Below are 111,198 nucleotides of genomic sequence, written 5' to 3'. Positions count from 1 at the left end.
GACCGGCTGCGATGCGACGCAGCCGGGATCGGTCGCCAATGCGCATGGCGAGAGCAAACCGGTGTTTCCCAAGGCCGACCGGCCGGTGGCGACGATCGTGTCGGCGCGCTGGTCGACCGAGGAATCGCGCGACCGGCTGAACGAAGCCGAACTGGTGATGGACAAGGCCGGCATCGCGCCCGGCATGACCGTCGCCGATATCGGCGCGGGCGAGGGCTATTACACCATCCGCTTGGCGCAGCGCGTCGGCGACGACGGCCGCGTGCTGGCCGAGGACATCATTCCCCAGATCCGCGACGCACTGGCGCAACGCGTCGCGCGCGAACGGCTCGACAATGTCAGCGTGCGGCTGGGCGAGCCCGACGATGCGAAGCTGCCGGCGAACAGCTTCGACCGGGTGCTGATGGTGCACATGTACCACGAGATCGCCGAGCCTTACGCGTTCCTGTGGAACCTGCGCCCGTCGTTGCGCCCCGGCGGTCGCGTGGTGGTGGTCGACGCCGACCGCCGCACCCAGAACCACGGCACCCCACCCGCGCTGCTGAAATGCGAGTTCGAGGCGGTCGGCTATCGTCTGGTCGAACTGCAGCCCATGCCCTCGGCCGGCGGCTATACCGCGATGTTCACGCCGGTAGGGCCGCGCCCGGAGCCAAAGGCGATCGTGCCGTGCCGCGTGCCGGTACCGACGCCCAGTGCGAGCCCCAGCGGCACCCACAAGGGGTAGTCCCCTTCCCCCAACTATCCCCGTTCGGTTCGAGCAGCTTCGAGCGAAGTCGAGAAGCGTCCGTCGAGAACTCCCTGTTTGGGGCACGCCCTTCTCGACTATGGTTCTCGACAAGCTCGAGCCTGCGCTCGAAGCAAACGGAAGGGGGCGGGCAAACGGAAGGAGGAGGGAGCAACGGGAGGTCGTGGCGCAGAGGGTAGGAGCAGTGCAAACGTCGCATGGGTAAGCAACCTATCCCACCCGTCACCCCGGGCTTGACCCAGGGTGACGGGAGAGGTCGCGGATAAGTCCTCACCCCAACAACACCGGCGCCAACAACAGCAACAGTTTCACATCGACCGCCTTACCCGCCGCCCGCTGCCCGGCCACGAACCCGGCCACCTCCGCCAGCGCAACCCGGTGGACGACAATATCCTCCCCCGGCACCCCGCCACCGTCACCGACCTTCTCCAACGCCCCGGCACGAAACAGCGTAAAACTCTCCGACACCATCCCCGGCGACGAATGATATTCGCCCAGCGACACCATCGACCCCGCGCGATAGCCGGTTTCCTCTTCCAACTCGCGCGTCGCCGCCACCGCCGCGGCCTCGCCTTCCGCATCGTCCCCGACCAGCCCGGCCGGCAGCTCGATGCAGTTGCGCCCCAGCGGCACGCGATACTGCTCGACCAGCAGCACATGACCGTCATCGATCGCGACGATCACCGCCGCGCCGATCCCGTTGGCGCGCCCGACATATTCCCAGCGGCCACGCTTCTTCGCGGTGATGAAGCGGCCCGCCCACATCACCTCTTCGGGGGCATCAGCGTCGATCATAGTTCGATCAACCGGTCGGGCAGTTCGTTCATCGGGGCAGCTCCTCGTGGAAAATGCTCGGCCAGTACCGCGCCGATCGCGCCGACCGCGGTGACGATGCCATCGGCAGGGCGATCCTGCTTCAGTGCCACCAGCAACGCCGCCAGCGCATCGCCCCAGATGGCGGGCGCCACCCGGTCGTGGATCGCGGCCTCGGCGATCAGTTCGGCACGATGTTCGTCAAGCGACAGGTATAGCAGCACGCCGGTCGCCGCGACGGTGCGGCGCTCGGCGGCGGCGCGGAACAACAGCAGCGCGCGGGCATGGACCCGCCGCGCCTTGGTCGCCGCCGGGGTCAACGCCATGCGCAGCGGCGTCCACGCACAGCCATAGCGCACGATCAGGAACGTCGCGGCCATCACCCATCCGGTCGTCGCCAGCAGGAAGCGCGGCGAGGGCGCCTCGCCCCATGGCTCGACCAGCCCATGCACCGCCAGCAGCCAGCCCGGCCACAGCGCGGTCGCGGCCAGCACCAGCAGCATCGCCAGCACTGCGACATGCAGCCCGACATCGTGATAGGCATCCGACCGCCGGGCGAGCACGACGACGATCTCGCCAGCGGTCGCCGCCTCGGCCGTGGCGACCGCGTCGCGGATGCGGGTGCGATCGACGTCGGTCAGCTGCATCACCAATTCCCCGACGCGCCGCCACCGCCGAACGATCCGCCGCCGCCCCCGGTGAAGCCGCCGCCGCTCCAGCCGCCACCCGAACTGCCGCGGGACGAACCACCGGACCAGCCCCCGCCGCCGCGCGTCGCGCTGCGGGCGAGTTCGTCGGCGATCGACCACAGCACGACCTGCGCGACATCGCCGGCCGTGCTGCTGCGGTGGCGCTGGCCCCATGGGCCACCACGCCGCCGCCGGCTGGACAGGGCGATAACGCCGAAGATCAACAACCCTATGCCGACGAAGAAGACGATGCCGATCACCGCGCCGCCATCCGATCCCGATGTCCGCTGGCGCCGTCCCCGGTCGAACGCCGCCGCCGCCGCGTCGACGCGCGCCTGCGCTTCCTCGGGGCTGAGGCGCAGCTGCGCGACCACCGCATCGGCGCCCGCCGTCATCGCCCCCGCTATGTCGCCAGCCTTCAACTTCGGCATCATCTGCTGCTGGATGATCGCGCTGGATATCGCATCGGTCAGGATCGGTTCGAGGCCATAGCCGACCTCCAGCCGTGGTCCGCGCTGCCCGGCGGGATTGTTCGGCGCGATGAACAGGATCGCACCGTTGTTCACATCCTTCAGCCCGACGCCCCATGCGCGGCCCAACCGGTAGCCATAGTCCTCCAGCGGAAACCCTTGCGTGTCGGCGATCGTTGCGACGACGAACTGGCGCTTGGTATCCCGTTGCAAAGCCTGCAATTTCTGCGTGAGGTCGGCGCGCGTCTCCGCCGGCAGGACGTTCGCGTCATCGACCACCAGCCCGGTGAATTTGGGGAAACTCTGCGCGCCCGCCGGCACCGCGATCAGCGCGAACAGGCTTATCCACAGGCAGAGCAGGATGCGGCGCATGCGCGCGCCCTCAGTTCGCGTTGCCGAAATTGACCTGCGGCGCGACCTCGGACCCGGCCTGCGCCTGGAAGCTCTGCTTGGGTTTCGCGCCATAGAAGACCCGCGCGCCGATCGCGTCGGGGAAGGTGCGGATGCGGGTATTATAGGCCTGCACCGCCTCGTTGTAATCGCGCCTTGCGATCGCGATGCGGTTCTCGGTCCCTTCCAGCTGCGATTGCAGCGACAGGAAATTCTGGTTGCTGGTCAGCTGCGGATACGCCTCGACCACGGTGCGCAACTGGCCCAGCGCCTGGGTCAGCTGGTTCTGCGCCGCCTGGAACCGCTGGAACGTCGCGGGGTCGGACAGGTCGTTGGTGGTGACATTGATCGACGTCGCTGCGGCACGCGCCTGCGTGACCTGGGTCAGCACGCGTTCCTCCTGCCCCGCAAAGCCCTTCACGGTGGCGACGAGGTTGGGGATCAGGTCGGCGCGGCGCTGATACTGGTTCTGCACCTCGCCCCATTTGGCGTTCACATTCTCCTCGGCGGTCGGCACGCTGTTCACGCCGCACGCCGCCAGCGGCATCGCCGCCATAACCACCATCGCCCGCCGCATATGCATGTTTCTTTCACCCGATGCTTGCTTGGCGCCATCGTATCGAAGCAATATGACGCCCTCAAGCAGAGACGGGAGGGACCAGGCTCATGCTCAAGGAATTCCGCACCTTCGTCGCGCGCGGCAACGTGCTCGACCTCGCGGTCGGCGTCATCATCGGCGCGGCGTTCGGCACGATCACCAAATCGCTGACCGACGACATGATCATGCCGGTCATCGGCTGGCTGTTCGGCGGGTTCGATTTCTCCAGCTATTTCATCAAGCTCGGACCGATTCCCGCGACCTACAAGGGCAGCCCCGACAGCTATACCGCGCTGAAAGAAGCCGGCGTGCCGCTGTTCGGCTATGGTCAGTTCGTCAGCGTGGTGATCAATTTCGTGATCCTCGCCTTCATCGTGTTCCTGCTGGTGAAGTTCGTGAACCGCGCGATCGCGACGGTGCATCAGGAACAGAAGACCGGCGACGTGCCGCCGGCCGCCGATCCGCCCGAAATCGCACTACTGCGCGAGATTCGTGACGAATTGCGGGCGGGGAAGAAGCTGGATTAAGCGTCATCCCAGCGCAGGCTGGGGTCTCCCGCGACTCCTGCCGCGCGCTATCACCGGAAGATTCCAGCCTGCGCTGGAACGACGTTCTGGTCAGGCCGCCGCCAGTTCCTGCGCCGCAGCCGCCGCCAGGCTGGTGCCGTCCAGAATGCGCGCGGTTTCGTCGCGCACCCGCGCCATCGCGTGACGGATGGCGCAGCTCGCCTCGTCCTTGCAATCGCCGCACGGGCGGTAGGCGGTGCGGCTGACGCATGGCACCAGCGCCAGCGGCCCTTCGATCACGCGTATGATCTCGCCCAGCGAAATCAGGTGCGCCGGCCGGGCGAGGTGATAGCCCCCGGCCTTGCCGCGCGTCGACGACAGGAACCCCGCCTCGCGCAGGTCGGCGAGGATCAGTTCGAGGAACTTGCGGGGTACATTGGCGGCGGCGGCGATGCGGTGCATCGGCATCGGCGCCTCGCCCGCCGGCTGTTCGGCCAGAAACAGCATCGCGCGAAGCGCATAGCGGGAACGCTGGGTCAGCATGATCCTGTCGCCCATGCCACTTGGGCGCGCCCGAGGGAAGTCCGCTTCTTTTCAAAGCCGCGACGACCGCCTATATGACGAAGCGTCGGCTTCCAGCCGGCTATGACGATAAACTGCGGCGTGCAATAGACGCAGCGGACCCGGGGGCAGTACCCGGCGGCTCCACCATAAGGTGGTGTTTCTGGACACCGTTTCTGACGGGGCCGAACCAGGATCGACGTGTGTTGAAAAGCGCTGTTTTCGTTCGGAATGGGACCACCGCAACGGCCCATACACACAAGTGCCAACGATAACGAAGCACTCGCGATTGCGGCGTAACTGAGGGCCTCACGGCCTGAAGTTACTCCAAAATAGCGCGGTTGGACCGAACCGGGCAACAGAATCGGATTCCAGCGGTACGGGGAGCACCGGGCAACAGAAGCTCCCCACTTTCATCTCACAGGATCGTTCCCGCGCAGGCGGGAACCCATAGTCTATGCCGTCGCGATTCTTTCGCGAACGTGGCGGTTATGGATTCCCGCCTGCGCGGGAATGACGACTGGTGCAGGGGCGGGAGGTTTCCCATTGCCACGATCCCGGCTACCCGCACCCGATGGACATCGACCTCATTGCCCTGCTCATGCTCGTCGCGTTCGGCGCGGCCGCGCTCGATGCGATGGCGGGCGGGGGCGGGCTCATCACCATTCCCGCGCTGCTGGCCGCCGGCGTGCCGCCGGTCGCGGCGCTCGGCACCAACAAGCTGCAAAGCGCGTGCGGCACCGCCGGCGCGGCTTTCGCCTTCTGGCGCAAGGGGCATATCGACCTGCGCCGGACGTCGTGGCTGGCGGTCGCGTCGTTCGGCGGCGCGGCGGTAGGGGCCGCGCTGGTGCAGGCGATCGACCCGCATTTCCTGTCGGGACTGCTGCCGGTGCTGCTGGTCGCGATGGCGGGCTATTTCCTGTTCGGGCCCCGTCTGTCCGACGTCGACACCCATGTCCGCCTCGCACCCGCCGGCCTGCTGCTCGCGGTGGCGGCGATCGGCACCTATGACGGCTTCTTCGGGCCCGGCACCGGATCGTTCTTCACGCTGCTGCTGGTCACCGCCGCCGGCATGGGCGCGACGCGGGCGGTGGCGCATACCAAGCTGCTGAACCTCGCCAGCAATCTCGCCGGGGTCGCGGTGCTGGTCGGCGGCGGCCATGTGTGGTGGACGCTGGGTATCGCGATGGCGATGGCGAGCGTGGCGGGCGGACAGGTCGGCGCGGCGCTCGCCATCCGGTGGGGCGGGCGGGCGATCCGACCGCTGCTGGTGGTGATCTCGCTCGGGCTGACGGTGAAGCTGGTGGCCGACCCGGCCAATCCGTTGCGGCTGTGGTTGGGGGTGTAACCTTTACCCCAATCACACCGTTTGGTTCGAGCAGCTTCGAGCGAAGTCGAGAAGCGCCTGTCGAGAACGCCTTGTTTGCGGCACCGACTTCTCGACTTCGGTTCTCGACAAGCTCGAACCTGCGCTCGAAGCGAACGGATGGGGCAGGGGGATAGGGGAAAGAGGCCTATTCCAGCCGCCGCCCTTCGACCCGCGTCAACCGGCACGCCAGGTCCGCCTCGCCCGACGCCACGATCCAGTCGCCACCATCGGCGACGATCCCCGTGGTGAACACCACCGGCTGCGGCAGATACGCCTGATGCGCGATCGGCGCGATCAGCGCGGGCGCCGCCTCCAGCACCGGCACCGATTCGTCACGCTCCAACACTGCGCGAACCTCATGGTCGAACAGCGCCCGGTACGTCCGGTATACCCCGACCGCGCCCTGTTTCTCGACACCGTGATACAGCAGCATCCACCCGCGCTTCGTCCGCACCGGCTGGGTCCCGCCGCCCAGCTTGTACGCCGCTGCGCCCTTCAACGGCCGCAGTGCCGGTTCGCCAAGCGGGCGCCAATGCAGCATGTCGGGGGAGGTCGCGACGTTGATGCTCGGCCCGCTCCCCTCCTTGGCCCCGGGCGCCGCCACGAACCACGCATCCGATAGCGGCCGGGTCAGCGCCGCATAGCGATCGCCGACCCGCCCCTCGAACGGCACCATGTCCTTGTTGCCATGGTCAAGCACCATGCCCTGCGACCGCCAGTCATAGCCGTCGTGCGACCGGTACATCACCGTACACAGCCGCCCGCCCGACACGCCGCACACCGTCATCCAGTACACGCCGTCGATCACCGCGATCCGCGGGTCCTCGACGCCGTACTGCGCATAGTCGGCGGAAGGCTCGACCGCGCGGTCGTAATGCACCGTCACCACCCGCTGCCCGTCGGCCGACAGCTCGACCGGCAGCAACCACGATAGCGAAGTGAGGCCGAGGAACGGATACGCCCCGCCCTTCAACGAAAAGAAGCGCGGATCGCTGACGTCCGCCGCATCGGCCGGAAACGCGTCGAGCACATAGCCCGCCGCCGTCCACCGGATCGACCGCACAGTCCCGCCCCGCACCGGTTCGCGCAGTGCCTCGGCGATCCGCACCAGCAGCAGCAAATTGCCGTTCGGCAACCGCGTCAACGCCGGGTTGAACGCGCCCAGCACATAGGTCGGCTCGGAAATGCCGCGTCGGAGCGGCGATCGCGCCAGGTCGACATCGTCGGGGGCGAAGACGATCCGGTCGTCGCTCATGCGGCCGGCTCGTCGTCCTGCATCGACCGGTGATGACGGATCACCTCGTCGATGATGAAGCGCAGGAACTTCTCCGAAAATTCGGGGTCGAGATCGGCGTCGCGCGCCAGCGCGCGCAGCCGCGCGATCTGCGCCTCCTCGCGCCCCGGATCGGCGGGGGGCAGCCCTTCCTCCGCCTTGTAGCGACCGACCGCCTGCGTCACCTTGAACCGTTCGGCCAGCAGGAAGACGAGCGCGGCATCGATATTGTCGATGCTCTGGCGAAAGCGTTGCAGCGTCGCGTCGGGCATGGCGTCCTTCCTATGGACAGGGGGGCGGGGGGTACGCCCCTTTCGCGCGACCGGACGCGTCACGCAACCCCGCCTTTCCCTTGCGTTCGCGGGCCCGAACCGCCACATCGCTTCGACATGACGGCTACCCTCCACCGCCTCGACAAGCGGACCGACCCCTCGCTCGATCCGCTGATGGCGCTGGTCGCGGACGACATGAACCGCGTCAACGCGGTCATCCTCGACCGGATGCAGTCGAAGATTCCGCTGATCCCCGAACTCGCCGGCCATCTGATCGCGGGCGGGGGCAAGCGGATGCGGCCGATGCTCACGCTCGCCTGTGCGCGGCTGATCGGCTATGGCGGCACGCGCCATCACCTGCTCTCCGCAGCGGTCGAATTCATCCACACCGCGACGCTGCTCCACGACGACGTGGTCGACGGGTCCGACCTACGCCGCGGCAAGCGCACCGCCAACATCATCTGGGGCAATCCGGCGAGCGTGCTGGTCGGCGACTTCCTGTTTTCCAAGAGCTTCGAACTGATGGTCGAGGCCGAAAGCCTGAAGGCGCTGCGTGTCCTGTCGGGCGCGTCGGCGGTGATCGCCGAAGGCGAAGTGAACCAGCTGACCGCGATCCGCCGCATCGACACCGCCGAGGACCGCTATCTCGACATCATCGGGGCGAAGACCGCCGCGCTGTTCGCCGCCGCGTGCCGCATCGCCGCGATCGTTGCCGACCGCTCGGACGCCGACGAAGCCGCCCTCGACGCCTATGGCCGCAACCTCGGCATCGCGTTTCAGCTGGTCGACGACGCGATCGACTACGTGTCCGACGCGGACACGATGGGCAAGGACGCCGGCGACGACTTCCGCGAAGGCAAGATGACGCTGCCGGTCATCCTCGCCTATGCGCGCGGTGACGAAGAAGCGCGCGCCTTCTGGCGCGACGCGGTGTCGGGCAAGCGCGCCAGCGACGCCGACCTTGCCCATGCGATCACGCTGATCCGCTCGACCCGCGCGGTCGATGACACGCTGGCGCGCGCCCGCCATTACGGTCAGCGTGCGATCGATGCGCTGGGCGGTTTCGCCAATGGCGCTGCCAAGGACGCGATGATCGAAGCGGTCGAATTCGCCATCCGCCGCGCCTACTGATCGGACACGCCGTGCCCGGCGGCGACCGCATAACGCTTTTTTAGCGATATTTCCGTAATGTTTTCAGCGACCGTACGCGGATACGGTCGCTTGTCATTGCAGGAACCCGATGCGCATCGTCGACGATCCCGGCTTTAGCGGCTTCATCCGGTCCTCCCCGTGGATGCTCGAATTTACGCTGCTGGGCCATTGGGATGTGGACACCGTCGCCCGCTTCGCCGCGGCGATCCGCGATTCGGTCGAACGCCTGCCGGCGCTCGGCGTCCGTCCGGGCGAACAGGTCGCCTTGTTCGACATCACCGGTTTTGCGGTCCAGTCGCCTGACGTCCTCGCGGCCATCGGCGCGATCGCCGACCGCTCGCGCACGACCTCGCGCAAGATCGCACTGGTCCGCAACAGCGCGCTGCTGTCGATGCAGGTGAAACGCGCCATGCCGCATCTGGCGATGTTCGACACGCGCGACGAAGCGGTGGCGTGGTTGCGGGAGGAGGCGACGGCCTGACCATTGCGCTACCCGTCACCCCGGGCTTCCGCTGCCTTGCCGACGCCAGAAGAAGAAGCGGGATCCCGGATCAAGTCCGGAGTGACGAGGGGGGAGAGCCGACGCCCTACACCGCAAACGTCACCCCAGCGAAGGCTGGGGTCTCCCGCGGTTCCTGCCGCGCGCTGTCATGAGGAGATCCCAGCCTTCGCCGGGATGACGTATGGTGCGGGCGCACAGGGAGAGCAGGGGAGGGCGCACCCCTTACAACACGACCTTCCTACACGCCCGCCTGCTGCCACGCTCCCGTCACGCTCTTCGACACCGTGACCGCCCGACATCCCCGGCGCACCCGTGCGACAAACTACGCACGAGTGTGAACCTAGTGAACGTTGGCCGTCAAACCGCCCGCTTCTCCAGCGCCTGCGCGGCTTCCGCCATCAGCGTCGCGATGATCTCCGCCGCGGGTTCTTCCTTCGTCACCATGCCGACCGACTGCCCGGCCATCAGGCTGCCATGCTCGACATCGCCGTCGATCACCGCGCGGCGCAGCGCACCCGCCCAATAATGTTCGATCTGCAACTGCGCCTCGGCCATCGCCACGCCGCCCTCGTCGAGCATCTGCGCCACTTCGCGCTGCTTGGCGGTGAACAATTTGCCGCCGGCATTTTTCAGCGCGCGCACCGGGATCACCGGCAGGCGGGCATCGATCTGTACGCTGGCGACGGCATCGCGCGCCGAGGCCCGCAGAAACGCCTTCTTGAACGCCGGATGCGCGATCGATTCGGTCGCGCACACGAAGCGCGTGCCGAGCTGTACGCCCGCCGCACCCATATCCAGATAGCCGGCGATCGCCTCGCCCCGGCCGATCCCGCCTGCGACGAACACCGGCACCTGCGCCGCGACCTCGGGCAGCATTTCCTGCGCCAGCACGCTGGTGGACACGGGGCCGATATGCCCGCCCGCCTCCATCCCTTCGATCACCAGCGCATCGGCGCCGCTGCGGATCAGCTTCTTGGCCAGCGCCAGCGCAGGGGCGAAGGCAATGACCTTGGCACCCGTCGCCTTGATCGCTTCCAGCGACCCCTTGGGCGGCAATCCGCCGGCCAGCACGACATGGGTGACCTGATGGCGACCGCACACCTCGATCAGGTCGAACAGCGCCGGGTGCATCGTGATCAGGTTCACGCCGAACGGCTTGTCCGTCAGCTTCTTGGTGCCCGCGATCTCCTTGTCGAGCAGCTCGGGGGTCATCGCGCCGCACGCGATCACGCCGAACCCGCCGGCATTGGAAATGGCGGCGACGAGATTGCGCTCGCTCACCCACGACATCGCCCCGCACAGGATCGCGGTCTTAGAGCCCAGGAAGTCACAGCCGCGCGCCATGCGGCGCTCAAGGCGCTCGGCGCCGATCGATGCGTTGGTCATCCCTCCGCCTAGCGCGGGCCGATGGCTTCGGGCAAGCAGGGACGATGATGCGACAGGAACATGGCGAACTGGTGGTCACCACCAACGGACAGGGGCTGGTCCTCATCACCGGACAGGTGCGGCACTGGGTCGAAGCGACCGGCATCGCCAGCGGGCTGCTGACGCTATTCTGCCGCCACACCTCGGCGTCGCTGCTGGTGCAGGAAAATGCCAGCGAAGCGGCGCGCGACGACCTCGAACGCTATTTCCGACACATCGCCCCCGAAAGCGACCGCTACGCCCATGATGAGGAAGGGCCCGACGACATGCCCGCGCACCTGCGCACCGCGTTGACGAACACGTCGCTATCGATTCCCGTGATCGGCCACCGCCCGGTACTGGGCACATGGCAGGGCATCTACCTATTCGAACACCGGAGGGCGGCGCACCGGCGGAGGATCGCGGTACACCTGATCGGCGAATAAAATCCTCCCCGTTGCGCGGGGAGGGGGACCGCCGCGAAGCGGGGTGGAGGGGGGTGTCCGCACAGGGCACGCGTGCTTGGAAACGCTTTCCTACAGGCTTGGATGCTGCCACGCTCGCGAGGCTCTTTCTCCTCGTCGAACCCCAAAGCCCATCGTCGCCCCAGCGCAGGCTGGGGCCTCGAGCGACTCCTGCCGCACGCCCTACCGGGCAAATTCCAGCCTCCGTTGGGATGACGCATGCCGCAACGCGCCAACTTCCGCGCACCCCGCAATCATAGGACGTAACGGTAAGTATATGAAATAGAAGAGAAATATCTGACAGACAAGACGCCGAAGGCGCTTTGCGACCTCGACGTCCCGTAACCTTCGCCAACTTCGGTCGGCGCCGACCTTACCCCTCCGCATCCAGCCCGTACGCGGTATGCAGCACCCGCACCGCCAGCTCGGTATAATCCTCTTCGATCAGCACGCTGACCTTAATCTCCGACGTGGTGATCGCCTGGATGTTGATCCCGCGCTCGGCCAGCGCGGTGAACATGGTGGAGGCGACGCCGGCATGGCTGCGCATGCCCACGCCCACCACCGAAATCTTGGCGACGCGGGTGTCGTGCAGCACCTTCTGGAACCCGATATCGGTCTTCGCCTTGTCCAGCGTGTCGAGCGCACGGGCCAGTTCGGCCGCGGGCACCGTAAAGGTCACGTCGGTCGATCCGGTCGAATGGGCGATGTTCTGCACGATCATGTCGACGTTGATGCCGGTGCCGGCCAGCGGTGCGAAGATCGATGCGACCGCGCCGGGGCGATCAGGCACCGCGACCAGCGTGATCTTCGCCTCGTTCTTGTCGTGGGCGATTCCGGTGATGAGCTGCCGTTCCATGTCCGTCACTTCCTCTTCGCCGACGATCAGCGTTCCACGATACCCATCCTCGTCGCGGCTATCGTCGAACGACGACAGCACGCGCACGCGGACCTTTTCCTTCATTGCCAGCCCGACCGAGCGGGTCTGGAGCACCTTCGCCCCGACCGAGGCGAGCTCGAGCATTTCCTCGTACGTCACCCGCGCCAGCTTGCGCGCACGCGGCACGATCCGCGGGTCGGTGGTGTAGACGCCGTCGACATCGGTGTAGATGTCGCAGCGATCGGCCTGCATCGCCGCCGCCATCGCCACCGCCGACGTATCCGACCCGCCGCGGCCCAGCGTGGTGATGCGGTTGGTGTCGGTCACGCCCTGGAACCCCGGGATCACCGCCACCTCGCCGCGCGACAGGCTTTCGTCGAGCGCAGTGGTGTCGATCGATTCGATCCGCGCGGTCGCATGTGCATCGCTGGTGCGGATCGGCAATTGCCAGCCCAGCCACGAGCGCGCCGGCACGCCGATCGCCTGCAACGCAATCGCCAGCAGCCCGCTGGTCACCTGCTCGCCCGATGACACCACCGCATCATATTCGCGCGGGTCGTACAGCGCCGAAGCCTCGCGACAGAAGCCGACCAGCCGGTCGGTATCGCCCGCCATCGCTGACACGACCACCGCGACCTGGTTCCCGGCCTCGACCTCGCGCTTCACGCGCGCGGCGACGTTGCGAATACGTTCGATCCCCGCCATCGAGGTGCCACCGAACTTCATCACGATCCGCGCCATGCGTTTTGCCATTCATCCTTGGGGGGAATGGCGGCGGCTGATAGGAGAGCGGCATGACGAACGCAAGCGAAGCAATCTTTATGTCGCAAAAAGCCGCGCCCGCGCAATCAAGCGTCGTGGCGCGCGAGGCCGCGCATTTCGGCGAACTCGCCGCCGACTGGTGGAACCCGAAGGGCAGCTCGGCGATGCTCCATCGGCTCAACCCGGTGCGGTTGGGCTTCGTGCGCGCGGCGATCGATTCGCATTGGGGCGGCGATGCGGCCGGTTTCACCCCGCTGGCGGGCAAGACGGTGCTCGACGTCGGCTGCGGTGCGGGGCTGCTTGCCGAACCGCTCGCGCGCCTTGGCGGACAGGTGACCGGCGTCGACGCCGCGCCGGAGAATATCGGCGCGGCCGCCGCCCATGCGGCGCTGACCGGGCTGTCGATCGAGTATCTCGCGGGCGGGGTGGAGGCGATCGCCGGACGCCGGTTCGACCTCGTCACTTCGCTGGAGGTGATCGAGCATGTCGCCGACCCCGCCGCCTTTGCGCGCGGACTGGCCGAGGCGGTCGCGCCCGGCGGGCTGCTGGTCGTATCGACCCCGAACCGCACCGCATTGTCGCGACTCGCGATGATATCGGTGGCGGAAGGGTTCGGCATGATCCCGCGCGGCACCCATGACTGGGACCGCTTCCTGACCCCCGACGAACTGACCGCGCATCTCCGCGCGGCGGGCATGACGGTGTCTTCGCCCAGCGGTCTGTCCTTCTCGGCAGCACGCGGCTTCGCCTTGTCGGACGATATTTCGCTCGACTATTTCCTGACGGCGACACGGGCCTGATCCCGCACCGCGCCCGGCTTCACTTCTTGTCGAGGTTGATGACGAACATCGGCCCGAACTCGAACACCTGCTTGCCCGTCGCCAGTTGCAGCGACGCCATCAGCTCGCCCGCGGCATAGTCGCGATCGGCCTTGCCCGCGACCTGATGGAATTCGAACGCCTCGCCGACCTCGATCGGGCCGCCGATCACCTGGCTATAGGGTTCCTTGTTCAGCTGGATGCCGGCGACCGCGATCCGCGCCTTGGTGCCCGGCGCCATGCCGCTGGCCCGCGCATGGAAGGCGAGGACGAGGCGATCGCCCTTCGCCACCGGGGCATTGGTCGGAGACTGAAGCTGGATCTTCCACGCATCCTTGTCCGCACCCGGAATGGCGAGGCGGATGACCTTGCCGCCATCGATCTCCTTGACACGCGTCAGCGGCGGCTTGGGCAGGCCATAGACGTTCAGGCTCGCGGGCAGCGGTGCGTTGATGACCTTCGCGGCGAAATCCTCCGCGCTCTGTGCGACGACAGGTGCGGCGACCATGGCGACCGCTGCGGCCACCATCCAGCTCTTGTGCATAACCCCTCCCAAGGCATTTCTTCGAGGCGGCCATGCTAATCGTATCCACATCGTCCGATCAACCGTCAACGTTGTCAGAATTTGCGGTTTGCGCGGCAGTTCCCATCTCGTCGGCATGACCGACCGCCTTGCCCGCTTCGTCGACGCCCAGCGCGACAGCTATCCGGCCGCCCTTGCCGAACTGCGCGCCGGGGCGAAGCGCAGCCACTGGATGTGGTTCGTCTTTCCGCAAATCGCCGGGTTGGGATCGAGCGCGACGGCGCGTCATTACGCCATCGCCGACCGCGCCGAAGCGCAGGCCTATCTCGCGCATCCGCTGCTGGGTGCGCGACTGGTCGAATCGGCGCAAGCACTGCTGGCGCATCGCGGCGGCGACATTGCCACCATGCTCGGCACGATCGACGCAATGAAGCTGCGCTCTTCGACGACCCTGTTCGAAGCGGCGTCGGACGGGGCTGAACCGATCTTCGCTGCGATCCTCGACGCCTTCTATGCCGGCGAGCGTGACCCTGCCACGCTCGCCCGGCTGTAGCTCAGCTGCGCGGCGTCAGCTTCAGCAGCTTCGCATTGCTCCCGTCCTGCAGCACCCAGATCGCGCCATCGGGACCTTCCTCAACCTCGCGGATGCGGGCGTTCATCGGCCACTGGTCGCCCTTGGTCGCGTTGGTACCGTTGACGTCGACGCGAACCAGCGCCTCGCTCGACAACCCGCCGATGAACAGGTCGCCGGCATATTGCGGGAACAGCTTGCCCGAATAGACGATCAGTCCGCCGGGCGAGATCACCGGGTTCCATGCGACCTTCGGTGCTTCCAGGTCGGGGCGCGTACTGTGGCGCGGGATCGGGCGGCCGTCATAATGATCGCCCTCCGACACCAAAGGATAGCCGTAATTGCGCCCGGCGACGATCAAATTGACCTCGTCGCCGCCCTTCGGCCCCATTTCCTGCTCCCACAAATTGCCCTGCCGGTCGAACGCGATGCCCAGCAGGTTGCGATGGCCGTACGACCAGACGGCGGGATGGAAGCCCTTAGCCGTCAATCCCGGATCGCCCGCCGGCTGCCCGTCGAGCGTCAGGCGCAGCACCTTGCCCAAAGTCGCCTTGGGGTCCTGCGCCGGATCGAACTTCTGCCGTTCGCCGTTGGTAAAGAAAAGGTGCTGGCCATCCGGCGCAAAGGCGATGCGGCCCGAATAATGGCCGTCGCCGCTGACGAACGGCGTCGCGCGGAACAACTCGCTGATCCCGGTCACGCGGTTGCCATCGAGCACCCCGCGCGCCAGCGCCACGCCCTTGCCGCCATTGCCCGACACCGAATAGCTCAGATAGACCCGCCGGCTGCTGGCGAAGTCGGGGGCGAGAATCACGTCCATCAACCCGCCCTGTCCGGCCGAATCGACCGGGATCGTCGCCGCCGTCGTCTTCTGGCTGCCGTCCGCGCTGACCAGCAGCAGCGTGCCGCCCTTCTCGGTCACCAGCATCCGCCCGTCGGGCAGGAAGGTCATCGCCCACGGCGCATTGAACGTCGCCACTTCGCGAGTAGCGAACGGTACGCCGCCGGTGGGGGTGGTGGCGGTCGGCGTCGGCGTGGGGGTCGCGGTCGGTGCCGGCGATACCGTACCCGGCGCATCGCTGCCGCCGCTGTTGCATGCAACCAACATCATCGCAGCGGGAATCAGCGCATGGAACGGCAGCATCGGCAAATCCTCTCGAGATATCGTACTTGCCTGCGGCAACGCGCTGGCCGGCATGGTCGATCCGGCGGCCCTTGCCCAGACATGGTTTTTTACATATATGGGCGGTGCTTCCTCGACATCGCCAACATGCCGAGGCCGGTTCCGACAGGGACCGGCAGCGAAGCGGCGTGATGGATGGAGACGGCATGGCGGATATCGCCGAACTGACGCGATTGATCGAACCGGAAGCACAGGCGCTGGGCTTCGCGCTCGTGCGCGTGAAGATGATCGGGGGCAAGTCGGACCCGACGCTGCAGGTGATGGCCGAGCGGCCCGACACGCGCCAGCTGACCATCGACGACTGCGCCGAACTCTCGCGCCGCATCTCCGACCTGTTCGATGAGAAGGACCCGATCGAGGAGGCGTATCGGCTGGAGGTTTCGTCTCCCGGCATCGACCGGCCGCTGACGCGCCTCGCCGATTACGACGACTGGAAGGGGTTCGAGGCGCGCGTGACGCTCGATGCGCCGATCGACAATCGCAAGCAGCTGACCGGCATCCTGCTGGGCGCTGAGGGCGATCAGGTCAGCATCGACGTGCGCAAGCACAACGCGATGACCGTGCCGTTCGCCGCAATCATCGACGCGAAGCTGATCATCACCGACGCCTTGCTCAAGGCGACCGCGCCGCTCTCTGCCGAGGGTGCCGACGAATTCGAAGACGAACCTGCCGACGACGAACCGGCTGACGCAGAAGGACAGAACTGACATGGCCACCGCCGTCACCGCCAACCGGGCGGAACTGATCGCGATCGCGAATTCGGTCGCATCGGAAAAGATGATCGACAAGGCCATCGTGATCGAGGCGATGGAAGACGCGATCCAGCGCGCCGCCAAGACGCGCTACGGGTCGGAAAACGACATCCGTGCCAAGCTCGACCCGCAGACCGGCGACCTGCGCCTGTGGCGCGTGCTCGAGGTCACCGAACTGGTCGACGACCATTTCAAGCAGATCGGCGAGAAGGACGCGCAGAAGCTCCAGAAGGGCGCGACGATCGGCGACTATATCGTCGACCCGCTGCCCCCGATTGAATTCGGCCGCATCCAGGCGCAGGCATCGAAGCAGGTCATCCTGCAGAAGGTCCGCGACGCCGAGCGCGAGCGCCAGTTCGAGGAATTCAAGGATCGCCAGGGTGAGATCATCACCGGCGTCGTCAAGCGCGTCGAATTCGGCCATGTCGTGGTCGATCTCGGCCGTGCCGAAGGCGTCATCCGCCGCGACCAGCAGATTCCGCGCGAAGCGGTGCGCGTTGGCGACCGCGTCCGTTCGCTGATCCTGAACGTCCGCCGCGAAAATCGTGGTCCGCAGATTTTCCTCAGCCGCGCGCATCCCGACTTCATGAAGAAGCTGTTCGCGCAGGAAGTACCCGAAATCTACGACGGCATCATCGAGATCAAGGCTGCGGCCCGCGATCCGGGTTCGCGCGCGAAGATCGGCGTCATTTCGCATGACGGCTCGATCGATCCGGTCGGCGCCTGCGTCGGCATGAAGGGCAGCCGTGTGCAGGCCGTCGTGCAGGAAATGCAGGGCGAAAAGATCGACATCATCCCGTGGTCGCCCGACACCGCGACTTTCGTCGTCAACGCGCTGCAGCCGGCGAACGTCGCCCGCGTGGTGCTCGACGAGGAAGAGGACCGCATCGAGGTGGTCGTTCCCGACGATCAGCTCAGCCTCGCCATCGGCCGTCGCGGCCAGAATGTCCGCCTCGCCAGCCAGCTGACCGGCAAGGCAATCGACATCCTGACCGAGGCCGATGCCTCGGAGAAGCGTCAGAAGGAATTCATCGAACGCTCGGGCATGTTCGAGAAGGAGCTCGACGTCGACGAGACGCTGGCGCAGCTGCTGGTCGCCGAAGGCTTCGGCGAGCTGGAAGAAGTCGCCTATGTCGAGATCGAGGAACTGGCCGGCATCGAAGGGTTCGACGAGGACCTCGCGCAGGAGCTGCAAAGCCGTGCGCAGGAAGCGATCGAGCGCCGCGAACAGGCTGCCCGAGAAGAGCGCACCGCGCTCGGCGTCGAGGATGCGCTGGCCGAACTGCCGTACCTGACCGAAGCGATGCTGGTCACGCTGGGCAAGGCGGGCATCAAGACGCTCGACGACCTTGCCGACCTCGCCACCGACGAACTGGTCGAGAAGAAGAAGGCCGAACCGCGCCGTCGCGGCGACGACGCGCCCAAGCGGGAAGCGCCGAAGGGCGGCATCCTCGCCGAATATGGCCTGTCGGACGAACAGGGTAACGAGATCATCATGGCCGCCCGCGCCCATTGGTTCGCCGATGAGAATGAAGCGGCCGAGACTTCGGAGGACGCAGTTGCGGAATCCGAACAATGACACCGCGCGGCTAACCGACAGCCCCGAGCGCAGCTGCATCCTGTCGCGTGAGCATGGCTCGCGCGACGGGCTGGTCCGGCTCGCCTTGTCCCCGGACGGCGACGTGCTGCCCGACGTGCGTGCCAAGGCTCCCGGCCGTGGCGCGTGGATCGGCGTGACCCGGGCCGAGCTGGAAACGGCGATGGCAAAAGGCAAGCTGAAGGGCGCGTTGGCGCGGGCGTTCAAGGGCGCGACGCTGGCGATTCCCGCCGACCTCCCGCAGTTGATCGAGGAGGCACTCCGTCGCCACGCGCTCGACCGGCTGGGGCTGGAGGCGAAGTCGGGCTTCGTCGTGATCGGCGGTACCGCGATCGAGAAAGCGGCGCGCAGCGGCAAGCTGTACGCGCTGTACCATGCGTCAGACGCCGCGCCCGACGGCGCCGGAAAACTGGCACAGGCATGGCGTGTCGGCACCGATGACGAAGGATCGGGTCGCAGGGGATTGGCATTGCCCGTTCCACGCACCATATTGTCATTGGCGCTTGGGCGCGAAAATGTGGTACATGTCGGCCTGACCGACGCACGGGCGGCACAGCGAGCCAATGACGCGCTGTCCCGCTGGCTGCACTTTATCGGACCCGAACCTATCTCTGCGGCTTGCGAAACACCTTCGCAGGGCGCATCGACGGCGCGATTTTCCGGCACTGACGATGCCGGGCGGATTGGCCTCGACCAATTGAAGCAGGAACCTGAGTAACCGGATGAGCGACATCGACAACGACAAGCCGAAGCTGGGCACCCGCGCGCCGCTCGGCCTCAAGCGCACCGTGGAAACCGGCAAGGTGAAGCAGAGCTTCAGCCATGGCCGCTCCAATACGGTGGTCGTGGAGGTGAAGCGCCGCCGTGTGCTCGGCCGTCCCGGCGAAGAACAGCAGCCCGTCGAGGCGGCTGCCCCCGAAGCGGCACCCGCGCCCGCGCCGACGGCGCCCGCCCCGGCCGCACCTGCCCCGCGCCCGGCGGCCAGCAGCAATGCCGGCCTGTCGCGGCTCGAGCTGCAGGCCAAGCTGCTGCGCGAGGCCGAAGAGGCACGCATGAACGCGGCCGAAGAACATCGTCGCCGCGACGAACGCATCGCCCGCGAAGCGGTCGAGGCCGAGCGCGTTCGCGTCGAGGAAAAGGCACGTGTCGCCGCCGAGCCGGCGCCCGCCCCGGAACCGACCCCGGCGCCCGAGTCGAAGCTGGTCGAGGCTGCACCGACGCCTGCGCCGGAACCCGTGGCTGCGCCCGAGCCGACCCCGGCACCGACGCCGACTCCGGAACCGGTTGCGGAAACGCCGCCCCGTGCGCCGACGCCCGCACCCGCGCCTGCACCGGTCGAGGCGAAGCCCGCCCCGGCGTCGGCGTCGGCGCCGGCGCGTGCCGCTCCGCGTCCGGCGCCTGCGCCGGCACCCGCTCCGCAGCCGATCGTGCTGACCGCCGACCCCAGCCGGCCGGCGCCGCGGCGCTTCACCCCGGTGCAGCGTCCGGAAATCCCCAAGCCGCAGCCCAAGCCCGAACCGGCCCCCGCTGCGGCGGCTCCCGCCACGACCGCGGCGGCACGTCCCGCCGCCGGTGGCCAGGCCGCACGTCCGACTCCGTCGGGCACCGGTCAGGCGACGCCGCGTCGCAACGAACCGGCACGGCCGGCACCGTCGCGCGACCGCAAGGGCGATGATCGTCGCCAGTCGGGCAAGCTGACCGTGACCCGTGCGCTGGGCGACGATGGTGCGCGTTCGCGCAGCCTCGCCGCGCTCAAGCGTGCGCGGGAAAAGGAAAAGCGTGGCTTTGGCGGCCCGCGCGAACCGCAGATCAAGCAGGTCCGCGACGTGCAGGTGCCCGAGGCGATCACGGTACAGGAACTCGCCAACCGCATGGCGGAAAAGGGTGCCGACCTCGTCAAGACGCTGTTCAAGATGGGTTCGCCCGTCACGATGACGCAGACGATCGATCAGGACACCGCCGAACTGCTGGTGACCGAATTCGGCCACAACATCGTGCGCGTCAGCGATTCGGACATCGACCTCGCACTCGACACGACCGAGGATGCGGTCGAGGCACTACGTCCGCGTCCGCCCGTGGTCACGATCATGGGTCACGTCGACCACGGCAAGACGTCGCTGCTCGACGCGCTGCGCGGGACCGACGTGGTGCGCGGCGAAGCGGGCGGCATCACCCAGCATATCGGCGCCTATCAGGTGACGATGAAGGACGAGTCGCAGATCACTTTCCTCGACACGCCCGGCCACGAAGCGTTCAGCGACATGCGCGCACGCGGTGCCGACGTGACCGATATCGTGATCCTTGCGGTCGCGGCCGATGACGGGCTGATGCCGCAGACGATCGAGGCGATCCATCATACGCGTGCCGCCGGCAAGCCGATGATCGTCGCGATCAACAAGGTCGACAAGCACGAGGCGAACCCGCAGCGCATCCGCGAACGCCTGCTCGAACACGACGTGCAGGTCGAGGAAATGGGCGGCGAAACCCAGGACGTCGAAGTGTCTGCGCTCAAGAAGACCGGCCTGCAGGAGTTGATCGAGAAGATTCAGCTCCAGGCCGAACTGCTCGAGTTGCAGGCCAATCCCGACCGCGCTGCCGAAGGCAGCGTGATCGAGGCGAAGCTCGACAAGGGTCGCGGTCCGGTCGCGACCGTGCTGGTCCGTCGCGGCACGCTGAAGGTCGGCGACGTGTTCGTCGTCGGCGCGGAAAGCGGCAAGGTCCGTGCGCTGATCGACGACAAGGGCCGCCAGGTGAAGACCGCCGGCCCGTCGACTCCGGTCGAGGTGCTGGGCCTGTCGGGCGTGCCGATGGCGGGCGATCCGCTGCAGGTGGTCGAGAGCGAGGCGCGTGCCCGCGAGGTCGCCGAATATCGTCAGGGCGTGCTGCTTCAGAAGCGCACCACCCAGGCGCCGGCCAGCCTCGAGAGCATGTTCTCGGCATTGAAGTCGAAGCAGGCGATCGAATATCCGCTGGTGGTGAAGGCCGATACCCAGGGGTCGGTCGAAGCCATCGTCGGTGCGCTCAACAAGATTTCGACCGACGATATCCGGGTGCGCATCCTGCATTCGGGCGTGGGCGGCATCACCGAGAGCGACGTGACGCTGGCGGCCGCTTCGGGCGCGCCGATCATCGGCTTCAACACCCGTCCGAACGCCAAGGCGCGCGAGATCGCCGAGCGGAACAAGGTGGCGCTGAAGTACTACGACGTCATCTATACGCTGACCGACGATATCCGTGCCGGCATGGCCGGTACCTTGGGTCCGGAAGCGTTCGAAACGGTCGTCGGCCGCGCCGAAATCCGCGAGGTCTTCTCGGCGGGCAAGCATGGTCGGGCCGCGGGTCTGCTGGTGGTCGAAGGGATCATCCGCAAGGCGCTCAAGGCACGCATCACGCGCAACGACGTCATCATCTACCAGGGTGAGATCGCGTCGCTGCGTCGCTTCAAGGACGATGTTCCCGAAGTGCGCGCAGGGCTGGAATGCGGTGTCACGTTCACGCAGAACTTCACCGACATCAAGGCGGGCGACTTCCTCGAAACCTACGAAGTCGAACTGCGCGATCGCACGCTGTGAGTGACGGGCGGCAGGGGGCAACCCTTGCCGCCACCCTCCGCCCCCGGCTCCGCCTGGCGGCGGCATGGGTGATCGGCGGGGCGGCGGCATTGTTCGTCGCCAATCTCCTGTCCTATTGGGCGATTCCGGTCGTCGCGGTCCTGTTGGCGCTATGCTGGCTGGGGCTGCTGATCGACGGGCTGGTGCGCAGCTGGCGGTTGCGCGCGGCGGGAATACCGGCACTCCTGCCGCCCTTCGTGCCAATCGTCGCGCTACCCTTTGCGGCATTTCTGGCAAGTCACGCGCTCTACTGGTCGCACGTCGCCCCGAGTTGGTGGCTGCTGCGATCGGAGCGTAGCGCGTTCGATCGGGCGCGGTCCGGCGGCCCCTGGCCGACCGGCGTCGCGATCGTCGAACAGGCAGCGCCGCGCACCGCCTTCACGACCCGGATCGGTCCATTCGGAAGTTGGGCCGCCATCGTCCACGATCCGACCGACCGCATGGCTGCCGCGCGCGGTTGGAACGGCGGACCGGTCGCCGCCGACATCGCGAACGTGTTCGGCAACAACACCATCTGGTGCCAGCGACTCGACAGTCACTGGTTCCACTGTCAATTCGGTTAGATCATGTCAGAAGCAACGCCCGAAACCCGCTCCGTCCGCCTGCTGCGCGTCGGCGAACAGGTCCGCCACATCCTGTCCGAAATCCTCGCGCGCGGTGACGTGCATGACGACGTGCTGGAAAAGCATCTCGTCTCGGTCACCGAAGTCCGCATGTCGCCCGACCTGCGCCATGCGACGGTGTTCGTGAAGCCGCTGCTCGGCAAGGACGAACAGATCGTGCTGAAGGCGCTGCGCACCAACACCGCCTATCTCCAGTCGGAGGTCGCGCGGCGGGTGAACCTGAAATATGCCGCCAAGCTCAAATTCCTGATCGACGAGAGCTTCGACGAAGGCACCCGCATCGACCAGCTGCTGCGCGATCCCAAGGTCGCACGCGATCTGGAAAGCGGCGATACCGAGGACTGAGTGGCCAAGCTCTATTTCTATTATGCGTCGATGAACGCGGGCAAATCGACGACGCTGCTCCAGGCCGATTTCAACTATCGCGAGCGCGGGCTGACGACGATGCTGTTCACCGCCGCGATCGACACGCGCGAAGGGGCGGGGACGATCGGTTCGCGCATCGGCCTGTCGGCGCCCGCGACACCGTTCGATGCCGACAGCGACCTGCTCGAAAGCGTCGCCGCGCAGCACCGCCAGCATGCGGTCGGCTGCGTGCTGGTCGACGAAGCGCAGTTCCTGTCGCCCGGACAGGTCGATCAACTCGCCAAGGTCGCCGATGATCTAGGCGTGCCCGTCCTCGCCTATGGCCTGCGCACTGATTTCCAAGGCGCGTTGTTCCCCGGTTCGGCCCGATTGCTGGCGATCGCCGACGCGCTGATCGAGCTGAAATCGGTCTGCACCTGCGGGCGCAAGGCGACGATGAACCTGCGCGTCGACGCGCAGGGCCGCGCCGTGCGTGACGGGCAACAGACCGAAATCGGCGGCAACGACCGCTATGTCGCGCTGTGCCGCCGCCATTTTTGCGAAGCGATGCGCTGATGCACGGCTGGATCATCATCGACAAGCCGCTGGGGCCGGGATCGACCCAGATCGTCTCGGCGGTCAAGCGGGTGCTGCGCGAGGGCGGCTACGGCAAGCACAAGGTCGGCCATGGCGGCACGCTCGACCCGCTGGCGACCGGCGTACTGCCGGTTGCGATCGGCGAGGCGACGAAACTGGCCGGGCGGATGCTTGATGCGTCGAAGCGCTATGATTTCACGATTCGGTTCGGCGCGCAGACCGATACGCTCGACCTAGAGGGGAAGGTGATCGGCGAGTCGCCGGTGCGGCCGACGCTGGCGGCGGTTGAGGCGGTCTTGGCGCGCTTTACCGGGCCGATCGAGCAGGTTCCGCCGGCATACTCCGCGCTGAAGGTCGATGGTGAGCGCGCCTATGATCTGGCGCGCAAGGGCGAAGAGGTCGTTCTCGCGACTCGGAAGGTGACGGTGTTCGACCTCCAAATCCTCCCCGGCACGGGGAGGGGGACCAGCGAAGCTGGTGGAGGGGGATCGCCCCAGGGCGCAACCGCTGCGGATGCCGCCGACCCCCCTCCACCCCCGGCTGCGCCAGCGGTCCCCCTCCCCGCGAGCGGGGAGGAGCTTGAGGAAATCACCCTCAGCGCCTTCGTCTCCAAGGGCACCTATATCCGCTCCCTCGCCCGCGACATCGCGCTCGCGCTCGGCACGGTCGGCCACGTCACCATGCTCCGGCGCACCAAGGCCGGGCCGTTCACCCTCGAATCGGCCATTTCGCTGGACAAACTGGCGGAATTGGGTAAGGGCCACGCGCTTGAAGAAACGCTCCTGCCACTGGGGGCGGGGCTGGACGACATCCCGGCTCTGTCTCTGAATGCCGATCAGGCAGGGCGGCTCCGCAAGGGGCTTCGACTGATCGGTTTTGCAACGGACGACGGTCTGGGCTTTGCGACACTGGCCGATGTGCCGGTGGCGCTGGTCGAGACACTCGACGGGGAAACCCGTGTCGTCCGCGGCTTCAACCTCGAATAGAAAGGACGACGATGTCGATCACTCCCGAAAACCGCCAGGCACTGATCCAGGAACATGCCCGCGCCGAAGGCGACACCGGCAGCCCCGAAGTGCAGGTCGCCATCCTGACCACCCGCATCCAGAACCTGACCGAGCACTTCAAGACCCATGCGAAGGACAACCATTCGCGTCGCGGTCTGCTGATGCTGGTCAACAAGCGGCGTTCGCTGCTCGACTATCTGAAGAAGAAGGACGCGGAGCGTTATACGACGCTGATCGCGAAGCTCGGCCTTCGGAAGTAACGAAGAAAGGGCGGTCCGACGGGCCGCCCTTTTTCCATGTGGGGCGGCACGAACTCCGTCACGAAATTCCCCGCAAAACGGGGTATAGGCTTTGCGACCGGACATCCGGCCAAGCCGTCCCGCCGCAATCCGGCGACGCGGGACACCGGGCCTGAAACGGCTCGATCCAAGGGGTGGACCTCCACCCAAGCTGCCCCGGCGCGCATAGGGCCGCCGGACGCGAAGGAAACGACATGTTCGATATCAAGAAAAGCACCATGGACCTGGGCGGCAAGACGCTGACCCTCGAAACGGGCCGCGTCGCCCGCCAGGCCGACGGCGCGGTCATCGCGACGTTGGGTGAAACCGTGGTGCTGTGCGCGGTCACCGCCGCACGCTCGGTCAAGGAAGGGCAGGACTTCTTCCCGCTGACCGTCCACTATCAGGAAAAATACTCGGCCGCGGGCCGCATCCCCGGCGGCTTCTTCAAGCGCGAGCGCGGTGCGACCGAAAAGGAAACGCTGGTCAGCCGCCTGATCGATCGTCCGATCCGCCCGCTGTTCCCCGAAGGCTTCTACAACGAAATCAACGTCATCGCCCAGGTGCTGAGCTATGACGGCGAGAACGAGCCCGACATCGTCGCGATGATCGCCGCGTCCGCAGCACTGACCATTTCGGGCGTGCCGTTCATGGGGCCGATCGGCGCGGCGCGCGTCGGTTATGTCGATGGCGAATACGTGCTGAACCCGACACTGGAGCAGGTGAAGACCGGTGACCTCGACCTCGTCGTCGCCGCCACCGGTGATGCGGTGATGATGGTCGAATCCGAAGCCAAGGAGCTGTCGGAAGAGGTCATGCTGGGCGCCGTCGTGTTCGCGCACAACGCGTCGAAGAAGATCGTGAACTGCATCATCGATCTCGCTGAACAGGCCGCCAAGGACCCGTGGGAGCTCCAGCCGGTCGCCGACCAGTCGGCCGCCAAGAAGAAGCTGAAGACGCTGATCGGCAAGGACCTGACGGCGGCCTACAAGCTGACCGACAAGCAGGCGCGCCAGAACGCGATCAACGACGCCCGCACCAAGGCCCGTGAAGCGCTGGCCGACCTCAAGGAAAGCGATCCGGCGCAGTATCTCGGCACGCTCAAGCTCGTGAAGAAGCTGGAAGCCGAGATCGTCCGCACCGCCATCCTGAAGGACGGCCGCCGCATCGACGGTCGCGATACGAAGACGGTCCGCCCGATCGAGGCGATGGTCCACTTCCTGCCGCGCGCCCACGGTTCGGCACTGTTCACCCGTGGCGAGACGCAGGCGATCTGCACCACGACGCTGGGCACCAAGGATGCGGAGCAGATGATCGACGGGCTGAACGGCCTGCACTACGAACGCTTCATGCTGCACTATAACTTCCCGCCCTATTCGGTCGGTGAAGTCGGTCGCTTCGGCGCGCCGGGGCGTCGCGAAGTCGGTCACGGCAAGCTCGCCTGGCGCGCGCTGAACCCGGTGCTGCCGACCAAGGACGAGTTCCCCTACACGATCCGCGTCCTGTCGGACATCACCGAGTCGAACGGCTCGTCGTCGATGGCGACGGTCTGCGGCGGTTCGCTGTCGATGATGGACGCCGGCGTGCCGCTGAAGCGTCCGGTGTCGGGCATCGCCATGGGCCTGATCCTCGAAGGCAAGGATTTCGCGGTCATCAGCGATATCCTCGGCGACGAGGACCACTTGGGCGACATGGACTTCAAGGTCGCCGGCACCAGCGAGGGCATCACCTCGCTCCAGATGGACATCAAGATCGCCGGTATCACCGAAGAGATCATGAAGGTCGCGCTGGCACAGGCCAATGAAGGCCGCGCGCACATCCTCGGCGAAATGGCCAAGGCGCTGGGCGAGACCCGCACCGAACTGTCGGCGCACGCCCCGCGCATCGAGACCTTCACGATCGACAAGTCGAAGATCCGTGAAGTCATCGGCACCGGCGGCAAGGTCATCCGCGAGATCGTCGCGACGACCGGCGCGAAGGTCGACATCGACGACGAGGGCGTCATCAAGGTGTCGTCGTCGGATCCGGCGCAGATCGAAGCCGCGATCAACTGGATCAAGGGGCTGGTCGAAGAGGCCGAGGTCGGCAAGGTCTACAACGGCAAGGTCGTCAACCTCGTCGATTTCGGCGCGTTCGTGAACTTCATGGGCGGCAAGGACGGCCTCGTCCACGTTTCGGAAATCCGCAACGAGCGGGTCGAGAAGGTCGCCGACGTCCTGTCCGAAGGGCAGGAAGTGAAGGTCAAGGTCCTCGAAGTCGATCCGCGCGGCAAGGTGCGCCTGTCGATGCGCGTCGTCGATCAGGAAACCGGCGCCGAGCTGGAAGACACCCGTCCGGCGCGCGAACCGCGCGAAGGCGGCGACCGTGGCCCGCGTGGTCCGCGTCGTGACGGCGGCGATCGTGGTCCCCGCGGCGAAGGCGGCGATCGTGGTCCCCGCCGTGACGCCGGCGACCGCGGCCCGCGCCGCGACCGTGGCGATCGTCCGCGTCGTGAAGAGGGCAAGGAAGACGGCGGCAACGCCGGCCTGCCGTCGTTCATCACCGACAACTGATCGGCACACGCTTCGGCGTGAAGGGAAGGGGGCTCGCGGCAACGCGGGCCCCTTTTTCGTGGGCGTGGCTCCGTGGGACGGTATCCCCGCGCAGGCGGGGATCCAGAGCCACAAGCGTTACCGCCGGTCGCAGACGTGCTCCCCCAACGTCACCCCAGCGCAGGCCGGGGTCTCCCTCGATCGAAGAAGAAGATTGGTTTCACGCGAAGGCGCGAAGGCGCGAAGGCGCGAAGACGCGGAGAAGAAGAAGGTGGTTCGCGCAGAGACGCAGAGGCGCAGAGAGGTCGCCCACCGAGCGATGGCAGCGCGATCGGGAGGCCGGTTCGATCGCTTCAACGTTCGATAAGGCCGCTGCCGCGGGGGCGCGTCATCCGAAACGCGAGCCTTCCGCGTCTTCGCGCCTTCGCGTGGAAACCCTTACTTAAATCCCGGCATACCAGTCATACCCAGCGACATCCTCCCAGAAGCCGCCCTTGCCCCCGGCGATCCCGCCAAGCGACGCCACCGCCTCGATCCGCTGCACATATTTGGCGTGCTTGTACCCCAGCTGCCGCTCGACCCGCAGCCGCAGCGGCGCCCCATTGGGCACCCCCAACAACCGGTCGTTCAGCGCCCACGCCAATATCGTCTGTGGATGAAAGGCATCGATCAGATCGATCGATTCATAATAGGGTCGCCCACCGATCGCATCGGCGCAATGGAACACCAGATACCGCGCCTCGGCAAGCAATCCCGCCAGTTCCAGCAACCGCGACAATCGCGGCCCGGTCCATTTGCCGATCGCGCTCCATCCTTCGACGCAATCGTGCCGCGTGATCTGCTGGCGCGACGGCATCGACCGGATCTGGTCGAGCCGCAGCGACAGCGGCCGCGCCACCAGCCCGTCGACCACCACCCGCCAGTCGGCGAAGCGGTTCGCGGCATGCGCGTTATAATCGGCCGTGTTCGGATTGTTGGTGCCATTGGCGCGAAAGATCGGGGAGCGCTGCTCGGGCCGATATTCGACCGCCAGCGCATCGCGCGCGGTGATCGTCCGCTGCAGCGTCCGGTGCGCATCCTCCGCCCCGCCCAGCAGCGTCTGCGCCGCCGGCAGCTGCGCCACCCGGTCGCACGCCGCCACCAGCCCGCCGGCACCCACCACCAGCGCCGAACGCCGCGACAGCAACCGGCTCATTCGGGCACCCGCCAGCGCCCGGTGATCATCGACCGCACCTCGTTCAATGCGCCGGCAAGGATTACCAGCACCAGATGGACGATCACGAACAGCGTGATCCCGCTGGCGGCAAGGAAATGGATCGACCGCGCCGACTGCCGCCCGCCCAATATCTCCAAAACCCACGGAAACGCCGCATTCAGCCCGGGCGACATCGCGATGCCGGTGGCGATGACCAGCGGCAGCAACCCGAAGATCACCAGCACGTAGCTCAATTTCTGCAACACGTTGTAATCGCCCGGCGCCTCTGGATCGTGAAACCGGAACGCCAGATGCGCCCGGATATCCGCCACCACATGCCGCCGCGACAACTCGTCCTTGCGGATGCGCAGGTCACGCTGGAAATGCCGGTTGAGCAGGCTCGCGATCATATAGGCCAGCAATCCGAACCCCAGCACCAGCGCGAACGACAAATGCCAGTTGCGCGCCAGCGCGAGGTTGTAGGTCTGCGGGATCGTCACCCACCCCGGAAACCGGTCGAACGTCAGCCATGCATGGTCGAAATTCGCCCCATAACGCCCCCAATACAGCCGCGGATGGGCGTTCAGGATCATCAGCCCGCTACCGATCAGGATGATAACCGCCACCGCATTGACCCAATGCCATAGCCGGGTGGCGAGCGCATGGCGGTGGATCGATCGCGTCGTCATCGCGTCACCCTACGATCCGATGGCTGCCTTGCGAAGGGGCGTTGCACCCGGCGTCCATATCGTGCGTTGGGGAACCCCATGACCGACTTCCATTCCTATGCCCCCGCCGACGGCCACCGCCTGGCGCACGATCCGTTCAACGCCATCGTCGCGCCGCGCCCGATCGGCTGGATCGCCAGCGTGTCGGCAGAGGGCAAACGCAACCTCGCGCCCTACAGTTTCTTCAACGCCTTCAACTATCGCCCGCCGATCATCGGTTTCGCCTCCACCGGCGCGAAGGACACGCTGTCGAACGTCCGCGCGACCGGCGCGTTCGTCTGGAACCTCGCGACCCGAGCGCAGGCAGAGGCGATGAACGCGACCTCGGCGATGACCGATGCCGACGAGTTCGCGCTGGCCGGACTCGATACGCTGCCCTCGACGGCCATCGCGCCGCCGCGCGTCGCGGGATCGCCGGTCCAGTTCGAATGCCGCACGACGCAGATCGTCCGCCTGACCGATCACCGGGGCGGCGATATCGATACCTGGCTGGTGCTGGGCGAGGTGGTGCAGGTCCATATCGACCCGGCATTGCTCGATAACGGTGTCTATCGCACCGAACGCGCCCGCCCGATCCTGCGCGGCGGCGGGGCGGGGGATTATTTCGAGCTGGGCGACCGCTTCGACATGCGACGACCCGCTTAGCGATAGGCCCGGACGAAGAACACGACCGTCACGCTGAACGTCACCAGCAGCGTCCACGCACGAATCTGTCCGGGCGTCAGCCGCACGCCCAGCTTCGCACCCAACCATCCGCCGAGGATGCCGCCGAGGATCATCGGCAGGCACGCGGCCCAGGCGACCATGCCGGTGGCGACGAACACGATCGCCGCCGCGCTGTTGGCGGTGGCCAGCATCAGCGTACGCGGCGCCGCCATCGACTTCACGCTTTGCCCGGCGAGCAGGCCATAGGTCGCGGTGACCATCATGCCGACGCCACCGCCGAAATAGCCGCCATAGATGCCCAGCAGCACCTGTGCCACGATCAGCGTCGCCGGACCGATCGTCACCCGATCGTGCAGCCATTCCGCCGCCCGCCGCCCGAAGGCGATGGCGAGGAACGCGACCAGCAACAGCCATGGTACGATCACGTCGAACAGGCTGCTGGGCGTCCACACCAGCAACATGCTGCCCAATAGTCCGGAAACGAAGGTGATGCTGGCCAGCAACCGGATCGGCAGCCCGCCCAGTGGCCCCAGCCCTCGGCGATAGGCCCAGGCGCTGGCAATGGCGCCCGGCTGCAACGCGACGTTGGAGGTCGCGTTGGCGATCGATCCGGGCAGGCCCAGCCCGATCAGCGCGGGCATCGTCGCAAAGGTGCCGCCCCCCGCCAGCGCGTTCATCGCACCGCCGAGCACTCCGGCACCGGCGGCAAGGGCAAGGGAGGGGGCGTCGAGCATGGTCGCGCTAGATACTATCTCGCTCCCACTGTCGAGGGGGCGTCGAAAACGCCGTCGCTTGGTGGAATTACGCCGTTTTCATTTTCGCCCTGATGCCGTGCGAGCCCATCGTTAAACCTTCGTCATGTCGGATCGGATACGAAACCAGTGTCCGTTTCGGACGATTCAGGGGCCTCTGGCAAAAAGGAGAAGACGTCATGAAGACCCGTATGTGCGTACTTGTCGGCGCTCTCGGACTGATGAGCGCCGGTGCCGCCACCGCGGCGACCCAGCAGCATCATGCCAAGCCCTGGGTGACGGAGGAGGCGCAGGTTCCGGGCCGCGCCGGCACCGAACGCACCGTCGCGGTGATCAAGAGCGGAACCTCGAAACCGTGACGTGCCGCGACTTCAACCTGCTCGATGAAAGCTTCAAGCCCGAAGCGATCCGCTACGCCGCCAATTATGGGCCGAAGGGCAAGCCGCATCCGACTGTCACGGTCGCCGGCGTCGAAACGATCCGGCCGGCGGTGCTGGCCAGCTGCAAGGCGCGACCGGGCGATCATTTCGTCGCGTCGGTGAACAACGCGCTGAAACGCCGTTAAGCGTACGAAGCGGGCCGGCGCGCGTGCCGCTGGCCCGTTTCTACGCAGGACGTCGCTATCGGGCGTCGCGTTTCACCCCGGCGAGCCACGCTTCCACCATCGCCGCCGATCGTAGCATAACGACCCGGTCTGCTCCCTGCGCGGCCAGGGCGTCCGGATAGGTCCGCCGCTTTCCGGCATGCGATCGGGCGCTATGGCGGATGCCCGACAAGGCGCGAGCCAGCGTCACGCGCTTGCCACCCCAGATCGGCGATCGTGACAGCCACCACCCCAGATTGCGGACAGCGACCCGCCGCACCGTCGTCGCGAGCGGCAGATCGAGCCAGACGATCAAATCGGCCGCCGGCCAGACGATCGCGCGTTCGCGATCGAAATTCCCGTCGAGCACCCATGCGGAGTCCTGAACGACCGCAGCGATCCGCCGTTCGACGATCTTCTCGTCGACCAGTTGCCAATTGGATGTCCAGTACATCTCGTCGGTAGCCACGAACGGGATCGACAAGCGCTCCGCGATCCGGGCGGCAAGGGTCGATTTACCCAATCCGCTGGTGCCGATGACCAGAACCCGGCGGGGGGAGCGAAGTTGGTGGCTGTCCTTCGTCGTCATCACGTCATGCTCCTGATGGGGGAACAGGCCGGAATGGACGTCGATCGACCCGGCCGTTCGGCCGGGCAGGGAATGCACGCGGTCAGCAGACCTCGTGCGTGCGCGCGCCGACCACAGATACCATCGTCGGTCGTGGGGTCGGGCTGCGCATGGCGGCGGCATGTGCCGACCGCAGGGGCGGTGTCACTGCGGGTGTGAACGCCGGATCAGGCCGCCGCTTCCGCCGCCTCGCGGTCGCGCTCCGCCCGGCTCTTCTTTTCCGCCGCGGTCTTCAACTGGCCGCACGCCGCGCCGATGTCCTGCCCGCGGGTGCGGCGGACGGGGGCGGAGATGCCGCCTTCGAACACGATGTCGCTGAACGCGCGAATCCGGTCCGGCGTCGAACATTCGTACGGCGCGCCCGGCCACGGGTTGAACGGGATCAGATTGACCTTCGCCGGCAGCTGATATTTGCGCAGCAGCCGCACCAACTCGCGCGCATCGTCGTCGCTGTCGTTCTTGTCCTTCAGCATCACATATTCGAACGTGATCCGCCGGGCATTGTTCGCGCCCGGATAGTCGGCACATGCCTGCAGCAATTCCTCGATGCCGTATTTGCGGTTCAGGGGCACGATCTCGTCGCGCACCTCCTTGGTGACGGCATGCAGCGACACGGCGAGGTTCACACCGATCTCTTCGCCCGCGCGCGCCATCATCGGCACCACGCCCGACGTGCTGAGCGTGATCCGCCGCTTGCTGAGCGCAAGGCCATCGCCGTCCATCACCACGCCCAGCGCATCGCGCACCGAATCGAAATTATACAACGGCTCGCCCATGCCCATCATCACGATGTTGGTGAGCATCCGCCCCTCGGGCTGGCTCGGCCATTCGCCCAGCGAATCGCGTGCCAGCATCACCTGTCCGACGATCTCACCCGCGGTCAGGTTGCGGACCAGTCGCATCGTGCCAGTGTGGCAGAAGGTGCAGTTGAGCGTGCAGCCGACCTGGCTCGACACGCACAGCGTTCCTCGATCGGCATCGGGGATGAACACCATCTCGTAATCCTGCCCGTCGGGCGAGGTCAGCAGCCATTTGCGCGTGCCGTCGGTCGACACATGCGCTTCCTTCACATCGGGCCGGCCGATGACGAAGTGGCGTTCCAGCACCGGATGCTGCGCCTTGGCGATATCGGTCATCGCGGCGAACGCAGTCGCGCCGCGATTGTAAATCCAGTGCCACAGCTGCTTGGCACGCAGCTTCGCCTGCCGGGCGTCGAACCCGGCGCCCTCCAGCGCGGCGCGGATTTCGGCCTTGGACAGCCCGACCAGATCGGTGCGGCCATCGGGACGCGGGGCAAGGCCGCGCGGCACGGGCACGGGATCGACATGGCCGGGGATCGGCATGGGCGGCGTCGAGACTGTCAGCATACGCCAGATATAGCCGATTCCGGGCGGGATTTCCACTGCTGCCCACGATGCCGAACAACCGTCATCCCCGCGCAGGCGGGTATCCATAAACGCAGCGCTCGCGACTCCGGCACGAACGTCGGCGGCAATGGATTCCCGCCTGCGCGGGCATGACGACGCTAACCGTCAAAAACATCCCAACGCCGCCGCATCGATCGCCGTCGCCGCCCCCGCCAGCGCATACACATCCACGAACGGCGCGCCGTTCGCCGCCACGCTCTCGATGCTCATCGATCGCCCGCCGCGCATCGCCGCGACGATCGCGCGGTCGGTATCGGCGTCGGGGCTCCACGCATCGATCCGCCCGGCGGTCAGGTCGAACCGGCGGTCGCCGATCGCCAACACCACGCGCGCCCGGTCGCTCTTCTCCCGGCTCAGCCGGACGTGCAGCTGCCCGCGCACCCGTGCGCCGGGCCAGGTCGCGACGCTGGCGAACGGCGCGCCGGTCTTGCCCGCCACCGGGCGGCTGATCGCATAGCAGCGCGTCGGGCCGTCGTTGCGGAACGCACCCCAGCGCTGGTGAATGCCGATCGCCTGCGGCCCCGCCACCGCCAGCAGCAGCGCGATCAAGCCGGCGCCGCCAGCGAGGCACGCCCGCTGCCCAGATACGCCAGCGTCTCGCGCCCGCCCTCGATCAGCGCCACCGATCCCTGCGGCAGGTCGGGGGCGACCGGCGCGTCGAACCGCGGATCGACGGCCTTGCCGGTCAGAAGCCCCCGCAGCACCCGGCTCGACATGCCGTGCATGATGACCAGCCGGTCGCCCGGATCGTCGGCGGTGTCCGCCGCCCAACTGCCGACCCGCGCGGCGATCGCGTCATACCATTCGCCGCCGGGGGCGGGGCGGCGGTACAGCCGTGCCTCGACGTCCAGAAAGTCGACATCCGCCCCGGTCAGCTCGCGATAATAGCGCCCCGACCATTCGCCCATGCCGATCTCGACCAGCCGGTCGTCGCGTCGCGCCGCGTGCCAGTCTAGCTCCAGATGCTCGGCGATGATCGCCAGCGTCTGCAACGCCCGCCCCGCGCTCGATGCCCACAGCGTCAATTCGGGCTTCACGCCCAGCAGGTCTCGCAGCGCCGCGCCCATCGCGTCGGCCTGCGCAAAACCGGCGCGGGTCAGTGGGGTATGCGGATGATCCCCCTGCATCCGCTGCGCGATATTGTAGACCGTTTCGCCGTGCCGGGCGATGAAATCGCGGCCTTTGCGGGGGGCGGGGTGCTGGGTCGTCATGGTCCTGCTTTCAAGCCGGTGTTGCGCAATTGCAACGGATTTCGCTGTTTAGGTGAGGTTCATGCAACGCCTGTCCAAAACGTCCATTGAACTCCCGCGCCCTGAACATGGGCGGTGACAATGGAGTTTCGAGTATGCGTACCCTCATCCTTGGCCTTGCTGCTGCCGGCACGATGCTGGCGACCCCTGCCTTCGCGCAGGACGTGAACCCCGCCTTCACCGGTTTCCGCGTCGGCGCGCTCGCCGGCTATGACGGCATCCGTCCGGGCAGCACCGAGGATAGCGACCTCGACGGCGATAACCAGACCGTGAACGGCATGGTGTACGGCGTCGACGCCGGCTACGACTTCGCGCTCAGCAACTTCCTGATCGGCGTCGAGGGCGAATATACCGGTTCGACCGGCAAGGTGGAAACCGCGCGTACCGACCCGAACTTCTTCGGCTTCGGCAGCGTGAAGACCGGCCGCGACCTCTATGTCGGCGCCCGCGCCGGCCTGATGGCCGGTCCGCAGACGCTGGTCTATGCCAAGGGCGGCTACACCAATGCGCGCCTCGACGTGCTGGCGAGCGACGGCAGCGTGGACACCCGCGAGAATTTCGAACTGAACGGCTATCGCCTCGGCGCCGGCGTCGAACAGTCGCTCGGCACGCGTGCCTATGCGAAGGTTGAATATCGCTATTCGAACTACAACAACGCCGACTTCCAGCGCGTCGACGGCAGCACCACGTCGCAGTTCGACATCGACACCGACCGGCATCAGGTCGTGGCGGGCGTCGGCATCCGCTTCTAAGCGACCGCGTTTACATCTCAGTAACCAAGTTGCGCGAGGAGGGTCAGAGCAGTTTGCTCCGGCCCTTCTTTGCGCTAGACACACTGCTCGGTTTTCTATGGGGTCGGCACCGAATCCGCTGGCCCGAGTGCGATGCGCATCCGCGCGGGGGAACATCATGAAGGCGACGATCGAACGCGCGACCCTGCTGAAGGGCCTCAGCCACGTCCAGTCGGTGGTCGAGCGGCGCAACACCATCCCGATCCTGTCGAACGTCCTGATCGAGGCGGGCGAATCGAGCATTCGTCTGATGGCGACCGATCTCGACCTGCAGATCGACGAGACGATTGCTGCGGCGATCGATCAGCCGGGCGCGATCACCGTGTCGGCGCACACGCTGTTCGACATCGCGCGCAAGCTGCCCGACGGGTCGCAGGTGCAGCTGTCGGCGGCGGAGGGCCGGCTGACCGTGGTGGCCGGGCGCGCGCGCTTCAGCCTCGCCACGCTGCCGCGCGACGACTTCCCGGTCATTGCCGAAGGCGAACTGCCGACCCAGTTCGAACTGCCCGCGACTACGCTGAAGGCGATCATCGACAAGACCCGCTTCGCGATCTCGACCGAGGAAACGCGCTACTATCTGAACGGCATCTTCCTGCACGTCGCCGACGACAATGGGAAGCCGGTGCTGAAGGCTGCGGCGACCGATGGCCACCGCCTCGCGCGGATGACCGTCGACCAGCCGCAGGGCGCCGAAAAGATGCCCGACGTCATCGTGCCGCGCAAATGCGTCGCCGAACTGCGCAAGCTGCTCGACGAAGTCGACGGCTCGGTCGGCGTGTCGCTGTCGGGCAGCAAGATCCGCTTCGACCTGGGGCAGGCGATCCTGACCAGCAAGCTGATCGACGGTACCTTCCCCGATTATTCGCGGGTCATTCCGACCGCGAACGACAAGCTGCTCAAACTCGACCCTAAGAGCTTCATGGCCGGCGTCGACCGCGTGTCGACCATCGCCACCGAAAAGACCCGCGCGGTGAAAATGGCGCTCGACCGTGACAAGATCACCCTGTCGGTGACCTCGCCCGAAAACGGCGCGGCGGCGGAGGAAGTCCCCGGCGACTATACCGCGCTGCCGTTCGAGATCGGCTTCAACAGCCGCTATCTGCTCGACATTCTGGGGCAAATCGACAGCGACCTGTGCGAAGTCCATTTGTCGGACGCGGCGGCCCCGACGCTGATCCGCGAGAACGACGCCTCGCCCGCGCTCTACGTGCTGATGCCGATGCGCGTGTGACGCGCGGCGGTCCCGGCTTCCACGAAACGTCATCCCAGCGAAGGCTGGGATCTCCCGGTGATAGCACGGTCTGTCTGCCGCGAGAGATCCCAGCCTGCGCTGGGATGACGTGCATTTGATCGGAAGTCTCCAAACCGGGCGGCATTCCCGAACAACGCCATTTACTCCCCCGGTCACCCCGCTATTTATCGCTAGACGATAAGCTCGAAGGAATTGCCGTGAAACTGGTCCGGGGTGCGTGGAAGCTGCTGGTCGGGATCAAGGATGCGCTCGTGCTCATCCTGATGCTGCTGTTCTTCGGCGGGTTGTTCGCCGCGCTGTCGGCCCGGCCTAACAGCCGCGTGACCGATGGCGCGCTGGTCCTCGACCTGTCGGGATCGATCGTCGAACAACCGACCGAGGCCGATCCTGTGGCGCTGCTAAGCGGGCAGCCGGTGGCACAACAGCTCCGTCTGCGCGACGTTGTCCGCGCGCTCGACGCGGCCAAGACCGATTCGCGGGTGAAGGCGGTCGTGCTCGACATGGACCGGTTCGCCGGCGGCTATCCCGCCGCACTGTCCGAGGTCGGCGACGCCGTCGCCCGTGTTCGTGCCGCCAACAAGCCGGTGCTGGCCTATGCCACGCTCTACACCGATGGCGGCTATCGCATCGCGGCGAACGCCAGCGAAATCTGGCAGAATCCGTTCGGCGGCACGATGTTTCGCGGCCCCGGCGGGGCGCAGCTCTATTACAAGGGGCTGATCGACAAGCTGGGCGTCAACGCGCACGTCTACCGCGTCGGCCAGTTCAAGTCGGCGGTCGAACCCTATACCCGCGCCGACCAGTCCGAACCGGCACGCGCCGCCAATCAGGCGCTGTACGGCGCGATCTTCGACCAATGGCGCGCGGGCGTGTTGAAGGCCCGGCCCAAGGCGCAGCTCGATGCGCTGATCGCCCGCCCGGCGGAAACGATCGCGGCGGCGGGTGGCGACGTGGCGCAGGCCAATGTGCGCGGCGGCATCGTCGACAAGCTCGGCGACCGCATCGCCTTCGGCAAGCGCGTCGCCGAACTGGCGGGCGTGGAGCCGGCCAAGGCCACCGGCAGCTTCCGCACGATCAAATATGCCAACTGGCTGGCGGCGAACCCGGTATCGACCTCGGGCGATGCGATCGGCGTCATCACCGTCGCCGGCACGATCGTCGATGGCGAGGCGAAGGCCGGGACTGCCGGCGGCGACACCATTGCCAAGCTGCTGCTCGACGGCCTCGCGACCAAGAATCTCAAGGCGCTGGTCGTCCGCGTCGATTCGCCCGGCGGGTCGGTGCTGGCGTCCGAACGCATCCGTCAGGCGATCCTGCAGGCAAAGGCGGCGAAGCTGCCGGTGGTCGTGTCGATGGGCGGCCTCGCCGCATCGGGCGGCTATTGGGTGTCGACGCCGGGCGATGTCGTGTTCGCCGAACCGAACACGATCACCGGGTCGATCGGCGTGTTCGGCGTCATCCCGACGTTCGAGAACACGCTGTCCAAGATCGGCGTCACTGCCGACGGCGTCACCACGACGCCGCTGAGTGGCCAGCCCGACGTGCTGCGCGGCACGAACGCGGCGTTCGACACGATCATGCAGAGCGGAGTGGAGGATATCTATCGCCGCTTCACCGGCCTCGTCGCGCAGTCGCGCGGGCTGACCCCGGCGCGGGTCGACGAAATCGGGCAGGGGCGCGTCTGGGACGGCGGCACTGCGCGCCAGCTGAAGCTGGTCGACCGCTTCGGCAATCTGGACGACGCGATCGGCGAGGCGGCGCGTCGGGCCGGGTTGAAGGCGGATCAGGTCCGCGCGGTCTATCTCGAAAAGGAACCCTCGGCGCTCGAAAAGGCACTGAAGAGCTTCTCGGAAAAGGAGCGCAGCGATGCGCCTGATCAGGCGGCCACTGACATGCTCGGCCATGTCGCGGTACAGCAGCGTGCGGTGCTGGCGCAGGCGCTGGGCGATGCCCGCCGGCTGCTGACCGCGCAGGCCGGGGTGCAGGCGCGCTGCCTCGAATGCGGTGGGCTGGGGCCGGTCGCCGTATCGGCGGAGGACGCGTCGCTGTTCGACCTGCTCGTGGCGCGGCTGGGGCTATGATCGCGATCCGCCCCGCCCGCGCGGAGGACGCCGCCGCGATCGCCGCGATCTACGCGCCCTATGTGCTGGGCGGGACGGTGTCGTTCGAAACCGACGCCCCCGATGCCCGCGCGATCCGCAGCCGGATGGCGCACAGCGACGGCTTCTACCCGTGGATGGTCGCGACGACCGGCGCGGCCGACGGCGACGCGGTGCTGGGCTATGCCTATGCCACCAAATTCCGCGATCGCCCGGCGTACCGCTATGTCGTCGAAACCTCGATCTACATGGCTGGCGGCGCGCAGCAGAAGGGCACCGGGCGGCTGCTCTACGAAGCGCTGGTCGACACGCTCCGCGCGCAGGGATTTACCCAGGCGATCGGCGTGCTGTCGCTCCCCAACGACGCCTCGATCACGCTGCACGAAGCGGTCGGCTTTCGCCGCGCGGGCGTCTACCGCGAGATCGGGTTCAAGCAGGGGCGGTGGATCGATGTCGGCTTCTGGCAATGCCAGCTGAACGACAGCGCCGTGCCGCCGAAAGAGCCGAAACCGTTCAGCGAGACGGGCGTCGTGCGCGGCTGACCCTCGCCCATTCGACGCTTTCGCCAAATCCGCTGGGTCCTTACCCACTCCGTTCGGTTCGAGCAGCTTCGAGCTTGTCGAGAAGCGTCCGTCGAGAACTCGTTCGCTTTGGGCAGCGCCTTCTCGACTACGGTTCTCGACAAGCTCGAACCTCCGCTCGAAGCGAACGGAGGGGGGTGGCGAAGCAAAAGGCAGGGGCGGGGAGCAACGTACCCATCCGAACAACCGTCACCCCAGCGCAGGCTGGGGTCTCCTGCGGTGAGGCGCGCCCTTCCTTACGGCGAGATTCCAGCCTTCGCTGGAATGACGTGAGTGGCAACGTGAAACATGCCGGCCCCACTCGCCTCCGCGGCCCACAACGGACCCCTTCCGCGTCTCCGCGCGAAACCCTGGCGGCAAAACCCCTACCGCTTCCCCCGATACGCCGGCAGCGCCAGCCGATACCGGATCGCCGTCCCGCGCAGCGCAAACCCCGCCACCGCCGCCGGCAGCGCCGCCACGAACGGCGGCAGCCCGCACGCCACCAGCACGACATGCAACCCCGCCGCCAGTGCCGCCGCGGTCACGTACAGCTCCGGCCGCATCAGGATCGACGGCACCCCCGCCAGCACGTCGCGCAGGATGCCGCCGACGCACGCGGTCAGCACCCCCATCATCCCGGCCTGCAGCGGCGGCACCCCGAAACTGAGCGCCTTGGCCGCGCCGAACACCGCATAGGCCGCCAGCCCGGCGGCATCAAGCCAGTCGAGCGCCTTGTCGCGCCACCAATGTTCGGGCGTCACCCAGATCAGCCCCGCCACCGCGACGCAGATCGCCGCGACCGGCGATCCATGGACCCAGAATACCGGCGCCCCGATCAGCAGGTCGCGCACCGTCCCCCCGCCGACCCCGGTGATGACCGCAAAGAACGCGGCGGTGACGAAGGTCTGCGCCGCGCGCGTCGCCGCCAGCGCGCCCGATGCCGCGAACACCGCGATGCCGATCATGTCGAGCGCGCCGAGCATCTGCCCCAGCGCCTGTGGAGAGGGAACCATCCGCCTTCGCTATCGTAACGCTCAACGGCTGGCGAGGGGGCATTGCCCCGCGCCCCGCCGATCGGGCAAAGGGAGCATCATGCGTCGTCTGACTAGTGCCGCCACCCTCGCCACCGTCCTCCTCGCCGGGCTCGCCGGAATTATCGACGCGCTGGCGTTCAGCGGCCTTGGCGGCTTCTTCGCCTCGTTCATGAGCGGCAATTCGACGCGATTGGGCGTCGGCCTCGCCCATGGCTGGAACGGCGCCGCGGCGACCGCAGCGGCGCTGGTGCTGTCGTTCGTCGCCGGTGCGATGCTCGGCACCATCGTCGGCGCCGCCGCGGTCGAGCGGCTGGGGCCGACCCGCCGCGCGGAGGCGGTGATGGGCCTCGTCACGTTGCTGCTGGCGTTCGGCGCCGCGCTCGCCGCCTTTGCGCCGCTCACCTTCGCCATGTTGCTGCTGGCCGCGGCGATGGGCGCGCAGAACGGCGTGGTGGCGCCCGATGGCGAGGTGCGCGTCGGGCTGACCTACATGACCGGTACGCTGGTCCGCATCGGCCAGCGCCTTGCCCGCCGCCTGATGGGCGACCCCACCGCCCCGACCCCGCGCCGCGACCTGCTGCTGTGGCTTGGCTTCGTCGCCGGCGTGACGATCGGCGGCATCGGCTGGACATGGCTCGGCCTTGCCGCCTTGTGGGTCGCGGCGGCACTGGCGGCGGCGCTGACGATGCTGGTCGCGCGTGTCGACTGGGGGTGAGGGTGGCAGAGATCGCGCGCTCCAATCGTCACTCCCGCGAGGGCGGGAGTCCATACACGCTGGCGTTTTGGCTCTAGTCGGGACGTTGGCGATTATGGATTCCCGCCTGCGCGGGAATGACGACGATTGTCAGTCGGGCACCGGTCCGTCCGTCGAGTCGGCGTCCGGCTCCCCCCGAATTTCCTCCGCCGGCAACAACGCCCGAACCTCCCCCACGAACCGCACCACCGAAATCGGCTTCGTCACATAGGCATTCGCCCCGGCGGCGCGCACCCGGTCCTCGTCATCGCGCCCCGAATAGGCGGTGACCGCCATGATCGGGATCGTCCGCAGCCGCGCATCGGCCTTCAACATCTGGATCAGCTCCAGCCCGGTCATATGCGGCAACTGGATATCGGTGATGATCAGGTCGGGCAGGAACGCCCGCGCCCGCGCCACCGCCTCGCGCCCGTCGCGGACCGGCTCGGTTTCAAAGCCATGCGCGCGCAGCAGGTCGCAGAACAGCTTCAGGTTGAGTTCGTTGTCCTCGACAACGAGTACCCTTTTTGCCACGCGCTTTGCATCCCGATCGAGTTCGAAAGGCTGTCTAGGCGATGCGCAGGCCGGAAACAAATGAAGACGCGGCGACGCTGGGCTTGCGGGCGCTTGCCTGGGTCGTCGGCGACGAAACGCGGGCGACGCGCTTCCTGTCGCTGACCGGGATCGATCCCGCCGACCTGCGCGCGCGGGCCGCCGATCCCGGCTTCCTCGCGCAGTTGCTGATCCATCTCGAATCGTACGAACCCGACCTCATCGCCTGCGCCGACGCGCTGGCCGTGCCGCCCGCCGCGCTGGTTGGGGCCCGCGCCGAACTGGAGACTGCATGAAACCGCTGCTCATCACCGATTGCGACGAAGTCCTGTTGCACATGGTCCGCCATTTCGGGACCTGGCTGGGGGAGGAACATGCCATCGCGTTCGACATGGCCGGGGGCGATTTCGCCAACTCGATGACCCGCGCCGACGGCACCTTGCTGGAACGCGACGAGATGTGGGGGATGCTCGACGGCTTCTTTCCGGGCCAGATGGCGCGCCAGACGCTGGTACCCCATGCGCGCGAGGCGCTGGCAGCGCTCGCGACTCACGCCGACATCGTCGTCCTGACCAATTTGCAGGACCATTGCCGCACCCACCGCATCGATCAGCTCGCCACCCACGGCATCGTCCACCGCGTCGAATGCAATCAGGGGGGCAAGGGGCCGCCGGTCGCGCGGCTGCTCGCCGAATTCAACCCCAGCGTCGCGGTGTTCGTCGACGACCTTGCGGTGCATCACCAATCGGTCGCGGACACTGCGCCCACCGTTCACCGGCTGCACATGGTGTCCGAACCCGACCTTGCCATCCACGTCGCCCCGGCACCCGCCGCGCACGCCCGTATCGACGACTGGACCGAGGCGCAGGCATGGATCGAAGCACGCTTCGCCGAAGGACAGCCGGCCAAGGCTTGACCCCATCCGATAACCACAAGAGAGGAACTCCCATGGCATATGATATCCCCGCAAAGCTGGCCGAACGCGGCCTGTCGCTCCCCGTCGCCGCCGCGCCCGTCGCGGCCTATGTCCCCGCGGTAGAAGCCGGCGGCCTGCTGCACCTGTCGGGCCAGCTGCCGTTTGAGGACGGCAACCTGATGACCGGCCGCGCTGGCGAGGACCGCGACCTCGCCTACGCCACCTCGGCGGCCCAGAAGTGTGCGCTGATGATCCTCGCGCAGGCCGAAAAGGCGCTGGGCAGCCTCGACCGGATCGAGCGCGTCGTGAAGCTCGGTGTGTTCGTCAACTCGGCCGGCAGCTTCACCGACCAGCCGAAGGTCGCCAACGGCGCGTCGGAACTGATGGTCGAACTGTTCGGCGATGCCGGCCGCCACGCCCGCAGCGCGGTCGGCGTGCCGGTCCTGCCGCTGGGTGCCGTGGTCGAAATCGACGCGATCCTCGCCATCCGCGCCTGATCCTTTCTCCCGTCATCCCCGCGCAGGCGGGGATCCATACACGCCAGTGCTGCGGATAATTCGCAACGTCGGCGTATATGGATTCCCGTCTTCGCGGGAATGACGAACGTTGTTCGCGTCACACCCGTTGTTGCCACCGCGCAACAGCGGGTGTGTCGTATCCGGACTCAGCGCAATTCCCATTGTGCAGCGCGGCACGCTGAGACATATTCGGTCGCAGAGCGTCAGACCGCATGGGCCATCAGGTCCACCCAATCGCGGCGACGTTCGACGCAGGAGAATCACCACGGAACCTAGAAAGGGTTTACGATGCGATTCTCGACCATTCTCCCGGCCGCGATCCTCGCCGCCACTACCGCGATGCCGGCCTTTGCGCAGGACACCGCACCGCCCGAACCGATCACCATCAGCGGCAGCGCCAGCGTCGCGTCCGACTATCGCTTCCGCGGCGTGTCGCAGTCGGACAAAAATGTCGCCGTCCAGGGCGGCATCACCATCGCCCATGAAAGCGGCGTCTATATCGGCACCTGGGGGTCGAACCTCGCCGGCTGGGGCACGTTCGGCGGCGCCAACCTCGAACTCGACCTGATCGCCGGGTACAAGAAGACCTTCGGCACCGCGACCGTCGATGCCGGCGTCACCTGGTACACCTATCCCGGCGGTGCCGACGAAACCGACGTCGTCGAATTCTACGGCAAGCTGTCGGGCACCGCCGGTCCCGCCACGCTGACCGCCGGCGCCTTCTACGCGCCCAAGCAGACCTCGCTCAGCCGCGCCTTCGCCTCGGCGACGCCGCTGGTCGTGGGCAGCGGCAAGCGCGACGACAATATCTATCTGTCGGGCGATGCCGCCGGCGCCGTGCCGAACACCCCGCTGACGCTGAAGGCGCATATCGGCTATTCGGACGGCAATCCCGGCCTCGGCCCGAACGGCACCAGCCTTGCCCCCACCGGCAGCTACTGGGACTGGTCGGTCGGCACCGACTTTACCTACAAGAACCTGACGCTGGGCGTCGCCTATGTCGACACCGACATCTCGAACAGCGAAGCGGCCTATATCACGCCGAACTTCAGCAAGACCACCAACGGCAGCCCGATCGCCGCCAGCACGGTGGTGGTATCGCTGACCGCGGCGTTCTAAGGGCAGGGCGGGGGCGGGAAAGCTCGCTCCCGCAAGCACGTCACCCCAGCGAAGGCTGGGGTCTCCCGCGGCTCATGTCCCGCATCATCACCGGGAAACACCAGCCTGCACTGGGGTGACGAGGGTGGTGAGGGTAAAGATCGCACGCGCCTTGCCCGGTCATCCAGTTACCGGACGTTTCTCCAACCCCCACCCGTTCGGTTCGAGCAGCTTCGAGCTTGTCGAGAAGCGTCCGTCGAGAACTTGGTCGTTTGGGGCACCCCCTTCTCGACTACGGTTCTCGACAAGCTCGAACCTTCGCTCGAAGCAAACGGAGGGGGCAGGGGGCGGAGGCACAAAAAAGCCGGCCGCCCCCTCGGGCAACCGGCTTTCCCTTATCCCAAAAACCCAACCCTTACGGCGTGGTCGTCCGCGCGGCCTGCCCGTCGCCCGCCGGCGCCGCGATGATGTCGCGGGTCGTCGTGCCCTTGTCGACGACATTGGTGTTCGGATCGGCCACACCCGAGCGAATGCCCGCATCCGCCGCGCCCGCACCGCCCGCCTGCTCCAGCGTCAGCCGCTCGGTAGCACTACGCTGCGCCGGGCCGCCGAACAGCGCCTGCATCGCCTGCGTCGATGCGGCAGTATCCTGCGGACGCGCGGCGCCCGGCTGCGGCGGGACCAGCGAATAATCGGGCGGGATCACCAGCGGTGCTTGCCGCGCGACGGCGAACTCGTCGGGACGCTGGCGGTTGAGGGCATTGCCCTGGCACCCGGCAAGGATCAGGCCGAGGCTGCTGATGACGACAAACTTACGCATTGGCCTTCTCCACAGGAACGTCGTTCTTCGGCGCACGGGTGAACAGCGCGCGCACGAGCAGGATCACCACGCCGATCGAAATCGCCGCATCGGCGATGTTGAATACCAGAAACGGGCTGTACCCGAAAATATGGAAGTCGGCATAGTCGACGACATAGCCGAAGCGCACCCGGTCGATGATGTTGCCCAGCGCGCCGCCCAACACCAGCCCCAGCCCGATCAGCTCGGGCGTCTGCCGCTCGCGCCGGATCCATACCGCCACGCCGGTGGCGATCACCGCGGTCATCGCGACCAGCGCCCAGCGCGCCGTCTCGCTCCCCGCCTGCAACAGCCCCAGCGACACGCCGAAATTCTGCACGAAGCGCAGCGTGAACACCGGCAGCAGATGGAGCTCGGCCCCCGGATAATCGATCCCCATCGGGCCGGTGACCCAATATTTGACGAACTGGTCGACGATCAGGATTACAATCGCGATCGCGACCGCCAGTCTCCGCGGGTTCATGCCACCACCTCCGCACACCGGCCGCACAGATCGCCGTCCGCCGCCACGTCAGGCAGATGCCGCCAGCAGCGCCCACACTTGGCTTCCTCGGTCCGCGTCACCGCGATCGGTCCATCGGCTTGGGCGACCTTCGCGACGATGAACAGCTCGGCCAGTTCGTCGGCGGGCAGCGGCAGCGACGGTACCGTCACCTCGGCCTCGAGGCTCGATCGCACCGTCTTGGCGCGACGCAGCGGCTCGATCGCCTCGGTCACCTGCTGGCGCAGCACGCGGACCTCGGCCCATGCGGTGCCCAGCGGCCGGTCGGCGGGCAAATGCGGCAGTTCGGGCCATTCGAGCAGATGCACCGACCCGTCTTCGCTCGGGAACCGCGCCTGCCACACTTCCTCGGCGGTGAACGCGAGGATCGGCGCGGCATAGCGCACCAGCGCGTGGAACAGCACGTCCAGCACGGTGCGATACGCCCGCCGCCGTACGTCGTCGGCGGCGTCGCAATAGAGCGAATCCTTGCGGATATCGAAGAAGAACGCCGACAGATCCTCGTTGGCGAAATCGGTCAGCGCGCGGGCATAGCGGTTGAACTCATACGCCTCCGCTGCACTGCGCAACTCGGTGTCCAGCTCGCCCAGCAGATGCAGGACATAGCGTTCCAGCCCCGGCATCTCCTCGACCGGCACCCGCTCGGCATCGCCGAACCCGTCCAGCGCGCCCAGCAGATAGCGGAACGTGTTGCGCAGCTTGCGATAGGTATCGCCGGTGCCGGCCAGCACTTCCTTGCCGATCCGCACATCCTCGAAATAATCGGTCTGCGCGACCCATAGCCGCAGGATGTCCGCACCCGATTCACCGATCACCTTGAGCGGATCGACGACGTTGCCGAGCGACTTCGACATTTTGCGGCCATTGCCGTCCAGCGCGAAGCCGTGCGTCAGCACCGCATCGTACGGCGCCTGCCCCCGCGTGCCGCAGCTTTCGAGCAGCGACGACTGGAACCAGCCGCGATGCTGGTCCGACCCTTCGAGATACAGGTTCGCGCGCGTGCCCGCCCCGAAGCGCTTCTCGATCGTGAAGACATGGGTGCAGCCCGAATCGAACCACACGTCGAGAATGTCGGTCACGACCTCATAGTCGGCGAGCGCGTAGTCCGGCCCCAGCAGCACCTGATGATCCGCCGCATACCACGCATCGGCGCCTCCTTCGCGGAAGGCGCTCAGGATGCGGTCGTTGACCGCTTCGTCGCGCAGATAGTCGCCGGTTGCCCGGTTGACGTACAGCGCGATCGGCACGCCCCACGCACGCTGGCGGCTGATGACCCAGTCGGGCCGCCCCGACACCATCGCCCCGATCCGGTTGCGGCCCTTTTCGGGCACGAACCGCGTATGCTCGATCGCGTCCAGCGCGATTTCGCGCAACGTAGCGCCATTCGACGAAGCAGACGTCACCCCAGCGAAGGCTGGGGTCTCCAGCGACTCCAGCCCGATGCTCGCCAGGATCGGATCGTCCGCGCCGTCGAAAGATGCCCCAGCCTGCGCTGGGGCGACGTTCCGGGTCGAACGGTCCATCGGAATGAACCACTGCGGCGTCGCGCGGAAAATCACCTTGGCCTTCGACCGCCAGCTATGCGGATAGCTGTGCGCGAAGTCGTCCGACGCCGCCAGCAGTGCGCCGCTCAAGCGCAGGTCGCGACAGATCGGCCCTTCCTCCAGCTTGCCGCCACGTCCGGCGGCAACGAATTTCGGGTTGATGACGCTGCCTTCGCCGCCCAGCCATGCCCAGTCGTCGCGATACCGCCCATCGCCCTGCACCGCGAACACCGGTTCGATGCCGTTCGCCTTGCACAGCTCGAAATCGTCCTCGCCATGGTCGGGGGCCATATGGACCAGGCCGGTGCCGGCGTCGGTCGTCACGAAGTCGCCGGCCAGCAGCGGACGCGGCTTGGCAAAGAACCCGCCGCGCGCGTGCATCGGGTGGCGTGCGGTCGCGCCAGCGAGCTGCGAACCCTTAACGACACCTTCGACTTCGACGTTGGCGACATACTCGCCTGCGAACATGCCTTGCTGACCGGCATTCGCGCGGGCATAGAACTGAGACCAAAGCTGCGTCGCCGTCAGGACGCGCTTAACGGTGCCGTCCTGCAACGTTACCCGCGCGATCCCATACTCAACCTCCGGCCCATAGGCCAAAGCCTGATTGACCGGAATCGTCCACGGCGTGGTGGTCCAGATCACCGCATGCGCGCCGACCAACTCCGGCGCATTCGGCGCATCGACAATCTCGAACGCCACGTCGATCTGCGTCGACACGACATCCTCATATTCGACCTCGGCCTCGGCCAGCGCGGTCTTTTCGACCGGCGACCACATCACCGGCTTGGCGCCGCGATAGAGCTGCCCCGACATGGCAAACTTCAACAACTCCTCGGCGATGGTCGCCTCGGCGTCGAACTTCATGGTGAGGTACGGGTCGTCCCAGTCGCCCATTATGCCGAGCCGCTGGAACTGGCCCTTCTGCACATCGACCCATTTGGCGGCATAGGCGCGGCATTCGGCGCGGAACTCGGCCGGGGGAACTTCGTCCTTGTTGCGCTTCTTGGCGCGATAGGCTTCCTCGATCTTCCATTCGATCGGCAGGCCGTGGCAATCCCACCCCGGGATATAGGGCGCGTCCTTTCCCATCAGCGACTGGGTGCGGACGACGATGTCCTTCAGCACCTTGTTCATCGCATGGCCCATATGGATGTCGCCATTGGCGTAGGGCGGGCCGTCGTGCAGCAAGAACCGCTCGCGCCCGGCACGCTCGGCGCGCAACCGGTCGTACAGCCCGATCGACGCCCAACGATCGAGGATCGCCGGTTCCTTGGCGGCAAGGCCGGCCTTCATCGGAAAGTCGGTCTTCGGCAGGAAGACGGTGTCGCGCCAGTCGCGCGTGGGTTCGGGCGTTTCGGTCATAGGAATGCCCGCGATTAGCCGATGCGCGCCCACACGCAAACCGCTTTCCTGCAGCGGCGAGGAACGGCTGGTGGACGAAGCATGGGTTCACGCGAAGGCGCGAAGACGCGAAGGCGTTGCGGGCTATCGCCGCTACTACACGATCGGGAGACACATCGCATGTGGCAACGAAGGCGAAGGCCGCTGGCGCGGGTGCCCTCGACCCAAATCGCAACTCCTTCGCGTCTCCGCGCCTTCGCGTGAAACGACCTTCTTCTACCCCAATACCACCCGCGCCCGGTCACAATCCGCCGCCATCTGCACCTTGAGCGCGTCGAGCGACTCGAACTTCGCCTCGCCGCGCAGATAGTCGATCAGCGCGACCTCGATCACCTGTCCGTACAGATCGCCTTCGAAATCAAAGAAATAGGGTTCGAGCAGCTCGACCGGCTCGCCTTCGATCGTCGGCCGGATGCCAAGGTTCGCCGCACCCTGCAGCACCCGCCCGTCCGCCAGCCGCCCGGTCACGGCATAGATGCCATAGGCGGGACGCAGATACGCGCCCATGCGGAGGTTGGCGGTCGGATAGCCCAGTTGCCGCCCGAGCTTCGCGCCATGTTCCACCACACCCTCGATCGCGAACGGCCGGGTCATCAGCGCCGCCGCCTCGCGCGGTCGCCCCTCGCGCAGCAGATCGCGGATGCGCGACGACGATACCACCGCCGCGCCGCCTTCGACCGGCGCGACCGTCTCGGCGGTGAAGCCATATGCCTCGCCCAGCGTCCGCAACACGCCCACGTCGCCGCTGCGGGCCTTGCCGAAGGTGAAGTCGGTGCCGGTCACCACCCCGCTCGCGCCGATCCCGTCCGCCAGCCGTTCGGCAAAGCCTTCCGCCGACAGCCCGGCCAGCGCGGCGTCGAACGCGAACACCAGCATCGCATCGGCTCCGGCGGCGGCGAACAGCCGCGCGCGCTGGTCGAGGCTCGTCAGGCGGAACGGCGGCAGCTGGGGCTGGAAATAGCGGCGCGGATGCGGATCGAACGTCGCGACGATCGCCGGCGCCCCCCGTTCGCGGGCACGCGCCACCGCGCGCGCGACCACCGCCTGGTGCCCGGCATGAAATCCATCGAAATTGCCGAGCGCGACCACTCCCCCGCGCAAAGGACCGGGAACCGTCGCGCCACCGTCCAGACGCTCCATCGCCGCCCCTTAGCGGGCGGGGGCGGGCGGCGAAAGGGGCTGCATCCCGGCGCGCAGCACGCGCAGGGCATTGCCGCCCATCACCTTGTCGATATCTCCCTGCACCATGCCCGCCTGCTTGAGCGCCTCGGCGACCAGGGCGACCCAGGCGGTATCGAACCCGGTGGTTACCGCGCCGTCGAAATCGGACCCCAGCGCGACATGGTCGATGCCCGCGATGTCGCGGACATGGACGATGGCGCGGGCGATCGCCGCCGGATCGGTCGAACACACCGCGCCCGGCCAGTATCCGATGCCGACGATCCCGCCGGTGCGGGCGATGCCGCGCACCTCGTCGTCGGTCAGGTTGCGGTTGACGTTGCACGTCGCCTGCACCCCGCCATGGCTCGACACCACCGGCCGCCGCGCGATCCGCAGCACGTCGGCCAGCGCGGCGTGGCTGGCATGCGCCACGTCGACGATCATGCCCTTGTCCTCCATCCGTGCGACGACCCGTCGCCCGAACGGAGTGAGCCCGCCTTTGACGCGGCCGTGCATCGATCCGGCGACCTCGTTGTCATAGAAATGGGCAAGGCCCGCCATGCGGAACCCGCTGCGATACAGCCGGTCGAGATTGGCAAGCTCACCCTCCAGCCCGTTCAGCCCCTCGATCGACAGCAGCGCGCCGACCGGTGCCGATCGCGCCTGCGCCCGCGCCGCCAGCAGCGCGTCGAGATCGGCGGCACTCGCCACCAGCCGCAGCTGCCCGCCCGACGCCCGCGCCGTCCGCCTGAGCTTCGTCGCATGCCACAGCGACCGGTTGAGCAACGATCCCCAGGTCCGCACCGGCTGCAACTGCGCGATCACCAGCGGGGTGATGTTGTCGCTGTCGCCGTCGTTCGCATCGTAATTCTGCCCGCGCGGCGTCTTCGTGACCGAAGAGAACACCTGCAACGCGACATGCCCCGCCTGCAACCGCGGCAGGTCGACCTGCCCGCGCGTGCCCCGGTTCAACAGGTCGCGCGACCATAGCAGCGTGTCGGCATGCAGGTCGACGATCGGTGCCGCCACCACCGGCGCAGGCGCCGCCGCCATCCGCCTGGCCAGCGCCGCGCTCGGCTCGACCTTGTTCATCGATCGCTCGACGATTCCGGGCGCCAGCGCGAAAAAGGCAGCGGCCAGTATTGCCAGCGCCGCCACGCCCCACCAGACCGCCCTACGCATCCGCCCCTCACGCCCCCTTGGGCGTCGCGATCGACGCCATGGGCCCCTTTACGCGGAGGCAGGCGGGCGGAGCAATCGGACGAAGCTGTACGCCGGACGTTCTCCCGCGGCACTGTGATCCTCGCGCCACGCTTCGACCCAGCCGGTGAACGGCGGGACGATCGCATCGCCTTGCGGGCTGGCATGGACCTCGGTGAGCTCGATCTGCTCGATCTGCGGCAGCAGCAGTGCGAACACCTCCGCCCCGCCGATCACCGCCGCGTCCGGCCCGGCCAGCGCCAGCGCCTCCTCGGGGCTATGCGCCACCTCCGCCCCGTCCGCGCGCCAGTCGGTCGAGCGGGTCAGCACGATATGCCGCCGGCCGGGCAGGGGGGCGGGAAAGCTCTCGAACGTCTTGCGCCCCATCACCATCGCCCGGCCCATGGTCAGCGCCTTGAACCGCTTGAGGTCGGCGGGGAGGTGCCACGGCAACTGGCCGTCGATCCCGATCACGCCATTGTCGGCCCGCGCGAGGATGGCGTCGATCATATCGCCACCGCCGCCTTGATATGCGGCTGGGCCACATAGTCGTGCAGTACGAAATCCTCGAGGGCATAGCCGTCGATCGACTCGGGCCGCCGCGTGATTTCGAGGCGCGGCAGCGGGCCGGGCGTCCGGCCCAGCTGCTCACGGGCCTGCTCCAGATGGTTCTCGTACAAATGGCAATCGCCGCCGGTCCAGATGAACTCGCCGACCGCCAGATCGCATTGCTGCGCCAGCATATGCGTCAGCAGCGCATAGCTCGCGATGTTGAACGGCACGCCGAGAAAGATGTCGGCGCTGCGCTGGTACAGCTGCAACGACAGCTTGCCATTCGCGACATAGGTCTGGAACAGGCAGTGGCAGGGCGACAGCGCCATCGCGTGCAGCTCGCCCGGGTTCCACGCGGTCACGATCTGGCGCCGCGACGCAGGGTTGGTGCGGATGGTCGCGATCAGCTCGGCGATCTGGTCGATATGCCGCCCGTCCGCCGCCACCCAATCGCGCCACTGCTTGCCGTATACCGGGCCGAGGTCGCCGTTTTCGTCGGCCCATTCGTCCCATATGCTGACCCTTTGCTCCTGCAACCACCGCACATTGGTGTCGCCGCGCAGGAACCACAGCAGCTCGATGATGATCGACCGCAGGTGCAGCTTCTTGGTCGTCAGTACCGGAAAGCCGGCCGACAGGTCGAAGCGCATCTGGTACCCGAACACCGACCTCGTGCCGACCCCGGTGCGGTCGTCGGTCGGAACGCCGTCGTTCAGGGCGCGCTGCATGAGTTCTAGGTAAGGGGTCATGCCGGCGGTCTAGCACCCCGGCTCCACAAAAAAAGGGCCGATGCGTCACCGCATCGGCCCAGGTGTTTTCCGCAGGAGGAAACTGTGGGTCCGGGCGGCAGGGGACTAGGCCGCCGCCCGGAAGAGAAACTCAGTAATTGTAGGCGCGCTCGCCATGTTCGCCGAGGTCGAGGCCTTCCAGCTCGACTTCCTTCGACACCCGACCACCGGTCAGCGCCTTGGCGACGAACCATGCGACGGTCGTGCCGACGCCGGCCCAGACGATGGTGACCAGCACCGCGAACACCTGCACGCCCAGCTTGGCGCCCATGTCGTAATCGGCCGCACCCGGACCGCCCAGCGACGGGGCATAGACCACCGCCGTGCCGATCGCGCCGATGATGCCGCCGACGCCATGGATGCCGAACGCATCGAGCGAGTCGTCATAGCCGAGCTTCGGCTTGAGGACGGTCACCGCGAAGAAGCAGACGACCGAAGCGACGGCGCCCAGCACGATCGCGCCGAACGGACCCGAATTGCCCGCCGCCGGCGTCACCGCGACAAGGCCGGCGATGATGCCCGAGCAGAAGCCCAGCGCCGAACCCTTGTGCCCCGAAAACTTCTCGGCGAGCATCCAGAACAGGCCGGCCGAAGCGGTCGCGACGAAGGTGTTGATCATCGCCAGCCCGGCGGTGCCGTTCGCCTCCAGCGCCGACCCGGCGTTGAACCCGAACCAGCCCACCCACAGCAGCCCGGTGCCGACCATCGTCAGCGTCAGCGAATGCGGCGCCATGCGCTCGGTCGGGAAGCCCAGCCGCTTGCCCAGCAGGATGGCCAGCACCAGCGACGACACGCCGGCGTTGATGTGCACCACCGTGCCGCCCGCGAAGTCGAGCGCGCCCGCCTTGAAGAAATAGCCGCTGGTCGCCCACACCATGTGCGCGATCGGGAAATAGGTGATGGTCAGCCACACGATCGCGAAGACCATGACGGCGGCGAACTTGATGCGTTCGACCACCGACCCCAGCACCAGCGCGATGGTGATCGCGGCAAAGGTCATCTGGAAGCAGATGAAGACATATTCGGGGATCTCGACCCCGGCGGTAAACGTCGCCGCCTGCGACGCGGCGGTGACGCCCGCCAGGAACGCCTTGCCCGGGCTGGCGATGAAATTGGCCAGCGTCGCGTTCGACACGTCGGGGCCGAAGGCGAGTGAATAGCCGTACATGACCCACACCAGCATCGCGAGTGCGGCGACCGCGCCGATCTGCGTCATCACCGACAGCATGTTCTTGGTCCGCGTCAGGCCGCCATAGAATAGCGCGAGGCCCGGCACGATCATCATCAGCACGAGGACGGTCGACACCATCATCCACGCGGTATCGCCCTTGTTGACGGTCGCCACCGGCGCGGCGGCCGCGGCGGGCGCCTGCAAGGCGGCGTCCTGTGCCCAGGCGGGCAGCGCGGCGAACAGGCCGAGCGTGGCGCCGGCCATCAATTTCTTCGGATGTTGCATGATGCCCCCCATCACAGCGCGGTCAGATCGGTTTCGCCGGTGCGGATGCGCACGGCCTGGCCCACGTCGAGGACGAAGATCTTGCCGTCGCCGATCGCGCCGGTGTTCGCCGCGGCCTGCACCGCTTCGACGACGCGGGGCGCGATATCGCTGTCGCACACGACCTCGATCTTGATCTTGGGCACCATGTTGGTGCTGTATTCGGCGCCGCGATAGATTTCGGTCTGGCCCTTCTGCCGCCCGAATCCCTTGACCTCGCTCACCGTCATCCCGGCGACGCCGATCTCGGTCAGTGCTTCGCGTACCTCATCCAGCTTGAATGGCTTGATGATGGCGATGACTAATTTCATGTCGCCCCCCGTGTCGCATATTTGCTCAGGGGGACGGGTTGCAACGGTCGTGCCAAACCGCGCCACGAGCGTTTTGCGGGCGTTAGCTGCCCCTCTGCCGGATTAACGAGCGGTTAATTTGTGCAGCGCGTCACAACTGCCTGTTTTTCAGGCAGTGCTGTCGAGGATCGCGCGCGCCGCGTCCAGATCGTCCTTGTCGACCATCACCCGCACCGGGATCAGCAGCCAGCTGCCATCGCCGATGCTCGCCTCGCCATCGAACGCGACCGCCGGTATGTCCTCGCTGGTCAGCCGCCCGACGATGATCTGCGCCTCGACCCGCGGAAACCGGCCGAGTTCGGCGAGCGGCATCAGGCGGTGCCGCCGACGGTCAGCCCGTCGATCAGCAGCGTCGGCTGCCCGACGCCGGCCGGCACCGACTGCCCGGCCTTGCCGCACATGCCGATCCCCTCATCGAGCGCGAAGTCGTTGCCGATGCCCTGCACCAGCTTCAGCACCTCCGGCCCGTCGCCGATCAGCGTCGCGCCCTTGATCGGCGCGCCGATCCGGCCATTCTCGACCCGGTACGCCTCGGTGCACGAAAACACGAACTTGCCCGATACGATATCGACCTGCCCGCCGCCGAACGACTTGGCGAAGATGCCGTTCTTCACCCGCGACAGCAGCTCGGCGGGATCGTCGTTGCCGCCCGACATGAAGGTGTTGGTCATCCGTGGCATCGGCGCGTGCGAGAAATCCTGCCGCCGTCCGTTGCCGGTCGGCGCAACCCCCATCAGCCGCGCGTTCAGCCGGTCGTGGATATAGCCCTTCAGGATGCCGTCCTCGATCAGGATATTCTCCTGCGTCGGCGTGCCCTCGTCATCGATGCTGAGCGATCCGCGCCGGTCGGCGATCGATCCGTCGTCGATCACCGTCACGCCCGGCGCCGCGACCCGTTCGCCGATGCGGCCGGAAAAGGCGCTGGTGCCCTTGCGGTTGAAATCGCCCTCCAGCCCATGCCCGATCGCCTCGTGCAGCAAAATCCCCGGCCAGCCCGCACCCAGCAGCACGGTCATCTCGCCCGCCGGCGCATCCACCGCCTCCAGATTGACCAGCGCCTGCCCCAAGGCGACGTCGATCGCGCGGTTCCACGTCGCGTCCGCGAACAGCGACTCGTACAGATAACGCCCGCCGATCCCGAAGCTGCCCGTCTCGCGCCGCCCGTTCGCCTCGACCACGATCGACACTTTCAGCCGCACCAGCGGCCGGACGTCCGTGGCGACGAAGCCATCGGGCCGCACGATCTCAACCACCGTCCACGACCCCATCAGGTTCGCCGAAACCTGCACGACGCGAGGGTCCCGCGCCCGCGCGGCGGCGTCGATCGACTGGCACAGCGCCACCTTGTCGGCGAACGGGATCAGGTCGAGCGGATCGGCCGCGGTATAGAGGTGGCGGTTGTTGCCGCGCGGCGGTGGTGCCTTGGCCCCCTTGGCCGGATCGATCAGCACCATCGTCTGCCCGGCACGCCGGATCGCGGCTTCGGACAATTCGTTGGCATGGGCGAACGCGGTCGTCTCCCCCGACACCGCGCGCAGCCCGAACCCGGCATGGGTGTCGTACGACGCGGTCTTCAACCGCCCATCGTCGAACCCGAACGCTTCCGAGCGGCGATACTGAAGATAGAGTTCGCCATCTTCGGCGTTGGCCAGAGTCGCCTGCGTGGCGCGGAGGGCTGCGGCGGAGTCGAGGTCGCCGGAATAGAGATACGAGCGGGGGTCGGTCGGGGTCATCCGGCCAATATAGGGGCGCGGTGGCGTGGGGGAATGGGGGCGTTGGCTGCTGGCGTACCTGCTATCCGATCCGTCTTGCCTTTTGTCGGACGTCGAAAATAGCCCTCGTCGATGCAGGACGAAGACCCTTTCTACTATCTTGTGGCGTTCATCTTGGTTACTTTCGCTGGTTTGACAGGGGCAGCCCACGGCATTGCGGCTTTACAAGCCGGTAGGCCACCGAACGGGGCAATGACTGTCCTTGCGCTGCTGTGCCTGCCGACCGCCGTTAGTCTGGGATTGCGAGCGGGGCCCGCAGTCTACCGCATGTGTATCGATGCGGCGATTACCGAGCGGCGGATCGGTATCGCCTTTGCGGTCGGAATGCTGTGTGGCATGCTCGGCGCCTTCACGCTGTCGTTCTATTCTTCGGACGCTGCCACTGTGCTGGATGATAGGAATGATTGGATAGCCTATGTTGGCTTCGTCTTGCTCGGGGCATCGTTACTGCTGCTGATGGTAGGCGGGTTCATCCGTGATTTTTTCGGTCGAAGAGAATCCTAATCGGTGTGAGCGTCGGTTGCGGAGGTAACGGGAAATGGCCGGCCCGTCGGTCTAGCCGTGCTAAAGCCTTTTGATCCAGGCCGTCGCCCCAGCGCAGGCTGGGGCCTCAAGCGGCTCTTGTCCCGCGCTAGTACCGGCAGATACCAGCCTTCGCTGGGATGACGTTTGGGTAGATGGGAAGGCAGTCAGCCCCGCCGCGGCAAAGCCGCGTCGTCGGTCGACGGGCAAGGGCGAGCTTGCCCGCCGCCGGCCGGCCGGGCGCCCGTGTCGCTCGACCTGCGGTCGATCTCAGCGCCCGGCGCCGTCCCCATGATCCTTCAACGTCGAATGATCCGCCCCATCCGCCGGCCCGCCGACCAGCACGAAGCGCCGGTCGCAATAGCCGCAATCGACATAGCCCGTCTCGTCGATCTGCAACCACACGCGCGGATGGCCGAGCGCGGGGGCGATGTCGCCGCCGCCGTCGCAGGCGACGCGGGGGGTGGTGACGCGGAGGGTTTCGGGCGGGGGCAGCATGGGCCAAGCCGATAGCAATCGCTTGTGCCCGCGACAAGTCGATGCTTCCCTTGCGCGCTCCACGGGCGTATCGGCGCACCCATGGAAACCCAAGCCGCTATCTCGATCCGCGACCTGTGCAAGACCTATGCAGCGGGGAAGGGCGGCGCGCCCGCCAAGGTCGCATTGGACGGCGTGTCGTTCGACGTACCGCGTGGGACAATTTTCGGCCTGCTCGGCCCCAATGGCGCGGGCAAGTCGACGCTGATCAACACCCTTGCCGGCCTCGTCAACAAGACCAGCGGATCGGCGTCGATCTGGGGCTTCGACATCGACCAGCATCCCCGCAATGCCAAGGCGTCGATCGGCATCGTCAATCAGGAAATCCTGTTCGACCCGTTCTTCACGCCGGCCGAGACGCTGGAGATCCAGGCCGGCCTCTACGGCGTGCCGAAGGCCAAGCGCCGCACCATGGACCTGCTGCGCGCGGTGCATCTGGAGGACAAGGCCAATGCCTATGCCCGCACGCTCTCGGGCGGCATGAAGCGGCGGCTGATGGTCGCCAAGGCGATGGTCCATGCGCCGCCGGTCCTCGTCCTCGACGAACCGACCGCCGGCGTCGACATTCAGCTGCGCAACCAGCTGTGGGACTATGTCCGCGAACTCAATGCCGACGGGGTGACGGTGGTGCTGACCACGCATTACCTCGAGGAAGCCGAGCAGCTGTGCGACCGCATCGCCATCATCAACCACGGCCGTGTCGTCGCCAACCAGCCGACCCGCGAACTGCTGGGCATGGCGCAGGAAAAGGCGGTCGAACTGACCCTCGACCGCGACCTGACCGACCTGCCCGATGCGCAGTGTTTCGAAAAGGTCGAGCGCAAGGGCGACCGGCTGCTCGCGATCACCTATCGCAAGGATGTGGCCAACGCCGGCGAGGTCCTCGCGGCGGTCGCGGGGCAAGGCTATGGCATCGTTGATGTGGTCACGCGCGAAGCCGATCTGGAAGATGTGTTCCTCAACCTGACGAACAGCTGACGGGGTTTCGCTCGCTGGAACGCCGGATTAGTACGCAGCCTTCCCAGCAATAGCTTCGTCACCCCGGACCTGTTCCGGGGTCCACCGTGCCACGAACGCACACCGGCAACTTTCGCGGAACCGTGGACCCCGGAACATGTCCGGGGTGACAGTGAGCGAAGTGGACGAAGCGGTGGGCGGATCATTCTCCCTTTGTTCTTGCGCGCTTCTGCGCGAAAGGGCAAACTCGTCCGCAGGCCATTGTAAACCCGCGAGATGTCGGACCCTACCCGCAAGATCATCCATGTCGACATGGACGCCTTCTTCGCGTCGGTCGAGCAGCGCGACGCGCCCGAGCTGAAGGGAAAGCCGGTCGCGGTCGGCGGGTCGAGCGGGCGGGGCGTCGTCGCCGCCGCCTCCTACGAAGCCCGTGTGTTCGGCGTGCGCTCCGCCATGCCCTCGGTCACCGCCATCCGCCGCTGCCCCGACCTGATCTTCGTCCGCCCCCGCTTCGAGGTGTACAAGGCGGTCAGCCAGCAAATCCGCGAAATCTTCCTCGACTATACCGACCTGGTCGAGCCGCTGTCGCTCGACGAAGCCTATCTCGACGTCACCGCCAACCGCCGCGGCCTGTCCAGCGCCACTGCCACCGCCGAGGAAATCCGCGCCCGCATCCTCGATACCACCGGCCTGACCGCGTCGGCCGGGATCAGCTACAACAAGTTCCTCGCCAAACTCGCCTCCGACATGAACAAGCCCAACGGCCAGTTCGTGATTCCGGTAAAGGCCGGCCCGCGTGTCGTCGCGTCATTGCCGGTCGGCAAGTTCCACGGCATCGGCCCCAAGACGGTCGAGCGGATGGAGGCGCTGGGCATCCGCACCGGCGCCGACTTGGCGAGCTGGGACCTGCCCGCCCTGCAACGCACCTTCGGCAAGGCGGGCAGCTGGTATCACGGCATCGCCCGCGCCGAGGATCACCGCCCGGTCCGCCCCAACCGCGTGCGCAAGTCGTCCGGCTCAGAAACGACCTTCCACCACGACCTGACCGACCCGGCAGCGATCGAGGAACGCGTGCTGGCGATGGCCGACGACGTCTGGGACTGGGTCGAGCGGACCGGCCAGCACGGCCGCACCGTCACGGTGAAGGCGAAATACGCCGACTTCCGCATCGTCACCCGCAGCCGCACGCTGACCGCCCCCGTCGCCGATCGCGCCACCCTGCACGCCACCGCCCGCAGCCTGATCGCGACGCTCTACCCGTTGCGCACGGGGTTGCGGCTGGTCGGGGTGACGATGGCCGGCTTTGGCGCAGGCGAAGAGCCCAGCGGACAACTCGACCTATTGTAAACCGTACCCCCGCGCAGGCGGGGGTCCAGAGCCCAGCAGAACCACCGCCTGCGCTCGTGCCCCTGGACCCCCGCCTGCGCGGCCGGCCTCCACCAACACTTTGACGCCCACCCCCAACCCGCCTACAACGGCCTCGTCCCCGGGGGAGCGTTTCGTCACGCTTGAGAGGAAGGCCGCAGCCTTCGACCCGCTGAACCTGATCCGGCTGACACCGGCGTAGGGAGGGAGCGGCCGAACAGTCCCGCCCCCTCCGCATGGAGTGGAATATGGCAGACATCCCCGCAAAGACCGAAATCGGCGTAACCACCGGCCCGATCCGTGGCAGCCGCAAGATTCACGTAGGACCGCTCAACGTCGCGATGCGCGCGATCGACCTCGATCCGTCCTCGGGCGAACCGCCGCTCAACGTCTACGACACGTCGGGCCCGTACACCGACCCCAATGCCCGCATCGACATCATGGCCGGCCTGCCGCAGCTCCGCCGCGACTGGATTCTCGCCCGTGGCGACGTCGAGAGCTACGACGCCCGCGAACTCCGCCCCGAGGATAACGGCCAGCTCGGCCCCGACCGTTCGGGCGGCGTCCAGCCCTTCCCCAACGTCGTCAAGCGCCCGTTGCGTGCGAAGGCCGGCGCGAACGTCAGCCAGATGCACTATGCCCGCCGCGGCATCATCACCCCCGAAATGGAATATGTCGCGACCCGTGAAAATCTCGGCCGCGAGATGCTGCGCGAGTACGTCCGCGACGGCGAGAGCTTCGGCGCGGCGATCCCCGATTTCGTGACCCCCGAATTCGTCCGCGACGAAGTGGCGCGCGGCCGGGCGATCATCCCCAACAACATCAACCACCCCGAAACCGAACCGATGGCGATCGGCCGCAATTTCCTGGTCAAGATCAACGCGAACATCGGCAACAGCGCGGTCGCATCGAACGTCGCCGCCGAAGTCGACAAGCTCGTCTGGTCGATCCGCTGGGGCGCCGATACGGTCATGGACCTGTCGACCGGCCGGAACATCCACGACACCCGCGAATGGATTCTCCGCAACTCGCCGGTGCCGATCGGCACGGTGCCGATCTATCAGGCGCTGGAAAAGGTCGGCGGCATCGCCGAGGAACTGACCTGGGACATCTTCCGCGACACGCTGATCGAACAGGCCGAACAGGGCGTGGATTACTTCACCATCCATGCCGGCGTCCGCCTGCCGTACATCCCGATGACCGCCAAGCGCGTGACCGGCATCGTCTCGCGCGGCGGGTCGATCATGGCGAAATGGTGCCTCGCCCATCACCGCGAATCGTTCCTCTACGAACATTTCGACGAGATTACCGAGATCATGAAGGCGTATGACATCGCCTATTCGCTCGGCGACGGCCTGCGCCCCGGATCGATCGCCGATGCCAATGACGAAGCGCAGTTCAGCGAGCTCTTCACGCTCGGCGAACTGACCCACCGCGCCTGGGCGCAGGACGTGCAGGTCATGATCGAAGGCCCCGGCCACGTCCCGATGCACAAGATCAAGGAGAATATGGAAAAGCAGCTGCAGGTCTGCGGCGAAGCGCCTTTCTATACCCTGGGGCCGCTCACCACTGACATTGCGCCGGGCTACGACCATATCACCAGCGGCATCGGCGCGGCGATGATCGGCTGGTACGGCACGGCAATGCTCTGCTACGTCACGCCCAAGGAGCATCTGGGCCTGCCCGATCGTGACGACGTGAAGGTCGGCGTGGTGACCTACAAGCTCGCCGCCCATGCCGCCGATCTGGCCAAGGGCCACCCGGCCGCCCAGATGCGCGACGATGCGCTCAGCCGCGCCCGCTTCGACTTCCGCTGGCGCGACCAGTTCAACCTGTCGCTCGACCCCGACACGGCGGAATCCTACCACGACCAGACGTTGCCCGCCGAAGGCGCCAAGACCGCGCATTTCTGTTCGATGTGCGGTCCCAAATTCTGCTCGATGAAGATCACGCAGGAAGTCCGCGACTTCGCCGCCAAGCAGAACGCCCCGGCGGATACGTTCCTCGCCGCCGATCACGCCGACGCAGAGCGTGCGGTGTTCGCCGGCGGCTCGGTCGCGGCGGCGGAAGCCGGGATGGCGGAAATGAGCGAGAAGTTCCGCGAGAAGGGTGGGGAGGTGTACCTGCCGGCGGAGTGAGGTGACCCAACTCCTCCCCGCTACGCAGGGAGGAGTTTGAACAATGTTTACGCGCCGATAGCTGGGTCGCATAATCGGTAAATGGCTGATTCTTTGCTAAACCGAATGAAGCAGGACTGGGAGCGCCAACCAGCTGCAATTTTTGCCCAGTGCATATCGATAGGTCTGGCTATCGGTTTGGCTGCATGGGGTTCTGTTGTCCCGCCCTCGGGAGGCGGGTTCAAATACTCTGCATCATCTGCAAGCATTCCCCTAGCTTTGTTGGTAACCGGGGCATCAGTGACTGCTACGTTATGTAGGCCGATATTTAGAAAGACGGTGGTTGGAGGGTTTTCGACCGCGCTAGTACTGGCTTCAGCGTGCATGCTAATTTTCGCGCAGATTGCGGCCGAACCGTTGATAAAAAGTACACGTTATGCTGACAGAAGTTACAGTGGATCGTTGCTAGATATCGCGTACTGGTCGGTTTTTCTGATCTATATCGCTATTTGTTCACAGCCGGCTACTGAAAGGATAGCGGCCACGTGGGGGAAGACAAAATCTGAGGATGGTAAGGAGCATGGGGTTTCGCTCGCCGAACTCTCGGTCTTTGCGTTAGCATGGGGTTGGTGCTTGTCCGGTGCCCAGCAAAAGATAATAGGTGCTTTTGTTGTGCAGCAAATTGGTCAGTAGTCATAAGTCGGATTGATCAGATTTCGCGAAATCGATACGATCGCAAAATGAATTGACGCCTGTGGTGTCAATAATGATACCGGCACTGCGCGATCTGCACCGCCTGCTCGGCACCAACCCCTGTCACCCGATACACCAACCGATGCTCATGGCTGATCCGCCGCGACCACCAGCCTGACAGGTTGCCGCCCAACGGCTCCGGCTTGCCCGTGCCCTTGAACGGATGCCGCCGGCATTCCTCGATCAGCCCGTTGATCTTGTCGACCATCTTGGCATCGTTCGCCTGCCAATATCGGTAATCGTCCCAAGCCGTCGGCCAGAACGCGACCTTCACGGGAAGGGCACGCCTTCGTCACCCTGCTCGAACCCGCGCACCGCCTCCAGCAACCGCTCCGCATTCTTGGGCGACCGCAACAGATACAGCGTTTCCTCGATCGACGCCCATTCGCTCGCCGAGATCATCACGACCCCCTCGCCACGCTGACGGGTGATCGCCACCGGCACCCGGTCGGCGACGACCCGGTCCATGACCGATTTCAGATTGGCGCGAGACTCGGTGAAGCTGATCGATTCCATGAATCGAATGTACGGAACATTGTACAGAACACAAGGGGCGCCCCAAAAACCACTGTCCTACAAGTTCCCAATATGTTCCCCTCCCGCCCATGCGCAATCACACCCCGCTCCCGGAGCATTCGCCCGCGCCCATCCCGGCGCTCGACCCCTCGAACCTGACCGTGCCGTCGGAAACCCCCTATCTCGACGCCAACGGCTATGATCCGGCCGCCTATCAATGGGTCCCGGTGCTGCGCAAACCGCGCAGCGACGGCTGGTCCGAAGCCAAGCAACGCGACTTTATCGAAGCGCTCGCCGATGGCGGGTCGGTCGCCGAAGCGGCGCGCGGTGTCCGCATGTCGACCAGCAGCGCCTATCGCCTGCGCCGCTCGCCCGGTGGCGAGGCGTTCGCGCGCGCATGGGATGCGGCGGTGGCGCAGGCGGTGGGGATGCTGGTCGACGTCGCGTTCGACCGCGCGATCAACGGTACCGTCGAACCCGTGCTCGACGCCGATGGGCGGCGCATCGGGTCGCGGCATCGCCCCGGCGACCGGATGCTGATGTTCCTGCTCGCCGCCCATTATCCCGATCGCTACGGCAGGCAGCAGCGCCGCCGGGCGGGACGCAACGACGCGGAGGCGCCGATCCCCACACCGACGCCCAGCGTGGCGGAGGCGCTCGACGCACTTTCCCCCGTTGCGCCCGCCGAACCCGAAAAACTGATGGCCCCCGCCGATCTCGACGTCGCGATCGAGGTCGCCGATCTGGGCGACGGCCGCCTGCCCGGCTGGCTCGACCCCGATCGCCGCGCCGAACCCGCGCCTGTGGTCAAGCAGCCCGAACCGCCGCTCCACGACGCCCTGGCCGCCGCGCTGGCGGCGCAGGACGATATCTATATCGGCGAACCCGGCCCCTTGGGCGAAGCGTTCGAGGTCGAGCTGGAACTGGCCAAGCGCGGCATCGTCGTGCCCCGCCCCAAACCCCAGCCGAACCGGCGCGCGCGCCGCAAAGCGCGACGAGTGTGAACTTAGTGAACTTTGGACGCGAAAGGGAGTGGCGGACCAGCCGGTCGTCGATCCCCATCGTCCCCGACGTTATCCCGGCGAAGGCTGGGATTTCCCGGTAATGGCGTACTGCAAGAGCCGCGTGAGACCCCAGCCTGCGCTGGGGTGACGGTTCCGTGCGGGTAAAGCGCCATTCCCCCTCGTCACCCGGGCTCGACCCGGGGTCCCGCTTCCTCTTCTGCCGCGGTGGATACGAAGCGGGACCCCGGATCAAGTCCGGGGCGACGGGATGGAGGCTGATCGATCACCCAGACGCAAAAAAGGGCGCCGCGGTCTCCGCAGCGCCCCCTTCGGTCCGACTATGCCGCGTGGCGAATTACATCGCGTTCTTCACGGCCTGTTCGACCATCGCATTGTCGGTGTCGTCGGCCTTGTCGGCGGCGTCCTCGCCCATGTCGCGGACGTTTTCGGCCTGCGCTTCCAGCGAATCCTCGACCTGCTCGTTGCTGGTCAGGTCGGCTTGGTCTTCCAGCGCGTCGGCGCGGTTTTCGGTCATCGCCTCGATATTGTCGGCGGCCTTGTCGTCGGCATTGCCACCGCACGCACCCAGCAGCATCAGCGCGGCCAGGCCGGTCGCCGTCATCATCGTCTTCATGGCAATTCCCTCTTTGATCCCGCCCCTGTGGCGGACAAGCGGGTTCAATCGCTTGGGGCCCCCGATGGTTCCGTCTGCGTATCGAGTGGCGGGATCGCCCAGTCGATCTCCCCGCGTCCCTGTGCGGCAAGGAACGCGTTCGCCTGGCTGAACGGCCGGCTGCCGAACCAGCCGCTATGCGCCGACAGGGGGGAGGGGTGGCGGCTCTTCAGCACCAGATGCCGCCCGCCGACGGAGACGTCCCGGACAAAGGCGGCCTTCTTCTGCGCATGCGATCCCCATAGCAGGAAGACCGACGGCGGCCCTTGTTCGGCCACGGCATGGACGACCGCGTCGGTCAGCGCCTCCCATCCCCGTCCGGCATGCGCGGCGGCGCGGCCCTGCTCGACGGTCAGCACCGCGTTCAGCAACAACACCCCCTGTCGCGCCCAATGCTCCAGAAAGCCATGGGCAGGCGGCGCGATCCCCAGGTCGCTGTGCAGTTCCTTGTAGATATTGCGCAGCGATGGTGGCACCGGCACCACCGGCCGGACCGAGAAGGACAGCCCATGCGCCTGTCCCGGCCCGTGATACGGGTCCTGCCCGAGGATCACGACCCGCACCCGGTCCAGCGGGGTCAGCTTGAGCGCGGTGAACCAGTCGGCGCTGTGCGGCAGGATACGCTTCCCCGCCGCCTTCTCCGCCTTCAGATAGTCGCGCAGGCCCGCCATCCCCGGACTGTCGAAGACGGGGCCGAGCGCCGGTGCCCAGCTCGGGTCGATCGCCGCCGGGATCATGTCCGCTTGCGCACGAACTCGGCGCGCAGGACGAGGCCCTTGATCCCGTCGAACTTGCAGTCGACCTCCTGATCGTCGCCGGTCAGCCGGATCGACTTGATGAGGGTCCCGCGCTTCAGCGTCTGCCCCGCGCCCTTGACGGTCAGGTCCTTGATCAGCGTCACCTGATCGCCATCGGCTAGCACATTGCCCACCGCATCGCGCACGACGACGCCGTCGTCGGCGGCCGGGGCGGCGGCGACCTGCGACGCCGGCACCCACTCGCCGCTCGCCTCGTCATAGATATAGTCGTCGTCCATCCCGCATCCCCTTCGGACGCGGGGGGTAGCCGACGCGCCGGGGTCAGAACAACCCCGGCACCTCGCGCTGCGCGGTCGACGGACTGGCGGGGGTCAGCAGCGTGCGTTCGTCGAACCGGGCGCGGGCATTCTGCGCCGCCGTGCCCGCCGACCCGCTGATCCGGCTGCACGAGCGCCCGGCGAGGAAGTCGAGCGCGCGGGCGACCGACTGTTCGCGATTGTCGCCCAGCGGATAGCTGATGTCGTCGCTCGCCTGGCAGGTGTTGGGCACCGTCGCTGCAAGGCCATCATAATAGGCCGCCGATCGTGCCGAGTTCTGCACCGCCAGCGCCACGACGCGCAGGCGATCGTCGCAGGCCGCGCGGTCGAGCGGAATCTGCCCGACCGGCTTGCCATAGGTGTTGGTGCCGACCAGCGCCATGTTGGTGCCGAGATATGGTACGAACGCGTTGATCACGAGTTCGCTGGCCGATGCGGTACGCCCGGTGCCGATAAAGGCGATCTTGGTCGGGGTCACCGACTGCGCGGTCGGGGCGAAATATTTGACCTCGTTCTCCGACGACTTTTCCGGTCGGAAGGTGGTGTAGCTATATACCTGGCTGGTCGACTTGCCGCCGCCCAACAGGTCGCCCATCAGGTCGGCGATCGAGATCAGTCCGCCGCCGTTGTAGCGGAAATCGATGATGAACTCGTTGATGCCCTGCGCCCGGAAATCGGCGAAGGCGTTGGTGAGCGGGGTCCTCGCCGAATCGATGAAGGTGCGCAGGTTGATGTAACCGACCTTCTTCGCGCCGTCGGTCAGCACCTTGGCGCCATAGCGGGTCGACACCGGCAACAGCGAGAAGTCGGTCTTGGTCACCGTCGCGGTCTTCGTCTCGCCCGCGATCGTGCGGAACTGGAACACCCGCGCCGTGCCCGGCGTATCGGGGCCGAGCGCGGTGTTGAGGCCTGCGACCCCCTCGGCGTCGACGATCGCCGACACATTGCGCAGGTTGCTGGTCGAGGTACCGATCTGCAGGATCTCCGTCCCGCGATCGATCCCGGCGGCGAGTGCCGGCGCCCCTTCGAACGATTCGGTGATCAGCAGCCGTCGCCCGGTCGAATCGAGCGCGAAGCGCGTGCCGAACCCGGCGGTCGCGCCCGAGTTGTAATAGGCATTCTCTTCCGCGATCGACGTCAGATAGGTGAAGTACCGGTCCTTGCGCTGGCCCCGCGCGGTCGCGGTCAGCGCGTCGATATAGGCATCGACCGTCGTATAGGGCGTCGGGTCGAGGCTGGCGGGCAGCGTTTCGGGGAAGAGATACCATTCGCGCAGCTGTGCCAATGCCCAGTCCTGCCGCGCGCGCAACGAACAGGTCGCGCTGGTCGTGGGCGTCGGGGTGGGAGTGGCGGTCGGCACCGGCGTCGGTGCCGGCGTGCCGCCGGTCACGCTGCCGTCGCTGCCCCCGCCGCCACATGCCGACAGCATCGCCAATACGCCCAACGCCGCACCCAACCGTACCCGCATCACACCCACTCCACTGGTTGACGACAGCGTAGGCGGGTCGATGGCGAAGGAAAGAGGGATTCGTGCGCCCGACCGCGCCTGAACAGCCGCTGATGACCGCCGCGGTAACGACTGTGGCGATGCGACAACAGGCCGATGACGTGTTGCGCCGCCGTTCAGTATTTCTTTGCGCTTTGCCGCCATAGCGGGTGGGTGTCGGAGAGCCTTACACCTGTATCGGGATTGCCGCGATGATTCGGCTGTTCAAGCACTACATACCGCATGCCGTGCTGTTGCTCGGCCTGCTCGACGTCATTGCCCTGCTGGTCGCGGCCGAACTCGGCTGGATCACGCGGGCGATGCAGATCGACATGGCGGTGGAACCGATCCACACGCGCATCCCGCAATTGCTGAGCTTCGCCCTCAGCCTCGAGGTCGCGATGGTGGCGGTCGGGGTGTACGGCACCGAATCGCTTCAATCGATCCGCTTCGCCGCGGCGCGTCTGCTGGTGGCGATCTCGCTCGGCGTGATCTTCCTCGCCGTCCTCTTCTTCCTGACGCCGGCGATCACCTTCTGGCGTTCCAACCTGCTCTACGCGATGGGCTTTGCGACGGTGCTGCTGCTGGTGCTGCGCATCCTGACCGGTGCGCTGCTGGGCGGACAGGCGTTCAAGCGGCGGGTGATCGTGCTGGGTGCCGGCCCGCGGGCACAGCGGCTGAAGGATCTGGGCCAGCGCCCCGGCGCCGGCTTCGTCGTCGTCGGCTATATCGCGATGAGCGAGGCGAACCGGGTGATCCCCGAAGCGATCGCCCGCGACGCGATCTACAACCTCGCCGACCATGTCGTGCTGCTCGGTGCGTCCGAAGTCGTGCTGGCGCTGGAGGAGCGGCGCAACGCGCTGCCGCTCAAGGACCTGCTGCGCATCCGCACGACCGGCGTCCACGTCAACGAAATCTCGACCTTCCTCGAACGCGAAACGGGGCGCGTCGACCTCGACAGCGTCAATCCGTCATGGCTGATCTTTTCCGACGGCTTTTCGTCGGGGCGGATGTTCTCCAGCATCTTCAAGCGGATGTTCGACATCGCCGCCAGTCTGTTGCTGCTGGCGCTGACGCTGCCGGTGATCGTGCTGGCGGCGGCCGCAGTGAAGCTCGACAGCCGCGGACCGGCCTTCTACCGCCAGCGCCGCGTCGGGCTCTACAGCAACGGCTTCGAGATTCCGAAGCTCCGCTCGATGCGCACCGATGCCGAAGCGGCGGGCTCCGCCGTCTGGGCCGAAAAGAACGATCCGCGCATCACCCGCATCGGCCGTTTCCTGCGCAAGACGCGGATCGACGAGCTGCCGCAATGCTGGAGCGTGCTGATCGGTGAGATGAGCTTCGTCGGCCCCCGCCCCGAACGCCCTGAATTCGTGTCGGCGCTGGAGGAGAAACTACCCTATTACGCCGAACGCCACATGGTGAAGCCGGGCATCACCGGCTGGGCGCAGATCAACTACCCCTATGGCGCGTCGATCGACGATGCGCGGCAGAAGCTCGAATACGACCTCTATTACGCCAAGAACTACTCGCCCTTCCTCGACCTGCTCATCCTGCTGCAGACGATCCGCGTCGTGATCTGGTCGGGCGGGGCGCGCTGATGCGATGCTGACCGGCGTCATCGTCTGGGGCCACGCCATCGCCGCGCTGATGCTCGGCGCGCTGGCGGTCTGGACGCGGCAGCGCGGGGCGGCCGACGGTGCCCTGCCGCGGCGCTGGCTGTCGGTCGCGCTGGCCATCACGGCGCTCTGGGCATTGTCGGTCGCCGGCACGGGGGAGGGGCATGCGGCGACGCACCTGCTCGCCGGGCTTCGCACGCTTGGCTGGCTGGTGCTGCTGTTCGCGATCCAGCGGCGGATGGGAACTCCGGGGCGCGAGGCGTTCGGGCGGGCGCTGGCCTATGGCGCGGTCGCCGCGGTCGACGTCGCGCAATTGCTGCTCGACTTCGCATCGGTCGCGGCGCGCGATCCGGTGGGGGCGGCGGTGATCCGCGATGCGGCGACGATGCTGGGCGCGCTGGCCGCTCTGGGCGCGCTGCTGCTGCTCCATGGGCTGTTTTCGGCGGCTACCTCGGCGGCGACGCGGATGGTGCTGGTCGCCGCCGGGGCGTTCTGGCTGATCGATATCAACAGCTGCATCGCGACCTATCTGATGGGCGGCGCCCCGGTCGAGCTGGTGGCGGCGCGCGGCGTTGCGGTCGCCGGCATCGCATTGCTGGTCGCGCTGGCGCTGTCGCGGCCGGGCGATGGCGGCGTGCAATTCTCGCGCACCGCGACCTTCCACACGCTCTCGCTGCTCGGGCTGATTGCCTATTTCGCGATCACGATCATGGCGACCAGCCTGATCGAGGCGTTGGGCGGCACCTATGCCCGGATGGCGCAGACCGCGTTCGTGTTCGGGTCGACCGTTGCGATGCTGACCGCCGCCTCGTCGGGCTGGCTGCGCGCGTGGATCAAGGTGAAGCTGGTCAAGCACCTGTTCCGCCACCGCTACGACTATCGCGCCGAATGGGTGCGCTTTACCGAGACGCTGGGCGAGCCCAAGGGCGGCGCGCCGCTCGACGAACGATTGGTAAAGGCGATCGGTGACCTGATCGACGCACCCGCCGGGCTGCTGCTGGTCGCCGATGGCGATACGCTGGCGGTACAGGCGTCGTGGTGCTGGCAGGGTGATACGCTGCCCACCGGCGACGAAGCGGTGCGCCTCGCCGCCTATCTCCACGCGACCGGGCGCATCCTCGAACTCGATGTGCTGCGCGAGCGCCCCGACGATCCCGATCGGGCGGCGGTGCCCGATGCCATCCTCGCCCATCCCGATGCGTGGGTGATCGTGCCGCTGCCGCATCTCGGGCGGTTGATGGGGGCAATCCTGCTGGCGCGGCCGATCCTGGCGCGTGCGCTCGACTGGGAGGATTTCGACCTGCTGCGCATCGCCGGGCGACAGGTGGCGAGCTATCTGGCCGAGGAGCGCGCACAGTCGGCGCTGGCGGAGGCCGGGCGGTTCGACGAATTCAACCGTCGCTTCGCCTTCATCCTGCACGACGTGAAGAACATCGTGAGCCAGCTCAGCCTCGTCGCGCGCAACGCCCCGCGCCATGCTGACAATCCCGAATTTCGCGCCGACATGGTCGCGACCCTCAATGAATCGGCCACGCGCATGACCGACCTGCTCGCCCGCCTGTCCGAACGCGAGCCGCCGCGCGGCGAAGCACTGCGCGCCGTCGCGTTGGCGACGATCGCCGCCCAGTCCGCCGCACGCTTCCGTGCCCGCGGGGCGGTGGTGGTCGAAGGCGACACGACGCGCTACGCCGCCGCCGATCCGGCACGGCTGCAACAGGTGCTCGACCACCTCGTCCACAACGCGCTCGACGCCGGGGGCGCCGATCCGGTCCGGATCGTCTTGGGCAGTACCGGCGACCGGGCGACGATCGACGTCATCGACACCGGATGCGGCATGACCCAGCAGTTCGTCCGCGATAACCTGTTCCGCCCGTTCGTGTCGTCCAAGCCGACCGGCTTCGGCATCGGCGCGTTCGAGGCGCGCCAGCTGGCGGTGGCAATGGGCGGACAGATCGAGGTCGACAGCCAGCCGGGACGCGGCACCCGCTTCCGCGTGACGCTGGCCGGTGCCCACCCCACTCTGGAGCAAGCGGCATGACGACGCGCAAATGCCTGTTGATCGTCGAGGACGATGCCGGGCTGCAACGCCAGCTGCGCTGGGCCTATGAAGGCTATGACATCGTCGTCGCCGGCGACCGTGAGGCGGCGATCGCCGCGGTCCGCGCGGAAGAGCCGCAGGTCGTGACGCTCGACCTCGGCCTGCCGCCCGATCCCGATGGCGTCAGCGAAGGCTTCGCGACGATGGAGGCGATCCTCGCGCTCAAACCCGATACCAAGATCGTGGTGGCCAGCGGCCATGGCGACCGGTCGAGCGCGCTGCGCGCTATCGATCTGGGCGCATGGGATTTCTATTCGAAGCCGATCGATATCGACGCGCTGGGCCTGATCGTCGCCCGCGCCTTCCATGTCCATGCGCTGGAGGCCGAGAACCGCCGGCTTGCGGAGCGGATCGACGGGCAGGCGGTGCTGGGCGGCATGATCACCGCCGCGCCCGAAATGCTGAAGGTCACCCGCACCATCGAACGCGTGGCGCCCGCCGACGTGTCGGTGATGCTGCTCGGCGCGTCGGGCACCGGCAAGGAATTGCTGGCGCGCGGCGTCCACGACGCGTCGCGACGCAAGCGCGGCAACTTCATCGCGATCAACTGCGCCGCCATCCCCGAAACGCTGCTCGAAAGCGAGTTGTTCGGGCATGAGAAGGGCGCGTTCACCGGCGCGGTCAAGACGACCGAGGGCAAGATCGAACAGGCGGCGGGCGGCACGCTGTTCCTCGACGAGATCGGCGACGTACCGCTGCCGCTGCAGGTCAAGCTGCTGCGCTTCCTGCAGGAACGCGTGATCGAGCGGATCGGCGGCAGGAAGGCGATCCCGGTCGACACCCGCATCGTCTGCGCGACGCATCAGGATATCGACGCGATGGTCGCCGATGGGCGCTTCCGCGAGGACCTGTATTACCGCCTTGCCGAGATCGTGATCCGCATCCCGTCGCTGTCGCAGCGGCCGGGCGATCCGGCGCTACTGGCGCGCCACTTCCTCGACCGCCATGCCGCGCAGATGCGACTGGGGCAGAAACGCTTCGCCCCCGACGCGCTGGCCGCGATCGAGGCATGGGGCTGGCCCGGCAACGTCCGCGAGCTGGAAAACCGGGTAAAGCGCGCCGCGATCATGGCCGATGGCAAGGCGGTGACCGCCGCCGACCTCGACCTGACCGGGGCCGAGACGGCCAGCGGCCCGATCAACCTGAAGGCGGTGCGCGAGGCAGCGGACCGTGCCGCGATCCGCTCCGCACTGGCGCAGGCTCAGGGCAATATCTCGGGCACCGCCCGCCTGCTCGGCATCAGCCGCCCGACCCTGTATGATTTGATGAAGAGCTATGATCTGCAACCCTGACCGATCGATCCGGGCCGTGCTGGGGGCAGGCGGGCTGGCAGTCGTCGCCGCCGCGCTCGCCTCGCTGGCCGGCGCGCTGCCCGCTCGCGCCGATGCTGCCGATGCGCGTACCAAGCTCGCACAGGCACTGGCGCAGTTTCAGGGCGGCCACTGGACCGCCGCGCGCGACCGCGCGCTGGCCGCGACCGAGGCCGATCCCGACTGGGGCTTCGCGCAGGCGATCCTCGCCCGCACCCAATTGGCGCTGGGCGATGGCGCGGCGGCGCAAGCCTCGCTCGACCGCGCCGCAAAAGCCGGGTTCGATCCCCGCCGCGCCCACCAGCTGCGCGCCCATGCCCGGCTGTTGCAGGGCGATGCCGCCGGCGCGATTGCCGAGGCCGACCAGACGGTGCCGCGCTATCGCGGCTATGCGACGACCATCCGCGCACAGGCGGTGGCGGTAAGCGGCGACGTAAAGGCCGCGCTCGCCACGCTGGAAACCCGCGTGGCGCAGGCACCGCACGACGCCATGGCATGGACCGCGCTCGGCCGGATGCGATGGCGGGCGGGCGACATGGTCGGCGCGTCCAACGCCAGCGCGGTGGCGGTGCAGGCCGATCCTGCCTCACCCGACGCGCTGTGGTTCCGTGCCGAAACCATGCGTAGCCAATATGGGCTGGTCGCGTCGCTGCCATGGTATGAATCGGCACTGGCGCGCGACCCGTACGCGCACGATACGCTGATCGACTATGCCGCGACGCTCGGCGATGCCGGTCGCGCCCGCGACATGCTGGCGGCGGTACGCCGGGCGATGGCGGTCCGGCCGGGCAGCCCGCGCGGCCTGTATCTGCAAGCCGTGCTGGCGGCACGCGCCGGCGACACCGCCACCGCGCGCAGCGTGCTGGACAAGGCTGGGCGCGGCCTTGCCGGATCGCCCGGCGCGCTGCTGCTCAGCGGATCGATCGGGCTGGCCGACGGACAGGCGGCGCAGGCGGCGATCCCCCTACGCGAACTGGTCGCGCGCCAACCGAGCAACCTGACCGCGCGCAAGCTGCTGGCGCTGGCGCTGCTGCAAAGCGACTCGGCGCGCGAGGCGTTCGATACGATCCTGCCGGTCGCCTCGCGCGGCGATGCCGACAGCTATACGCTGCTCCTGGCGGCACGCGCGCTGGAGCGGATCGGCGACCGCGCCAATGCCGCGCTGCTGTTCGACCGCGCGGCGACGCTGGTCCGCGGGCGTTCGACGGCCTTTGCGACGGGCGAGAACCTCGCGACGCTGACCAACGATGCCGCCGCGGCACCGGGCAATCCGGCAGCGACGCTTCCCCTTGTCCGCGCTCTCGCCGCGACCGGCGACACCGCAGGCGCATTGGCGGCGGCGCAGGCGCTGGCCGATGCCAATCCGGGGTCGCCCGCCGCGCAACTGGTGCTGGGCGACGCGCTGGCCGGCGCCGGGCAGATGGCCGCCGCCGCCACCACTTATGCCCGCGCTGCCACCTCGCGCTTCGACGAAGCGACGATGCTGCGGCTGGTCGACGCCCGCGACCGCGCCGGACAGCGCGACGCGGCCAGCGCCACCCTCTCGCTGTTCCTGACGCAGAACCCCGGCAACGTCGCCGCGCTGCGCCTGCTCGGCGGGTGGCAGCTGGCGGCAGGCGACAACGACACCGCGATCGAAACGCTCGAGTCCCTGCGCGAACGCGTCGGTGACCGCGATGTGGCGGTGCTGGCGATGTTGGCACAGGCCTATGCCGGCGCGGACCAGCCCGATGCCGCACAGGGTTATGCCAGCGCCGCCTACGCCCTGGCCCCGTCCAATCCGATGGCCGCCGATGCGCTCGGCTGGGCGCTGTACGCCGGCGACAATATCGGTGCGGCGGTGCCTTTGGCGGTGAAAGCGGTGAGGCTGGCCCCGGGCGATGCCGCGATCCGCTGGCACATGGCGCAGATCGCCGACGCCGCCGGCAACCGCCCCGTCGCCATCGCCAATGCGCGCGCGGCGCTGGCCGATGCGAGCTTTTCCGAGCGTGCGGCGGCACAGGCGCTGGTCGCGGGCAGCTGACGTCCGCGCCACCCACAGCTTGCCCGCAACAAGCGTCACCCCAGCGCAGGCTGGGGTCTCCCGAGGCGAAAGCACCGCGCTCACCACGGGGAGATCCCAGCCTGCGCTGGGATGACGTGTGTGGCGGCGTGGCTGGGCCGTGCGCCACAAACGCGCTAGGGCTACCCGCATGACCGACCCGTTGCTCCGCATCGCCGCCGCGCTCGAACGCCTGTCGCCGCCGCCATCGCCCGCCGCCGATCCGGTGGCGCATCCGGCCTATGGCTGGGACGGCACGACCCTGCGCGCCGCGCGCGGCTTCCGCCCGTTGCCGCTCGACCGGCTGGTCGGGATCGATGCGCAGAAGGCGGCGCTGACCGACAATCTCGCGCGGCTGGCAGCGGGCGCGGCGGCGCACGACGTGCTGCTGTGGGGCGCGCGGGGCACCGGCAAGTCGGCGCTGGTCAAGGCAGCGGTTGGACAGGTGCAGGCGGATGGCGGCGCCCTCGCACTGGTCGAAGCTCCGGCGAACGCACTTGCCGGTCTGCCGGCGTTGTTCGCGCTGCTCGCGGACGCACCCCGCGCGTTCGTCGTGTTCGTCGACGATCTCGGCTTCGACACCCCCGCCGATGGCCGTGCACTGCGCTCGCTGCTGGAGGGTGGCGCCGAGGGCCGTCCACCCAACGTCCGCCTCATCGTCACCGCCAACCGCCGCCACCTCGTGCCCCGCGACCTGAAGGAACAGGACAGCGCCATCAACCCGCGCGACGGCATCGACGACGCGTTGGCGCTGGCCGACCGCTTCGGCCTGTCGCTCGGCTTCCACGTCGTCGACCAGGATCATTATGTCGCGATCGTCGAACGCTATTGCTTGGCCTACGACCTGCCGTTCGATGCGCAGGAGGCGATCAACTGGGCCACGAAGCGCGGCAGCCGCTCGGGCCGCGTCGCGTGGCAGTATTTGACCGAACTGGCGGGACGGCACGGCAAAGCCATCTAAATCCTCCCCGTGCGGGGGAGGATTATGCCTCCGCCATCTCGGCCAGCGCCAGCCAGCGCTCCTCCGCCGCATCCTTCTCGACCCGCGCCTGCTCGATCTGCGCATTGAGCGCCGCGAACCGCTTCGGGTCCTTCGCATACAGCGCCGGGTCCGCCAGCAACGCCTCACCACGCGCGATCGCCGCTTCCAGCTCCTCGATCCGCTGCGGCAGGATGTCGAGGTCGCGCTGGTCCTTGTAGCTCATCTTGGTCGACTTCGGCTTTGCCACCGCCTCGACCGGCTTCGCCTTCACCTTGGCCGCGCTGCGTTCGCGCCGCTTCGCCACCCAGTCGGCATAGCCGCCCGGCACGACATCGACATGGCCACTGCCGTCCATCCCCAACGTGACCGTCACCGTCCGGTCGAGAAAGTCGCGATCGTGGCTGACGATCAGCACGGTGCCGGCATAATCGCCGATCACCTCCTGCAGCAGGTCGAGCGTCTCGAGGTCGAGGTCGTTGGTCGGCTCGTCCAGCACCAGCAGGTTCGACGGCCGCGCGAACTCGCGCGCCAGCAGCAGCCGCGACCGCTCGCCGCCCGACAGCGTGCCGATCCGCGCCTCGGCGATCGACGGGTCGAACAGGAACTCCTTGAGGTACCCGTGGACGTGCTTCTTGGACCCGTTGACCTCGATCCAGTCGCCGCCATCGGCCAGCACGTCGCGCACCCGCTTTTCGGGCGCCATCAGCTTGCGCTGCTGGTCGATAACGATCCCGTCCAGCGTCTGCGCGCGCATGATCTTGCCCGAATCGGGTTCCAGATCGCCGGTCAACAGCCGCAGCAGCGTCGTCTTGCCCGCACCATTGCCGCCGACGATGCCGATCCGGTCGCCGCGCCGTACCCGCAGCGAGAAGTCCTTGAGCACGGTGCGGTCGCCGAACGCCTTGCTCACATGCTCGGCGTCGATCACGACCTTGGTCTTGGTATCGTCGGCCTCGACCTGAATCTTCGCCGTGCCCTGCGGCCCCTGCATCGCCGCACGCTGCGCACGCAATTCGTGGAGCTTCTCGAGGCGACCCATGTTGCGCTTGCGCCGCGCGGTGACGCCGCGGTGGAGCCAGTGCTCCTCGATCTTGAGCTTTGCGTCCAACCGTTGCGCCGCGCGTTCCTCCTCGGCGGCCGCCTGTTCCATCCACGCCTCGAACCCGCCGAACCCGATCTCGGCGCGGCGGATGCCGCCGCGATCGAGCCACAGCGTCGACTTGGTCAGCCGCGTCAGGAACGTTCGGTCGTGGCTGATGACGATGAACGCGCCGTTGAAACGGTTCAGCCATTCCTCCAGCCATTCGATCGCCGACAGGTCGAGATGGTTGGTCGGTTCGTCGAGCAGCAGCACGTCGGGATTCTCCGCCAGCGCACGCGCGATCGCCGCCCGACGTCGCTCGCCGCCCGATGCCGTCGCGGCTTCGCGGTCGAGGTCGATGCCCAGCTGGTCGGCGATCGCGTCGACCTCATGCTCCGCCGGCGCGCGCGGGCCTCTCAGCGCAAAGTCGCGCAACGTCGCATAGCCGTCGACCTTCGGGTCCTGTTCCAGCAGCACGACATGCGTCCCCGGCACGATCGTCCGCCGCCCTTCATCGGCATCGATCGCCCCCGCGATCAGCTTCAGCAGCGTCGTCTTGCCCGCCCCGTTGCGCCCGATCAGCGCCAGCCGGTCGCGCTGCCCGACATGGATATCGAGCCCGCGGAACAGCCAGCCATTGCCCTGGATCAATCCAAGGCCCTCATAGGACAATATCGGTGCAGCCATGGTGTGGCAGGTAAGCCGCAGTTGCGAACGAAGCAAGTTACGCCAGCCTGTCTGCCCTATTCACAGGCTGTTCAACGCATTGCCGCTATGTCACCCCCCATGTCGATGTTCGTTCGGTTCCTTGGCTTGGGATTGCTGGCGGTGTCGGGCAGCGTGCAGGCGCTACCCGACCAGGTGCTGCGCGATCACCAGGCGGCGCGTGCCGCACGGGCGGAGGGGCGGATCCTGCCGCTCCGCGAGATCGAACGGCGTGTCGTGCCCCAAATGCGCGGCGCCCAGTATCTCGGCTTCGACTATGATCCCGACCGCGGGATTTACACGCTCAAATTCCTGCGCGATGGGGCGGTGATCTGGGTCGATGTCGATGGCCGTACCGGCCAGGTCACCGGCCGCAGCCGATAAAACCAAGGGGAGAAAGCCGATGCGCGTCCTGATCGTCGAGGACGAACCCAATCTCGGCCGCCAGCTGCGCGCCACGCTGGAAGGTGCGGGCTATGCCGTCGACCTCGCCACCGATGGCGAGGAGGGGCATTTCCTCGGCTCGACCGAAACCTATGACGCGATCATCCTCGATCTGGGCCTGCCCGAGATCGACGGGCTGACCGTGCTCGACCGGTGGCGCAAGGAAGGGCGGACCGCCCCGGTGCTGGTGCTGACCGCGCGCGACAGCTGGTCGGACAAGGTTGCCGGCCTCGATGCCGGCGCCGACGACTATGTCGCCAAGCCGTTCCAGACCGAGGAACTGATCGCCCGGCTGCGCGCGCTCATCCGACGTGCCTCGGGCAACGCCTCGGCCGAACTGACCGCGGGCGATATCCGCCTCGACACCCGTTCGGGCAAGGTCACGCGCGCGGGCGAGCCGGTGAAGCTGACCGCGCAGGAATATAAGCTGCTCAGCTACCTGCTGCACCACAAGGGCAAGGTCGTCAGCCGCACCGAACTGATCGAGCATATCTACGACCAGGATTTCGACCGCGATTCGAACACGATCGAAGTGTTCGTGACGCGCATCCGCAAGAAGCTGGGTGCCGACGTCATCACGACGATCCGGGGGCTGGGCTACAGCCTCGACGAACCGGGCGCGCCGAAGCCGGCGGGCGCGGAGGACTGAGCGAAGGGCGATGGCGAACAGCGGCGATCCGGCCCCCCGCACCTATGTCCGGGTGACGGGTTCGCTGTCGCGGCGGATGATCGTCGTCGCGGCGCTGTGGATCATGCTGCTCCTGGCTGGCGGCGGCTATGCGCTTGACCGGGTGCTGGTGTCGGCGGTCACGCGCAACACCGACGACGGCCTCGAATATCTGCTGAACTCGCTGATCGTCTCGGCCGAAATCGATTCGACCGGCGAGGTGACGTTCAACCGTCAGCTGTCCGACCAGCGTTTCCTCGAACCCTATTCGGGACTCTACTGGCAGGTGAGCGGTCCGGGGCACGAAACCTGGCCGTCGCGCTCGCTATGGGATCGCAAGCTGCCGGTCGATGGCAAGCGCTATACCGACATCCGCATCTACGACGCCAAACCGTTTCCCGAACAGAAGCTGCGCATCGTCGAACGCGACCTGACGCTGCCCGGATCGCCGACCGTGTGGCGGTTCCAGGTCGCCGAGTCGCGCGACGTGCTCGACGGGCTGATCGCCGCGCTGCGCAAGACGCTGGTGCGATCGTTCGCGTTGCTGGGGCTCGGCCTGATCGTGATGGCGGCGCTCCAGACATGGTATGGCCTGCTCCCCTTGCGCGCCGTCCGCGATGCCATCGCCCGGTTGCGCGCGGGCCAATCGGCGCGAGTCGAGGGATCGATGCCGGCCGAGGTCGCACCGCTGGTCGAGGAACTGAACGCGCTCGTCGAACATAACGACCGGCAGGCGGAGGAGGCGCGGCGCCATGCCGGCAACCTCGCCCATGCGCTCAAGACCCCGCTGACCGTCATTATGAACGCTTCGGCCGCCGGGCAGGACGATCTGGCCGACACGGTGATCCGCGAGGCGCGGACGATGCGGCGGCAGGTCGACCACCACCTCGCCCGCGCCCGCGCCGTCGGCCGCCGCGGATCGGCGCACAGCCGCGCCGAAGTGTGGGGCTCGGTCGAAGCGGTCGAGCGCGCGGTCGCGCGGCTCTATCCCAATGTCCGCATCGACGTGGATGGGCAGAAGGACCTGATCGCGCGGATCGAACGGCAGGACCTCGACGAAATTCTCGGCAACCTCGTCGAAAACGCCGCCAAATATGGCGGCGGCAGCGTATTCGTGACCGCACGCGCCGATGCGGGCTTCGTCGAACTGCTGGTCGAGGACGATGGCCAGGGCATTCCGGAGACCGACCGTCTACGCATCTTCGATCGCGGCGTCCGGCTGGATTCGGGCAAGCCGGGGACCGGGTTGGGGCTCGCGATCGTGCGCGACGTGGCGGAAATCTACGAGGGCACCGCCTCGCTGGAGGAGAGCGAGGATCTGGGCGGGCTGATGGTCCGGTTGCGGTTGCCCGCGGCCTGACCCCGCCTCGTGCCTGAAAGGTTCGGTTCCTCCCCCAACCGTTCGGTTCGAGCAGCTTCGAGCTTGTCGAGAAGCGTCCGTCGAGAACGGGTAGTTCGACGCAACCCCTTCTCGACTTCGGTTCTCGACAGGCTCGAAGCAAACGGGGGCGGGGAATGGGCGGGAAGGCGCGACCCTATAATCCCCGCATCGCCTCCGCCGCGATCGACACGCTGCGCTTGCGCGCCACCGGATCGAACATCGCACCCGTCACGATCACCTCGTCGACCTGCGTCCGCTCGATGAACTTTGCCAGCCCGGCACGCACCGTCTCCGGCCCACCGATCGCGGAGCATTCGAGCACATGATCGAGGATCGCATTCCCCTGCGCGCCGATGCTGTCGCGATAGCCGGGGACGGGCGGCGGCAGCTCGATCGGCTGGCCGGTGCGGATCGCGACGAACATCTGCTCTGTCGAACTGGCGAGCAGCCGGGCTTCCTCGTCGCTGTCCGCCGCCAGCACGTTGAACGCCGCCGCCGCATAGGGTTTGTCGAGCACCCCCGACGGCCGGAAGTTACGACGATACGCCTCCAGCGCCTGATCGAGCGCGGCCGGCGCGAAGTGCGAGGCGAAGGCATAGGGCAGGCCCAGCATCGCCGCCAACTGCGCCCCGAACAGCGACGATCCGAGCAGCCACAGATCGACCTTCGCCCCGGCGCCGGGCACCGCGCGGATGCCGGTGCGGCCGTCATCGGCAAAATAGCTCTGCAGTTCGACGACGTCCTGCGGGAAGGCGTTGGGATCGGTCTCCAGCGTCCGGCGCAGCGCGCGTGCGACGATCTGGTCCGATCCCGGTGCCCGGCCGAGGCCCAGGTCGATGCGGCCGGGATACAGCGCATCGAGCGTGCCGAACTGTTCGGCGATCGTCAGCGGCGCATGGTTGGGCAGCATGATGCCGCCCGCGCCGACACGGATCGCCTTCGTCGCGGCGGCGATGTGGCCGATCACCACCGCCGTCGCCGCGCTGGCGATGCCGGGCATGCCGTGATGTTCGGCCACCCAGTAACGGTGATAGCCCTCCGCCTCGGCATGGGCGGCAAGGTCGGCTGCGGCAGCCAGCGCTTCGCCGGAAGTACCCCCCTGACGGACGGGGACGAGGTCGAGCATCGAATAGCGGGTCATTCCCGATAGATGGGTGCCCGGTTGCGGATTGCTACCGAAGTGCTGCTTCGGGAGGGGAAGGAAGAAGTTGGTTCACCCGAAGGCGCGGAGGCGCGGAGCAGGTAAAAGAGTGGATCTCGCGCAGAGGCGCAGAGGTGGCGCGTTCGACGCGCCCTTACCGCGTATGCGGCCAAATCTCCCGTGACGACCTAGCGTCACCTCTTCCGATCGCGGGCGTTGCCCGGATGCGCAACCTCTCTGCGCCTCCGCGTCTCTGCGCGAGCCAATTCCTGCTTCTTCGCGTCCTCGCAAACAGCTGCGATCAGACCAGCAACTCGCCCCGCATCACCGTCACGCACTGCCCGCCCAGCACCGCACGCTCACCGCTGAGCGTACACGTCAGGTGCCCCCCGCGCGCACTCGCCTGAAACGCGGTGAAGCGCTCCCGACCCAAACGGTCTGCCCAGAAGGGCGCCAGCGCGGCATGCGCCGATCCCGTCACCGGGTCCTCGTCCACCCCCCACGCCGGCACGAACACCCGGCTGACCACATCGGCGACATCGCCCGGCGCGGTGACGATCGCCATCACCTCGCATGCCGCTAGCGCCGCCATGTCGGGCGTGCAGCCGCGCACCGTCGCCGCGTCCGCCACCAGGATGATGCTGGTCTGCTGCGCACCGGAGACGCTGGCGAACACCTCGCCCTCGACGCCCAGCGCCGCCAGCAGCGCCGCGTCCGCGGCCGGCGCGACCCGCGTCACCGGCAGGTCGAGCGTATAGCCATCGCCATCGCGCGCGACGACCATCACTCCCGCCTTACGCGTCGCGAAGCGGACTTCCTGTCGCTCCCCCATCAGCACATGGCTGCTCGCCAGCGTGGCGTGGCCGCACATCGCGATCTCGACCGTCGGTGTGAACCAGCGCAGTTCGTAATCCGCTTCACCAGAAGCAGGCACGACGAACGCGGTTTCCGACAGGTTATGCTCCAGCGCGATCGACTGGAGCAGCGCGTCGTCGGGCCATTCGCCCAGCACCATCACCGCCGCAGGATTGCCCGCAAACGGCTGGTCGGCGAACGCATCGACGACGGTGAACGGCATCGGCATCAGTAACTTCCCACGCGCTTGCCGAACCAGTGCGGCGTGACGTCCGCCTCGACCAGCGGATTGTCGGTATCGACATGCCCTTCCGGATCGAGGTGAATCAGTACCTCGACCTTCGGGAAGGCCTGGCGCAACGCGCGCTCGACGCCTTCGACCACGTCATGCGCCTCGGCGACGGTCATGTCGCGCGCGACCTCCATATGGAATTGCGCGAAATCGTGGCTGCCCGAACGGCGGGTGCGAAAGTCGTGGATGCCGCGCAACCCGTCCTGCCGGGCGGCGACGTCGAGGAAGGCGCGCCGTTCGTCCTCGGGCCATTCCTTGTCCATCAGCTGGTCGATCGCCTGGCTCGACGCCTGGAACGCGCCCCAGCCGAGCCACAGCGCGATCAATATGCCCATCACCGGATCGGCACCCCTCACCCCGAACATCTGGTCGAGCACCATCGCGACGATGACGGCAAGGTTGAGCAGCAGATCGCTTTGATAATGGACGTTGTCCGCCCGGATCGCGACCGATCCGGTGCGGTCGATGATCGACTTCTGATAGGCCAGCAGCGCGAAGGTGGCGAGGATCGCAATCACCGACACGCCGATGCCGAACTCGACATCCTGCGTCTCGCCCGGCGCACCGAAGGCGGCGATCGCGCGCCACGCGATGCCCGCCGCCGATGCGGTGATGAGCATAACCTGAAACAACGCCGCCAGCGCCTCCGCCTTGCCATGCCCGAAACGGTGGTCGTGATCGGCCGGCGTCGCCGCAAGGCGCACCCCGTACAGCGTCACAAGGCTGGCGAGCAGGTCGAGCGCGGTGTCGGCCAAACTGCCGAGCATCGCCACCGACCCGGTATGCCACGCCGCGAAGCCCTTCAGTCCCAGCAGGAACAGCGCCATCGTCACCGACGCGATGGCGGCGCGGGTGGCGAGCGGGATTACCCGCTTGCGTTCGGTTTCCGTCATGGGAACAGCAACCCTTCGGACCAACCCCCGTCGGCCGCGGTGAAGACGCGCCGTTCGTGCAGCCGGTGCGCGCGGTCCTGCCAGAACTCGATGGTCTTTGGCGTCACGCGATAACCGCCCCAGAAGGGCGGGCGGGGCACGTCCTGTCCCTCGAACCGCGCCTGCACCTCGGCGAAGCGCGCCTCGAACGTGTCGCGCGAATCGAGCGGACGCGACTGGTCCGATGCCCATGCGCCGAGCTGCGAATCACGGCTGCGCGACGCGAAATAGCCGTCGGATTCGGCATCGGTGGCGAGCGTTACCGGCCCCTCGATCCGGATCTGCCGACGCAGCGATTTCCAGTGGAACAGCAGCGCCGCGTTCGGATTGGCGGAAAGATCGGCCGCCTTGCGCCCCTCGCGATTGGTGTAGAACACGAAGCCATCGGGGCCGTGCCCCTTCAGCAGCACCATCCGCACCGACGGCCGGCCATCGGCATCGGCGGTGGCGAGCGCCATCGCATTGGGATCGTTCGGCTCGCTGGCCTTCGCCTCGGCGTACCATTGATCGAACAGGGCAAAAGGATCGGTCATCGCGTCGCCATACGCCCTTTTGTGGCGGATTTCACCCCGCCGGCCATGCCCGGATCGGAACGACTCTTTCCCCTGCGAATTGAATCGGTTGAGCAACGATTTCGGGGGTGGTGGCATGGCGGCACGGGCATATTGGCAGGGGCAGATCCGCCTCGCCCTCGTATCGATACCGGTCGAAATCTATAGCGCGACCAAATCGGGCGCGAGCATCAGCTTTCGCCAGATCCACGAACCCAGCGGCAAGCCGATCCATTACGAAAAGTCGGTGACCGGGATCGGACCCGTCGATCCCGACGAGATCATGAAGGGCTACCAGATCGAAAAGGGCGAATACGTCCTGCTCGACCAGGAGGAGATCGACGCGGTCAAGCTGGAATCGAAGAAGACGCTGGAGCTGACCCAGTTCGTCGACGCGCACGAGATCGACGTGATCTATTACGAGAAACCCTATTTCGTCGTGCCCGCCGACGACCTCGCCGAAGAGGCGTTCATCGTCCTGCGCGAGGCGTTGAAGCGGACGAAGAAGGTCGGCCTGGGGCAGCTGGCGCTGCGCGGGCGCGAATATGTCGTCAGCCTCAAACCCTGCGGGCGCGGGCTGGTGCTGGAAACGTTGCGCTATGCCGATGAGGTCAACCGCGCACAGGGCTATTTCCGCGACATCCCCGATGCCAAGCCCGACGAGGATCTGCTCGACCTGGCGGAAACACTGATCGCCAAGAAGACGGCGAAGTTCGATCCGCAGGAGTTTCACGACCGCTATGTCGATGCGCTGAAGGACCTGGTCGAGCGCAAGGTGAAGGCCAAGGGGCGCAAGATCGTCGATACGGAAGGCGACGAACGCCCGAGCGGCGGCAATGTCGTCGACCTGATGGCCGCCCTCAAGAAATCGCTCGAAAAGGGCGGGGCAGCCAAGGCGCCCGCGAAAAAGGCGGCGCCCAGGAAACGTGCGCCGGCGAAAAAGACCACTACGACGCGCAAGCGGGCCTGACATGGCGCGCAAGCCCGATCCACTGGCGACCTACAATGCCAAGCGCGATTTCGCGCGCACCGCCGAACCGGCCGGCACGCTGGCGAAGGGCAACGGCAATCGCTTTATTGTGCAGAAGCACGACGCGACGCGGCTGCATTACGACTTCCGGCTGGAAATCGACGGCGTGCTCAAAAGCTGGGCGGTAACGCGTGGCCCCAGCCTCGACCCCGACCAGAAGCGGTTGTCGGTGCGGACCGAGGATCATCCGCTGTCCTATGCGACGTTCGAAGGGGTGATCCCGGCGGGCGAATATGGCGGCGGCACGGTGATGCTGTGGGACGAGGGGACGTGGTCGCCGATCAAGGGCAAGTCGGCCAAGGACCTGGACAAGGGCCATTTGCACTTCGTCCTCGCCGGGCAGCGGATGCGCGGCGAGTGGCTGCTGGTCCGTCTGAAACCGCGCGGCAACGAGAAGCGCGAGAACTGGCTGTTGCGCAAGGTCGCGGACGGGGAGGCGGGCGGCACCGACACGCTTACCGCGACGCTGCTGACCAGCGTCAAGACCGGCCGGACGATGGAGGAGATCGCCGCCGACAAGCCGCCGGTGAAAACGAAGAAGCGGACGAAGACGAAGGTTGCTCGCCCCGCCTTCGCCGAACCGCAACTGGCGACGTTGGTCGACAGCGTGCCGGCGGGTGGTAACTGGCTGCACGAGGTCAAATATGACGGCTATCGCATCCTGATCGCGACGGGTGGCGACGGGCCGCGCATCTACACCCGCACCGGACTCGACTGGACCGACAAATTTCCCGGCATTGCCGAAGCGGCGGCATCGCTGCCGCCCGGCTTGCTGCTCGATGGCGAGGTCGTGGCGCTGCACGACGGCAAGCCCGATTTCTCGACGTTGCAGGCGGCGATCAAGGAGGGCGGCGACATGCGCTGCTTCCTGTTCGACCTGCTCCATGACGGTGAAGGTGATCGCCGTGCCGAACCGCTGGTGCAGCGCAAGGAACGGCTGCGCGCCATCCTCGCCGATGCCGATCCGCGCCTTGCCTATTCCGACCATGTCACCGGATCGGGCGAGCAACTGTTCGCGGCGATGTGCCGCGAAGGCTATGAGGGGATCGTGTCGAAACAGGCCGACGCCCCCTATCGCGGCACGCGGTCGAAGGCGTGGGTGAAGGTCAAATGCACCCATCGGCAGGAGTTCGTGATCGTCGGCTGGAGCCCGAGCGAAGCGCGCGGGCGGCCGTTCAAGTCGCTGTTGCTGGCGGTGCAGGGCGAGGAGGGCCTGACCTATGCCGGGCGGGTCGGCACCGGCTTCGACGCCGCGACGCTGATGCAGGTGCGCGACGCGCTGGCACCACTAGCGCGCAAGACGCCGCCGCTCGACCTGCCCGCCGCCGTCCGGCGCGGCGCGCGGTTCGTCACGCCCAGGCTGGTCGCCGAGGTCGCCTTTGCCGAATTCACCGCCGACAACATCGTCCGCCATGCGAGCTTCATCGGCCTACGCGGTGACAAGGCGGCGAAGGAGGTGGTGCGCGAAATGCCGGCCGCACTGGGGCGCGAGCCCAAGGCGCGCATCACCAACCCCGACCGGGTGATCTTTCCCGGCGACCGGCTGACCAAGGGCGACCTTGCCGCCTATGTCGAAACGGTCGCGCCGTTGCTGCTGCCCTGGGCGGCGAACCGGCCGATCAGTCTGGTGCGCTGTCCGCAGGGCCGGGCCAAGGCGTGTTTCTTCCAAAAACATGACGCGGGCAGCTTCGGCGATGCGGTTCAGTCGGTAGCCATCGAGGAAAAGGACGGCGGGCGCGAACCCTATCTCTATGTGCAGGATGCCGAAGGGCTGCTCGCCTGCGTCCAGATGGGGACGATCGAGTTCCACGGCTGGGGTGCGGGGGTCGGCGATGTCGAGCGGCCCGACCGGATGGTGTTCGATCTCGATCCCGACGAAGGACTGGATTTTGCCGATGTGAAGCGCGCGGCGCATGACCTCCACCGGCATCTGGGCGATCTCGGCCTCGCCAGCTTCGCGATGCTGTCGGGCGGCAAGGGGGTGCATGTCGTCGTACCGCTGACCTCGCAAGCCCGGTGGCCGGCGGTCAAGGACTTCGCCGACCGCTTTTCGCGCGCGCTGGCGCAGGCCGAACCCGACCGCTTCACAGCGACGATGGCGAAGGCGAAGCGCAAGGGCCGCATCTTCATCGACTGGCTGCGCAACCAGCGTGGCAGCACCGCCGTCCTGCCCTATTCGGCGCGGGCACGGGCGGGCGCGCCGGTCGCCGCGCCGGTGGCGTGGCGCGAGCTGGACGATATCGACAGTCCGGCCCGCTGGACGATCCGCGACTCCGCGGAGCTGGTGAAACGTGCCGACAGCCGGTTGTTGGCCAGGTGGGGCGTCGCCGACCAGGTGCTGCCGGACCGGTAGGGCTGGCGCGTCATTCGGATGCCACGGACGTCATCCCAGCGCAGGCTGGGATCTCCCGGTTATCGCGCGGGGCAGGAACCGCAAGAGGCCCCAGCTTTCGCCGGGCGACGATTTAGGTAGAGCGAATCACCCCCCGTTCCGCTCCGCCAGCTTACGCTCCCATCCCAGCGCATCGCGGACAATCTTGTCGAGATCGGCATGCTGCGGCCGCCAGGGCAGCTTCGACAGGATCGTGCTGTTGTCGGCGACCAGCGCGTCCGGATCGCCGGCACGACGCCCTTCCAGCTTGCGCTCGATGGTGTGGTTGGTCACCCGGTCGACCGCGTCGAGTACTTCCAGCACCGAATAGCCGCGGCCATAGCCGGCGTTCATCGTGTGGTTGCTGGTTGGATCGGCCATCAGCAGGTCGAGCGCATGGACATGGGCGTCGGCGAGGTCGCTGACATGGATATAGTCGCGCACCCCGGTGCCGTCGGGCGTGGCGAAGTCGGTGCCATAGACGCCGACATGGCCGCGCTTGCCTGTCGCCGCCTCGACCGCGACCTTGATCAGGTGGGTGGCGCCCGCCGTCGACTGGCCGCTGCGGCCCTGCGGATCGGCCCCCGCGACGTTGAAATAGCGCAGCGCGGCGTAGTTGATCGGATGCACCGCAGCGACGTCGGCCAGCATGATCTCGGTCATCAGCTTCGACATGCCGTAGGGATTGATCGGCTGTTTTGGCGAATCCTCGCGCACCGGCACCACTTCCGGAATGCCATAGGTCGCGGCGGTCGAGGAGAAGATGAAGTGCTTCACTCCGCCGGCCACCGCGCTTTCGATCAGGCTGCGCGATGCGGCGGTGTTGTTTCGGTAGTATTTGAGCGGGTTCTCGACCGATTCGGGCACCACCACCGATCCGGCGAAATGCAGGATGGCGTGCACGTCGTGCTCGGCGATCGCCGCCCGCATCGCCACGTCGTCGCTGATATCGGCGACGACCAGCGCCGCACGGCGGTCGACCGCCCAGTCGAACCCGGTGACGAGGTTGTCGACGACGACGACGTCATGGCCCGCATCGAGCAGCGCCAGCACCGCATGGCTGCCGATATAGCCCGCGCCGCCCGTGACCAGAACCTTGCCCATTACCGTACCCCCGATTGCACCGCTGTCTCGCGCGCCTATCTCTTTCACCAAAGGAGATTACGCAATGGCTACCGAACAGGCGACCTTCGCTGGCGGATGTTTCTGGTGCACCGAAGCGGTGTTTCGCGACGTGATCGGCGTCGAACAGGTCGAAAGCGGCTATATCGGCGGCAGCGTCGAGCATCCGACCTACAAGCAGGTCTGCGGCGGCGACACCGGCCATGCCGAGGCGATCCGCATCACCTACGACCCTGCCGTCATCGGCTATGACGACATGCTCGACATCTTTTTCGCGACGCATGACCCGACGCAGCTGAACCGCCAGGGCAACGACGTCGGCACCCAGTATCGCTCGGCGATCTTCCCCCACGACGCGGGCCAGGAGGCCGCGGCGCGTGCCGGGATCGAGCGCGCGGGCGAGGGGCGCGGCAAGATCGTGACCACCATCGAACCGCTTTCCACCTGGTATCCGGCCGAAGACTATCATCAGGAATATTGGGACGGTGAGGGGCAACGGAACCCCTATTGCATGGCGGTCATCCCGCCTAAGCTGCAAAAGCTGCGCAAGAGTTTCGCCGCACGCAGCAAGGCGGCCGAATCGGCCTGACGTCGTCGTGGTAAATCGACCGTAAGTTCTGCAAGGGCCGTGCCAATCTGGCGCGGCCCTTGTGCCGTTCGGCAGTAATCGCTATCCCGATCGCGGCCATAGGGGCAGGTGATGGGGGCGATGATCGATACCGACGGATCGGACCGGCGCCTGGCGGCCATTCGTGACTATCGGCTGATCGAGGCGATCGGCGACGGCGCGCAGGGCGACCTTGCCCGCCTTGCCGCACAGATCTGCGCTGCCCCGGTCGCATTGGTCACCGTCATCGCCCGGGACCGGCAATGGTTCATGGCACAGGTCGGGACCGACCTGTGCGGTACCTCGCTCGACGATGCGATCTGCACCCACGTACTGGCGAGCGACGCCGACATCCTCGTCATTCCCGACCTGTCGCTCGATCCGCGGACGCGCGACAGCGGCATCGTCGCGGGAGGGCCGCAGGTCCGCTTCTATGCGGGCGTCCCGCTGCGCTTGGCCGGCGGCGTCACCGTCGGCACGTTGTGCGTCATCGATACCGTTGCCCGGCCCGAAGGGCTGAGCGCGACGCAGCGCGACATGCTGGGCAGCCTTGCACGACAGGCGGCGGCGACGCTGGAACTGCGCCATCTGCTGGCCGAACGTGACGCGACGCTGGACCGGATGGCGGCGGCGGAGGCGGCGCTGAGCGGCAACGAGCAGCGCTGGCAGCGATTGTTCGAGAATATCAGCGACGGCTTCGCGCTGGGGGAGGCGATTCGCGATGCCGATGGCCGCGTCATCGACTGGCGCTTCGTCGATGCCAATCCTGCATGGTTCGCGCTGTCGGGGTTCGATCGCGCGACGATGCTGGCGGCGACCGGACGGCAACTCGATCCCGCCGCACCCGCGCATTGGGCGGACCAGTTGGGAGCGATGCTGGTCGATGGCGAGGCGATCGGTTTCCTGCACCACGTCCCCCGCCTGCGCCGCTGGTTCCGCGGCCATTGCTTCCGGATCGACGGCGACCGGTTCGGGGCGATCCTGCGCGACGTCACCGACGAACGCGCGGCGGCGCGGCGGCAGGCGGCGCTGATCGAACTGGGCGACATGCTGCGCGACTGTCACAGCGTTGCCGACGTCGCGCGCATCGCATCGACGCTGGCGGGCCAGACGCTCGACGTCGATTGTGCCGGATTCGGCCGGATCGACGCGACCGTGTCCGCGGTCGAGATCGAACGCGACTGGACCGCGGCCGAGCGCGCTTCGATCAGCGGCGGCCACCGCTTCGCCGACTATGGCGAGGTCACCGCGTCGATCGCGCAGGGCGAGGCGGTCGTGGTCGACGATGTCGGCAGCGATCCGCGCACCGTGGCACAGGCGGCTGCGCTGGTCGGGCGCGGCATCGCCGCGTTCGTTATCGTGCCGGTCCGCCGCGACGGCCGCAGCATTTCGGCGTTCGTCGTGCAGGCGTCCGAGCCACGGCGCTGGACCGGCGAGGACATCGTATTCCTGCGCAAGGTCGCCGACCGGGTCGAGGTCGGCATGGCGCAGGTCGAATCGGAAACGCGCCAGACGCTGCTGATCCAGGAACTGGCGCACCGGCTGAAGAACACGCTGTCGATGGTACAGGCGATCGCGTCGCAGACATTGCGTGGATCGGTCGACCGCACCCCGTTGGAATCGTTCGAGCGCCGGCTGCAGGCGCTGGGCGTCGCGCACGACGTGCTGGTCGAACGCAACTGGGTCGGCGCCGACATGCGTACGACGATCGGGCAGGTGCTGGGGGTGTTCGGCTGTGACGATCGGCTGGCGTTGAGCGGCCCCGACGTGGCGCTCGGTGCACGCGCGGCGCTGGCATTAGCGCTGATCCTGCACGAACTGGGCACTAATGCGGTCAAATATGGCGCGCTATCGAATGCCGATGGTCGCATCGCGCTGGCATGGAACGTTGCCGCCGGGCGGATCGAAATGACATGGTGCGAACAGGGCGGACCGCCGGTGGTGATGCCGTCGCGCCGCGGTTTCGGATCGAAGCTGCTGCGCCTCGGCCTTGCCGGTATCGGTGACAGCGACATTCGCTACGACCCGGATGGTGTGCGGGTGGTGATGTGCGCCGACCTGTCCGAACTGACCGGCGGCTGAAACGCAAACGGGCCGCCCCGGCAGGGACGGCCCGTCATGCACGATAGTGGCAGCGGTGGCTTAACGCACCGAACCACGACGCACGAGGTTCACGATCGCCAGCAGGACGACGGCGCCCAGCAGCGAATACAGGAAGCTCATCACGGTGATGCCGTTATTGATGTTCGCACCGGTCACGAAGCCTGCGATGACCGCGCCGACAATGCCGACGACGACGTTCAGGATAATGCCCTGCTGCGCATCGGTCCGCATGATGATGCTGGCCAGCCAGCCCACGACACCGCCCACGACCAGCCAGATGATGATACCCATGTGACGTCCCTCCATTTGCTGTCTGCAACCCGGCAATTTCGCACCGGGCGTACTGAGGGAAAGACTCTTTAGGGACTGGCTTGTTCCGCCTCCGTTTTAAGTTGATCGATCAATATTTGCGTTGCTGGCGTTCGTACAACGACTTGTAGTGCTGAATGCGGGTAACGCGCAGGCCCGGCATGCCCGACCGATCGACCGCGCGCTGCCACCCGGCGAATTCCTCCGCCGACAGATTGTAGCGCATGCACACGTCGTCGACGCTCAGCAGACCGCCATTGACCGCCGCGACGACCTCCGCCTTGCGCCGCACGACCCAGCGGGTCGTGTCGGGCGGCGGCAGCGAATCGATCGTGAGCGGTTCCCCCAAGGGGCCGATCACCTTTGCCGGACGGATCTTCTGGTTCTCAATCATACTGGACCTCGAGCCGGGGCTTGCTGCCCCTCAAACCTTCTTGCGCGGTCATACGCGAACGCGGTTGAACATCGGCTAAAACGGCTAGGTAAACATGGTCTTCATTCGTCGGCCTCCCACCAAGGGTTCGCGGTGGACCGGTATTCCGGCACGATGCACGCCCGCAGGAGTGCCGCCGTCCACCCGTTGAACGCCCCGTCGGTCGGGTTCAGCAACGACACCGGAGCGCGTTTCCAAACCAGCCGGGTCTGCAGTCGCGCCGTCGGCGTCGCCGCCTGCCGCCCGGTCGCCGCAGCCAGCAACACGGCCAGCTCCGTCGGCAGGGGGGTGATCGTGGTGCCACGATCGAAACGGGCGAAACTCAGGTCCAAGGCGTCTTTCCAGGTGGATGTCGTGGGTCGGGTATGGAGGAGAGTGTTGAAGGTCCGGTAAATGGTGGCGTATTTTTGCAACCGACCCGCAAAACGCCTATCTGGCACACCATGGACCTTGGTGATTTCCAGCTCGATTCCCCCGTTTCCGCGCGTCGCATCGTCGTGGCGATGTCGGGCGGGGTCGACAGTTCGGTGGTGGCGGCGCTTGCCCATGCGACGGGGGCGGAGACGATCGGCGTCACGCTGCAGCTCTACGACCATGGTACTGCTGTGGGGCGCGCGGGATCCTGCTGTGCCGGGCGCGACATTCGCGATGCCCGCGCGGTGTGCGATCGCCTCGGCATCGCGCATTACGTGTTCGACCACGAAAGCAGCTTCCGCGAAACGGTGATCGACGATTTCGCCGATGCCTATCTGGCCGGGCGCACGCCGATCCCGTGCGTAAAGTGCAACATGGGCCCCAAATTCACCGATCTCTTCGCGCTGGCGCGCGACCTCGGCGCCGACTGCCTCGCGACCGGCCATTATATCCGTCGGGTGATGGGCCCGAACGGCGCCGAGCTGCACCGCGCGGTTGATCCGGCGCGCGACCAGAGCTATTTCCTGTTCGCGACCACCCAGGACCAGCTCGATTTCCTGCGCTTTCCGCTCGGCGCCATGCCCAAGGCGCGGGTACGCGAGATTGCCGGCGAACTCGGCCTCGGCGTCGCGGGCAAGCCCGACAGCCAGGACATCTGCTTCGTCCCCGACGGCGATTATGCCGGTCTGGTCCGCAAGCTGCGCCCCGAGGCGAAGGAAGGTGGCGAGATCGTCGACCTCGAAGGGCGGGTATTGGGGCGGCATGGCGGGCTGGTCGGCTATACCGTCGGGCAGCGCCGCGGGCTGGAGATCGGCGGCCTTTCAGAACCGCTCTATGTCGTGCGGCTGGAACCGGCGACGAAGCGGCTGGTGGTGGGGCCCCGCAGCGCGCTGGCGGTCGGCGCGGCGCGGCTGTCGGACATCAACTGGATCGGTGGCGATCATGTCGGCCCGCTGACCGCCAAGGTGCGATCGATGGCCAAGCCGGTGCCCGCGCGGCTGGCGGGCGAACAACTGCTGTTCGACGCCCCCGAATATGGCGTCGCGCCGGGACAGGCGGCGGTGCTCTACGCCGGCGACCGCGTGCTTGGCGGCGGCTGGATCGAAGGGACGGAGGCCGCGTAAAATCCTCCCTGGCACGGGGAGGGGACCATGCGCAGCATGGTGGAGGGGGGTGTCGGCATCCACAACGGTTGCGTTGTATCGCCACCCCCCTCCGTCAACGCTGCGTGCTGCCACCTTCCCGTACCGGGGAGGACCTTGCTCCCGTCCGGCGCACCGCCTACAGCCCGCACCCGATGCTGCCCGCGCTATCCCATGTCCGCGACTGGATCTTCGATCTGGACAACACGCTCTACCCGGCGTCGTCCAACCTGTTCGCCGAGATCGAGGCGCGGATGGGGCAATATATCTGCACCCTGCTCGACTGCGACATCGACGAGGCGCATCGGGTGCAGAAGATGCATTTCCACAATCACGGCACGTCGCTGTCGGGGTTGATGGCCGAACAGGCGGTCGATCCGCACCATTTCCTCGATTTCGTACATGATATCGACCTGTCGCCGTTGGTGCCCGATCCCGATCTGCCGCGGCTGCTCGCCGGACTGCCCGGGCGCAAGCTGGTCTTCACCAATGGCGACGTGCCCTATGCCACGCGCGTGCTGGAGCGGCTGGACCTGTCGGACAGCTTCGCCGGCATCCACGACATCCATGCCACCGCCTATCGTCCCAAGCCGCATGTCAGCGCCTATGCCGGGCTGTGCGAGGCGTGGGAAATCGAGCCGACGACCGCGCTGTTCGCCGAGGATATGGCGCGCAACCTCGTGCCTGCGAAAGCGGTGGGGATGACCACCGTCTGGGTCGACAACGGATCCGAACAGGGGCCGCCCGTGCCGCGCGACCATATCGATTACACCACGCACGATATCGTCGCGTGGCTACGCTTCGTGGAGGAATCATGACCGACCTTGCCGCCCAGATCGACGCTGCCTGGGACAACCGTGCCGACCTGACCGTCCACACGCAGGGCGAGGTCCGCGAGGCGGTCGACGCCGCGCTGGCACTGCTCGATTCGGGCGAGGCGCGGGTGGCCGAACCGGTCGGTGACGGCTGGCAGGTCAACCAGTGGCTGAAAAAGGCGGTGCTGCTGTCGTTCCGCCTGAACGACAATCAGGTCATGGATGGCCCCGGCGGCACCAACTGGTTCGACAAGGTGCCGAGCAAGTTCACCGGCTGGGGCGAACACCGCTTCCGCGAGGCCGGCTTCCGCGCGGTGCCGGGCAGCATCGTCCGCCGTGGCGCCTTTGTCGGCAAGGGCGCGATCCTGATGCCGAGCTTCGTCAACATCGGCGCCTATGTCGGTGAAGGCACGATGGTCGACACCTGGGCGACGGTCGGCAGCTGCGCGCAGATCGGCCGGAACGTCCACCTTTCGGGCGGCGCCGGCATCGGCGGCGTGCTCGAACCGCTCCAGGCCGATCCGGTCATCATCGGCGACGGCGCCTTCATCGGCGCGCGTGCAGAAGTTGCCGAAGGCGTGCGAGTCGGCGAGGGCGCCGTCCTTTCGATGGGCGTGTATCTGGGTGCCTCGACCAAGATTATCGACCGCGCGACCGGCGAAGTCTTCCGTGGCGAAGTGCCGCCCTATGCGGTCGTCGTGCCCGGATCGATTGGTGGTGGCGACGGCAAGCCCGCGCTGTACTGCGCGGTGATCGTCAAGCGCGTCGACGCCCAGACCCGCTCGAAGACCAGCATCAACGATCTGCTGCGCGACTAAGCCCTAAATCCTCCCCGGCACGGGGAGGGGGACCATGCGCAGCATGGTGGAGGGGGGGGCCGCACAACGCAACGGCGGTGGGGAGGATAGCCCCCTCCACCAGCCTCGCTCCCGGCTTGCTTCGCAAGCCAACTTCGCGGCTGCGACCTGCCCCCGGCAGGTCGCTGATCGCCGCTACGTCCCCCTCCCCCTGCCGGGGGGGAGCTGGTAGGCGGGGCCATGACCCGCCCTCGCTCCATGCTCCGCACCTTCCTCCACGGCGAGGCTTCGGGCGGTATCGTCCTGATGCTGGCGTCGGCCGCCGCATTGCTGCTTGCCAACTTGCCGGGCACCGCCACGACCTATTTCCACGCGCTGCATATCGTGACGGGACCGGTCCTCAGTGAACGCCACGGGGCAATGACGCTGCACCTGTGGGTCAACGACGCGGCGATGGCGTTGTTCTTCCTGTTGGTCGGACTGGAGATCAAGCGCGAGCTGGTCGACGGGCGGCTGGCGACATGGGAGCAGCGCCGGCTGCCGGTGATCGCGGCCTTCGCCGGGATGGCGATGCCGGCGATACTCTACCTCCTGGTCGCGCGAGCGACGCCCGGGATCGCGCGTGGCTGGGCGATCCCCGCGGCGACCGACATCGCCTTTGCCGTGGGCGTCATGGCGCTGCTGGGCAAGCGGGTGCCGGCGGCGTTGAAGCTGTTCCTCACCACGCTGGCGATCGTCGATGACATGGGCGCAGTAGCGATCATCGCGCTTGGCTATACCAGCGACCTGAACCTTCCCGCGTTGGCGGGGGCCGCGATGGTGCTGGCGATGCTCGTCGCGCTCAATCGCAGCGGCGTGATACGGTTGGCGCCCTATCTGATCCTCGCCGTGCCGCTATGGTATTTCGTGTTTCTGTCGGGCATCCATGCGACCGTCGCGGGCGTCGCTGTGGCGATGGCGATCCCGGTGAAGCCGACCCCCGGCGCGCCCGAGGCGGTCGATTCGCCGCTCCACCGGCTGGAGCATGCGATCCATCCCTGGGTCGCGTTCGGCGTCGTGCCGCTGTTCGGTTTCGTCAACGCCGGGGTCGCCATCACCGGCGTGCCGCTGTCGATCCTGTGGGCGCCGCTGCCGCTGGCAGTCGCGGTCGGGCTGTTCGCCGGCAAGCAGATCGGCGTACTCGGCGCGATCTGGCTGGCGGTGCGCAGTGAGCTGTCCTGCCGTCCGGGCGACGCGAACTGGATGCAACTCTGGGGCGTCGCCGCGCTGGCGGGCATCGGCTTCACCATGAGCCTGTTCATCGGCGGCCTCGCCTTTGCCGACGATGCCGCCGCGATCGATCAGGTTAAGATCGGGGTGCTGGCCGGATCACTGCTGTCGGCGCTGCTCGGTGCGGTGTTGCTGCGACTAGCGCCGGTCAGGGATAGGTAGCGTCGACCGGGCGCTGGCCTGCCATCGATTTCGCTACCGCCTCGGCCTGTCCCAGCACGCGCAGCACATTGCCCTGCGCGAGCGCCGTCAGATCGGCATCGCTCCACCCGCGCCGCGCCAGTTCGGCGAACAGCAGCGGATAGCCGTCGACCCCGCCCATGCCCTCCGGCCCGGTGCCCGAAATGCCGTCATAGTCGCCGCCGATCCCGACCGAAGCGCGCCCGGCGAGCTTCGCGATATGCTCGACATGGTCGGCCATCGTCGCGGCCGTCACCCGTGGCGCAGGGTTGGCCGCGTCCCATGCCTTCATCGCGGCCGGCGCCTGTGCACCATAGAGATTGCCCGGCAGCCCCTGCGCCTTGGCGAACGCACCCCGGCGATTGTCCCATGCATTCCACTCGCTCGACAGGAACGCGGGATAGGCGTTGACCATCACCACGCCGCCCTTCGCCCCGATTGCACGCAGCAGGTCGTCGGGGACGTTGCGCGGCCGGTCGGCCAGCGCGCGGGCGTTGGAATGCGACGCGATCACCGGCGCCTTCGACGCCGCCAGCGCCGCCGCCATCGTCGCGTCGGACACATGCGACACGTCGATCAGCATCCCCAGCCGGTTCATTTCCTGCACCACCTGCCGTCCGAACGCCGTCAGCCCGTTGGCCTGGGGGGTATCGGTCGACGCATCGGCCCAGCCGACGCTCTTGGTATGGGTCAGCGTCATGTAGCGCACGCCGAGGTTGTAATATTGGCGCAGCACCGACAGCCGCCCGTCGATCTGGTGCCCGCCCTCGACCCCGATCAACGAAGCGATCCGTCCGCTTTTCGCGATTTTGGCCATGTCGGCGGCGTCGCGCGCCAGTGCCATCCGCGTCGGATTGGCGGCGATCATCCGGCGGACGATGTCGATCTGCTCGATCGTGGTTTCCACCGCCGCCGGACCGGTCGTCGTCGCCGGAATCCATACCGACCAGAATTGCCCGCCGACCTGACCCCGCGCCAGTCGCGGCAGGTCGGTCTGAAGCGGCGGGTCGATCCGGCTGGTATCGGCGGTCAGGTCGACCGATTCGACTGCGGCATGATGATGCTCGCGGATGCCCCAAGGCAGGTCGTTATGCCCGTCGATGATCGGCGCGCGTTGCAGCACGCGTTCGGCGCGCGCACGGTCCTGTGGGGTGGGGGCAGGAGCCTGGGCGGCGAGGAGCAGGAGCGGCAGCAGCATGGCCGCACGCTACCGCGTCGTCACGCGTGGCGACAAGTGCTACGGCTGGCATCGGGCCATGCGCGAAGGATATGGGAGACGTGCCGATGTACGCCATGTTGCTGTTGCTTGCCGGACAGGCCACCCCGGCGGCGGCGACCCCGCCCGAGCGCATCTCGATCCTGGTCGACCCGTGCGCCTCGCGACGGCGCAATTCGCAGGACGACGACATCCTCGTCTGCGGCACCGGCACACGCGACCCGCGCATTCCCCTGCCAGCGGAGCGGACCCCGCCCGACCGGCCGCTCGCGTCGAACCCTTATGCCGATGGCAGTGGGGCAGCGGCAGCGGCGGTCAGCCCGTGTGCGACCTTGTCGCAAGGGTGTACGACCGGCGTCGACATCTTCGGTGGTGGTACCTTCCTCGTCCGTGCGGTCGGCAAGCTGATCGATCCGGGCAGCTGCTGCGAAGAGCCGGGGGAATATAAGGATGTCGGCAAGCTGGTCGGTGACATTTTCCGCGGGGTGAAAGGCGGTCCGTCGAAACGGGAGCGCGCAAAGCGGGTGGCGATCCCGCTCGATCCGGCGGTGCCGTTGCCGGTGGCGGGGAAGTAGGCGGGCTTCCGAACCTTTCCGTTACCGTATCCGGCGAAGGTCGGGGTCCAGTTGGGAGCGGTTTCGAAGGTTTATGCGAACCTATCCAGCTACAATCTGGAGGTTGTCCCGGTGAAGGCTGGAGCCTCAAGAGGCTCTAGTTCCGTGCCACCACCGAGAGATACTTCGCTGGGATGACGCTGGGGCCGATCGGCACTAACGCGCACCCTTCGCAGGCAGAGGCCTCGGTAACGACAGAACGACCTATGCGGCTACGGACCGCGCTTGCGTGACGACTGGCAACAAAGGCATCTCGTTCCGCCGAAATGCATTGGACCGCTCCCGTTGATCACCGCAGGTCAGACCGATGTGGTTGCGGCTGTTCCGACAGTCGGAAAGAAGCGGGACCCTGGGTCAAGCCGGGAGCGGCGATCGCATAGGTTTCGCCGGGGAGCCGACGCGGGAGTAAATCCCGCGTCGTCGGTCGTCGCTATGGCGACGCTGGCCGGCCGTCGCCTTGTGCGCTGGGGCTTTGCCCCTTGCGCACCGGCTCGCAGCTACGCTGCGCGCCTCAAAGCTTGGCGGTCAAGTCCGGCACCACTGTGAACAGGTCACCGACCAGCCCGACATCGGCGACCTGGAAGATCGGCGCATCCTCGTCCTTGTTGATCGCGACGATGACCTTGCTGTCCTTCATCCCCGCCAGATGCTGGATCGCGCCGGAAATGCCGACCGCGATATAGACTTCCGGGGCGACGATCTTGCCGGTCTGCCCGACTTGGTAATCGTTGGGCGCATAGCCGGCATCGACCGCCGCGCGCGATGCGCCGACCGCGGCGTTCAGCTTGTCGGCCAGCGGGTCGATCAGCGCGTGGAACTGCTCTTCCGATCCCAGCGCGCGACCACCCGACACGATGATCTTCGCACTGGTCAGCTCGGGGCGTTCCGATGCCGCGATCTCGGCGCCGACGAAGCTCGACACGCCCTTGTCGCCGGTCGACGTCACCGCCTCGACCGCTGCCGATCCACCGGTCGCTTCCGCCTTGTCGAACGCGGTGCCGCGCACCGTCAGCACCAGCTTGGGATCGCTGGTCTTGACCGTGGCGATCGCGTTGCCGGCATAGATCGGCCGCGTGAAGCTGTCCGGCCCCTCGACCGACAGGATCTCGCTGATCTGCATGACATCGAGTAGCGCGGCTACGCGCGGCGCGATGTTTTTGGCCGTCGTGGTCGCGGCGGCGAGGAACGCGTCGTGGCTGCCCATCAGTTCGACGACCAGCGGCGCGACATTTTCGGCCAGATTATGTGCGAACGCCGCATCGTCGGCGACCAGCACCTTGGCCACGCCGGCGATCTGCGCAGCGGCCTGCGCTACGCCATCGACGCCCTGGCCCGCGACCAGCAGTTCGACCTCGCCCAGCTTGGCGGCGGCGGTGACGGCGGCAAAGGTCGCGTCCTTGACCGACTGCCCGTCATGTTCGACCCAAACCAGCGTCTTCATGCGACCACTCCCAGCGTCTTGAGCTTGCCGACCAGTTCGTCGACATCGGCGACCTTCACGCCCGCCTGCCGCTTGGCCGGTTCCTCGACCTTGACCGTCGTCAGGCGCGGGGAGACATCCACCCCAAAATCGGCCGTGGTCTTGGCGGTGAGCGGCTTCGACTTCGCCTTCATGATGTTGGGCAGCGACGCATAGCGCGGCTCGTTGAGACGGAGATCGGTGGTGACGATCGCCGGCAAAGTGAGCGCAACCGTCTCCAGCCCGCCATCGACTTCGCGGGTCACGTTGACCTTGTCGCCAGCGACCTCGACCTTGCTGGCGAACGTGCCCTGTGCATAGCCGGTCAGCGCGGCCAGCATCTGGCCGGTCTGGTTGTTGTCGTCGTCGATCGCCTGCTTGCCAAGGATCACCAGCTGCGGCTGTTCCTCGTCAACTACCGCCTTCAGCAGCTTGGCAACGCCCAGTGGCTCGACCTTTGTCTCGCTGGTGATCAGGATCGCGCGGTCGGCACCCATCGCCAGCGCAGTGCGCAGCGTGTCCTGAGCCTTCTGTTCGCCGATCGAAACGACGACGATTTCGGTTGCTACGCCCTTTTCCTTCAGGCGGATCGCTTCCTCGACCGCGATCTCGTCGAACGGATTCATGCTCATCTTGACGTTGGCCAGGTCGACACCCGACCCGTCCGCCTTCACGCGGGGCTTCACATTGTAATCAAGCACACGCTTGACCGGCACCAGCACCTTCATGGGCACTCCCTCTCAAAACGTCTTACGCGGTAGCATCGCGGGTTTCTGTGGCGGTTCTGCGTGGTTTTCGCAAGTCCGGTATGGAAACGCCGGGAGGCCGTAGCGGCAGGCGGCGACCCTAGCGCGAATCGCCTTGCGACCCCAACGAAAAAGGGCCCGGACGTTTCCGTCCGGACCCTCGTCTTCGTCGCAGGCAAAGGGCGATCAGGCCGCCTTCTGCACTTCCGCGACGATCTTCTTGGCGGCATCGCCCAGGTCGTTGGCCGGAACGATCGCCAGACCCGAATTGGCGAGGATGTCCTTGCCGGCCTGCACGTTGGTCCCTTCCAGTCGGACGACCAGCGGCACCGACAGGTTCACTTCCTTCGCGGCGGCGACGATGCCCTCCGCGATGATGTCGCACTTCATGATGCCGCCGAAAATGTTTACGAGGATGCCCTTCACCGCCGGATCGGCGAGGATGATCTTGAACGCCGCGGTGACCTTTTCCTTGTTCGCGCCGCCGCCGACGTCGAGGAAGTTGGCCGGGAACATGCCGTTCAGCTTGATGATGTCCATCGTCGCCATGGCAAGGCCAGCACCGTTGACCATGCAGCCGATATCGCCGTCGAGCTTGATATAGGCGAGGTCGTACTTCGACGCCTCCAGCTCCATCGCATCTTCTTCGGTGGTGTCGCGCAGTTCCATCAGGTCCTTGTGACGGAACATCGCGTTGCCGTCGAAGCCCACCTTGGCGTCGAGCACGACCAGCTTGCCATCGTCGGTGACGGCGAGCGGATTGATCTCGATCTGCTCGGCATCGGTGCCGAGGAACGCGTCGTACAGCTTCGACGCGACGCTGGCGGCCTGCTTGGCGAGGTCGCCGCTCAGTTCGAGCGCGGCGGCGACGGCGCGGCCGTGATGGCCCTGGAAGCCGGTGGCCGGATCGATGTCGATCGAATGGATCTTCTCGGGCGTATCGTGCGCCACGGTTTCGATATCCATGCCGCCTTCGGTCGAGGCGACCATCGAAACGCGGCCGGTCGCGCGGTTGACGAGCAGCGCGAGGTAGAATTCCTTCGCGATGTCGACGCCGTCGGTCACGTACAGGCGGTTGACCTGCTTGCCCGCGTCACCGGTCTGGATGGTGACCAGCGTGTTGCCGAGCATGTCGGTCGCCGCCGCGCGGACTTCGTCGGCGGTCTTGGCAAGGCGGACGCCGCCCTTGGCATCGGGGCCGAGTTCCTTGAACTTGCCCTTGCCGCGGCCGCCGGCGTGGATCTGCGCCTTCACGACGTAGAGCGGTCCGGGCAGCTTCGACGAGGCTTCGACCGCTTCGTCGACGGTCATCGCCGAGAAGCCGGCCGGAACGGGCACGCCGAACTTCGCGAGCAGTTCCTTGGCCTGATATTCGTGAATGTTCATGGGATTCGCTTTCCGCCTCTCGGGTGGTTGTACGCAAGTTTGCGAAGTTGCCGCGCGTAAAGCACATGCGCGCCGGCGAATCCAGCCCGAAAGCGCGTTAATGCGATTGCGTCGCAAATGCTTTACTATCGAAGTCGTCGCAATCGCTGGACCGCTTCGCTATATCGCCGCGATGCACTGGGCCATCGGACTCCTGATCTTCGTCGCGACCGTGATCTTCATGGAAGGGTTCGCCTATGTCGCGCATCGCTGGCTGATGCACGGGCCGGGCTGGTTCCTGCATGCCAGCCACCATCGCCCTCGCCACGGCAACTGGGAATGGAACGACCTGTACGCCGCGATCTTTGCCGTGCCGTCGATCGTGCTGCTGCTGGGCGGGGTGCAATGGGGCTGGTGGCCGGGCACGATCTGGATCGGTGCGGGCATCGCCGCCTATGGCGCAATCTATTTCGGGTTCCACGACGTCATCGTCCACCGCCGGCTCAACCACCGTTATCTGCCCAAGTCGCCCTATATGAAGCGGATCATTTCCGCCCATCGGCTGCACCATGCGGTGGAGAGCAAGCATGGGACGGTCAGCTTCGGCTTCCTGTGGGCGCCTAGACCAGAGGATTTGAAGGCCGAGCTCAAGCGCCGCGGCAATGCCGGCGTTCGCGGGCCGACCGCCCGGACCCACGATCCGGTCGAGCATCCATGACGCCCGAGGGGTGGCAGGCACGGCTGTTGTCATGGGCGCTGGCGATCTTCGCCACGCTGGCGATGGTCGGCGCGGTGGCGACGATGTCGACCGACGGCGGATCGCCACGTTCGGGATCGGAAGTTGGCACGGGCGCAGACCGACGCGCCGATCCGCGGAACCCCGAGGCGCCGCCGCCCGCCCCCTTCACGACCGGCGCACCGCGCGTCGAGACGCCGGACAGCGTCGCGATGACCCGGCAGGTCGAGGCGACGCGCACGGTATCGCGCTGGCTGGAGGTGCTGACCTATGCCGTGCTGGCGCTGGTCGCGGTGCTGGCGGTTGGCGTGCTGGCGCTGTTCCGCATCGCGCAGGCGCTGAACGACCGGAACGGCTGACCGGGTGATCGAAAACCCTTTCTTCTACGCGCTGGCGGTGCCGGCGGTGGTGATGCTCGGGCTGGCGAAGGGCGGCTTTTCTGGCATGGGCGCGCTGTCGCTGCCGATGTTGGCGATGGCGATCGATCCGGTGCGCGCCGCCGCGATCCTGTTGCCAATCCTGATCGTGCAGGACGTCGTCGGCATCTGGGCGTTCCGGCGGACGATCGACTGGCGGGTGATCGGGTGGATGCTGCCGGGCGCCGGGGGCGGCATCCTGCTCGGCTATGGTTTTGCGAGCGCGGTGCAACCTTCGGCCGTCCTGGCGGCGGTCGGGGCGATCTCGATCGGGTTCGGGGCGTGGCGGTTGTGGACCGAGCGCCACGGCATGCCCGCTGCGCGCCGGTCGCCGGGCTGGGTGGGGACGATGTTCGGCGTGGCATCGGGCTTTACCAGCCAGATCGCGCATGCGGGACAGCCGCCGTTCCAGCTGTGGGTGCTGCCGCGCCAACTTCCGCGCGACGTGCTGGTGGGGACGACCGCGCTGTTCTTCGGGGCGGTCAACTGGCTGAAGGTGCCGGCCTATCTCGCGCTCGGCCAGTTCACCCCCGCGAACCTGACGACGTCGGCGACGCTGCTGCCGGTGGCGATCGCGTCGACCATGGCCGGGGTATGGCTGGTGCGCCGGGTCGCGGCGAAGCGGTTCTACACGCTGATCTATGTGCTGATGATCGCGGTGGGGGCGAAGCTGGTGTGGGACGGGGTGGCTTGATCCGACTCGATCTGCATCGCTGCGAGACAGCTATGGTACGCGACAGTAGGGCAATCTAGGCTGCGGCATGCGCACTGCTCGACATGCTTCGCTTGCCCTGATGCTTTGGCTGTCGGCAGCCGGATGTGCCGAGCGGGTGACCCTAATCGCGCCGGCGACGGTGGCCGCAGCGCCGATACCGAAAGACGATTACAAGCTGCGATCGCTGGCCGAAATCGATCCGGCGCGCCCCTTGGCCGACGAGATGGTCGGACAGACGCTGAGCATGTTCGGTCGCGAGGACCTGATCGCCGCCACCAGCAGCGATTACAAGCCGATCGCTTGTCCGCCCATCGCAGGCGGAGGTGATGTGATCGAAACGATCGTGCAGCGCGCCCGCCAGACGTCGGTCGTCATCGTCAACGAGAGCCATGAGCGATCCGAACATCGCGGATTTGCGGCACGGGTTGCCCGCGCGCTGCGTCCGCTGGGGTATGACACGCTGGCGATGGAAACGCTCAACAACCCCGACCCGACGGTGCCCAACCAGTTCCTGCCACCCTATCGGAAGCGTCCAGATCAACCGTTTTTCGAGGACGAAGACGGGTATTACCTGTCCGAAGCCGGGTTCGGACGGCTGGGACGTGAGGCGAAGACGCTCGGATATCGGCTGATACCGTACGAAGAACGGCACCAGCCCGGGGACGACAAGGCGTCGTGGGACGTGCGTATCGCACGGCGGGAAACTGCGCAGGCACGCCAGCTGGCGGACTATATCGCAGGGCATCCGGGAGCGAAGCTGTTGGTCCATGTCGGCTATTCGCACGCGAGCGAAGTGCCGCTGGCAAACGGCCAGAAATGGATGGCGACCCGGTTGAAGGCGCTTACCGGAATCGATCCCCTGACGGTATCGCAGACGACGTGCCAAGGCGGTGGTACGAAGGATCGACTGGCCCAGTTGCCGGCGGACGAACCCGCGGGTTTGTTTGATCTGGTCGTCGATCATCCAACGGCGCGGTTCATGCGCGGGAGGCCGGTGTGGCGGGTCGCAGCGGGAGACCGTGTGGTGTCGATCCCGAAGGCGTTGCGTCCCATCAAGGGCTGGCGGGTGATCGAGGCACGGCCGGCCGGTGAAACCGAAGCGTCGGTGCCGATGGATCGGGTGGCGATACGGCCGGGCGAGGATATCGCGCTGCTACTGCCGCCCGGACGCTATCAGTTGAAGGTCGTGGACGTGCCGGCGGCGACACCATTAGAGCAGGCGAAGTAATCCGCCGGGCGACGGTCGCGATTGGGTCGCTGTTGGCGAGCATCGTTGCCGTCCCGGCCTGTTCGCAGGCAAGCCGGGGGAGGCTGTCGCCCGTAGCCGAACCGGGCGTTACGCTGACAGCTACCCAAGGCCTGCCGGATGACACGGCACGCCTGTCGGGCGGCGGTGTCACGGCCGACCTTACCGGGCGCTGGTCGGATCAGAACGAAACGGTCGAGATACGGTATCGCGCCGGGCCGACGCCGGGCCGACGCCGGTACGCATCGCGATACGCAGCGGCGCTGCGGGCGCTGGCCGTGCTGCGACATCGGCGTGGGACCGGACCAGGCCGTTTCCGGGCAACGCGATCGGGCGCCCGCTGCTGGACGAAGCACCCGTGACGATCGCGGCGGGTGGCGAGGCGCTGGTGCAGATCGAGTTTGTGCGGGGCGACGACGCGCCATTGTCGATCGGCGACGTGGTGACGCTGGCCGTGCCGATGCCCGACGGCATGCGCGGGGTGACGTTTCGCGCCGGCGGCGGATAGGCGGCCTGCTGCTCCGCCACGCCGCAGCGCCCAGGTGACGGAAGCGATCGGACGTGACAGGATCGGTCGCAACCTGCCCACACGGACGGACGACTCGCCCGGCGGCAGCGGATGTTTTGGAGAGGATCGATGTCGCGACTGGTCAGGCAGCTGTCGGCCTATGCCGAATATCATCGCAACGGGCATAATGTCGCGACGCACATGGTCGGCATCCCGCTGATCCTGTTCGGCATCGGCGTGCTGCTGTCGCGACCGGCGATCCCGCTGGGCGACGGGCTGGCGGTCACGCCGATGATGATCATCGCGGCGATCGCGGCGGTCGGGTATCTGCGGATCGATGGGAGGTTCGGTGCGGTGCTGGCGGTGTTTCTGGCATTCGTCAGCTGGGCGGGAAGCGTCGTGGCAAGTTGGTCGACCGGGGCGTGGCTGGCGGTCGGGCTGGGGAGCTTCGTGGTCGGCTGGACGCTGCAGTTCGTCGGCCATTATTTCGAAGGGCGCAAACCGGCGTTCGTCGACGATCTGTCCAGTCTGTTCGTCGGGCCGTTGTTCGTGGTCGCCGAACTGGCGTTCCTGCTCGGGCTGCGTCAGCCGGTGCGGCGGGCGATCGAGGGGGCGCAGGCTGGCGGGCGGTGAGTGGCGGTGCCGAGCCCTATCGAACCGGACGTCATCCCAGCGAAGGCTGGGATCTCCCGGTTGTAGCGCGGGGCAGGCGCCGCCTGCGGCCCCAGCCTTCGCTGGGGCGACGGTTTTAGTCGGATGGATCAGGCGCCAGGCAACGGCGCTTCCGCTTCCTGTCGGCCGTCGAAGCGGGACCTTGGGTCAAGCCCGGGGTGACGAAAGGATGGGTCCGTCCGACTCAGTCGAACAGGCTCGACACCGACGCTTCCTCGGCGATGCGGCGGATCGCTTCGGCGAGCAGCGGGGCGATGGTCAGGTGGCGGATCTTGGTGCCGCCGGCGATCACGTCGTGGTTGCCGATCGAATCGGTGATGACCAGTTCTTCGAGCGCCGATGCCTCGACCCGCGCGACCGCGCCGCCCGACAGGACGCCGTGGGTGCAATAGGCGACGACGCCGACCGCGCCGGCCTGCTTGAGGGCGGCGGCGGCGTTGCACAGCGTGCCCGCCGAATCGACGATATCGTCGATCAGGACGCAGAAGCGGCCCTCGACATCGCCGATGATGTTCATCACCTCCGATTCGCCGGCGCGCTCGCGGCGCTTGTCGACGATGGCGAGGGGGGCGTTGTGGAGCCGCTTGGCGAGGCTGCGCGCGCGGACCACGCCGCCGACGTCGGGCGACACGACCATCAGGTTATGCTCGCCGAAGCGGGTCTTGATATCCTCCGACATCACCGGCGCACCGTAGAGATTGTCGGTCGGGATATCGAAGAAGCCCTGAATCTGCCCGGCGTGGAGATCGACGCACAGCACGCGGTCGGCGCCGGCTTCGGTGATGATGTTGGCGACCAGCTTGGCCGAGATCGGGGTGCGGGGGCCGGGCTTCCGGTCCTGCCGCGCATAGCCGAAATAGGGGATGACGGCGGTGATGCGCCGCGCCGATGCGCGTTTCAGCGCATCGATCATGATCAGCATTTCCATCAGATTGTCGTTGACCGGATAGCTGGTCGACTGGACGACGAACACGTCCTCGCCGCGGACGTTTTCCAGCACCTCGACGAAGATTTCCTCGTCGGCGAAGCGGCGCACGCTGGCCTTGGTCAGCGGAATCTCCAGATAGTCCGCGATCGCGGTCGACAAGGGGAGGTTGGAATTGCCCGCCAGCAGCTTCATGGGTGCGCCCGTATCCATGGATAGATGGGGTGCGCCATAGAGCGCGCGGACGAATTGTGAAACCCATGTGACGCCCGCGTTTGCGCCGATGCGACAAATGGGCGATTGGGCTGCCCCATGATCGTCACCCGTTTCGCGCCGAGCCCGACCGGCTTTCTCCATATCGGCAATTTGCGCACCGCGCTCCACAACTGGATGTTTGCGCGCAAGCACGGTGGACGGTTCCTGCTGCGGATCGACGATACCGATGCCGCCCGCAGCGAGGAGCGGTTCGTCGAGGCGATCCGGGGCGATCTGGCGTGGCTGGGGCTGGTGCCCGATGGCGAGGAGCGGCAGTCGGCGCGGTTCGATCGGTATGAGGCGGTGTTTGCCGACATGGTGGCGAACGGGCGGATTTATCCGGCCTATGAGACGCCCGAGGAACTCGATCTGCGGCGCAAGATTCTGGCCGGGCGGGGGCTGCCGCCGGTCTATGATCGGGCGGCGCTGAAGCTGACCGACGAGGATCGCGCGGGGCTGGAGGGTGAGGGGCGGCGGCCGCACTGGCGCTTTCACTTGGATCACATCCCGATCGTCTGGGACGATATGGTCCGCGGGCCGCAGAAGTTCGACGGGGCGCTGCTGTCCGATCCGGTGGTGCGGCGTGCCGACGGGTCGTGGCTGTACCTGCTGCCCTCGGTCATCGATGATGCCGATATGGGCGTGACCCATGTCGTGCGCGGTGAGGATCACGTCTCGAACACCGCGACGCAGATGCAGATGTTTCAGGCGATGGGCGCGGCGCCGCCGGCCTTTGCGCATGAGGCGCTGCTGGTCGGGAACGAGGGCAAGCTGTCCAAGCGGCTGGGGTCGCTGGGCGTCGCGCATTTCCGGGAACAGGGGATCGAGCCGGAGGCGGTCGTCGCGCTGTTGGCACGGCTGGGGACGAGCGATCCAGTCGAGGCGATGGTCGATCCCGCGCCGCTGATCGCGGCGTTCGACTTCGGCCGGTTCGGGCGGGCGCCGGCGCGGTTCGACGAGGCCGAGCTGGCGCAGGTCAATGCGCGGATCGTGCACCAGTTGCCATTCGAGCGGGTCGCAGACGTTCTGCCTGCGGGGATGGATGCGGCGGCGTGGGACGCGGTACGCGGCAATCTGGAGCGGGTCAGCGATGCTGGCGACTGGTGGCGGGTCGTGACCGGGCTGGTCGAGACGCTGCCGGTGGCGGAGGAAGACCGCGCGTTCCTGGCTCGCGCGGCAGAGGTCGCAGGTGACCTGCCATGGGCCGATCCGTGGGCCGAGCTGACCGGGGCGCTGAAGGCGGAGACGGGGCGCAAGGGCAAGGCACTTTTCCTGCCGCTGCGCCGCGCGCTGACGGGGATGGACCATGGCCCGGACATGGCCGCGCTGCTGCCGCTGATCGGGCGGACGCGGGCGATCGAGCGGCTGACCGCCTGACGCGCACGTCAGCTTTACACGTCCCACGATAGGGTATCTCATCGCGTCGGCCGACTGGACGGCAGGAGATACGAATCGAGAGGACGGTGGCATGGCATATCAGGGACAGCGTGGCCTGAACCCGGTTGGGCTCGGCATTGCGATTGCGATCAACGGCGGCCTGCTGGCGCTGGCGATCGTGACGGCGACGACAGTGGTGACGCGCATCGATCCGTCCGGGCCGATGGAAGCGATCAACATCCCGATCGACCCACCGCCACCGCCGATCGACGAACCGAAGCCGGTCGAGCGCGCGATGCCCGATCCCGCGCCGGTGCCGCTGCCCTACACCCCGCCTGCGCCGATCCCGGTGCCGGGGCCGGTCATCACCAGCACCGACACGATGCCCCCCGTCGCCCCGCCGCTGATGCCGCTGCCGCCTGCGCCGAGCGCGACCGGCACGGGCAGCCCGGTAACCGTCGCGACGCCGCTGCCGGTGCTGGTCAATGCCAGCATCGACCCGCGCTATCGTGCCGATTTCCAGCCCGACTATCCGGCGTTCGAGCGTAATCAGGCGCGCGACGGCATCGTCGTGGTCCGCGTGCTGGTTGGCGCCAACGGCCGCGTCGCCGCGGTCGAGCAGGTCAGCGCGACCAGCGACGCCTTCTTCGACGCGACCAAGCGCCGGGCGCTATCCAAATGGCGCTTCCGTCCGGCGACCCGCGACGGAGTGGCGGTGGAAAGCTGGCGCGAAATGACCGTGCGGTTCAACATGGAGGATAGCTGACGGGTCGGCCGTATCCCGGTGACGGTTGGGATGCGGCCTGCGTGGATTTGTTCACGCGGAGGCGCGGAGACGCGGAGGGGGCGTTCGCCGTCTCCTCACCTTCGCCAACGGACTTGGGCGTTTGGGGCTCGTCTCCGCGCCCCCGCGTGAACCCATTCTTCTTCCGGAACGGACGCAACGCCCGCCACCGCGCAAGGGCTGGCGGTTGCCGCCACCTGCGCCTATCTTGGGCGGCGTGAAGCTCCGCCATCTGTTCTCGCCGGTCCATGCCATTCGCGACTTCGTGGCGTTCGCCCGTGCGCGCCAGAAGCATGAATGGTGGTTCCTGCTGGCGTCGATCTGCGTCGTGCTGGTGATCGGCTGGGCGTTCGTCCACGATTCGTACTTCGAACGCGCGTACAAGCCGAACATCATCTATTTCGAAAGCTGGCCGGCGAACCGCAGCGACGAAGAGATCATCGCGCAGCAGCAGATCGATCTGGCCAAGGAACGCGCCGAGGCGGCCGAGTTCGAGCGCGAACGGGCCAAGCGGCAGGCGGAATGGAAGAAGATCGACGACAAGCTGAATAGCTGGGGCATCTGACCCGCTTGTCCGCCGTGGATGCCGCCGGCGATGCGCGCTGGATGGGCGCGGCGCTGACGCTGGCCGAGCGCATGCGGGGGGCGACGGCGCCCAATCCCAATGTCGGGTGCGTAATTGTGCGCGAGGGCCGGGTCGTCGGGCGGGGCTGGACCCAGTCGGGCGGGCGTCCGCATGCCGAGGCGCTGGCGCTGGCGCAGGCGGGGGAGCGGGCGAAGGGCGCGACGGTCTATGTCACGCTGGAACCGTGCGCGCATGTGTCGCCGCGCGGGCCGGCATGCGCCGACCTGCTGGCCGACAGCGGCGTGGCGCGGGTGGTCGTCGGCCTGACCGATCCCGATCCGCGCACCAACGGACAGGGCACCGCGCGGATCGAGGCGGCGGGGATCGCGGTCGTCGTCGGGGTTCGGGCGCAGGATGCGGCGCGCAGCATGGCCGGGTTCCTGACGCGGCGGGCGCTGGGGCGTCCGTTCGTCACGCTGAAACTGGCGCTGTCGCTCGACGGCGCGGTGTCGCGGGCCGATGGGCAGAGCCAGTGGATCACCGGACCACAGGCACGCGCGCACGGCCATCTGGAACGCAGCCGCCACGAAGCGATCCTCGTCGGCCGCGGAACCGCCGAGATCGACCGCCCGACGCTCAACGTCCGCCTGCCCGGCCTCGGCGATCGCAGTCCGCAGCGGGTGGTGCTGTCGGCCGATTGCGAAGCGCTCAGCGGTTTCACGATGGTGCCGGGTGTCGAGGCGCTGGCCGATCTTCCGGGCGATCATGTGCTGGTCGAGGGCGGCGCGGCGACGGCGGCGGCGTTCCTGCGCGCCGATGCGGTCGACCGGCTGCTGCTGTACCGCGCGCCGATCCTGATCGGGCATGGCCGGACGCTGCCCGATATCGGGCTGACCGACCTGGCGGCGGCGCATGGCCGCTGGCGGCTGCACGATGCCCGGATGCTTGGCAGCGACCGGCTGGAGGTCTACGAGCGCGCGAGGATCGGAGAGTAGGCTGACCGATCGTCATTCCCGCGCAGGCGGGAATCCATAGGCGCTGACGTTTCGGCACTTTCTTCGTCGACAGCGTATATGGATCCCCGCCTGCGCGGGGATGACGAAAGGTCGAAGTATCGATCGGTCCGCGAGAAGGAGCGAAGCGTGTTTACGGGTATTGTCAGCGACGTCGGGCGCATCGAATCGATCGGGGGAGCAGGCGACCTGCGCGTCCGCATCGGTTGTGCCTATGACACGACGACTATCGACATGGGCGCGTCGATCGCCTGTTCGGGCGTGTGCCTGACCGTGGTCGACAAATCTGCTCCCGGGGGACCGGGCTGGTTCGCGGTCGACGTGTCGGGCGAGACGGTGTCGCGCACCGCCGACCAGTGGCGCGAGGGGCAAAGGCTGAACCTCGAACGCGCGTTGAAGCTGGGCGACGAGCTGGGCGGGCATATCGTCACCGGTCATGTCGACGGCGTGGGACGGGTGGTCGCGACCGAGGCCGACAAGGATTCGACCCGCGTCACCTTCGCGGTCGATCGTGCGCTCAGCCCGTTCGTCGCGACCAAGGGGTCGGTGACGATCGACGGCGTGTCGCTGACCGTCAACGACGTCGCCGACGACGCGAATGGTACCCGCTTCACCGTGAACCTGATCCCCCATACCCAGTCGGTCACGACGCTGGGGGCCTTGGCCGTTGGGCAGTCGGTCAATATCGAGATCGACGTGCTCGCCCGTTATCTGATGCGAATGGAACAAGTCCGTGGCCAACGCTGAACTGGCGGGTCTCCGCCACGCCTTCCTCTCGTCCCCCGAAGAAATCATCGACGAAGCCCGCAACGGGCGGATGTTCATCCTGGTCGACGACGAGGACCGGGAAAACGAGGGCGATCTGGTCATCCCGGCGCAGATGGCGACGCCCGATGCGGTCAACTTCATGGCGCGGCACGGGCGCGGCCTGATCTGTCTCGCGATGACCAAGGCGCGGGTCGAACAACTGGGTCTCGACCTGATGGCGCGCAACAACGGCACGCGGCATGAAACCGCCTTCACCGTCTCGATCGAGGCGCGCGAGGGGGTGACGACCGGCATCTCCGCCGCCGATCGCGCGCGGACGATCGCCGTCGCGATCGATGCGTCGAAGGAAGCGTCGGAGATCGTGACGCCGGGCCATGTCTTCCCGCTGGTGGCGCGCGAGGGCGGGGTGCTGGTGCGCGCCGGC

At 67.1% G+C, this 111,198-nt stretch carries 116 protein-coding genes, 1 other RNA gene, 1 pseudogene and 1 riboswitch (2 of these 119 running past the window's edge); of the genes and pseudogenes, 66 read left to right on the top strand and 52 right to left on the bottom strand.

The window, feature by feature from the left end; translation table 11 throughout:
• Positions 1–724: the 3' portion of a class I SAM-dependent methyltransferase gene (locus MF610_RS10470; protein WP_242195993.1), read on the top strand. It extends 47 nt beyond the left edge of the window; only the last 724 of its 771 coding nucleotides appear in the window; its start codon lies off the left edge, out of view; its stop codon occupies positions 722–724.
• A gap of 291 nt (positions 725–1,015) precedes the next feature.
• Here MF610_RS10470 and MF610_RS10465 read toward each other — a convergent pair whose 3' ends face one another.
• From MF610_RS10465 to MF610_RS10450, 4 genes are read right to left on the bottom strand one after another with little or no spacing between them, the layout of a single operon-like run.
• The gene (locus tag MF610_RS10465) at positions 1,016–1,540 is read right to left on the bottom strand and encodes an NUDIX hydrolase (protein WP_242195990.1); all 525 of its coding nucleotides are present in this window, start codon (positions 1,538–1,540) and stop codon (positions 1,016–1,018) included.
• Entirely contained in the window at positions 1,537–2,205 is a 669-nt protein-coding gene (locus tag MF610_RS10460) for a TPM domain-containing protein (protein ID WP_242195987.1), read from the bottom strand. Before MF610_RS10460 ends, MF610_RS10465 begins: the two co-directional genes overlap by 4 nt.
• A complete protein-coding gene (locus MF610_RS10455) occupies positions 2,205–3,089 on the bottom strand; it encodes a TPM domain-containing protein (protein WP_242195983.1) in 885 nt (294 codons plus the stop codon). Before MF610_RS10455 ends, MF610_RS10460 begins: the two co-directional genes overlap by 1 nt.
• 10 nt (positions 3,090–3,099) lie before the next feature.
• Complete coding sequence (locus tag MF610_RS10450; RefSeq protein WP_242195980.1) at positions 3,100–3,690, bottom strand: LemA family protein; 591 nt, start codon at positions 3,688–3,690, stop codon at positions 3,100–3,102.
• An 83-nt stretch (positions 3,691–3,773) separates the two neighbouring features.
• On the opposite strand from MF610_RS10450, the gene mscL reads away from it, so the two are divergent.
• A complete protein-coding gene (mscL, locus tag MF610_RS10445; RefSeq protein WP_242195977.1) occupies positions 3,774–4,232 on the top strand; it encodes a large conductance mechanosensitive channel protein MscL in 459 nt (152 codons plus the stop codon).
• A 90-nt stretch (positions 4,233–4,322) separates the two neighbouring features.
• Here mscL and MF610_RS10440 read toward each other — a convergent pair whose 3' ends face one another.
• On the bottom strand, positions 4,323–4,754 hold the full coding sequence (locus tag MF610_RS10440) for an RrF2 family transcriptional regulator (RefSeq protein WP_125657827.1): 432 nt from the start codon (positions 4,752–4,754) through the stop codon (positions 4,323–4,325).
• Positions 4,755–4,798: 44 nt separating this feature from the next.
• Here MF610_RS10440 and ssrA point away from each other — a divergent pair.
• Both ssrA and MF610_RS10430 read left to right on the top strand, forming a co-directional pair.
• Positions 4,799–5,145, top strand: a transfer-messenger RNA (tmRNA) gene (ssrA, locus tag MF610_RS10435).
• A gap of 201 nt (positions 5,146–5,346) precedes the next feature.
• Complete coding sequence (locus MF610_RS10430) at positions 5,347–6,120, top strand: TSUP family transporter (protein WP_242195974.1); 774 nt, start codon at positions 5,347–5,349, stop codon at positions 6,118–6,120.
• A gap of 166 nt (positions 6,121–6,286) precedes the next feature.
• Here MF610_RS10430 and MF610_RS10425 read toward each other — a convergent pair whose 3' ends face one another.
• Both MF610_RS10425 and MF610_RS10420 read right to left on the bottom strand, forming a co-directional pair.
• Positions 6,287–7,396 (bottom strand): glycoside hydrolase family 130 protein, encoded by a 1,110-nt coding sequence (locus tag MF610_RS10425; RefSeq protein ID WP_242195971.1) that lies wholly within the window; start codon positions 7,394–7,396, stop codon positions 6,287–6,289.
• Complete coding sequence (locus MF610_RS10420) at positions 7,393–7,686, bottom strand: chorismate mutase (protein ID WP_242195968.1); 294 nt, start codon at positions 7,684–7,686, stop codon at positions 7,393–7,395. Before MF610_RS10420 ends, MF610_RS10425 begins: the two co-directional genes overlap by 4 nt.
• 117 nt (positions 7,687–7,803) lie before the next feature.
• Between MF610_RS10420 and MF610_RS10415 the strand changes: the two genes are divergently transcribed.
• Together MF610_RS10415 and MF610_RS10410 are read left to right on the top strand one after the other, a co-directional pair.
• A complete protein-coding gene (locus tag MF610_RS10415; RefSeq protein WP_242195965.1) occupies positions 7,804–8,817 on the top strand; it encodes a polyprenyl synthetase family protein in 1,014 nt (337 codons plus the stop codon).
• A 109-nt stretch (positions 8,818–8,926) separates the two neighbouring features.
• A complete protein-coding gene (locus tag MF610_RS10410; RefSeq protein ID WP_242195960.1) occupies positions 8,927–9,319 on the top strand; it encodes a hypothetical protein in 393 nt (130 codons plus the stop codon).
• A gap of 378 nt (positions 9,320–9,697) precedes the next feature.
• Here the strand turns inward: MF610_RS10410 and MF610_RS10405 are convergent, their stop codons facing one another.
• On the bottom strand, positions 9,698–10,684 hold the full coding sequence (locus MF610_RS10405; RefSeq protein WP_242196551.1) for an NAD(P)H-dependent flavin oxidoreductase: 987 nt from the start codon (positions 10,682–10,684) through the stop codon (positions 9,698–9,700).
• An 89-nt stretch (positions 10,685–10,773) separates the two neighbouring features.
• Between MF610_RS10405 and MF610_RS10400 the strand changes: the two genes are divergently transcribed.
• A complete protein-coding gene (locus MF610_RS10400; RefSeq protein ID WP_242196548.1) occupies positions 10,774–11,190 on the top strand; it encodes a secondary thiamine-phosphate synthase enzyme YjbQ in 417 nt (138 codons plus the stop codon).
• Between the two features lie 391 nt (positions 11,191–11,581).
• On the opposite strand, the gene MF610_RS10395 is transcribed toward MF610_RS10400, so the two are convergent.
• Positions 11,582–12,829: an aspartate kinase gene (locus MF610_RS10395; RefSeq protein WP_242196545.1), complete on the bottom strand. Its 1,248-nt coding sequence runs from the start codon at positions 12,827–12,829 to the stop codon at positions 11,582–11,584.
• 53 nt (positions 12,830–12,882) lie between these two features.
• Here MF610_RS10395 and ubiG point away from each other — a divergent pair, with 53 nt between their 5' ends.
• Positions 12,883–13,650, top strand: a complete 768-nt coding sequence (gene ubiG, locus MF610_RS10390) for a bifunctional 2-polyprenyl-6-hydroxyphenol methylase/3-demethylubiquinol 3-O-methyltransferase UbiG (RefSeq protein ID WP_242195957.1) — start codon at positions 12,883–12,885, stop codon at positions 13,648–13,650.
• 19 nt (positions 13,651–13,669) lie between these two features.
• Here the strand turns inward: ubiG and MF610_RS10385 are convergent, their stop codons facing one another.
• Complete coding sequence (locus MF610_RS10385) at positions 13,670–14,212, bottom strand: hypothetical protein (RefSeq protein ID WP_242195954.1); 543 nt, start codon at positions 14,210–14,212, stop codon at positions 13,670–13,672.
• A gap of 115 nt (positions 14,213–14,327) precedes the next feature.
• Here MF610_RS10385 and MF610_RS10380 point away from each other — a divergent pair, with 115 nt between their 5' ends.
• Entirely contained in the window at positions 14,328–14,744 is a 417-nt protein-coding gene (locus MF610_RS10380; protein WP_242195951.1) for a DUF1810 domain-containing protein, read from the top strand.
• Between the two features lies 1 nt (position 14,745).
• On the opposite strand, the gene MF610_RS10375 is transcribed toward MF610_RS10380, so the two are convergent.
• Positions 14,746–15,906 carry a PQQ-dependent sugar dehydrogenase gene (locus tag MF610_RS10375; RefSeq protein WP_242195948.1) on the bottom strand — a complete coding sequence of 387 codons (1,161 nt, stop codon included), beginning with the start codon at positions 15,904–15,906 and terminating at the stop codon, positions 14,746–14,748.
• Positions 15,907–16,091: 185 nt separating this feature from the next.
• Here MF610_RS10375 and rimP point away from each other — a divergent pair, with 185 nt between their 5' ends.
• The 10 genes from rimP to pnp all read left to right on the top strand — a co-directional run bounded on the left by rimP (position 16,092) and on the right by pnp (position 27,307).
• Positions 16,092–16,652 (top strand): ribosome maturation protein RimP, encoded by a 561-nt coding sequence (gene rimP, locus MF610_RS10370; RefSeq protein ID WP_242195945.1) that lies wholly within the window; start codon positions 16,092–16,094, stop codon positions 16,650–16,652.
• A gap of 1 nt (position 16,653) precedes the next feature.
• Positions 16,654–18,276 (top strand): transcription termination factor NusA, encoded by a 1,623-nt coding sequence (nusA, locus tag MF610_RS10365; RefSeq protein ID WP_242195942.1) that lies wholly within the window; start codon positions 16,654–16,656, stop codon positions 18,274–18,276.
• A complete protein-coding gene (locus tag MF610_RS10360) occupies positions 18,257–19,012 on the top strand; it encodes a DUF448 domain-containing protein (protein ID WP_380870578.1) in 756 nt (251 codons plus the stop codon). Before nusA ends, MF610_RS10360 begins: the two co-directional genes overlap by 20 nt.
• 4 nt (positions 19,013–19,016) lie before the next feature.
• The gene (gene infB, locus MF610_RS10355; protein WP_242195938.1) at positions 19,017–21,866 is read left to right on the top strand and encodes a translation initiation factor IF-2; all 2,850 of its coding nucleotides are present in this window, start codon (positions 19,017–19,019) and stop codon (positions 21,864–21,866) included.
• Entirely contained in the window at positions 21,863–22,468 is a 606-nt protein-coding gene (locus tag MF610_RS10350) for a hypothetical protein (protein WP_242195935.1), read from the top strand. Before infB ends, MF610_RS10350 begins: the two co-directional genes overlap by 4 nt.
• Before the next feature lie 3 nt (positions 22,469–22,471).
• A complete protein-coding gene (rbfA, locus tag MF610_RS10345; RefSeq protein ID WP_242195931.1) occupies positions 22,472–22,873 on the top strand; it encodes a 30S ribosome-binding factor RbfA in 402 nt (133 codons plus the stop codon).
• Positions 22,874–23,449: a thymidine kinase gene (locus MF610_RS10340; RefSeq protein ID WP_242195928.1), complete on the top strand. Its 576-nt coding sequence runs from the start codon at positions 22,874–22,876 to the stop codon at positions 23,447–23,449.
• Positions 23,449–24,456: a tRNA pseudouridine(55) synthase TruB gene (gene truB, locus MF610_RS10335; protein WP_242195925.1), complete on the top strand. Its 1,008-nt coding sequence runs from the start codon at positions 23,449–23,451 to the stop codon at positions 24,454–24,456. Before MF610_RS10340 ends, truB begins: the two co-directional genes overlap by 1 nt.
• A gap of 11 nt (positions 24,457–24,467) precedes the next feature.
• Positions 24,468–24,737 carry a 30S ribosomal protein S15 gene (rpsO, locus tag MF610_RS10330; protein WP_055786761.1) on the top strand — a complete coding sequence of 90 codons (270 nt, stop codon included), beginning with the start codon at positions 24,468–24,470 and terminating at the stop codon, positions 24,735–24,737.
• A 233-nt stretch (positions 24,738–24,970) separates the two neighbouring features.
• A complete protein-coding gene (gene pnp / locus MF610_RS10325; RefSeq protein WP_242195922.1) occupies positions 24,971–27,307 on the top strand; it encodes a polyribonucleotide nucleotidyltransferase in 2,337 nt (778 codons plus the stop codon).
• 421 nt (positions 27,308–27,728) lie between these two features.
• On the opposite strand, the gene MF610_RS10320 is transcribed toward pnp, so the two are convergent.
• Positions 27,729–28,481, bottom strand: coding sequence for a molybdopterin-dependent oxidoreductase (locus tag MF610_RS10320; RefSeq protein ID WP_242195920.1), 753 nt, complete (start codon positions 28,479–28,481; stop codon positions 27,729–27,731).
• Complete coding sequence (locus MF610_RS10315; RefSeq protein ID WP_242195917.1) at positions 28,478–29,170, bottom strand: cytochrome b/b6 domain-containing protein; 693 nt, start codon at positions 29,168–29,170, stop codon at positions 28,478–28,480. Before MF610_RS10315 ends, MF610_RS10320 begins: the two co-directional genes overlap by 4 nt.
• A gap of 78 nt (positions 29,171–29,248) precedes the next feature.
• Between MF610_RS10315 and MF610_RS10310 the strand changes: the two genes are divergently transcribed.
• A complete protein-coding gene (locus tag MF610_RS10310) occupies positions 29,249–29,854 on the top strand; it encodes a flavin reductase family protein (protein ID WP_242195914.1) in 606 nt (201 codons plus the stop codon).
• Here the strand turns inward: MF610_RS10310 and MF610_RS10305 are convergent.
• The gene (locus MF610_RS10305; protein WP_242195911.1) at positions 29,851–30,609 is read right to left on the bottom strand and encodes a sulfite exporter TauE/SafE family protein; all 759 of its coding nucleotides are present in this window, start codon (positions 30,607–30,609) and stop codon (positions 29,851–29,853) included. The genes MF610_RS10310 and MF610_RS10305 overlap by 4 nt on opposite strands.
• Positions 30,610–30,806: 197 nt before the next feature.
• Between MF610_RS10305 and MF610_RS10300 the strand changes: the two genes are divergently transcribed.
• Positions 30,807–30,986: a hypothetical protein gene (locus MF610_RS10300; RefSeq protein ID WP_242195908.1), complete on the top strand. Its 180-nt coding sequence runs from the start codon at positions 30,807–30,809 to the stop codon at positions 30,984–30,986.
• Positions 30,983–31,192: an HdeA/HdeB family chaperone gene (locus tag MF610_RS10295; protein WP_242195905.1), complete on the top strand. Its 210-nt coding sequence runs from the start codon at positions 30,983–30,985 to the stop codon at positions 31,190–31,192. Before MF610_RS10300 ends, MF610_RS10295 begins: the two co-directional genes overlap by 4 nt.
• A gap of 55 nt (positions 31,193–31,247) precedes the next feature.
• On the opposite strand, the gene MF610_RS10290 is transcribed toward MF610_RS10295, so the two are convergent.
• The 4 genes from MF610_RS10290 to MF610_RS10275 all read right to left on the bottom strand — a co-directional run bounded on the left by MF610_RS10290 (position 31,248) and on the right by MF610_RS10275 (position 34,476).
• Positions 31,248–31,877 carry an AAA family ATPase gene (locus MF610_RS10290; protein ID WP_242195902.1) on the bottom strand — a complete coding sequence of 210 codons (630 nt, stop codon included), beginning with the start codon at positions 31,875–31,877 and terminating at the stop codon, positions 31,248–31,250.
• 128 nt (positions 31,878–32,005) lie between these two features.
• The gene (gene rlmN, locus MF610_RS10285) at positions 32,006–33,205 is read right to left on the bottom strand and encodes a dual-specificity RNA methyltransferase RlmN (RefSeq protein WP_242195899.1); all 1,200 of its coding nucleotides are present in this window, start codon (positions 33,203–33,205) and stop codon (positions 32,006–32,008) included.
• A 165-nt stretch (positions 33,206–33,370) separates the two neighbouring features.
• On the bottom strand, positions 33,371–33,814 hold the full coding sequence (locus MF610_RS10280) for a hypothetical protein (protein WP_242195896.1): 444 nt from the start codon (positions 33,812–33,814) through the stop codon (positions 33,371–33,373).
• A complete protein-coding gene (locus tag MF610_RS10275) occupies positions 33,811–34,476 on the bottom strand; it encodes a histidine phosphatase family protein (protein WP_242195894.1) in 666 nt (221 codons plus the stop codon). The genes MF610_RS10280 and MF610_RS10275 overlap by 4 nt, the downstream gene beginning before the upstream one ends.
• A gap of 134 nt (positions 34,477–34,610) precedes the next feature.
• Between MF610_RS10275 and MF610_RS10270 the strand changes: the two genes are divergently transcribed.
• The 4 genes from MF610_RS10270 (at position 34,611) to MF610_RS10255 (ending at position 39,199) form a co-directional block, all read left to right on the top strand.
• Positions 34,611–35,267, top strand: a complete 657-nt coding sequence (locus MF610_RS10270; protein ID WP_242195889.1) for an outer membrane protein — start codon at positions 34,611–34,613, stop codon at positions 35,265–35,267.
• A gap of 157 nt (positions 35,268–35,424) precedes the next feature.
• Positions 35,425–36,537 (top strand): DNA polymerase III subunit beta, encoded by a 1,113-nt coding sequence (gene dnaN, locus MF610_RS10265; protein WP_242195886.1) that lies wholly within the window; start codon positions 35,425–35,427, stop codon positions 36,535–36,537.
• Between the two features lie 218 nt (positions 36,538–36,755).
• The gene (gene sppA / locus MF610_RS10260; protein ID WP_242195883.1) at positions 36,756–38,639 is read left to right on the top strand and encodes a signal peptide peptidase SppA; all 1,884 of its coding nucleotides are present in this window, start codon (positions 36,756–36,758) and stop codon (positions 38,637–38,639) included.
• On the top strand, positions 38,636–39,199 hold the full coding sequence (locus MF610_RS10255; RefSeq protein WP_242195881.1) for a GNAT family N-acetyltransferase: 564 nt from the start codon (positions 38,636–38,638) through the stop codon (positions 39,197–39,199). The genes sppA and MF610_RS10255 overlap by 4 nt, the downstream gene beginning before the upstream one ends.
• Positions 39,200–39,603: 404 nt before the next feature.
• Here MF610_RS10255 and MF610_RS10250 read toward each other — a convergent pair whose 3' ends face one another.
• On the bottom strand, positions 39,604–40,233 hold the full coding sequence (locus tag MF610_RS10250; protein ID WP_242195878.1) for a trimeric intracellular cation channel family protein: 630 nt from the start codon (positions 40,231–40,233) through the stop codon (positions 39,604–39,606).
• Between the two features lie 79 nt (positions 40,234–40,312).
• Between MF610_RS10250 and MF610_RS10245 the strand changes: the two genes are divergently transcribed.
• Positions 40,313–40,969 carry a YoaK family protein gene (locus MF610_RS10245; protein WP_242195875.1) on the top strand — a complete coding sequence of 219 codons (657 nt, stop codon included), beginning with the start codon at positions 40,313–40,315 and terminating at the stop codon, positions 40,967–40,969.
• A 192-nt stretch (positions 40,970–41,161) separates the two neighbouring features.
• Here MF610_RS10245 and MF610_RS10240 read toward each other — a convergent pair.
• Positions 41,162–41,521: pseudogene (locus tag MF610_RS10240) on the bottom strand (response regulator); the annotation flags it as partial.
• A 41-nt stretch (positions 41,522–41,562) separates the two neighbouring features.
• Between MF610_RS10240 and MF610_RS10235 the strand changes: the two are divergent.
• The 4 genes from MF610_RS10235 (at position 41,563) to MF610_RS10220 (ending at position 44,092) form a co-directional block, all read left to right on the top strand.
• Positions 41,563–41,835, top strand: coding sequence for a DUF3572 domain-containing protein (locus tag MF610_RS10235; protein ID WP_242195870.1), 273 nt, complete (start codon positions 41,563–41,565; stop codon positions 41,833–41,835).
• Positions 41,832–42,455 (top strand): HAD family hydrolase, encoded by a 624-nt coding sequence (locus tag MF610_RS10230; RefSeq protein WP_242195867.1) that lies wholly within the window; start codon positions 41,832–41,834, stop codon positions 42,453–42,455. The genes MF610_RS10235 and MF610_RS10230 overlap by 4 nt, the downstream gene beginning before the upstream one ends.
• A gap of 32 nt (positions 42,456–42,487) precedes the next feature.
• Positions 42,488–42,952, top strand: coding sequence for a RidA family protein (locus MF610_RS10225; RefSeq protein WP_055757447.1), 465 nt, complete (start codon positions 42,488–42,490; stop codon positions 42,950–42,952).
• Between the two features lie 309 nt (positions 42,953–43,261).
• A complete protein-coding gene (locus tag MF610_RS10220) occupies positions 43,262–44,092 on the top strand; it encodes a TorF family putative porin (RefSeq protein ID WP_242195864.1) in 831 nt (276 codons plus the stop codon).
• A gap of 394 nt (positions 44,093–44,486) precedes the next feature.
• On the opposite strand, the gene MF610_RS10215 is transcribed toward MF610_RS10220, so the two are convergent.
• From MF610_RS10215 to tldD, 11 genes are all read right to left on the bottom strand, one after another.
• Positions 44,487–44,891, bottom strand: a complete 405-nt coding sequence (locus MF610_RS10215) for a DUF3035 domain-containing protein (RefSeq protein WP_242195861.1) — start codon at positions 44,889–44,891, stop codon at positions 44,487–44,489.
• Positions 44,884–45,393 (bottom strand): signal peptidase II, encoded by a 510-nt coding sequence (lspA, locus tag MF610_RS10210; protein ID WP_242195858.1) that lies wholly within the window; start codon positions 45,391–45,393, stop codon positions 44,884–44,886. Before lspA ends, MF610_RS10215 begins: the two co-directional genes overlap by 8 nt.
• Positions 45,390–48,341, bottom strand: a complete 2,952-nt coding sequence (gene ileS, locus MF610_RS10205; protein WP_242195855.1) for an isoleucine--tRNA ligase — start codon at positions 48,339–48,341, stop codon at positions 45,390–45,392. Before ileS ends, lspA begins: the two co-directional genes overlap by 4 nt.
• Positions 48,342–48,596: 255 nt before the next feature.
• Complete coding sequence (locus tag MF610_RS10200) at positions 48,597–49,520, bottom strand: bifunctional riboflavin kinase/FAD synthetase (protein WP_242195852.1); 924 nt, start codon at positions 49,518–49,520, stop codon at positions 48,597–48,599.
• A 9-nt stretch (positions 49,521–49,529) separates the two neighbouring features.
• Complete coding sequence (locus MF610_RS10195) at positions 49,530–50,723, bottom strand: dipeptidase (protein WP_242195849.1); 1,194 nt, start codon at positions 50,721–50,723, stop codon at positions 49,530–49,532.
• 48 nt (positions 50,724–50,771) lie between these two features.
• Positions 50,772–51,251: a dihydrofolate reductase gene (locus MF610_RS10190; protein ID WP_242195846.1), complete on the bottom strand. Its 480-nt coding sequence runs from the start codon at positions 51,249–51,251 to the stop codon at positions 50,772–50,774.
• Positions 51,248–52,042, bottom strand: coding sequence for a thymidylate synthase (locus MF610_RS10185; protein WP_242195841.1), 795 nt, complete (start codon positions 52,040–52,042; stop codon positions 51,248–51,250). Before MF610_RS10185 ends, MF610_RS10190 begins: the two co-directional genes overlap by 4 nt.
• 130 nt (positions 52,043–52,172) lie before the next feature.
• Positions 52,173–53,537, bottom strand: coding sequence for an ammonium transporter (locus MF610_RS10180; RefSeq protein WP_242195838.1), 1,365 nt, complete (start codon positions 53,535–53,537; stop codon positions 52,173–52,175).
• A gap of 11 nt (positions 53,538–53,548) precedes the next feature.
• Complete coding sequence (locus MF610_RS10175; protein ID WP_055757464.1) at positions 53,549–53,887, bottom strand: P-II family nitrogen regulator; 339 nt, start codon at positions 53,885–53,887, stop codon at positions 53,549–53,551.
• Between the two features lie 147 nt (positions 53,888–54,034).
• Positions 54,035–54,238: a putative signal transducing protein gene (locus tag MF610_RS10170; RefSeq protein WP_242195835.1), complete on the bottom strand. Its 204-nt coding sequence runs from the start codon at positions 54,236–54,238 to the stop codon at positions 54,035–54,037.
• Entirely contained in the window at positions 54,238–55,659 is a 1,422-nt protein-coding gene (gene tldD / locus MF610_RS10165) for a metalloprotease TldD (RefSeq protein ID WP_242195831.1), read from the bottom strand. The genes MF610_RS10170 and tldD overlap by 1 nt, the downstream gene beginning before the upstream one ends.
• 111 nt (positions 55,660–55,770) lie before the next feature.
• On the opposite strand from tldD, the gene MF610_RS10160 reads away from it, so the two are divergent.
• A complete protein-coding gene (locus MF610_RS10160; protein WP_242195827.1) occupies positions 55,771–56,202 on the top strand; it encodes a hypothetical protein in 432 nt (143 codons plus the stop codon).
• 288 nt (positions 56,203–56,490) lie between these two features.
• Here MF610_RS10160 and MF610_RS10155 read toward each other — a convergent pair whose 3' ends face one another.
• Positions 56,491–56,718: a zinc-finger domain-containing protein gene (locus tag MF610_RS10155; RefSeq protein ID WP_242195825.1), complete on the bottom strand. Its 228-nt coding sequence runs from the start codon at positions 56,716–56,718 to the stop codon at positions 56,491–56,493.
• Positions 56,719–56,799: 81 nt separating this feature from the next.
• Between MF610_RS10155 and MF610_RS10150 the strand changes: the two genes are divergently transcribed.
• From MF610_RS10150 to MF610_RS10135, 4 genes are all read left to right on the top strand, one after another.
• Entirely contained in the window at positions 56,800–57,735 is a 936-nt protein-coding gene (locus tag MF610_RS10150) for an ABC transporter ATP-binding protein (RefSeq protein ID WP_242195822.1), read from the top strand.
• A 255-nt stretch (positions 57,736–57,990) separates the two neighbouring features.
• Positions 57,991–59,061 (top strand): DNA polymerase IV, encoded by a 1,071-nt coding sequence (dinB, locus tag MF610_RS10145; RefSeq protein ID WP_242195819.1) that lies wholly within the window; start codon positions 57,991–57,993, stop codon positions 59,059–59,061.
• Positions 59,062–59,197: 136 nt separating this feature from the next.
• Positions 59,198–59,288: riboswitch (TPP riboswitch) on the top strand.
• A 39-nt stretch (positions 59,289–59,327) separates the two neighbouring features.
• A complete protein-coding gene (gene thiC / locus MF610_RS10140; protein WP_242195817.1) occupies positions 59,328–61,217 on the top strand; it encodes a phosphomethylpyrimidine synthase ThiC in 1,890 nt (629 codons plus the stop codon).
• 81 nt (positions 61,218–61,298) lie between these two features.
• Positions 61,299–61,889 (top strand): hypothetical protein, encoded by a 591-nt coding sequence (locus tag MF610_RS10135; protein WP_242195814.1) that lies wholly within the window; start codon positions 61,299–61,301, stop codon positions 61,887–61,889.
• Between the two features lie 67 nt (positions 61,890–61,956).
• On the opposite strand, the gene MF610_RS10130 is transcribed toward MF610_RS10135, so the two are convergent.
• Both MF610_RS10130 and MF610_RS10125 read right to left on the bottom strand, forming a co-directional pair.
• The gene (locus MF610_RS10130; RefSeq protein ID WP_242195811.1) at positions 61,957–62,223 is read right to left on the bottom strand and encodes a Txe/YoeB family addiction module toxin; all 267 of its coding nucleotides are present in this window, start codon (positions 62,221–62,223) and stop codon (positions 61,957–61,959) included.
• Positions 62,220–62,465, bottom strand: coding sequence for a type II toxin-antitoxin system Phd/YefM family antitoxin (locus tag MF610_RS10125; protein WP_242119535.1), 246 nt, complete (start codon positions 62,463–62,465; stop codon positions 62,220–62,222). The genes MF610_RS10130 and MF610_RS10125 overlap by 4 nt, the downstream gene beginning before the upstream one ends.
• A gap of 89 nt (positions 62,466–62,554) precedes the next feature.
• Here MF610_RS10125 and MF610_RS10120 point away from each other — a divergent pair, with 89 nt between their 5' ends.
• The gene (locus MF610_RS10120) at positions 62,555–63,469 is read left to right on the top strand and encodes a hypothetical protein (protein WP_242195809.1); all 915 of its coding nucleotides are present in this window, start codon (positions 62,555–62,557) and stop codon (positions 63,467–63,469) included.
• 355 nt (positions 63,470–63,824) lie between these two features.
• On the opposite strand, the gene MF610_RS10115 is transcribed toward MF610_RS10120, so the two are convergent.
• Genes MF610_RS10115 through MF610_RS10100 form a run of 4 tightly spaced genes read right to left on the bottom strand, consistent with a single transcriptional unit; the run spans position 63,825 to position 66,685 of the window.
• Positions 63,825–64,103 (bottom strand): hypothetical protein, encoded by a 279-nt coding sequence (locus tag MF610_RS10115; RefSeq protein ID WP_242195805.1) that lies wholly within the window; start codon positions 64,101–64,103, stop codon positions 63,825–63,827.
• Between the two features lie 44 nt (positions 64,104–64,147).
• Positions 64,148–64,879, bottom strand: coding sequence for a uracil-DNA glycosylase (ung, locus tag MF610_RS10110; protein WP_242195802.1), 732 nt, complete (start codon positions 64,877–64,879; stop codon positions 64,148–64,150).
• Positions 64,876–65,178 (bottom strand): zinc ribbon domain-containing protein YjdM, encoded by a 303-nt coding sequence (locus MF610_RS10105; protein ID WP_242195799.1) that lies wholly within the window; start codon positions 65,176–65,178, stop codon positions 64,876–64,878. The genes ung and MF610_RS10105 overlap by 4 nt, the downstream gene beginning before the upstream one ends.
• A gap of 43 nt (positions 65,179–65,221) precedes the next feature.
• On the bottom strand, positions 65,222–66,685 hold the full coding sequence (locus tag MF610_RS10100; protein WP_242195797.1) for a S41 family peptidase: 1,464 nt from the start codon (positions 66,683–66,685) through the stop codon (positions 65,222–65,224).
• A gap of 230 nt (positions 66,686–66,915) precedes the next feature.
• On the opposite strand from MF610_RS10100, the gene MF610_RS10095 reads away from it, so the two are divergent.
• The 5 genes from MF610_RS10095 (at position 66,916) to MF610_RS10075 (ending at position 74,732) form a co-directional block, all read left to right on the top strand.
• Complete coding sequence (locus tag MF610_RS10095; protein WP_242195794.1) at positions 66,916–68,304, top strand: TIGR03013 family XrtA/PEP-CTERM system glycosyltransferase; 1,389 nt, start codon at positions 66,916–66,918, stop codon at positions 68,302–68,304.
• A 4-nt stretch (positions 68,305–68,308) separates the two neighbouring features.
• A complete protein-coding gene (prsK, locus tag MF610_RS10090; RefSeq protein ID WP_242195791.1) occupies positions 68,309–70,360 on the top strand; it encodes an XrtA/PEP-CTERM system histidine kinase PrsK in 2,052 nt (683 codons plus the stop codon).
• Positions 70,357–71,712: a PEP-CTERM-box response regulator transcription factor gene (prsR, locus tag MF610_RS10085; RefSeq protein ID WP_242195788.1), complete on the top strand. Its 1,356-nt coding sequence runs from the start codon at positions 70,357–70,359 to the stop codon at positions 71,710–71,712. The genes prsK and prsR overlap by 4 nt, the downstream gene beginning before the upstream one ends.
• A gap of 16 nt (positions 71,713–71,728) precedes the next feature.
• Positions 71,729–73,753 (top strand): tetratricopeptide repeat protein, encoded by a 2,025-nt coding sequence (locus MF610_RS10080; RefSeq protein WP_242195785.1) that lies wholly within the window; start codon positions 71,729–71,731, stop codon positions 73,751–73,753.
• Between the two features lie 169 nt (positions 73,754–73,922).
• Positions 73,923–74,732, top strand: a complete 810-nt coding sequence (locus MF610_RS10075) for a DUF815 domain-containing protein (RefSeq protein ID WP_242195782.1) — start codon at positions 73,923–73,925, stop codon at positions 74,730–74,732.
• 22 nt (positions 74,733–74,754) lie between these two features.
• Here the strand turns inward: MF610_RS10075 and MF610_RS10070 are convergent, their stop codons facing one another.
• Complete coding sequence (locus tag MF610_RS10070; protein WP_242195779.1) at positions 74,755–76,521, bottom strand: ATP-binding cassette domain-containing protein; 1,767 nt, start codon at positions 76,519–76,521, stop codon at positions 74,755–74,757.
• A 99-nt stretch (positions 76,522–76,620) separates the two neighbouring features.
• On the opposite strand from MF610_RS10070, the gene MF610_RS10065 reads away from it, so the two are divergent.
• The 3 genes from MF610_RS10065 to MF610_RS10055 are packed head-to-tail and all read left to right on the top strand — an operon-like array spanning position 76,621 to position 79,010.
• A complete protein-coding gene (locus MF610_RS10065; protein ID WP_242195776.1) occupies positions 76,621–76,923 on the top strand; it encodes a hypothetical protein in 303 nt (100 codons plus the stop codon).
• Between the two features lie 19 nt (positions 76,924–76,942).
• Entirely contained in the window at positions 76,943–77,632 is a 690-nt protein-coding gene (locus MF610_RS10060) for a response regulator transcription factor (protein ID WP_125661011.1), read from the top strand.
• 10 nt (positions 77,633–77,642) lie between these two features.
• Positions 77,643–79,010: a sensor histidine kinase gene (locus MF610_RS10055; RefSeq protein ID WP_242195773.1), complete on the top strand. Its 1,368-nt coding sequence runs from the start codon at positions 77,643–77,645 to the stop codon at positions 79,008–79,010.
• 175 nt (positions 79,011–79,185) lie between these two features.
• On the opposite strand, the gene MF610_RS10050 is transcribed toward MF610_RS10055, so the two are convergent.
• From MF610_RS10050 to pdxH, 4 genes are all read right to left on the bottom strand, one after another.
• Complete coding sequence (locus MF610_RS10050) at positions 79,186–80,172, bottom strand: LLM class flavin-dependent oxidoreductase (RefSeq protein ID WP_242195770.1); 987 nt, start codon at positions 80,170–80,172, stop codon at positions 79,186–79,188.
• A gap of 301 nt (positions 80,173–80,473) precedes the next feature.
• On the bottom strand, positions 80,474–81,256 hold the full coding sequence (locus tag MF610_RS10045) for a PhzF family phenazine biosynthesis protein (protein ID WP_242195767.1): 783 nt from the start codon (positions 81,254–81,256) through the stop codon (positions 80,474–80,476).
• Positions 81,256–82,212 carry a cation diffusion facilitator family transporter gene (locus tag MF610_RS10040; protein WP_242195764.1) on the bottom strand — a complete coding sequence of 319 codons (957 nt, stop codon included), beginning with the start codon at positions 82,210–82,212 and terminating at the stop codon, positions 81,256–81,258. The genes MF610_RS10045 and MF610_RS10040 overlap by 1 nt, the downstream gene beginning before the upstream one ends.
• Entirely contained in the window at positions 82,209–82,784 is a 576-nt protein-coding gene (gene pdxH / locus MF610_RS10035; RefSeq protein WP_242195761.1) for a pyridoxamine 5'-phosphate oxidase, read from the bottom strand. The genes MF610_RS10040 and pdxH overlap by 4 nt, the downstream gene beginning before the upstream one ends.
• 115 nt (positions 82,785–82,899) lie before the next feature.
• Here pdxH and ku point away from each other — a divergent pair, with 115 nt between their 5' ends.
• Positions 82,900–83,772 (top strand): non-homologous end joining protein Ku, encoded by an 873-nt coding sequence (gene ku / locus MF610_RS10030; protein ID WP_242196538.1) that lies wholly within the window; start codon positions 82,900–82,902, stop codon positions 83,770–83,772.
• Position 83,773: 1 nt separating this feature from the next.
• Entirely contained in the window at positions 83,774–86,185 is a 2,412-nt protein-coding gene (gene ligD / locus MF610_RS10025; RefSeq protein WP_242195758.1) for a DNA ligase D, read from the top strand.
• Between the two features lie 126 nt (positions 86,186–86,311).
• On the opposite strand, the gene galE is transcribed toward ligD, so the two are convergent.
• Positions 86,312–87,307, bottom strand: a complete 996-nt coding sequence (galE, locus tag MF610_RS10020; RefSeq protein WP_242195755.1) for a UDP-glucose 4-epimerase GalE — start codon at positions 87,305–87,307, stop codon at positions 86,312–86,314.
• A gap of 64 nt (positions 87,308–87,371) precedes the next feature.
• On the opposite strand from galE, the gene msrA reads away from it, so the two are divergent.
• Positions 87,372–87,914 (top strand): peptide-methionine (S)-S-oxide reductase MsrA, encoded by a 543-nt coding sequence (gene msrA, locus MF610_RS10015; RefSeq protein ID WP_242195753.1) that lies wholly within the window; start codon positions 87,372–87,374, stop codon positions 87,912–87,914.
• 111 nt (positions 87,915–88,025) lie between these two features.
• Positions 88,026–90,014 (top strand): GAF domain-containing protein, encoded by a 1,989-nt coding sequence (locus tag MF610_RS10010; protein ID WP_242195750.1) that lies wholly within the window; start codon positions 88,026–88,028, stop codon positions 90,012–90,014.
• 60 nt (positions 90,015–90,074) lie between these two features.
• Here MF610_RS10010 and MF610_RS10005 read toward each other — a convergent pair whose 3' ends face one another.
• From MF610_RS10005 to MF610_RS09995, 3 genes are all read right to left on the bottom strand, one after another.
• A complete protein-coding gene (locus tag MF610_RS10005) occupies positions 90,075–90,326 on the bottom strand; it encodes a GlsB/YeaQ/YmgE family stress response membrane protein (RefSeq protein ID WP_125661044.1) in 252 nt (83 codons plus the stop codon).
• Positions 90,327–90,435: 109 nt separating this feature from the next.
• A complete protein-coding gene (gene sciP, locus MF610_RS10000) occupies positions 90,436–90,738 on the bottom strand; it encodes a CtrA inhibitor SciP (protein ID WP_242195747.1) in 303 nt (100 codons plus the stop codon).
• 101 nt (positions 90,739–90,839) lie between these two features.
• Positions 90,840–91,109, bottom strand: coding sequence for a hypothetical protein (locus tag MF610_RS09995; RefSeq protein ID WP_242195744.1), 270 nt, complete (start codon positions 91,107–91,109; stop codon positions 90,840–90,842).
• Between the two features lie 111 nt (positions 91,110–91,220).
• On the opposite strand from MF610_RS09995, the gene mnmA reads away from it, so the two are divergent.
• The 4 genes from mnmA (at position 91,221) to nhaA (ending at position 95,376) form a co-directional block, all read left to right on the top strand.
• Positions 91,221–92,315, top strand: coding sequence for a tRNA 2-thiouridine(34) synthase MnmA (mnmA, locus tag MF610_RS09990; protein WP_242195741.1), 1,095 nt, complete (start codon positions 91,221–91,223; stop codon positions 92,313–92,315).
• 173 nt (positions 92,316–92,488) lie between these two features.
• The gene (locus tag MF610_RS09985; protein WP_242196535.1) at positions 92,489–93,151 is read left to right on the top strand and encodes a pyrimidine 5'-nucleotidase; all 663 of its coding nucleotides are present in this window, start codon (positions 92,489–92,491) and stop codon (positions 93,149–93,151) included.
• Positions 93,148–93,966, top strand: coding sequence for a 2,3,4,5-tetrahydropyridine-2,6-dicarboxylate N-succinyltransferase (gene dapD / locus MF610_RS09980; RefSeq protein ID WP_242195738.1), 819 nt, complete (start codon positions 93,148–93,150; stop codon positions 93,964–93,966). Before MF610_RS09985 ends, dapD begins: the two co-directional genes overlap by 4 nt.
• Before the next feature lie 219 nt (positions 93,967–94,185).
• Positions 94,186–95,376 (top strand): Na+/H+ antiporter NhaA, encoded by a 1,191-nt coding sequence (nhaA, locus tag MF610_RS09975; protein WP_242195735.1) that lies wholly within the window; start codon positions 94,186–94,188, stop codon positions 95,374–95,376.
• Here nhaA and MF610_RS09970 read toward each other — a convergent pair.
• A complete protein-coding gene (locus tag MF610_RS09970) occupies positions 95,363–96,592 on the bottom strand; it encodes a dipeptidase (RefSeq protein ID WP_242195731.1) in 1,230 nt (409 codons plus the stop codon). The two genes, nhaA and MF610_RS09970, sit on opposite strands and share 14 nt — an antisense overlap.
• Before the next feature lie 86 nt (positions 96,593–96,678).
• Here MF610_RS09970 and MF610_RS09965 point away from each other — a divergent pair, with 86 nt between their 5' ends.
• Positions 96,679–97,185 carry a hypothetical protein gene (locus MF610_RS09965; protein WP_242195728.1) on the top strand — a complete coding sequence of 169 codons (507 nt, stop codon included), beginning with the start codon at positions 96,679–96,681 and terminating at the stop codon, positions 97,183–97,185.
• Between the two features lie 550 nt (positions 97,186–97,735).
• On the opposite strand, the gene MF610_RS09960 is transcribed toward MF610_RS09965, so the two are convergent.
• The 3 genes from MF610_RS09960 to sucC form a co-directional block, all read right to left on the bottom strand.
• The gene (locus MF610_RS09960) at positions 97,736–98,665 is read right to left on the bottom strand and encodes an electron transfer flavoprotein subunit alpha/FixB family protein (protein WP_242195723.1); all 930 of its coding nucleotides are present in this window, start codon (positions 98,663–98,665) and stop codon (positions 97,736–97,738) included.
• Entirely contained in the window at positions 98,662–99,411 is a 750-nt protein-coding gene (locus MF610_RS09955; RefSeq protein ID WP_242195721.1) for an electron transfer flavoprotein subunit beta/FixA family protein, read from the bottom strand. Before MF610_RS09955 ends, MF610_RS09960 begins: the two co-directional genes overlap by 4 nt.
• A gap of 204 nt (positions 99,412–99,615) precedes the next feature.
• The gene (gene sucC / locus MF610_RS09950) at positions 99,616–100,815 is read right to left on the bottom strand and encodes an ADP-forming succinate--CoA ligase subunit beta (RefSeq protein ID WP_242195718.1); all 1,200 of its coding nucleotides are present in this window, start codon (positions 100,813–100,815) and stop codon (positions 99,616–99,618) included.
• Between the two features lie 172 nt (positions 100,816–100,987).
• Here sucC and MF610_RS09945 point away from each other — a divergent pair, with 172 nt between their 5' ends.
• The 6 genes from MF610_RS09945 (at position 100,988) to MF610_RS09920 (ending at position 105,048) form a co-directional block, all read left to right on the top strand.
• Positions 100,988–101,512 carry a sterol desaturase family protein gene (locus MF610_RS09945; RefSeq protein WP_242195714.1) on the top strand — a complete coding sequence of 175 codons (525 nt, stop codon included), beginning with the start codon at positions 100,988–100,990 and terminating at the stop codon, positions 101,510–101,512.
• Positions 101,509–101,889, top strand: a complete 381-nt coding sequence (locus tag MF610_RS09940; protein WP_242195711.1) for a hypothetical protein — start codon at positions 101,509–101,511, stop codon at positions 101,887–101,889. Before MF610_RS09945 ends, MF610_RS09940 begins: the two co-directional genes overlap by 4 nt.
• 52 nt (positions 101,890–101,941) lie before the next feature.
• Complete coding sequence (locus tag MF610_RS09935) at positions 101,942–102,640, top strand: sulfite exporter TauE/SafE family protein (protein ID WP_277924049.1); 699 nt, start codon at positions 101,942–101,944, stop codon at positions 102,638–102,640.
• A 136-nt stretch (positions 102,641–102,776) separates the two neighbouring features.
• Positions 102,777–103,889 carry a hypothetical protein gene (locus MF610_RS09930; protein ID WP_242195705.1) on the top strand — a complete coding sequence of 371 codons (1,113 nt, stop codon included), beginning with the start codon at positions 102,777–102,779 and terminating at the stop codon, positions 103,887–103,889.
• Positions 103,890–104,265: 376 nt separating this feature from the next.
• On the top strand, positions 104,266–104,415 hold the full coding sequence (locus MF610_RS09925; protein ID WP_242195702.1) for a hypothetical protein: 150 nt from the start codon (positions 104,266–104,268) through the stop codon (positions 104,413–104,415).
• A gap of 129 nt (positions 104,416–104,544) precedes the next feature.
• Positions 104,545–105,048 (top strand): Mpo1 family 2-hydroxy fatty acid dioxygenase, encoded by a 504-nt coding sequence (locus MF610_RS09920; protein WP_242195695.1) that lies wholly within the window; start codon positions 104,545–104,547, stop codon positions 105,046–105,048.
• 223 nt (positions 105,049–105,271) lie between these two features.
• Here the strand turns inward: MF610_RS09920 and MF610_RS09915 are convergent, their stop codons facing one another.
• Positions 105,272–106,207 carry a ribose-phosphate pyrophosphokinase gene (locus tag MF610_RS09915; RefSeq protein WP_242195692.1) on the bottom strand — a complete coding sequence of 312 codons (936 nt, stop codon included), beginning with the start codon at positions 106,205–106,207 and terminating at the stop codon, positions 105,272–105,274.
• Positions 106,208–106,324: 117 nt separating this feature from the next.
• Between MF610_RS09915 and gltX the strand changes: the two genes are divergently transcribed.
• From gltX to ribB, 6 genes are all read left to right on the top strand, one after another.
• Positions 106,325–107,644 (top strand): glutamate--tRNA ligase, encoded by a 1,320-nt coding sequence (gltX, locus tag MF610_RS09910; RefSeq protein WP_242195689.1) that lies wholly within the window; start codon positions 106,325–106,327, stop codon positions 107,642–107,644.
• A 91-nt stretch (positions 107,645–107,735) separates the two neighbouring features.
• On the top strand, positions 107,736–108,410 hold the full coding sequence (locus MF610_RS09905) for an energy transducer TonB (RefSeq protein WP_242195686.1): 675 nt from the start codon (positions 107,736–107,738) through the stop codon (positions 108,408–108,410).
• A 235-nt stretch (positions 108,411–108,645) separates the two neighbouring features.
• Positions 108,646–108,993 carry a hypothetical protein gene (locus tag MF610_RS09900; protein ID WP_242195684.1) on the top strand — a complete coding sequence of 116 codons (348 nt, stop codon included), beginning with the start codon at positions 108,646–108,648 and terminating at the stop codon, positions 108,991–108,993.
• Between the two features lie 41 nt (positions 108,994–109,034).
• Positions 109,035–109,988 carry a bifunctional diaminohydroxyphosphoribosylaminopyrimidine deaminase/5-amino-6-(5-phosphoribosylamino)uracil reductase RibD gene (gene ribD, locus MF610_RS09895; protein WP_242196532.1) on the top strand — a complete coding sequence of 318 codons (954 nt, stop codon included), beginning with the start codon at positions 109,035–109,037 and terminating at the stop codon, positions 109,986–109,988.
• Positions 109,989–110,135: 147 nt separating this feature from the next.
• Complete coding sequence (locus tag MF610_RS09890) at positions 110,136–110,753, top strand: riboflavin synthase (protein WP_242195681.1); 618 nt, start codon at positions 110,136–110,138, stop codon at positions 110,751–110,753.
• A protein-coding gene (ribB, locus tag MF610_RS09885; protein ID WP_242195677.1) for a 3,4-dihydroxy-2-butanone-4-phosphate synthase crosses the window boundary here: on the top strand, positions 110,740–111,198 show its 5' end (the start). It continues 672 nt past the right edge of the window; the window shows 459 of its 1,131 coding nt (coding positions 1–459); its start codon is at positions 110,740–110,742; its stop codon lies beyond the right edge, outside the window. The genes MF610_RS09890 and ribB overlap by 14 nt, the downstream gene beginning before the upstream one ends.

It is taken from the genome of Sphingomonas hankookensis (genome assembly GCF_022664465.1).
GTDB classification, from domain to species: domain Bacteria; phylum Pseudomonadota; class Alphaproteobacteria; order Sphingomonadales; family Sphingomonadaceae; genus Sphingomonas; species Sphingomonas hankookensis.
The sequence above is the reverse complement of the archived record's forward strand: the minus strand, read 5'-3'. Positions and strand labels throughout refer to the sequence as shown.

Excerpts from the sequence above, each read along its gene's own strand:
- MF610_RS10465 (WP_242195990.1), bottom strand. The coding sequence starts at position 1,540 with ATGATCGACGCTGATGCCCCCGAAGAGGTGATGTGGGCGGGCCGCTTC.
- MF610_RS10460 (WP_242195987.1), bottom strand. The coding sequence starts at position 2,205 with ATGCAGCTGACCGACGTCGATCGCACCCGCATCCGCGACGCGGTCGCC.
- MF610_RS10455 (WP_242195983.1), bottom strand. The coding sequence starts at position 3,089 with ATGCGCCGCATCCTGCTCTGCCTGTGGATAAGCCTGTTCGCGCTGATC.
- MF610_RS10450 (WP_242195980.1), bottom strand. The coding sequence starts at position 3,690 with ATGCATATGCGGCGGGCGATGGTGGTTATGGCGGCGATGCCGCTGGCG.
- mscL (WP_242195977.1), top strand. The coding sequence starts at position 3,774 with ATGCTCAAGGAATTCCGCACCTTCGTCGCGCGCGGCAACGTGCTCGAC.
- MF610_RS10440 (WP_125657827.1), bottom strand. The coding sequence starts at position 4,754 with ATGCTGACCCAGCGTTCCCGCTATGCGCTTCGCGCGATGCTGTTTCTG.
- MF610_RS10430 (WP_242195974.1), top strand. The coding sequence starts at position 5,347 with ATGGACATCGACCTCATTGCCCTGCTCATGCTCGTCGCGTTCGGCGCG.
- MF610_RS10425 (WP_242195971.1), bottom strand. The coding sequence starts at position 7,396 with ATGAGCGACGACCGGATCGTCTTCGCCCCCGACGATGTCGACCTGGCG.
- MF610_RS10420 (WP_242195968.1), bottom strand. The coding sequence starts at position 7,686 with ATGCCCGACGCGACGCTGCAACGCTTTCGCCAGAGCATCGACAATATC.
- MF610_RS10415 (WP_242195965.1), top strand. The coding sequence starts at position 7,804 with ATGACGGCTACCCTCCACCGCCTCGACAAGCGGACCGACCCCTCGCTC.
- MF610_RS10410 (WP_242195960.1), top strand. The coding sequence starts at position 8,927 with ATGCGCATCGTCGACGATCCCGGCTTTAGCGGCTTCATCCGGTCCTCC.
- MF610_RS10405 (WP_242196551.1), bottom strand. The coding sequence starts at position 10,684 with ATGGCGCGCGGCTGTGACTTCCTGGGCTCTAAGACCGCGATCCTGTGC.
- MF610_RS10400 (WP_242196548.1), top strand. The coding sequence starts at position 10,774 with ATGCGACAGGAACATGGCGAACTGGTGGTCACCACCAACGGACAGGGG.
- MF610_RS10395 (WP_242196545.1), bottom strand. The coding sequence starts at position 12,829 with ATGGCGCGGATCGTGATGAAGTTCGGTGGCACCTCGATGGCGGGGATC.
- ubiG (WP_242195957.1), top strand. The coding sequence starts at position 12,883 with ATGACGAACGCAAGCGAAGCAATCTTTATGTCGCAAAAAGCCGCGCCC.
- MF610_RS10385 (WP_242195954.1), bottom strand. The coding sequence starts at position 14,212 with ATGCACAAGAGCTGGATGGTGGCCGCAGCGGTCGCCATGGTCGCCGCA.
- MF610_RS10380 (WP_242195951.1), top strand. The coding sequence starts at position 14,328 with ATGACCGACCGCCTTGCCCGCTTCGTCGACGCCCAGCGCGACAGCTAT.
- MF610_RS10375 (WP_242195948.1), bottom strand. The coding sequence starts at position 15,906 with ATGCTGCCGTTCCATGCGCTGATTCCCGCTGCGATGATGTTGGTTGCA.
- rimP (WP_242195945.1), top strand. The coding sequence starts at position 16,092 with ATGGCGGATATCGCCGAACTGACGCGATTGATCGAACCGGAAGCACAG.
- nusA (WP_242195942.1), top strand. The coding sequence starts at position 16,654 with ATGGCCACCGCCGTCACCGCCAACCGGGCGGAACTGATCGCGATCGCG.
- infB (WP_242195938.1), top strand. The coding sequence starts at position 19,017 with ATGAGCGACATCGACAACGACAAGCCGAAGCTGGGCACCCGCGCGCCG.
- rbfA (WP_242195931.1), top strand. The coding sequence starts at position 22,472 with ATGTCAGAAGCAACGCCCGAAACCCGCTCCGTCCGCCTGCTGCGCGTC.
- truB (WP_242195925.1), top strand. The coding sequence starts at position 23,449 with ATGCACGGCTGGATCATCATCGACAAGCCGCTGGGGCCGGGATCGACC.
- rpsO (WP_055786761.1), top strand. The coding sequence starts at position 24,468 with ATGTCGATCACTCCCGAAAACCGCCAGGCACTGATCCAGGAACATGCC.
- pnp (WP_242195922.1), top strand. The coding sequence starts at position 24,971 with ATGTTCGATATCAAGAAAAGCACCATGGACCTGGGCGGCAAGACGCTG.
- MF610_RS10320 (WP_242195920.1), bottom strand. The coding sequence starts at position 28,481 with ATGAGCCGGTTGCTGTCGCGGCGTTCGGCGCTGGTGGTGGGTGCCGGC.
- MF610_RS10315 (WP_242195917.1), bottom strand. The coding sequence starts at position 29,170 with ATGACGACGCGATCGATCCACCGCCATGCGCTCGCCACCCGGCTATGG.
- MF610_RS10310 (WP_242195914.1), top strand. The coding sequence starts at position 29,249 with ATGACCGACTTCCATTCCTATGCCCCCGCCGACGGCCACCGCCTGGCG.
- MF610_RS10305 (WP_242195911.1), bottom strand. The coding sequence starts at position 30,609 with ATGCTCGACGCCCCCTCCCTTGCCCTTGCCGCCGGTGCCGGAGTGCTC.
- MF610_RS10300 (WP_242195908.1), top strand. The coding sequence starts at position 30,807 with ATGAAGACCCGTATGTGCGTACTTGTCGGCGCTCTCGGACTGATGAGC.
- rlmN (WP_242195899.1), bottom strand. The coding sequence starts at position 33,205 with ATGCTGACAGTCTCGACGCCGCCCATGCCGATCCCCGGCCATGTCGAT.
- MF610_RS10275 (WP_242195894.1), bottom strand. The coding sequence starts at position 34,476 with ATGACGACCCAGCACCCCGCCCCCCGCAAAGGCCGCGATTTCATCGCC.
- MF610_RS10270 (WP_242195889.1), top strand. The coding sequence starts at position 34,611 with ATGCGTACCCTCATCCTTGGCCTTGCTGCTGCCGGCACGATGCTGGCG.
- dnaN (WP_242195886.1), top strand. The coding sequence starts at position 35,425 with ATGAAGGCGACGATCGAACGCGCGACCCTGCTGAAGGGCCTCAGCCAC.
- MF610_RS10255 (WP_242195881.1), top strand. The coding sequence starts at position 38,636 with ATGATCGCGATCCGCCCCGCCCGCGCGGAGGACGCCGCCGCGATCGCC.
- MF610_RS10250 (WP_242195878.1), bottom strand. The coding sequence starts at position 40,233 with ATGGTTCCCTCTCCACAGGCGCTGGGGCAGATGCTCGGCGCGCTCGAC.
- MF610_RS10245 (WP_242195875.1), top strand. The coding sequence starts at position 40,313 with ATGCGTCGTCTGACTAGTGCCGCCACCCTCGCCACCGTCCTCCTCGCC.
- MF610_RS10235 (WP_242195870.1), top strand. The coding sequence starts at position 41,563 with ATGCGCAGGCCGGAAACAAATGAAGACGCGGCGACGCTGGGCTTGCGG.
- MF610_RS10230 (WP_242195867.1), top strand. The coding sequence starts at position 41,832 with ATGAAACCGCTGCTCATCACCGATTGCGACGAAGTCCTGTTGCACATG.
- MF610_RS10225 (WP_055757447.1), top strand. The coding sequence starts at position 42,488 with ATGGCATATGATATCCCCGCAAAGCTGGCCGAACGCGGCCTGTCGCTC.
- MF610_RS10220 (WP_242195864.1), top strand. The coding sequence starts at position 43,262 with ATGCGATTCTCGACCATTCTCCCGGCCGCGATCCTCGCCGCCACTACC.
- MF610_RS10215 (WP_242195861.1), bottom strand. The coding sequence starts at position 44,891 with ATGCGTAAGTTTGTCGTCATCAGCAGCCTCGGCCTGATCCTTGCCGGG.
- lspA (WP_242195858.1), bottom strand. The coding sequence starts at position 45,393 with ATGAACCCGCGGAGACTGGCGGTCGCGATCGCGATTGTAATCCTGATC.
- ileS (WP_242195855.1), bottom strand. The coding sequence starts at position 48,341 with ATGACCGAAACGCCCGAACCCACGCGCGACTGGCGCGACACCGTCTTC.
- MF610_RS10200 (WP_242195852.1), bottom strand. The coding sequence starts at position 49,520 with ATGGAGCGTCTGGACGGTGGCGCGACGGTTCCCGGTCCTTTGCGCGGG.
- MF610_RS10195 (WP_242195849.1), bottom strand. The coding sequence starts at position 50,723 with ATGCGTAGGGCGGTCTGGTGGGGCGTGGCGGCGCTGGCAATACTGGCC.
- MF610_RS10190 (WP_242195846.1), bottom strand. The coding sequence starts at position 51,251 with ATGATCGACGCCATCCTCGCGCGGGCCGACAATGGCGTGATCGGGATC.
- MF610_RS10185 (WP_242195841.1), bottom strand. The coding sequence starts at position 52,042 with ATGACCCCTTACCTAGAACTCATGCAGCGCGCCCTGAACGACGGCGTT.
- MF610_RS10180 (WP_242195838.1), bottom strand. The coding sequence starts at position 53,537 with ATGCAACATCCGAAGAAATTGATGGCCGGCGCCACGCTCGGCCTGTTC.
- MF610_RS10175 (WP_055757464.1), bottom strand. The coding sequence starts at position 53,887 with ATGAAATTAGTCATCGCCATCATCAAGCCATTCAAGCTGGATGAGGTA.
- MF610_RS10170 (WP_242195835.1), bottom strand. The coding sequence starts at position 54,238 with ATGCCGCTCGCCGAACTCGGCCGGTTTCCGCGGGTCGAGGCGCAGATC.
- tldD (WP_242195831.1), bottom strand. The coding sequence starts at position 55,659 with ATGACCCCGACCGACCCCCGCTCGTATCTCTATTCCGGCGACCTCGAC.
- MF610_RS10160 (WP_242195827.1), top strand. The coding sequence starts at position 55,771 with ATGCAGGACGAAGACCCTTTCTACTATCTTGTGGCGTTCATCTTGGTT.
- MF610_RS10155 (WP_242195825.1), bottom strand. The coding sequence starts at position 56,718 with ATGCTGCCCCCGCCCGAAACCCTCCGCGTCACCACCCCCCGCGTCGCC.
- MF610_RS10150 (WP_242195822.1), top strand. The coding sequence starts at position 56,800 with ATGGAAACCCAAGCCGCTATCTCGATCCGCGACCTGTGCAAGACCTAT.
- dinB (WP_242195819.1), top strand. The coding sequence starts at position 57,991 with ATGTCGGACCCTACCCGCAAGATCATCCATGTCGACATGGACGCCTTC.
- thiC (WP_242195817.1), top strand. The coding sequence starts at position 59,328 with ATGGCAGACATCCCCGCAAAGACCGAAATCGGCGTAACCACCGGCCCG.
- MF610_RS10135 (WP_242195814.1), top strand. The coding sequence starts at position 61,299 with ATGGCTGATTCTTTGCTAAACCGAATGAAGCAGGACTGGGAGCGCCAA.
- MF610_RS10125 (WP_242119535.1), bottom strand. The coding sequence starts at position 62,465 with ATGGAATCGATCAGCTTCACCGAGTCTCGCGCCAATCTGAAATCGGTC.
- MF610_RS10120 (WP_242195809.1), top strand. The coding sequence starts at position 62,555 with ATGCGCAATCACACCCCGCTCCCGGAGCATTCGCCCGCGCCCATCCCG.
- MF610_RS10115 (WP_242195805.1), bottom strand. The coding sequence starts at position 64,103 with ATGAAGACGATGATGACGGCGACCGGCCTGGCCGCGCTGATGCTGCTG.
- ung (WP_242195802.1), bottom strand. The coding sequence starts at position 64,879 with ATGATCCCGGCGGCGATCGACCCGAGCTGGGCACCGGCGCTCGGCCCC.
- MF610_RS10105 (WP_242195799.1), bottom strand. The coding sequence starts at position 65,178 with ATGGACGACGACTATATCTATGACGAGGCGAGCGGCGAGTGGGTGCCG.
- MF610_RS10100 (WP_242195797.1), bottom strand. The coding sequence starts at position 66,685 with ATGCGGGTACGGTTGGGTGCGGCGTTGGGCGTATTGGCGATGCTGTCG.
- MF610_RS10095 (WP_242195794.1), top strand. The coding sequence starts at position 66,916 with ATGATTCGGCTGTTCAAGCACTACATACCGCATGCCGTGCTGTTGCTC.
- prsK (WP_242195791.1), top strand. The coding sequence starts at position 68,309 with ATGCTGACCGGCGTCATCGTCTGGGGCCACGCCATCGCCGCGCTGATG.
- prsR (WP_242195788.1), top strand. The coding sequence starts at position 70,357 with ATGACGACGCGCAAATGCCTGTTGATCGTCGAGGACGATGCCGGGCTG.
- MF610_RS10075 (WP_242195782.1), top strand. The coding sequence starts at position 73,923 with ATGACCGACCCGTTGCTCCGCATCGCCGCCGCGCTCGAACGCCTGTCG.
- MF610_RS10070 (WP_242195779.1), bottom strand. The coding sequence starts at position 76,521 with ATGGCTGCACCGATATTGTCCTATGAGGGCCTTGGATTGATCCAGGGC.
- MF610_RS10065 (WP_242195776.1), top strand. The coding sequence starts at position 76,621 with ATGTCGATGTTCGTTCGGTTCCTTGGCTTGGGATTGCTGGCGGTGTCG.
- MF610_RS10060 (WP_125661011.1), top strand. The coding sequence starts at position 76,943 with ATGCGCGTCCTGATCGTCGAGGACGAACCCAATCTCGGCCGCCAGCTG.
- MF610_RS10055 (WP_242195773.1), top strand. The coding sequence starts at position 77,643 with ATGGCGAACAGCGGCGATCCGGCCCCCCGCACCTATGTCCGGGTGACG.
- MF610_RS10050 (WP_242195770.1), bottom strand. The coding sequence starts at position 80,172 with ATGACCCGCTATTCGATGCTCGACCTCGTCCCCGTCCGTCAGGGGGGT.
- MF610_RS10045 (WP_242195767.1), bottom strand. The coding sequence starts at position 81,256 with ATGCCGATGCCGTTCACCGTCGTCGATGCGTTCGCCGACCAGCCGTTT.
- MF610_RS10040 (WP_242195764.1), bottom strand. The coding sequence starts at position 82,212 with ATGACGGAAACCGAACGCAAGCGGGTAATCCCGCTCGCCACCCGCGCC.
- pdxH (WP_242195761.1), bottom strand. The coding sequence starts at position 82,784 with ATGACCGATCCTTTTGCCCTGTTCGATCAATGGTACGCCGAGGCGAAG.
- ku (WP_242196538.1), top strand. The coding sequence starts at position 82,900 with ATGGCGGCACGGGCATATTGGCAGGGGCAGATCCGCCTCGCCCTCGTA.
- ligD (WP_242195758.1), top strand. The coding sequence starts at position 83,774 with ATGGCGCGCAAGCCCGATCCACTGGCGACCTACAATGCCAAGCGCGAT.
- galE (WP_242195755.1), bottom strand. The coding sequence starts at position 87,307 with ATGGGCAAGGTTCTGGTCACGGGCGGCGCGGGCTATATCGGCAGCCAT.
- msrA (WP_242195753.1), top strand. The coding sequence starts at position 87,372 with ATGGCTACCGAACAGGCGACCTTCGCTGGCGGATGTTTCTGGTGCACC.
- MF610_RS10010 (WP_242195750.1), top strand. The coding sequence starts at position 88,026 with ATGGGGGCGATGATCGATACCGACGGATCGGACCGGCGCCTGGCGGCC.
- MF610_RS10005 (WP_125661044.1), bottom strand. The coding sequence starts at position 90,326 with ATGGGTATCATCATCTGGCTGGTCGTGGGCGGTGTCGTGGGCTGGCTG.
- sciP (WP_242195747.1), bottom strand. The coding sequence starts at position 90,738 with ATGATTGAGAACCAGAAGATCCGTCCGGCAAAGGTGATCGGCCCCTTG.
- mnmA (WP_242195741.1), top strand. The coding sequence starts at position 91,221 with ATGGACCTTGGTGATTTCCAGCTCGATTCCCCCGTTTCCGCGCGTCGC.
- MF610_RS09985 (WP_242196535.1), top strand. The coding sequence starts at position 92,489 with ATGCTGCCCGCGCTATCCCATGTCCGCGACTGGATCTTCGATCTGGAC.
- dapD (WP_242195738.1), top strand. The coding sequence starts at position 93,148 with ATGACCGACCTTGCCGCCCAGATCGACGCTGCCTGGGACAACCGTGCC.
- nhaA (WP_242195735.1), top strand. The coding sequence starts at position 94,186 with ATGACCCGCCCTCGCTCCATGCTCCGCACCTTCCTCCACGGCGAGGCT.
- MF610_RS09970 (WP_242195731.1), bottom strand. The coding sequence starts at position 96,592 with ATGCTGCTGCCGCTCCTGCTCCTCGCCGCCCAGGCTCCTGCCCCCACC.
- MF610_RS09965 (WP_242195728.1), top strand. The coding sequence starts at position 96,679 with ATGTACGCCATGTTGCTGTTGCTTGCCGGACAGGCCACCCCGGCGGCG.
- MF610_RS09960 (WP_242195723.1), bottom strand. The coding sequence starts at position 98,665 with ATGAAGACGCTGGTTTGGGTCGAACATGACGGGCAGTCGGTCAAGGAC.
- MF610_RS09955 (WP_242195721.1), bottom strand. The coding sequence starts at position 99,411 with ATGAAGGTGCTGGTGCCGGTCAAGCGTGTGCTTGATTACAATGTGAAG.
- sucC (WP_242195718.1), bottom strand. The coding sequence starts at position 100,815 with ATGAACATTCACGAATATCAGGCCAAGGAACTGCTCGCGAAGTTCGGC.
- MF610_RS09945 (WP_242195714.1), top strand. The coding sequence starts at position 100,988 with ATGCACTGGGCCATCGGACTCCTGATCTTCGTCGCGACCGTGATCTTC.
- MF610_RS09940 (WP_242195711.1), top strand. The coding sequence starts at position 101,509 with ATGACGCCCGAGGGGTGGCAGGCACGGCTGTTGTCATGGGCGCTGGCG.
- MF610_RS09935 (WP_277924049.1), top strand. The coding sequence starts at position 101,942 with ATGCTCGGGCTGGCGAAGGGCGGCTTTTCTGGCATGGGCGCGCTGTCG.
- MF610_RS09920 (WP_242195695.1), top strand. The coding sequence starts at position 104,545 with ATGTCGCGACTGGTCAGGCAGCTGTCGGCCTATGCCGAATATCATCGC.
- MF610_RS09915 (WP_242195692.1), bottom strand. The coding sequence starts at position 106,207 with ATGAAGCTGCTGGCGGGCAATTCCAACCTCCCCTTGTCGACCGCGATC.
- gltX (WP_242195689.1), top strand. The coding sequence starts at position 106,325 with ATGATCGTCACCCGTTTCGCGCCGAGCCCGACCGGCTTTCTCCATATC.
- MF610_RS09905 (WP_242195686.1), top strand. The coding sequence starts at position 107,736 with ATGGCATATCAGGGACAGCGTGGCCTGAACCCGGTTGGGCTCGGCATT.
- ribD (WP_242196532.1), top strand. The coding sequence starts at position 109,035 with ATGGGCGCGGCGCTGACGCTGGCCGAGCGCATGCGGGGGGCGACGGCG.